Source organism: Paraburkholderia acidisoli, from assembly GCF_009789675.1.
Taxonomy (GTDB): domain Bacteria; phylum Pseudomonadota; class Gammaproteobacteria; order Burkholderiales; family Burkholderiaceae; genus Paraburkholderia; species Paraburkholderia acidisoli.
Genome location: NZ_CP046913.1, coordinates 2,068,205 through 2,181,555, shown reverse-complemented (window position 1 = coordinate 2,181,555; position 113,351 = coordinate 2,068,205). Strand labels below are relative to the sequence as shown.

The window sequence follows — 113,351 nt, the reverse complement described above, 5'->3', positions numbered from 1 at the left end:
CCGCTCAAGCGCATCGCCGTGGATTGCGGGTTCGGCAGCGAGCAGAATTTGCGGCGCGCGTTCGAGCGGCGTTACGGCGTGCTGCCGCTCGACTACCGCGCGCGTTTTGCGGCGAGTTGAGCGGCGAGTTGAGGGCGAGTTGAGCGGCGCGTCGGGTGGTGAGCCGGGCGAGGGCTCGAACGAGCGTCGGGCGACGAAGCGCGCAACCCGCGCCGCCCGCTGACCGCCGCGCGCCGCCCGCCGCTCCCCGCGCGCGCACATTACATCCACATATTGCGCTCGTATAATCCGCCCCATCCCCCAATCGAACGCCGCGCGAGCGGCCTTGCCATGAGCGCACACGAGATGAAGACGCCTTCCCAACCGCTGGATCGTTCGGAAACGACGTTCCGTTTCCTTGCCGAACCGACCTCGGTGAATTTCGGCGGCAAAGTGCACGGCGGTGCGCTGATGAAGTGGATCGACGAAACCGCCTATGCGTGCGCGGCCGTCTGGTCTGGCCGCTACTGCGTGACGGTGAGCGTGGGCAATATCCGCTTTCGCCGCCCGATCCTCGTCGGCAACATGGTCGAGTTGCGCGCGCGCGTGGTCGCCACCGGCCGCACGTCGATGCATATCCACATCACCGTGCATGCGGGCGACCCGAAGAGCGGCCAGTTGCGCCTCACCACGGATTGCCTGATCGTGTTCGTGGCCGTCGACGAAAACGGCAACCCCATTCCGGTGCCGACCTTCGTGCCGGAAACCGACGAGCAGAAGCGCCTCGCGAAATACGCGCTCGACGTGAAGGAAGCGCTCGACGCGATCGTCGAACTCAAGCCCGAGGAAGTCGCGAAGGGCGAAGTCTGACGCGGCAGCGTTGCGTATCGGCGTGAAAACGTCGGCATAACATCGCCAAAAACGCAACGGGCGGCGAGCCATTCCGCTCGCCGCCCGTTTTTTATCGACGCGACATCACGCCTTCAGGTTGCCCACCATTTCGTGCGGCTTCACCCATTCGTCGAACTGCTGTTCGGTCACATGGCCGAGCGCGAGCGCGGCGGCCTTGAGCGTGGTGCCTTCCTTGTGCGCCTTCTTGGCGATCTGCGCGGCCTTGTCGTAGCCAATGTGCGGATTGAGCGCCGTCACGAGCATCAGCGACTCGTTCAGCAACGTGTCGATGCGCGGACGATTCGGCTCGATGCCCACCGCGCAGTGATCGTTGAAGCTGAGCGCGCCGTCGGCGAGCAGGCGGATCGATTGCAGCACGTTGTGCGCGATCATCGGGCGGAACACGTTCAGCTCGAAGTTGCCGCTCGCGCCGCCCACGTTCACGGCCACGTCGTTGCCGAACACCTGGCAGCACAGCATGGTCACGGCTTCGGACTGCGTGGGGTTGACCTTGCCCGGCATGATCGAGCTGCCCGGCTCGTTTTCGGGAATCGACAGTTCGCCGAGGCCGCAGCGCGGGCCGCTCGCGAGCCAGCGCACGTCGTTGGCGATCTTCATGAGGCTCGCGGCCACGGTTTTCAGCGCGCCGTGCGCGAACACGAGCGCGTCGGCGGCGGCCATCACCTCGAACTTGTTGGGCGCCGTGACGAACGGCACGCCGGTGAGCTTCGCGATGTTCTCGGCGACCTTCTGCGCAAACTGCGGATGCGCGTTCAGACCCGTGCCCACGGCCGTGCCGCCCTGCGCGAGTTCGTACAGATGCGGCAGCGTGGATTCCACGTGCTTGATGCCGTGATCGAGCTGCGCCACGTAGCCCGAGAATTCCTGGCCGAGCGTGAGCGGCGTGGCGTCCTGCAAGTGCGTGCGGCCGATCTTGACGATGTCGGCGAACGCCTTCGCCTTGGTGTCGAGCGTGTCGCGCAGCGTCTTGAGCGCGGGCAGCAGATGCTTGACGATGCCCACGGCGGCGGCCACGTGCATGGCGGTCGGAAACACGTCGTTGGACGACTGGCCGCGGTTCACGTCGTCGTTCGGGTGCACCTTGCGCGCCTCGCCGCGCTCGCCGCCGAGCAGCTCGCTCGCGCGGTTCGCGATCACCTCGTTGAGGTTCATGTTGGTTTGCGTGCCGGAGCCCGTTTGCCAGACGGCGAGCGGGAACTCGCCCGCATGCTGGCCCGCGATGATCTCGTCGGCGGCCTTGACGATGGCCTGCGCCTTGGCTTCGTCGAGCACGCCCAGCGAGAGATTCACTTCGGCGGCGGCGCGCTTGATGGTCGCGAGCGCGGTGACGAGTTCGGGCGACTGTTTTTCCGTGGAGATGCGAAAGTTCTGCAGCGATCGCTGCGTTTGCGCGCCCCATAGCTGCTGCGCGGGCACGGCAATCTCGCCAAACGTGTCGCGCTCCATGCGGACGTTGTCATTGCTTGCGGTCATTGAATACTCCGGTGATTGAAGCGGTGCCTGGCGTGACGGCCGGGCGCCGCTTGCGTGACGGGTTCGGAATCCGCGCGGTGGCTGACTGCGGGCAGGCGGGGCGCTTCGACGGATTTCGCAAGTGCGGTACGTCGGGGCGCGGCGCTCGCGCAAAGTGCGCGGCTGGCTAGGCAGCTGATAAGCAGCGGAATAAGCGGCTAAATAAGCGGCTGACCAGGCGGCTGGCTAGGCGGCGGATCGTGCAGCGCGGTCGAGCGAGCCGCCGTGTGCGTGGCGAATCGCGAGCGCGAATCGCCACGGCAAATCACAACTGGCTATCGACCGGCAACAGCAAGAATAGCCCGGTTAGGAGATTTCGGTAAAAACCCGCACCGGGATCGAGGTTGTAGGTGCGGATCGCGCCGTCTTCCTCGTCGGTCCAGACGAGCGGCGAAGCGGTCGCGCTGCCGCGCAGTTGCGCGAGTTCGGCGGGCGTGGCGAGCGTCACGTGATAGCTGACCTTGGGCGAGGTCGCGAGCCGGAAATAGCCGGCCACCCGCTGCGCGAGCGGCGGACTTTCGATGATGAGCGCGAGTTCCGTGTTGAGGTTCGCCGAGCGCGGGTCGAGATTGAGCGAGCCGATCACAAGCGTGCTTTCGTCCACCACGTAGGTTTTCGCGTGCAGACTCGCGCGCGATTTCGACCCGACGATACCGAGGCGGCGCGAGTCGTTGGGCGAGGGCAGCGTGGGCTTGAATTCGTAGAGCTGCGCGCCCGCCTGCAGCATGGGCACGCGGTACGGGCTGTAGCCCGCCTGCACGGCCACGGCGTCGGTGGCGGCGAGCGAGTTCGTGAGGATCGACACCTGCACGCCGCGCGCCTGCAGCTTGCGGATCGCCTCCACGCCGGTGTCGTGCGGCACGAAATATGGCGAGAAGATCAGCACGCTCTTTTGCGCGGCGTTCATGCGCGCGAGCGTCGCGCGCATCGCGTCGCCCATGTCGCCGTCGGGCAGGCCCGCGATCTTCTCGGGTTTGTCGGCCACGAACTGGCAAGTGGCCCACGTGAGCCCGAGTTCGCCGCGCGCGATCTGCTGGGCGAGCGGCGTGGCGTTGAGCGGTTTCGCGTTGTACGGGTCCGCGTCCTTGTGCCAGTGCGCGCGCAGGTCGTCGCGCGCCACGTCGAGATCGTGTGCGTCGAACTTCTGGTGATTGAGCGTGCGCAGCGGATAGGCGAAGTCGCTGTTCCAGTAAGCGTCGAAGCTCTGCGAGATCTGCGTCGTGACCGGGCCCGCCGCGAGCACGTCGAGATCGCTGAACTGGAGCGTCGGACTCGCGCTGAAGTATTCGTCGCCCAGATTGCGGCCGCCCACGATCGCCAGCTGGTTATCGACGATCATCGCCTTGTTGTGCATGCGGCGCGTGAAGGCGTCGATGTTGGTGAAGACGTTGGTCGTGCGGCGGAACACGCTTTCCTGCGAGCTGCCGTACGGATTGAACACGCGAATCTCGATGTTCGGATGGCTGTTCAGCGACGCCATCAGCTGGTCGATGTCGTGGAAATTCAGGTCGTCGACGAGCATGCGCACACGCACGCCGCGATCGGCCGCATAGAGCGCGGCGCCGAGCAGCAGCTTGCCGGTCGTGTCTTCATTGGCGATGTAGTACTGCATGTCGAGCGTCTTCGTCGCGGCGCGCGCGAGCGCGATGCGCATCTGCAACGCGTCGGTGCCGGTGGCGAGCAGACGAAAGCCGGTTTGCCCCGGATGCGCGGCCTCGGGCGCCGCGAGCGCCGCGCCGAGCGGCGTGGCCGTGGAGGGCGCCACGGCCTCGGTGTGCTGGCGTTGCAGGTCGCTCGCGGGCGGCCGCGTGGCGCAACCGGCCGCGAGCGCGAGGCAGGCAATGGCGAAACCCGTGCGCAGCACGGCGGCGGCGCGCGCGCGGTAACTGGCAGCGGCGAGCGAAAGGTGTGGCGTGGGCAAGCGAATTCTCCTCTTCGACCGCGTGGCGGCGTGCTTTGCTTTGATGTGCGTCGGGGGCGCGCTTCGGCCGCGTCGTGTTCGCGCTGTGCTTCGTTCGCGCGTGGTTCACGCTTCGTTCGCGTTCGTTCGTTTTCATTGCACGATTTGCGTGTCGATTCTACGCAAACCGGCACGGCGCCTCGCGCTGGCGCGCACCCAGCGAAGACGGCAAGCAATTTGCGGGCCGCATCGGCATGGCGATGCACGCGCCGGGCATGAGGGCGGGTTTGGCGCCTTCTGTCGACGCAAGGCCGCTAGCGGGAACGATGGAGAGGGGGAAGGCGCGCGGGGTGGCGCGAGGGCGCACGCGCGTTGTTGCTCGCGCCCGGCGTCCGGGCGCGCATCGACAGTCGACAGGAGAGGCGGCGAGCGCGTGCTTCGGCGGACGAAACAGCGCTCGCGTGCGATCAGCCGCGAAGAGTCGCAGGCAGCCGCAAGCAGCCGCAATCAGCCGCGTTCGGCCGAACCGGCGACGGCCTTGGCTTCGGCGGCATCGCGCTCGCTGCCGCGCGCGGGCTTGCCGGCCCAGTAACCCGCGAGCAGCGAGCCCGAGAGGTTGTGCCAGACCGAGAACAGCGCGCCGGGCAACGCGGCGAGCGGCGTGAAATAGATCTTGCCGAGCGTCGCGGCGAGGCCGGAGTTCTGCATGCCCACTTCGATCGCGAGCGTGCGGCACACCGACTCGTTGAAGCCGAGCAGGCGGCCGCCCCAGTAGCCGCCCAGCAGGCCGATACCGTTGTGCAGCACCACGCCCACCGCGACCACCGGGCCAACGGTTGCGATGCTCGCGTGCGTGCCGCCCACCACGGCCGCGATGATGGCGAGGATCGACACCATCGAGACGAGCGGCAGCACCGGTTCGATACGGCGCACGAGACCGCCCGCCAGGCGGTTCACGACGAGACCGATGGCGATCGGCAGGCCGACGATCTGCAAAATGCTCATGAGCATGCCGTGCACGTCCACGACGATCGAGGCATCCACGTACAGGCGCGTGAGCAGCGGCGTCGCGAACACGCCCACGAGCGTGGAGAGCGCGCTGATCGTCACCGACAAGGCCACGTCGCCGCGCGCGAGATAGATCATCACGTTCGAGGCCGTGCCGCTCGCCACGCTGCCCACCAGCACCATGCCCGCCGTGAGGTCGGGCGGCATGCGCAGCACCTTGGCGATAGCCCAGGCGGCGAGCGGCATCACGAGGTAATGCAGGAAGATGCCGGCCGCGACGGGCGCGGGCCGCGTGAAGACGCGCTGGAAGTCGGCGAACGAGAGCGTCACGCCCATGGCCAGCATGATGATCATCAAGAGCGTCGTGACGTGCGGCGCGATCGGGGCGACGGCGCCCGGATTGAAGTACGCGAAGACCGAGGCGAGCACGGCCCAGAGCGGGAAAAGTCGGGTGATCGGGGCAAGCATGAAAAGAATCCCTGAGGGTGGCCGGTTAAGGCGGTCCGTATGAATGGTTTCGTTATGTCGTGGCGCACCACGTCACGCGAGCGCGCAGGCAGGCGTGGGCGACGCGCGGCCGCGCGCGCTTACGTTGCGACGAGTCGACATGGGTCGATGCGAGACTCGCGTCGAAGCCAGTTGCGCGGCGGGGTTTCGGGTCGCGCAGGTCGTGACGCGCAGGGCGGGACACGGCGAGTCACGACACGATGCGGCGACGTCGCGCGCGGCACGCGTTGCCGGGTTGGCCGGCGAGGCGGGCAGGGCGCGGTCTCCTGCTCGTGATGGATGCCCTCGTGGGACGGACGGCGCCAGACCTCGATCGTCGACCGGGTGATCGAGACCGTGGCTGTCGCGCCAGCCGCGTATTTTAACGGCTTGCGCACGCCGTCCTTTCAACGCGTCGGAAAGCGTTGTTACGACGTGACGGTAAAGCGTGCCGAAGCGACGGCGGCGCGAGTTCCGGTTCAGTCCTGGCAGCGGCTCAGGCTGATGCGGTGAAAGCGCCACGTCATCAGCACGGCGACGCTCGCGAGCCCCGCCGCGAGTCCCCACCAGAGCCCGAGCGCGCCCATGCCGAAGTGGAACGCGAGCACATAGCCCACGGTAAAACCGATGCCCCAGTAGCCGAGCGTGGCGGCGACCATCGGCACGCGCGTGTCCTTGTAGGCGCGCAGGCAGCCCGAGCCGACCGTCTGCACGCCATCTACGATCTGAAACAGCGCCGCCACGCCCAGCAACGTGGTGGCGAGCGCGACGGTGTTGGCGTTGGCGGGATCGTCGAGATGCAGATACAGGCCCACGATCGAGTGCGGCGCGAGCACCATGACGAGCGCGGAAAGCGTCATGAACGCGGTCCCGAGCGCGAGCGCGACGAAGCCCGCGTGGCGCGCCGCGCGCGGCTGCCCCGCGCCGATCCAGTAGCCCACGCGCACGTTGGCCGCCTGGCCGATCGAGAGCGGCACCATGAAGGTCACGGACGCCACGTTGAGCGCGATCTGGTGCGCCGCGAGCGGCATTTCGCCGAGCAGGCCCGCGAGCAGGCCGGTTGCGAGAAAAAGCGTGGCCTCGACCGCATAGGTGATGGCGACCGGCCAGCCGATCGTGAACAGCTCGCCCATGAGCGGCGCCGTGGGGCGGCGCGCCGCCACGAAGTGCTGGTGCGAAGGCCGCAGATGCAGGAGCGCCATCAGCACGAGCGCCGTCAGCCAGACCGTGACCGTCGTGGCCGCCGCCGAACCGAGCAGACCCATGCGCGGCAAGCCCCACGCGCCGTAGATCAGCCCGTAGTTGAGAAAGCCGTTGAAGAACACGCAGCCGATCGAGATCCAGAGCAGCCGCCGCGCCGCGCCGATCGCGGGCAAAAACGCGCGCATCAGGCCCACGCCGATCAGGCTCGCGGGCGCGCCCCAGCGCAGCACGGCCGCGTAGTCGCCCACGTGTTGCGCGAGCAGCGCCGGTTCGCCTAGCGCGACCAGGATGGGCGTGGCGAACGAGAGCAGCGCGAAGGCGGGCAGCGAAAGCAGCAGCGAGAGCGCGAAGCCGGTCCAGTAGATGTGCGGCACGCGGCTTTCGTCGTCGGCGCCGCGCGCCTGCGCGACGCTCACGCTCACCGAGGTCAGCACGCCTTGCAGCACCGTCACGATCACGAAGAACAGGTTCGCGCCGAGGCCGCCGGCCGCGAGCGCGTCGGCGCCGAGCGAGCCGAGCAGGATGGTGTCGGTGACGCTCATCGCCATCTGCGAAAGCTGGGCGATGGCGAGCGGCCCGGCGAGGCGGGCGGTATCGGCGGCGTGGCGGCTCAGCGTGGGCGGCGCGGCGGCCGCGCGGCTGGCAAGGGTGCGGGTGGTGCGGGTCATGAAGGCGGGGCGGCGCGAGCGGTGTTGGCGGCTGGCGCGTCTTTCTGGTGATAGACGTATCGAGCCTGAAAGCTTATTGCCTCGCGGCGCGCTTGTCGATGCGAATGCCCGAATCTGGTGCATTCGGGAGCGGCGCTTTTCCGGGTGGGTTCGTTATGCCGATGGCGTGCGGGAGGCCGCGGCGGTTCGATTCAGGTCGATGCGCTCCGATTGCCGCGCCGCGGGCGAAGGCGCTGTGCGCAACGTGTTCCAGCCCGCTGCGCGGTCAGTCGGCTTCCTTCACGGCGATGCGCGTGTCGCCGAGCAGCACGGACTGACCCGCGCGGATCTTGCAGGTTTTACGCAGCTCGACTTCGCCGTCGACCTTCACCGCGCCCGAGGCGACGATCTGTTTGGCCGAGCCGCCGCTGTCGGCGAGGCCGATGATCTTGAGGAGATTGTGCAGTTCGACGAAATCGCCGGTCAGCGTGAAATCGAGATTGGGCATGGCGTGGAGGATTCGCTGAAATTCGCTCGAGACGAGTTGAGACGAGTTTGAAACAGACACCGTGCGCGCGCGGCGCGGCGCCGGAAGGGTGAGCATCATACGCGATCGGCGGTTTCGCGCTGGCGGCTTCCGTGGCGGCGTTGTTACGTCTTGGGGCCAGATGTTATGAATCTGTCAGTAAATGAAACGGTGAGTAACGCTGCGGGACCGCGCGTCAATCTTCAGATGACAATGGGTTCACGCCGGATCGAAACCGCCGTCCCGCAGCCGGGACGAGCCGGAACGAAACCCGGCGCGGCTCTCACGGGTATGCCCGTTGCAACCGCACTTTTTGGAACCACTGCAAAGAGGATACGCCATGACCCAGATTCGCAAGCTCATCACCAGCACCGCTCTCGTTTCGGCCGCCGTATTCGCTCAGGGCGCCTTCGCCCAGTCGACGGCCACGCCGCCCGCCAATCCGGCGCCGGCCATGCAAGCCCCCGCCATGGCGCCTGGCGCCGCGCCGGGCCAGGCGCCCGCCGCTGCCGGCATCGCGCAACCCGCGCCCGCGCCGCAGAATCTGACGGCGCCGCAATCGCCGGATCCGCTCGTGCAGAAGCGTAACGCCAACGCGCAGGCGAACGCCGAGTACAAGGATGCGAAGAAGTCGGCCAACGCGGACTACAAGGACGCGAAGAAGTCGGCCAAGTCGCAGTACAAGTCGAGCGTCAAGGACGCCAAGATCAACCGTAAGGCCGATCATCAGGCCAACAATTCGGAAATGAAGGACCAGATGAACGGCATGTCGGCGCAGCAGCAGGGCGGCCAGCAGCAGCCGTAAGCGTTCTTTGCGCTGCTTCTTCTCTCCAGGAGATCGAGCAGGTAGTTCGCGAGCCAGACGGCGGCGCTCCGGAAACGGGGCGCCGCCGTTGTCGTTTGCGGCGGCCGCGGCGGCGCGGCATTCCGCGCGAAGATCGTCGTAAATATCGCCAGATCACGGCATGATCGCGTGCTTGCCGAGGCGGGGTGTATGGATATACAGTGTGCGACGCGTCTTTCCATCGACCGTTTATTTTTGCTTTCGCCACCGAGCGCGCGCCCTGTGTCCACCGTCTCCAGCGTTCCTCCCGCCGTTTCTCCTACCTCTGATCCGGTTTCCCGCGCGGCGGCCGAAGCGGCGAGCGCCGTTTCCGCGTGGCTGGCCAAGCTCAACGACGCCCAGCGCGCGGCGGTCGAGCACGGCAGCGAGACCGGCTTCGCGCCGGGCGCGCCCATGCCGCAAGCGCTGCTCGTGATCGCCGGTGCGGGGTCGGGTAAAACCAATACGCTCGCGCATCGTGTCGCGCATCTGATCGCAAATGGCGCCGATCCGCATCGCATTCTGCTGCTAACGTTCTCGCGTCGCGCGGCGCAGGAAATGACCCGGCGCGTGGCGCGCATTGCCGCGAGTGCGCCGGGTGCGGCCGCCGTGCTGGCACAAGGGCTGACTTGGGCGGGGACGTTTCACGGCGTAGGCGCGCGTTTGCTGCGTGAATACGCCGAGCAGATCGGCCTTTCGCCCGCGTTCACGATCAACGACCGCGAAGACTCCGCCGACCTGATGAACCTCGTACGTCACGAATTGGGGTTTTCGGCGAAAGAGAAGCGTTTTCCCGCCAAATCGACGTGTCTTGCGATCTATTCGCGCGTTGTGAACACCGGCGACTCGCTGGCCAACGTGCTCAATCGCTCGTTTTCGTGGTGTCTCGAGTGGGAGCCGCAACTGCGTGTGCTGTTCGCGTCTTATGTGGATGCCAAGCAAAAGCAGAACGTGCTCGATTACGACGATTTGCTGCTCTATTGGGCGACGATGGCGGCAGAACCCGTCATTGCGGCCGACCTGGCGGGCCGTTTCGATCATATTCTCGTCGACGAATACCAGGACACGAACCGGCTCCAGGCGTCGATCCTGCTCGCCCTCAAGCCCGACGGCCGCGGCCTGACCGTGGTCGGCGACGACGCGCAGGCCATCTACTCGTTTCGTGGCGCAACGGTGCGCAATATCCTCGATTTTCCGGCGCAGTTCGATCCGCCCGCGCGCCAGGTCACGCTGGAGCGCAACTACCGCTCGACGGCGCCCATCCTCGCGGCCTCGAACGCCGTGATCGACGCCGCGACCGAACGCTTCACGAAGAATCTGTGGACCGATCGGCCCTCGCAGCAGCGGCCGCGCCTCGTGACCGTCGCCGACGAAGCCACCCAGGCGCGCTACGTGGTCGAGCAGATTCTCGAAGCGCGCGAAGCGGGTATGACGCTCAAGCAGCAGGCGGTCCTGTTTCGCGCCGCGCACCATAGCGCCACGCTCGAAATCGAACTCGCGCGGCGCAATATCCCGTTCGTCAAATTCGGCGGCCTGCGTTTTCTCGACGCGGCGCATGTGAAGGACGTGCTCGCCGTGCTGCGCTGGGCGGAAAACCCGCTCGATCGCGTGGCCGGGTTTCGTGTCACGCAGCTGCTGCCGGGCGTCGGGCCGGCGAATGCGGCGCGCCTGCTCGATCAGGTCGCGGCGTGCACGGGCGCGTACCGCGCCGCCGAGGCGCTGGCGGCGTTCGCCGCGCCGCCGCGCGCGGCCGAGGACTGGCCCGCGTTCGCCTCGCTCATCGACAATCTCTCCATGCGCGCCACGCCCTGGCCCGCCGAATTCGAGCGCGTGCGGCGCTGGTACGAGCCGCATCTCGAGCGCAATCACGAAGACGCGCCGGTGCGGCACGCCGACCTGCTGCAAATGGAGAGCATCGCGAGCACCTACGCCTCGCGCGAGCGCTTTCTCACCGAACTCACGCTCGACCCGCCCGACGCGACCAGCGCCGAATCGGCCGACCCGCTGCTCGACGAGGACTATCTGATCCTCTCCACGATCCATTCGGCCAAAGGCCAGGAGTGGCGCAACGTGTTCGTGCTCAACGGCGTGGACGGCTGCATTCCGTCCGATCTGGGCGCGGGCAGCGACGAGGAACTCGAGGAAGAGCGGCGTCTGCTCTACGTGGCCATGACGCGCGCGAAGGAAGACCTGCATATCGTCGTGCCGCAGCGCTTCTACGTGCACAACCAGGCGGCGGCGGGCGACCGGCATGTGTGGGCGTCGCGTACGCGCTTTATCGGCACGGCCATGTTGCCGCTGTTCGAGTCGCGCGCATGGCCGCCTCCCCCCGTGGCGAGCGCGCCGAGCGCGGCCGGGCTGGCCGCGGCGGCGCAAGCGAAGGTCGAGATCGCCGCGAAGCTCAGGAAGATGTGGGATTGAAGCCCAGGCCGGGCGCGCGCCGGAGCGGGCGCGCCCGGGTTTCGTCAGCGCTGCTGCTCGCGTGCCGCCGTGGCCTGCGGCACGAAGAAGTTGCGCAGCCACGCGGCGAGGCGCGTGAACACGTCGTCGGGTTCCTCGACGAAAATTTCCGGCTTCAGCAGGCGCAGATATTCCATGATCTGCTGCGCCTCCTGCTTCTGAAACACGCCGTGCGTGATGCCCAGCCGCAAAAAGCCGCGCAGTTCGCCGAGCTTCTCGCGCGCCACGCTGCCGCTCGCCTGTTCGCAGGCGATCTTCGCTTCATAGGTGCGCTGGCGCAGTGACTCCGTCAGGCGCCACGCGGGCGTCTGCATCGCTTCTTCGAGCGTCTGGATGTCCTGCACGCCGGACTTGATCTGCGCGGCGAGCGGGTCGACCAGCGATTCGTCGCCTTGCGCCTCGGTCACAATGGCTGCCGCCCAGTCGCGCGATTGTTTCGCCAGTTCGTCGGGCGTCCATTCCGGGCGCGACGCGAAACCAAAACCGAACTCGCTCGCCTGGCGCAGCAGGATCGAGACGACCTCGGGGAACTCCTTGTCGAGCGTGCGCTTCGCCCACGCGTACTGGCCGCCCTGCAGCAGACGCTGCACGGCGTGCTCGGTCAGCGGCGTCATGTTGTCGAGCAACTTCGCGCGCAGATAATCCTCGAAAGACGGCGTCGCGAACTGCGGATCGAGCTTGAGCGACACGCGCAAAAACGCGTCGAAATCCTTGCGCAGCGACGCGATCGTTTCGTCTTTCAGGTTGAGGGTGATGTTCCCCATGATGGTTGCCCCGATGTGTTGCTTGCCGCGCTCGCGCCGTGTCCGCGCCAGCGGCTCGCCTTGCGGCGGCGCTCGGCGCCCTGCGGTCCGCTCGCGGGACGCGCGCTCCCTGTGAAAGCGCGACCCGCCGCCGGCGGGCTGCGTCTTCACGATTGCGCAGCGCCTCCAGGGCAGGCCTTGACGGGTTTATCGGCCAACCGGGGTGAAACTTGAGCGAAGCCCTTGGGGACGCTCAGCGCAGCACGACGCCTTGCCAGAAGAAGAACACGCCGAGCCCCACGGCGATGGTGAGCAGCGGGCGTTTGGTGAGCGCGCTCACGGCGATGGCGGCGAGCGCGCCCACGAGCTGCGGATTGCGCCACGTGAGTTCGGCGCCCTGGCCGTGCGGGGAAACCGCCATCGGCACGATGATCGCCGTGAGCACCGTCACGGGCACGAAGCCGAGCGCGGTGCGCACGAGCGGCGGAAACACGAGGCGTTCGCCGAGCACGAACACGGCGGTGCGCACGATCCACGTGACGAGCGCCATGCCGAGAATGAGGACGACGTAGTTCATTGGCCGGCTCCGGCGGTGCGTTGAACGGTGGGCGGCTTGCGCGGCGTGTCGTGCGGGGCGCTGGCTTCGCGCGCGGCGCGCGGCCGCGACAGCACGACGCCCACGAGCACGCCCGCGAGCACGGCGCCGAGCAGCCCGAGCTTGTACGGCCAGCCCTGCCAGAAGTAGGCGAGCGCGCCGGCCGTCACGGCGGCGGCCAGATAGCGCAGCGCCACGAGCTGCGGCACGACGATGGCGATGAAGGTCGCCACCATGGCGAAGTCGAGGCCGAGCGACTGCAAACCGGGAAACGCCGCGCCGAACAGCAGGCCGACCGCGGTCCAGAGCTGCCAGTTCAGATACATCGAGATGCCCGAGCCGAGGAAGTGCCACGGCGAAACGGTGTCGCCGGGCGGATGGCGGCGGAAGTGCGCCCAGGCGACGGCGAACACTTCGTCGGTGAGCACGGCGCCGAGCACGAGACGCCAGCGCAGCGGCAGATGCGAAACGTAGGGCGCGAGCGTCGCGCTATAGAGCACGTGACGCAGATTGACGATGAGCGTGGTCGCCAGGATCACGGCGAAGCTCGCGTGCGTGGCAATGAGCCCGATGGCGATGAACTGCGCCGAGCCCGCGAACACGGCGAGCGACATGAACTGGCCGAGCCAGAGCGAGAGCGGGCCCGAGGTGACGAGCGTGCCGAAGATCACGCCGAAGGGCGCGGCGCCGATCATCATCGGGATCATGTCGCGCGCGCCGGCGACGAATTCGGCGAAACGGTGAGGGTGCGTGGTCAAGCGGTTCTCCTGATACGGAGACCGAGCTTAAGCGAGCGCGGCGCGCCTGGCTTGTACGTTCTTGCTGAGGGCGCCGGGAATCATTCCGACTGCCAGCGCCCCGGCGGCACGCCGAACATGCGGCGGAAGTGGCGCGTGAAATGGCTCTGGTCGGTGAAGCCTTGCGCGGCGGCGACATCGGCGACGGTGCGGCCTTCGCGCAGCGGCGCGAGCGCGCGTTGCAGGCGCAATTGCGTGCGCCACGCGTGCGGCGGCAGGCCGGTCGCCTGGGTGAAGAGCCGCGTGGCGTGAAACGCCGAAAGCCCGACGGCCTGGGCGAGATCGGCCACGCGCAGCGGCGTGGCGAGGTCGGCGGCGAGCAGCGCCTTCATCGTCTCCACGCGCGCGTCGTGCGCGCCCGGCGCGACATGCGCAGCCGGCCCGAGCGGAGCTTCCTCGGTGCGGGCGTAGCGCTTGAGCAGCGTGGAGAGCGCGTCGATGAGCGCGCCTTCCACGGCGAGCAGGTCGCTCGCGGGATGCGGGCCGGCGGCCGGGTTGTCGAGGAGGCGGCGCCGGCCGGCGTCGGCTTCGAGCAGGCGATGCGCGCGCGACAAGCGGTGCGCGAGATCGAGATCGTGGATCACTTCGCTCGGGAACCACGGCAGCGGTTGCGCGCGTCCCGCGATCTCGCCGGCCAGATCGTGCAAATAGTCGATCGGCACGTACATCACGCGATAGCTCCAGCCCTCGTCGACCGCGCGCGAGCCCGTGTGCACCTCGCCCGGATTGATGACGGGCACGGTGCCGCTCGCGGCCACGTGCTGCGCGCCGCGATAGCGAAAGCATTCCGCGCCGCGCTCGATCACGGGAATCGTGTAGGCCTCGTGCCAGTGCGGCGCGAAACTGTGCTCGTGATAGTCGGCGGTGACGAGATCCGCGCCCGGCAGCAGCGGCGTGCGCCAATAGCGGGCGTGATCGCGCAAAGGTGTGTCGGTCATGAGTCGATCCCGCGCGAGACCTGACAGTTTAGCGCAGCGGGATGGTCGTGCCGGCGGGCACGGGAACGGCCGTGACGCTGTTCTTGGCGCTGCCGCTCACGACGCGGTCGCTGTAGGTGAGATACACGAGCGCGTTGCGTTTGGCGTCGACCACGCGCACCACGTGCAGCGTCTTGAAGAGAAACGACATGCGCTCGCTGAACACATCGGCTTGCTGCTTGAGCGGCCCGGCAAACGTGATGGGCCCGACCTGACGGCAGGCGATGGACGCTTCGGTCGGGTCTTCCGCGATGCCGAGCGTGCCTTTCACGCCGCCCGTGCGGGCGCGCGAGACGTAGCACGTGACGCCTTGCACCTGCGGGTCGTCGTAGGCTTCGACCACGACCTTGTCGGAGCCGGTCACGCGAAAGTTGGTGCTGACGCTGCCGATCTGTTCGGCGTGCGCGGCCGTGGCAAAGACGCTGGCGCTGGCGAGGAAGGCGGCGACGGTGGAGACGGAGACGAGAGGGCGGCGTGTCATGCGAAGTCCCGAAGATGGCGATGCGTCATTATCGGGCAGACGAGGGCGCGCGCCTCGTTGCATGCGAAACAGGATGGGTAAAATCGCGTGGCGAAAGCGCGATGCAAAAGAAAAAGGGGTTGCGTTCAAAAACGCAACCCCTCGATATTTGGCTCCCCGACCTGGGCTCGAACCAGGGACCTACGGATTAACAGTCCGGCGCTCTACCGACTGAGCTATCGGGGAACAGCAGTACAACTTTAACTTCTAAAAAGCTCGTTCTGGTTAACGAACTCTTGTGAATCGCTTTTGCTAATCTTGGCTCCCCGACCTGGGCTCGAACCAGGGACCTACGGATTAACAGTCCGGCGCTCTACCGACTGAGCTATCGGGGAATCAACAAAAGCAGAGAACGAGATTCTATGGGGTCTGTTGGAGGCTGTCAACACCCAATCGCCATATCAATCCATCTCTTTAATGCGAACGCCCTTCAAAACGTCGCAAGAGGGGATTGGGCGAGGCCCCGAGGCAGCGTTAGCGCGCGAGCAGCGCGAGCTTGTCCTTCACGTCCTTGAATTCGTCGGCTTCGGGCAGCGGCGCCTTGGTCTTGGTGATGCTCGGCCAGCCCTTCGCGAGTTCGGCGTTCAGCGCGGTGAATTCCTGCTGGTCGCCAGGCACGTCTTCTTCGGCGTAGATCGCGTTCACCGGGCATTCGGCAACGCACACGGCACAGTCGATGCACTCGTCCGGATCGATCGCGAGGAAGTTGGGACCTTCGCGAAAGCAGTCCACCGGGCACACATCGACGCAGTCGGTATAGCGGCACTTGATGCAGCTTTCGGTCACAACGTGGGTCATTCGAGCAGCTCCTGCATGCTTTTGTATCGGGGGATGGCGGGGTTCGCCAAAAGCGGTATTGTAACTGATGCGGAATTTCCCTACCCAGCGCCCGGTGCGCGGGAAGTTACGTTTCCTTAGATCGTTTCGTGATTAGTTTATAAGCGGTCGCGCGGCGGCGTCTCGTGGGCTCTTGGGGCGTCTCGCGGCGTCTTGTTGCCTGCGCGAGCGCCGCCGCAATCGCCCGTCGCCCCGATTTGCCCCTTCTGCGCAAGGGGACGTGTCGTCGCGGGCACGGCACGCGCTAGGCTTGGGGTAACATGAGCGCACCGTTGGCGCCCGCCGTCCCGAAGCCGCCGCTGGTTTGCCGCAAGCCTTGTGCCGCAAGGCTTCGCGACGTTCCGGCACGCATGCGAGATGGCGCGGGCGCACCTTATCGCAGTCCGGCTCGCCATCATGATCATTACTTCGCTGCTCGATACCGATCTGTACAAATTCACGATGATGCAGGTGGTGCTGCATCATTTCCCCGCCGCCAACGTGGAATACCGCTTCCGCTGCCGCACGCCGAACGTGGACCTCGTGCCTTATGTCGACGAGATCCGGGGCGAGATCCAGAAGCTGTGCCGCCTGCGTTTTGCCGAGCCCGAGCTCGACTACCTGCGCCGCATGCGCTTCATCAAGAACGACTTCATCGACTTTCTCGCGCTCTTTCATCTGAACGAGAAGTACATCTCGGTCACGCCTTCGGCCAAGGGCAACGGCGAGATCGACATCGAGATCAAGGGGCCGTGGCTGCACACGATCCTGTTCGAGATTCCGGTGCTCGCGATCGTCAACGAGGTCTATTTCCGCAACACGCAGCAGCATCCGCAGTACGACGAAGGCCGCGAGCGCCTGCGCCATAAAATCGAATTGCTGGGCGCGAAGCCCGAATTCGCCGATTGCAAGATTGCCGATTACGGCACGCGCCGCCGCTTCTCGAAGCGCTGGCACGAAGAGGTGATCTTGACGCTCAAGGAGCATCTCGGCGAGCAGTTCACGGGCACGAGCAACGTGTATTACGCGCTCAAGCACAACCTCACGCCGCTCGGCACGATGGCGCACGAGTATCTGCAGGCGTGCCAGGCGCTCGGGCCGCGCTTGCGCGACTCGCAGATCTTCGGCTTCGAGATGTGGGCGAAGGAATATCGCGGCGACCTGGGCATCGCGCTCTCGGACGTTTATGGCATGCAAGCGTTTCTGCGCGACTTCGACATGTACTTCTGCAAGCTCTTCGACGGCGCGCGCCACGACTCCGGCGATCCGTTCGAATGGGGCGAGCGCCTGCTCCAGCACTACGAGGACAATCGCGTCGATGCGCGGGCGAAGACCATGATCTTTTCCGACGCGCTCGACATTCCCAAGGTGCTGCGCCTCTACGAACGTTTTCGCGGGCGTTGCCGGCTGGCGTTCGGCGTGGGCACGAATCTCACCAACGACCTCGGCTATCAGCCGCTGCAGATCGTCATCAAGATGGTGCGGTGCAACGGCCAGCCCGTCGCCAAGCTGTCCGACTCGCCGGGCAAGAACATGTGCGACGACAAGGCGTATCTCGCGTATCTGCGTCAGGTGTTCGGCATCGAGCAGCCGACCGAAGTGGAGTGCGCGAGCTAGTCACGCGCGCTTTTCAGTGAGTCGGGCCGCCCGCTGCGCGGCGCGAAGCGGCAAAAATTCAAGGCGACGCCCCGTTATAATCGGCGCGTCGCTTTTCTTCATCTGACGAGGACGTTCATGGACACGACGGCCGCCCGCCGCAGCATACTCGCGCGCATTCGCGCCGCGCAGGGACGCGAGGCCACGCCCGCGGCGCACGAGCGGGAAGCCGTGGCGGATTACCTCGCGAGTCATCCGCAAGGACCGCGCCCCGAACTCGAAGGCGATCTCGTCGCGCGCTTCATGGCCGAGGCGCGCAAGATGGCGAGCACGGTGGACGAAGTGCAGCAACTCGCCGAAGTGCCCGCCGCGGCGCAACGCTATCTCGCCGAACGCAATCTGCCGATGCAGGCCGTCGCGTGGCAAACGCTCGAGGCGCTCGACTGGCGCGGCGCGGGTCTCGACGTCGCTTTCCGCAAACCCGCCGACGGCGACCTCGTCGGGTTCACCGGCTGCTTCTGCGCCACGGCCGAAACCGGCACGCTCGTGTTGCTCTCCGGCCCGCAAACGTGGGCCTCGGGCGCGCTGCTGCCGGAAACGCATATTGCCGTGGTGCCCGCCTCGCGTATCGTGGCCGGTCACGAAGACGCGTTCGCGCTCATGCGCGCCGAACGCGGCGAGCTGCCGCGCGCGGTCAACTTCGTCTCGGGGCCGTCGCGCACCGGCGACATCGAACAGACCATCATTCTGGGGGCGCACGGACCGTATCGCGTGCATGTGATCGTCGTGCATGGCGCGTGAGGGGATCGCAGCGGGGAGCGCTCGCCCTCGCGTTCGCCGCGCCCGGTTTCATCGGCACGAATGCCGCGGCGGGGCCGCCCGGCGGCGCGGCGCTGAACGCGCTCTGGGCGTGGCCGTTCGCGGGCATGCGGCTCTCGATCGGCTGCGTGCCGACGATTGCCGGCGCGTTCTGGCGTCGCCATTTCGGCAAGATCGTGGCGGTGCGGGCGCTCGCGTTCCTGCTGCCGTTCGCGGCCTCGCACGGTTACGCCAGCGCAATCGCCTCTATCCGCAACACCCGCAATTTCATGGTCCACGCGATCGCGCCGTCGCGCGGCGTGCGCATGCCGGGTGTCTTCGGCTATCCTGGCGGGTCGGGCGCGGTGCTCGTGCCGGTTTTCCTCGCGGCCACGTGGCTAGTCTTCGCGTGAGCGCGCGCAACGCAAGCATGGCGGTTTCCGGATCAACGACTGACGACTGAAGTGTGGAGAGCAACGATGCAAAAGATTCTCGTGGCACGCCCGATCTTTCCCGAGGTGATCGATCGGCTTAAGCAGTATTTCGATGTCGAATGGAACGAGGGCGACGTGCTCTCGCCCGAGGCGCTCAATGCGCGTCTCGCCGACAAGGACGGCGCGCTCACGGCGGGCGACCCGGTCAACGCGGCCACCTTCGCGGCCGCGCCCAGGCTGCGCGTGGTCTCGCAGATGGCGGTGGGCTACAACAACTTCGACATGGCCGCGTTCAATGCCGCGAACGTGCTCGGCACCAACACGCCCGACGTGCTCAACGAAACCACGGCCGACTTCGGCTGGGCGCTGATGATGGCGGCGGCGCGCCGCGTGGCTGAATCGGAGCACTTCCTGCGCGCGGGCAAGTGGGGCAAATGGTCGTTCGACATGTTTCTCGGCTCCGACGTGTACGGCTCCACGCTCGGCGTGATCGGCATGGGCCGCATCGGCCAGGCGCTCGCGCGCCGCGCGCGCGGCTTCGACATGCGCGTGATCTATCACAACCGCTCGCGCGTCGCGCCCGAGATCGAGACGGAACTGAACGCCGAATACCGCTCGAAGCCGGATCTGCTCAAGGAAGCCGATCACGTCGTGCTCGTGCTGCCGTACACGGCCGGGAACCATCACACGATCGGCGCCGCCGAGCTCGCGCTGATGAAGCCCACGGCCACGCTCACGAATATCGCGCGCGGCGGCATCGTCGACGACGCGGCGCTCGCCGAGGCGCTGCGCACGCGCCAGATCGCGGCCGCCGGTCTCGACGTGTTCGAGGGCGAGCCGAGCGTGCATCCCGCGCTGCTCACGGTCGAGAACGTCGTGCTCACGCCGCACATCGCGAGCGCGAGCGAGGCCACGCGCCGCGCCATGGCGAACCTCGCGGCTGACAATCTGATCGCCGCGCTGGGCAAGGGACCGCGCGCGGGCCAGCCGCCCAATCCGATCAATCCCGATGTGCTGGGGAACGCGCGTTCATGAGTTCGCTGGCAGTCATGTCGATCGCGCTGGCGGTGCTCGCGATCGCTTTCGTCGCGACGCTGGTGGCCTTGCTGCGCGCGCGCCAGCCTCATGACGACGACGCGGCGCTCGACGCGCTCGATCAATTGAGCGACCGCGTCGCGGCTTCGACGGACACGCAGGCGCGCGCGGCCGAGCGCATCGAACGCGAGTTGCGCAACGAGATCGCGCGCACGGCGCAGGCGTCGCGCAGCGAGTTCGGCGGCGGTTTCGCGCAGGTCCAGCAGGCGCTCGCGGCGCAACTCACGAGCATCGCGACCGTGCAGAACAGCCAGATCGACGGCTTCGCGCAGCAACTCGCGAAGCTCACGACAAGCAATACGCAACAGCTCGACGCGGTGCGCGCGAGTCTGCACGCGCAGGCGCAGCAGGCGCGCGACGAACAGGGCGCCGCGCTGCGCCACTTCGGCACGTTGCTCACGCAGCAGCTCGCGCAGCTCACCGAGGTCAACGACCGGCGCTTCGCCGAAGTGCGCGCGACGCTCGAACAGCGCCTGAAGGACATCGAGGCGAACAACGCGGCGAAGCTCGAGGAGATGCGCCGCACCGTCGACGAAAAACTGCACGCCACGCTCGAACAGCGGCTCGGCGAGTCGTTCAAGCTGGTCTCCGACCGGCTCGAACAGGTGCATCGCGGGCTCGGCGAAATGCAGACGCTCGCGGCCGGCGTGGGCGACCTGAAGAAGGTGCTGACCAACGTGAAGACGCGCGGCACGTGGGGCGAAGTGCAGCTCGAAGCGCTGCTCGAACAGATCCTCACGCCCGACCAGTACGCGAAGAACGTGGCGACCGTGCCGAAGAGCAACGAGCGTGTGGAGTTCGCGATTCGTTTGCCGGGGCGCGGCGTGGGTGCCGCGAGCGAGAGCGAGCCGGTGTGGCTGCCCATCGACGCGAAATTTCCGCGTGAAGACTACGAGCGGCTCATCGACGCGCAGGAGCGCGCCGACGTGGCCGCGATCGAAGAAGCGGGGCGCGCGCTCGAAGTGCGCATTCGCGCGGAGGCACGCACCATCGCCGAAAAATACGTGGCGCCGCCGCACACGACCGACTTCGCGCTGCTGTTCCTGCCGACCGAAGGGCTCTACGCGGAGATCCTGCGCCGCCCCGGTCTCACCGACGTGTTGCAGCGCGACTACCGCGTGAGCGTCGCCGGGCCGACCACGCTCACGGCGCTGCTCAACAGCTTGCAGATGGGTTTCCGCACGCTCGCGATCGAGCGGCGTTCGAGCGAGGTGTGGCAGGTGCTGGGCGCGGTGAAGACGGAGTTCGGCAAGTTCGGCGACGTACTGGCGCGCACGAAGTCGCAGCTCGAAACGGTGACGCGCTCGATCGAAGCCGCCGAGGTGCGCACGCGCGCCATGAACCGCAAGCTGCGCGATGTCGAAGCGCTGCCCGGCGACGCGGCCGCGAACCTGCTCGGCGACGCGCTGCGCGGCGCGGAAGGCGAGGGCCCGTTTGGCGACGAATAAGGTGGTCTCGAGGTTCTGACGAAAAAGCGAAAACGAAACGGGCCGCTTGCCTTCAGGTGCAAGCGGCCCGTTTCGTTTAAACGTTTCGATGCGCGCGGTTTTAGTCGATTGTCGATGCGGCCGGCGCCGCGAGCTTGTCGAGCGCCTCGCCCGTCATGCGCACCACGCGCCAGTCGGGCAGCACGGTCGCGCCGAGCTTTTCATAGAAGCCGATCGCGGGCGCGTTCCAGTCGAGCACCGTCCACTCGAAGCGCGCGCAGCCGCGTTCGACGGCAATCGCCGCGAGCGCGCGCAGCATGGCCGTGCCGAGTCCCGTGCCGCGCTGGGAAGGCTGCACGTAGAGGTCTTCGAGGTACAGGCCGCGGCGGCTGAGGAAGGTCGAATAGTTGTGGAAGAACAGCGCATAGGCGACGATGCGGCCGCCCTCGGCGTCGTCCTCGGCCACCAGCGCCTCGGCGGCCGGCCGCGCGCCGAACAGCGCCTCGGCGAGCCCTTCGGGCGTGCCCGTGAACAGATGCGTGAGCTTCTCGAACTCGGCGAGTTCGTACATCAGCGCGTGCATCGCGCCGACGTCGGCGGGCGTGGCGGCGCGGATCGCTGCCGTCATCAGGCTTCCTCGGGCACGTCGGAGAGATGGATCTCGATGCCGCCGAAGCGCGACGCGACCCAGTTGTACAGATGGCACGCGATCCACAGCAGCACGAAGCCGACAATCGCGTTCAGCAGCAGCGCGCTGAAGACCGTGCCGAGTTCGAAGGTGCCGTAGCGAATGAACGCGACCACCGCGACGAGCAGCACGATCGGCACGCTGAACGTCAGGTACACGAGGATGAGCGCCTTGGCGGTCTGGCCCGCGGCGATGAACGAGATCTGTTTTTTCATATGAGTCGGTCCGGAAAGACGTGTCGGTGTAATTACTGGGCTCGGCGAGCGCGGGCGCTCACACGAGTCCGTCAAACAGCATGATGTCGACGGCGTCGCCGGCATCGAGATCGGTGGCCTCGTGGGCAAGCACGATGAAGCAGTTCGCTTCGCTCATCGTGCTGAGCGCGCCCGAGCTTTGCGAGCCGGTGGGCGTGACGCGCCATTGGCCCCGGGCGTCGCGGTGCGCGAGGCCGCGCTGGAATTCGGTGCGGCCCGCGCGCTTGCGAATGGGCGCGTCGCTCACGGCCGGCACGAGCGGCACGGGTTGCGGCTGCGCGCCGGACATGGCCATGAGCGCGGGGCGCACGATCTGGTAGAACGAGACCATGGTCGCGACGGGATTGCCGGGCAGGCCGAACAGCAGCGCCGCGCGGCCCGCGCCGGGATGTCCGCCCGACCAGATGCGGCCGAACGCGAGCGGGCGGCCGGGGCGCATCGCGAGTCCCCAGAACGAGACGTCGCCGAGCGTTTGCAACTGGGCGCGCGTGAAATCGGCTTCGCCGACCGAAACGCCGCCGGAGGTTAGCACGACGTCGGCGGTTTCGGCGGCGAGTTTGAGCGTGGCGGCGAGCGCGGCGGGATCGTCGCGCACCACGCCGAGGTCGATCGGCTCGACGTTCAGGCGTTGCAGCATCGCGCCGAGCGCGTAGCGATTGCTGTCGTAGATGCAGCCGGGTTCGAGCGGTTCGCCGGGCGAGCGCAATTCGTCGCCGGTGGAGAAGTAGGCGACGCGCAAGCGTTGCTTGACGTGGGCCTCGACGCCGCCGAGCGATGCCAGCAAGCCGATGTCGGAGGCGCGCAGCACGCGGCCCGCGGCGAGCGCCACGCCGCCGCGCGCGAGATCTTCGCCCCGGCGGCGGCGGTTCGCGCCGGGCGTTTGCGCGGCAGCCTCGAACGTGACGACATCGTCCTGCACCTGCACGCGCTCCTGCGGCACCACGGTGTCGCAGCCGGCGGGCATGGGCGCGCCGGTCATGATGCGCACGCACTGGCCGGGCGCGACGGCGCCCGCGTACGCATGGCCCGCGAAGGCCTTGCCGCACACCGTGAGCGAGAGCGCGCCGGAAGCCGCGGCGCCAGCCAGCGCGGCGCCGTCGAACGCGTAGCCGTCCATGGCGGCGTTGTCGTGCGCGGGCACGTCGATCGGCGAAATCACATCGGCGGCGAGCACGCGCGCGAGCGCATCACGCAGCGGCACGCGCTCGCTCGCGGCCAGCGGCGTGACCCACTGCAGCACGATGGCCTGCGCGGCGCTAACGGGCAATGCTTGTGGATCGTACTGGCTGATACACGCGGAGCGGCGGTCGTTGTGATTAGGCGTGGTCATCGAGTGGGGAAGCGTCGCATCCGCACGGCGTGTGCGGCGATCGTCCGGGCGGCTTGCCGTGCGGGTGCCGAAGGGCGGCGGGCCGGTCGCGCAGGGTCTCTATTGGCGGTCGTGTCAGGCGCGGTCGAAGGCAGCCAGGTCCTGTAAGGAATTGATATTGTAAAACGCACGTTCGTCGTGAAACGGCACAACGGCAGCCGTGTGGCGCGCGTACCACGCACGCACCTTGCGCTCGCCGGCCTCGAGATACGCGGCGAGATCGTCGGCGAGCGTCGTGCGGATCAGCGCGAAAACGGGATGCATCGACACCTCGCCCGCGGCGTCCGTGGTGCTGGCCGTGACAATGCTGGCGTCGCGCGCGAGCGCGGTTTCCATGCAGCGCGCGGCGAGATCCGCGGGCAGCCACGGCGAGTCGCAGGGCGCGCTCAGCAGCCAGTCCGTGCGCGCTTCGCGCAGACCTGCCAGCAGACCGGCGAGCGGGCCGGGAAAGTCGGGCAGCGTGTCGGCGAGCACGCGCGCGTGCCACGGTGCGCCGAGCGCCGCGTAAGTCTGGGAATTGCGATTGGCGCTGATCAGCAGCGTGCCCGTTTGCGGCGCGAGGCGCGCCAGCACATGCGCCGCGAGCGGCTGGCCGTGCAGGGGCTGCAGGCCTTTATCCACGCCGCCCATGCGCTGGCCGCGCCCGCCCGCGAGGACGAGGCCGGTAATGTCGGCGCAAGCGAAGGGGCGGGCGGTCATCGGCCGATCGGGGCGCTCAGCCGCCGATGTACGACATTTCGATACGGCGCTCTTCGGCGAGCGCGGGCGCGGCGGCACTGCCGCGCAACTGCGAGTAGCGGTCGGCGCGGCCTTCCCAGACCTGGGCGATGGCGCCCGCGATGGCCGGGTCGGTGGCGCCGTTGCGCAAGAGCGCGCGCAGGTCGTAACCCATCGACGCGAACAGGCAGAGGTAGAGCTTGCCTTCCGTCGAGAGCCGCGCGCGCGTGCAGTCGCCGCAAAACGCGCGCGTGACGCTCGAGATCACGCCGATCTCGCCCGCGCCGTCGGTATAGCCCCAGCGCTGCGCCGTTTCGGCGGCGTTGTGCGCTTCGAGCGGCACGAGCGGCCAATGCCCGGCGAGCCGCGCGACGACTTCGGCGGAAGGCAGCACTTCCGTCATGTTCCAGCCGTTCGACGTGCCGACATCCATGTATTCGATAAAGCGCAGCGTTACGCCCGAGTCGCGGAAGTGGCGCGCCATCGGCACGATTTCGCTGTCGTTGGTGCCGCGCTTGACGACCATGTTGACCTTGAGCGGCGCGAGCCCCACGGCCTGCGCGGCTTCGATGCCGTTCAGCACGTCGGCGACCGCGAAGTCGGCGTCGTTCATGCGACGGAACAGCGTGTCGTCGAGCGCGTCGAGGCTCACCGTCACGCGCGAGAGACCCGCGTCGCGCAGCGCGCGCGCCTTGCGGGCGAGGATCGAGCCGTTGGTCGTGAGCGTGAGATCGAGCGGCGCGCCGTCCACGGTGCGCAGCGCGGCGAGGCGCTCGATCAGGAATTCGATGTTTTTGCGCAACAGCGGCTCACCGCCCGTCAGCCGGATCTTGGTGACGCCCTGTGCGACGAAAAGCCGCGCCAGCCGCTCGATTTCCTCGAGCGTGAGCAGGTCGGCGTGGGGCAGGAACGAGTAATCCTTGTCGAAGACCGCGCGCGGCATGCAGTAGACGCAGCGGAAATTGCAGCGGTCCGTGACGGAAATGCGCAGGTCGCGCAGCGGGCGCCCGAGCGCGTCGGAGACCTCGCCGGACGGCGCGCGCGCGATTCCCGCTGCGGGCCTGGGCGGCAGCGACCGGACATCGGCAACGGGAATGATGCGTCGGGACATGGTCTCGTCTTTCTCTCGATGATTCGATTTTAGCCGAACCCCGGTCGAGCCATGGACAAGGGAGAACGCTGATATATCAAAAAAGCCCGCCGGTGAGGGCGGGCTTTTGCGGGGTACGACTGCGGTACGAAGGCGCCGGGCGTGGCGGCCCGGCGCTTGACGCGGGTCGGTCGGGCTTTACGCCTCGCGCGACGTTTCGACCTGTTGCATCGGCGCAGCGTCGACCGGCGGCAGCGGCTTGCGCTCGCGCGGCGCGCGGGCCGGCTTCGCGACCTGCGCGGCCGCCTGCTGGGCGGCTTGCAGCTTGCCGGCGTCGGTGTTGACCCACACGAGGCCAGCCGATTCGAGCATGCCGTGCAGATCGTCGGCCTTGGCGGACGCCGATGCCGGTGCCGTTTGCGCCACCGGTGCGACCGGCGCGGCCGGTTCGGTCACGGCGATCACGGCCGGTGCGGCCTGAACCGCTTCGACCGGCTGCTGGACCGGCTCCGGCGTAACGATCGGCTGGACCGGCTCGACCGCTTCGACTGGCGCGGCTTCGACGCGATCTTCGCGAGCGACCGGCAGCTCGGCGGCGACGGGCGCGGGCTCGGCCGTTTCCGTCGATGCGACCGGCGCGGCGGTTTCCACCGGCGCGACCGGAGCGATGGTCTCGACCGGCGCGACCGGAGCGGGCGCTTCCGCCTTCGGCTCGGCAGCCGGCGTCGTATCGACAGCCAGCGGCGCGGCTTCGGCGGGGGCGTGCTCGACCGGCGCGTGCGTCGTCGTGACTTCGGCGGCTTCAGCCGCTTCCGGCGCGACGGTTTCGACCGGCGTGGTCGTCACTGCGGTCGACGGCGTCTGACCGGCTTCGGCCACCACGGCGGCGGCGGGGAGCGCCGTCACCACAGCCGCTTCCACGACGGTTTCCACGCGGGTTTCGACCACCGACGTTTCCTGAGGCGTTTCCTGAGCCGCGTGCGCGACGTGCGCTTCAGCCGGTGCGGCTGCGGGCGCTTCGGGGGCGTGCGTTTCGACTGCGTGCGTTTCGGAGGCATGCGTCTCGGCGGTGTACGCCGGGGCGGCTTCGTCGCTGCCTTCCGGTGCGCCTTCGCCTGCTGCCACGCCTTCGATTTCACGCTCGCGACGACCGCCACGACGGCCGCGACGGCGGCGGCGACGCTCTTCGCCTTCACGCGGTGCGCCGTCTTCGTCGGTGCCTGCCGCGCCTTCCGGCAGGTCCGTCAGCGGAGCCTCGAGGTCTTCCGCGGCGGCATCCAGACGCGCTTCCTGCGCCTCGGCTGCCTCGGCCTGCGGCTGGCGGCGGCGCGGCTGTTCGCTGCGCTCGCCACGCTCACGGCGTTCGCCGCGTTCCTGACGCTCGCCGCGTGCGCCGGCTTCCGCCGTCACGTCGCTGCGATCCTGACCACGCTCGACGCGTTCGACACGCGCTTCGCGCGGCTCACGCGGTTCGCGGGCTTCGCGCGGCTCGCGGCCTTCACGGGCGCCACGGCCTTCGCGTGCCTCGCGCGGCTCGCGTTGTTCGCGGGCTTCACGCGGCTCGCGGATTTCACGCGGCTCGCGACCTTCGCGCGGTTCGCGCTCCTCGCGACGGCCTGCCTGACCCGTGCGCGTGCCGCCGGTGCTGCTCGCGCTGGCGCCTTCGCCACGGCCAGCCGCGTCGCGGCCGCCGGTGCGGCGGTTACGGTTGCGGTCGCCGCCGGTCTTGTCGCCGCGTTCGGTACGCGCTTCGCGGCTCGGACGCGCTGCCTTGTCCTGCTGGACGGCCGGAGCCGGAGCCGGTGCGGGTGCCGCCGCCGGTTCGCCGCCGAAGAGGCGCTTGAGCCAGCCGAAGAAACCGCCGCTCGCGGGCGCGACGACCACGTGCGCCGGGATCGGCGCGGCCGGCACGGGCTTGGCCGGAGCCGAAGGCGCCGGGCGCTCGGGCGTGATGCCCTTGACCGCCGCTTCCTGCTTGGGCTTGGCTTCGGCGTTGCGCTTGCTGTAGCCGGTTTCCGACTCGAGTTCGCGAGCCGCTTCCTCGGCCATCTTCCACGAGGCGCGCGGATCGTCCAGACGCGTATCGTCGTGACGCAGACGCTCGAGCTTGTAGTGCGGCGTTTCGAGATGCTTGTTCGGAATCAGCACGACGCCGACCTTGAAGCGCGACTCGATCTTGTTGATTTCCGAACGCTTTTCGTTCAGCAGGAAGGCGGTCACTTCGACCGGCACCTGGCAATGGATCGCCGCGGTGTTTTCCTTCATCGCTTCTTCCTGGATGATGCGCAGGACCTGAAGCGCCGACGATTCCGTATCGCGGATATGACCCGTGCCGTTACAGCGCGGGCAGGTGACGTGGCTGCCTTCCGAGAGGGCCGGGCGCAGACGCTGGCGCGACAGCTCCATCAGGCCGAAACGCGAGATCTTGCCCATCTGCACGCGTGCGCGGTCGTGGCGCAGGGCGTCCTTCAGGCGTTGCTCGACTTCACGCTGGCTCTTGGCCGACTCCATGTCGATGAAGTCGATCACGATCAGGCCGCCCAGGTCGCGCAGACGCAACTGGCGCGCGACTTCGTCGGCGGCTTCGAGGTTGGTGCGCGCGGCGGTTTCCTCGATGTCGGCGCCCTTGGTGGCGCGCGCCGAGTTCACGTCGATGGCGACCAGCGCTTCGGTGTGGTCGATCACGATCGCGCCGCCCGAGGGCAGCGGCACCGTGCGCGAGTACGCCGTCTCGATCTGGTGCTCGATCTGGAAGCGCGAGAACAACGGCACGTCGTCGTGGTAGCGCTTCACCTTGTTGACATTGTCCGGCATCACGATATCCATGAAGGCGCGCGCCTGGTCATAGATTTCCGTGGTGTCGATGAGAATTTCGCCGATGTCGGGCTGGAAGTAGTCGCGGATCGCGCGGATCACGAGGCTCGATTCCAGGTAGATCAGCATCGGCTGACCGGTCGTGCCGGCCTGCGACGCGGCTTCGATCGCGCGCCACAGTTGCAGCAGGTAGTTCAGGTCCCACTGGAGCTCTTCGGCGGAGCGGCCGATGCCGGCCGTGCGCGCGATGATGCTCATGCCGTCCGGCAGTTGCAACTGCGCCATGGTTTCGCGCAGTTCCTGACGGTCGTCGCCCTCGATACGGCGCGACACGCCGCCGCCGCGCGGGTTGTTCGGCATGAGGACGAGGTAGCGGCCGGCGAGCGAGATGAACGTGGTCAGGGCCGCGCCCTTGTTGCCGCGCTCTTCCTTTTCGACCTGGACGATGAGTTCCTGGCCTTCCTTGAGGGCGTCCTGAATGCGCGCGCCGCGCATGTCGACGCCGTCACGGAAGTACTGGCGGGCGACTTCCTTGAACGGCAGGAAGCCGTGGCGGTCTTCGCCGTAGTTGACGAAACACGCTTCGAGCGAAGGCTCGATACGGGTGACGATCCCCTTGTAGATATTGCCTTTGCGCTGTTCGCGCCCGGCGGTTTCGATGTCGATGTCGATCAGCTTCTGTCCATCGACGATAGCGACACGCAGTTCTTCCTGCTGTGTCGCGTTGAACAGCATTCGTTTCATTGAACGACTCCAGTGCGGCTTTCGCGCGCATGCCGCACAGTGCGCGCAGACAGGCGCGCGGCACCGTGCAGGCAGCGGCAGGCCGCGCCTTGTTGTGTTGTCACAAGCACGCTGGAGCAGGAACGATGGCGGGGAGAATTGCCTTTTGTGCGCCCGGTCCGGTTTGACGTTCGTGACGTTGCCATGGACGGGCCGCGTGGGCACATGCGAAATACGGCTTCAAGCAGCGACGAGGCATGCCGCGGGATAGCGACAGCACGATGTTCCTGCGCTTCCGATCCGGCTGCCGGGCGCCAAAGCGGCCACAGCAACAACATGCCGCAGCCGCGAACGGCGCGCTGCCGGCAGGATCTGGTCACGGCCGCCTGCTTGAATCAGGGCCGCGCACGGGAAGCTCTCAGGTACGCCCGTCTTCCCCCTCGGGGTGTCTCGCCACTTTTGACGTCGCCTTGTCCCGCACGTTGCCGGGACGCTTCGGGCGCTCGCCGTATTTTCGCCACCAGCGCCTCCTGCGGCGGTCACTTCGACCGCGCGGCCAGACGCGCTGGATAGATTCTTTATACCAATGTTCCGTTACCGTCGGACCCGATCCAGCCGAACGTGCCTGTGGGCGCCGTCCCTGCCGATGCGGAATTCCGTGCGTGCAACTCGTTGCTTCTCTTTCAGACAGGGTGAGCAACCAGCCCCGGGCGCAAGTAAAATAACGGTTTATCGCTTGCCGCCTGCGCATGCCGCATGGTTCAAGCCCAGGATCACCGCCCTTCATCTGTATCGGGCGGTTCGCAGAACTTTTGGCCGTTTGGCCTACCGTCGCGTCAGCGCTGGGCAAATTATATTCAGAATGAAAGGGTTAGGCAAAACATCCCAGAATCAGGTCGCAAGTGACCAGGTTTCTTTCGTGGAAATCGACGATGGCGCGGCCGGTCAGCGCATCGACAATTTCCTCGTGCGCGTCTGCAAGGGCGTGCCGAAAAGCCACATCTACCGCATCCTGCGCAGCGGGGAAGTGCGTGTGAACAAGGGTCGGATCGACGCGCAATACCGGCTCGAACTCGGCGACATCGTGCGCGTGCCGCCCATCCGCATCGCGCAGCCGAACGAAACGGCGGCCGCCGCGCCGGTGCCGCCCGCCGAGTTTCCGGTGTTGTTCGAAGACGACGCCTTGCTCGTCATCGACAAACCGGCCGGCGTGGCCGTGCACGGCGGCAGCGGCGTGGCGTTCGGCGTGATCGAGCAGTTGCGCCAGGCGCGCCCGGAAGGGCGCTTTCTCGAACTCGTGCACCGGCTCGATCGTGAAACCTCGGGCGTGCTCATGCTCGCCAAGAAGCGTTCGGCGCTCGTGGGCCTGCACGCGCAAATCCGCGACAACCAGACCGATAAACGCTATTTCGCCTGCGTGCACGGCGATTGGGCCGCCGACTGGGGCCGCCGCCGCGCGGTCAAGGAACCGTTGCACAAGTATCTGACCCCGGAAGGCGAGCGGCGCGTGCGCGTGCAGGAAGACGGCATGCCGTCGCACACCGTGTTCAATCTCGTCGACCGCTGGCCGGACTACGCGTTGCTCGAAGCCGAACTCAAGACGGGCCGCACGCACCAGATTCGCGTGCATCTCGCGCATCTGGGGCTGCCCATCGTCGGCGACGCCAAATACGGCGACTTCGCCCTCAACAAGGCGCTCGCCCGCAACGGCGCGCAGCCTGGCATCAAGCGCATGTTCCTGCACGCGCACCGGCTCAAGCTCGCGCATCCGCTCACGGGCGAGACGCTGCAGTTCGAGGCGCCGCTGCCGGCCGACTGCCGCGCGTTCGTCAACGCGCTGAAGGCCCAGCGCGAGGCGGCTCGGGGCGACGAGTCCGGCGAGGATGGCGTGTCGTGAGCGCCGCGAGACCATCAAGACCAAGAACAACCGTGTTTGGAGAAGCCGCGCATGGCCCGAGAGCAATTTGACCTGATTGTGTTCGACTGGGACGGCACCCTGATGGATTCGACCGCCCATATCACACGCAGCATCCAGGCGGCCTGCCGCGACCTGGGACTGCCCGTGCCCGGCGACGAGGCTGCGAGCTACGTGATCGGCCTCGGTTTGCGCGAGGCCTTGCAGATCGCCGCGCCCACGCTCGATCCGTCCGATTATCCGCGGCTCGTCGAGCGCTATCGCATTCACTATCTGCTGAAGGATCAGGAAACCGAGCTGTTCGCGGGCGTGCGCGAGATGCTGGCGGAACTGCGCGACACCGGCTATCTGCTGGCCGTGGCCACGGGCAAGAGCCGCGTGGGGCTGAACCGCGCGCTCGCCGAGTCGCATCTCACGAGTCTGTTCGACGGGACGCGCTGTGCCGACGAAACCTTCTCGAAGCCGCATCCGGCCATGCTCCAGGAGCTCACGCGGGAACTGGGGCAGGATCTCGGCCGCACGGTCATGATCGGCGATACGACCCACGACCTGCAGATGGCGATCAACGCGGGCGTGGCGGGCGTGGGCGTGGCGTACGGCGCGCACGCTTCGGCGGCGCTCGAAAAGCTCGAGCCGCGCTTCGTCGCGCCGAACGTCGACGCATTGGCCGGCTGGCTGCGGGAGCACGCATGAGCGAGACGCACGCTCCCGTGCGCGTTTGCGCCGCCGCTGAACTTGTCGATGGCGGCGCGGGCCAGCGCCTGAACGCCACCTACGCGGGCGGCGACGCGGTCGTGTTTTTCGTGCGCTATGCGGGCGAGGCCTACGGCTATCTGAACCGCTGCGCGCACGTGCCCATGGAACTCGACTGGGTCGAAGGCCAGTTCTTCGAGTCGTCGGGGCTCTATCTGATGTGCGCGACGCACGGCGCGATCTACCAGCCGGAGACCGGCAAGTGTGTGGGCGGACCGTGCCGCGGCGGCCGTTTGCGCCCCGTGCGCGTCGAGGAACGGGACACGCCGGAGGGCCGTGCGGTATTCTGGCTGCCCGACGACGATTTGCGTCCCAAATCGCCCTGATTTTTTCTCAGACCTTTCTCCGCTCGCATGTCCGACCTTCAGAATCCTGATCCGAACGAGCCGCGCGCGGCCTCGTCAGACCGCCGCGCCGCTGCGCCCGCCACGCCTGGCTGGGAACGCGAGGCGCTCGAACGCATCGCGCTGGCCGCCATCAAGGAACAGCGCGCCGCGCGGCGCTGGCGCATCTTCTTCCGTTTCGCGTTTCTCGCGGTGCTCATCGTCATCGCGTGGGGCGTGTTCGACTTCTCGGGCGCGCGCGTCGAGGGCGGCGGCCGCCACACGGCGCTCGTTTCGCTCGACGGCGAGATTTCCGCCGATACCCCCGCGAACGCCGACGACATCGTCAACGCGCTCGACAGCGCCTTCGACGACGAGGGCACGGCGGGCGTGATCCTGCACATCGACAGCCCCGGCGGCAGCCCGGTGCAGGCCGGCATCATCAACGACGAAATCGGCCGTCTGCGCAAGAAATATCCGGCGATCCCGCTTTACGTGGTCGTCGGCGACATGTGCGCTTCGGGCGGCTACTACGTCGCGGCCGCCGCCGACAAGATCTACGTGAACAAGGCGAGCATCGTCGGCTCGATCGGCGTGCTGATGGACAGCTTCGGCTTCACCGGCCTGATGGACAAGCTCGGCGTCGAGCGGCGCCTGCGCACTTCGGGCGAGAACAAGGGCTTCTACGACCCGTTCTCGCCGGACACGCCCAAGATGGACGCGCATGCGCAGGAAATGCTCGACCAGATCCACCAGCAGTTCATCGACGCCGTGAAGGCCGGCCGCGGCCAGCGTCTGAAGGACTCGCCGGATCTGTTCTCGGGGCTGTTCTGGACCGGCCAGAAGAGCGTGGAACTGGGCCTCGCCGACGGTTTCGGCGACACCGACTACGTGGCGCGCGACGTCATCAAGGCGCCCGACATCGTCGATTACACGGTCAAGCAAGGCATCACGGAACGCGTGGCGAAGCGCTTCGGCGCGAGCATCGGCTCGGCGGCCGTGCATTCGCTGGTCGAGGGCGGGAAGTTCTCGCTGCGGTGAAGCGTTCCGGCTGAATTCGCGTGGCAAAACGAAAAAACCGGCCGTCATGGCCGGTTTTTTTATGCGGGCGCGTGCCGGCAAGTCACTGCGCGAGCAGCAGAAAAATCGCCGGACGCTTCTGCAACTCGGGCGCGCCTTTCTTCTTCCAGTCGGACACGGCGCGGCTCAGGATGGTTTCGGTCGGCAGCGTGAGATCGGCGGCCACGCATACGAGCGTCGAAGGCGCGCAGTTAGTCAGCAGCGCGTCGAGCATCGCCTTGTTGCGATACGGCGTCTCGATAAAGATCTGCGTCTGCTTCGCCTTGCGCGACGCCTGTTCCAGCTCGCGCAGCTTCTTCACGCGCTCGTTGGCGTCCATGGGCAGATAGCCGTGAAACGCGAAGCTCTGGCCGTTGAGGCCCGAGGCCATCAACGCGAGCAGGATCGAACTCGGCCCGACCAGCGGCACGACCTGGATGCCGCGTTCGTGCGCGCGCCGCACCAGCAGCGCGCCCGGATCGGCGACGGCCGGCACGCCCGCTTCGGAAACGAGGCCCGTGTCGATGCCCGCGAGCAACGGCGCGAGCAACTTGTCGACGGCGCCCGCGGGCGTGTTGACGTTGAGCTCGTGGATCTCGATTTCCTGGATCGGCCGCGTGGTCCCGACGCGCTTCAGGAACGCGCGCGTGGTCTTGGCGTTTTCGCCGATATAACTCGCGAGCGTGCCCGCGCGTTCGCGCACGGGCGCGGGCAGCACGGCGGCGAGCGCGGCGTCGTCGCCGTCGCCCAGCGTGTTCGGGATCAGGTACAGCGTGCCTTTCTGGCTCATGCGCGGGTCTCCAGCAGCGGGTAGCGGGCGGCGAGCAGCATGCGCGTGAGCGCGATGAGCGGCAGGCCGATCAGCGCGGTCGGGTCGTCGGAGTCGATCGCTTCGAGCAGCACGATGCCGAGCCCTTCCGATTTCGCGCTGCCCGCGCAGTCATAAGGCGTTTCGGCACGCAGATAAGCGTCGAGCGCGGCGTCCGGCAGGTCGCGAAAGCGCACGGTCGTCACGACATCGACGGTATCCGCGTGGCCGGTCGCGGTGTCGAGCAGACTCAGTGCACTATGGAACAGCACTTCGCGGCCGCGCATCGACCGCAATTGCTCGAGCGCGCGCTCGTGCGTGCCGGGCTTGCCGATCTGGCGGCCGTCGAAGGTCGCAACCTGGTCGGAGCCGATCACGAGCGTGCGGCCGGCATTGGCGGGCAGCGTCGCGGCCACGGCGCGAGCCTTGGCTTCGGCGAGGCGCAGCGCGGTCGCTTCGGGCGTCTCGCCGGCCTGCGGCGTTTCGTCGAGGGCGGGCACGGCGGTCGAAAACGGAATGCGCAGGCGTTCGAGCAACTCGCGGCGGTAGCGCGAACTCGAGGCAAGGATCAGGGCGGGGCGGGAAAATTCCGGCATGATGGTTCGTGATGAAAAGCGGGATGGCGCGCGTGGCGGCCGGTTCGGGTGATTCTGGGCGCAGCGGGCCGATATCGGTGCCGAAAAACGGGGGCGGGTTCTAACCGCGACGCCGTTCATGGGGGCCGAAATCGCCGCTCGCACACGCACTTGCAAACGCGAGCTTAAGTGTTTGACTCACAAAGATAAAGGCGCTATGATTTTGGGCTTTTCATCGGTACGCTCACGCTGTACGTCCAACGGGACGGCGCCGGCGAACGTTAGTGAACGCTGAGGCAGCACGCTAAGGCAACTAAGGCAACCGATGCAGGAGACGCTCGTATGACCGAACATCCTGAAAAAAGCGCGGACAAGTCCGTGCTCAATCCGCGTGATTTCGACATCTTCGAATTCGCGCGCAGCGGGCGGGAAGCGGCAGGCGTGGTGCGCCTCTCGCAACTGCCGCGCATGTTAAATGAAGTTCCGGCCGACGCGCCAGACCGCGACACCGCGTTCACCTGGCAAGCCGCGGGCTTCAAGCAGCAAGAATTGCAAGACGACGGCACCGAAGGGCCTCAGCCTTATCTGCGGCTTGCGATTCACGGTGGCGCGTGGCTCACGTGTCAACGTTGCCTGGCTCCCTACGAGCAGGCATTCAATGCGGATGCAGTCTTCCGTATCGTCCAGACGGAAGAAGAGGCGGATGAGTTTCCGCTCGACGACGATGAAGTCGAAGTGATCGTGGGCTCGCGCCAGTTCGATCTCGTCGACTTGATCGAAGAGGAGTTGTTGCTCGCGCTGCCGCTGGTGCCGAAGCACGAAGTTTGTCCGGCAATTCACGAAAGTCTCGCCTCGGGTGCCGATGGCGCGGACGGCGTGGATTCCGTCGACGACGTGCCTGAGCAGGAAATCGAGTCGGAAGAGCGCGTCAACCCGTTTGCGGCGCTCGAATCGCTCAAGAAGGACGGCCCGGACAGCAAGCACTGACGCCATCGGCATCAGGCGGCTGCAGGGCAGGCAGTAACCGATACGTGGGCCTGAGCCCGGAGTCCGGCCATCCCCCTGGGTGGCGGCGGCCGGATCGGGCTGTGTTAGAATCCGGAAAATTTTCAGGAGTTATCATGGCAGTTCAACAAAACAAGAAGTCGCCGTCGAAGCGCGGCATGCACCGCTCGCACGATTTCCTCACGGGCGCGCCGCTGGCCGTCGAGCCGAGCACGGGTGAAGTGCATCTGCGTCACCACATCAGCCCGAACGGCTACTACCGCGGCAAGAAAGTCGTCAAGACCAAGAACGACTAATCGTTCCAGCGTGCGGCGCGAACCTCATGGGTTACGTGCCGCGCATGGCGATTCCGTTCGCTTGACCATATTTCGGCTCGGCGCAAAAAAAGCGGCATTCGACTGCCGCTTTTTTGTGCCTGAAAACCGTCGCATTCCATGACTGTTACGCTCACGATAGATTGCATGGGAGGCGACCACGGCCCGTCCGTCACGGTCCCGGCCGCAGTCCATTTCGTCCGCTCGCACCCCGACGCGCATCTCATGCTCGTCGGTGTCGAGTCGGCGGTTCGCGCCCAGTTGAAGAAGCTGAAGGCGTCGGACCATCCTGCGCTCTCCGTCGTACCCGCCACCGAGGTCGTCGCCATGGACGATCCGGTCGAGGTCGCCCTGCGCAAGAAGAAAGATTCGTCGATGCGCGTCGCGCTCAATCGCGTGAAGGAAGGCGAGGCCCAGGCCTGCGTCTCCGCCGGCAACACCGGCGCGCTGATGGCGGTGTCGCGCTACGTGCTCAAGACGCTGCCCGGCATCGAGCGCCCGGCCATCGCGTTCGCGATGCCCAATCCCGTTGGCTACACCACGATGCTCGACCTTGGCGCGAACGTCGACTGCGAGCCGCAGCATCTGCTGCAGTTCGCGGAGATGGGACACGCGCTCGTGGCCGCGCTCGAAGGCAAGGAGCGCCCGACCATCGGCCTCCTGAACATCGGCGAAGAAGTCATCAAGGGCAACGAGACGATCAAGCGCGCGGGCGAACTCCTGCGCGCGAGCACGCTCAACTTCTACGGCAACGTGGAAGGCAACGACATTTTCAAGGGCACCGTCGACGTCATCGTCTGTGACGGTTTCGTTGGGAATGTCGCGCTCAAGACGTCGGAAGGCCTCGCGCAGATGCTCAACGACATGATCAAGGAAGAGTTTGGCCGCTCGTGGCTCACCAGGCTCATGGCGCTCGCGGCGCTGCCCGTGCTCATGCACTTCAAGAAGCGCGTCGATCATCGCCAGTACAACGGCGCGGCGCTGCTCGGCCTGAAGAGTCTCGTGATCAAGAGCCACGGCTCGGCCGACGCCTACGCGTTTGAGTGTGCGATCAATCGCGGGTATGATGCCGTCAAAAATGGCGTGCTGGAGCGCCTCGCGCACGCCATGGAAGAGAATGCCGGTTCGCTGGAACGGGCAACTGGCGAGGCAACGGCCGCGGCGGCCGGCGAGAGCGCCGGCAACGGCGCCCACGGCGGCGCTCAAGACGCCGCGGTTCCCGCCCCGCAGGTCACGCCGCCCGCCACCCAGTCTGCCGACTCGTCCGGCCCCGCGGGAACCATCGTCCCGCCCGGCGCCGCATCATCCTCGAAGGCATAATGGCTCAATCGACTCAATATTCCCGCGTGCTCGGCACGGGCAGCTATCTTCCGCCCGAGCGCGTCACCAATCAGGAACTGGCCGAGCGCCTCGCCGCCAAGGGCGTCGAAACCAGCGACGAATGGATCGTCGCCCGCACGGGCATCCACGCGCGCTATTTCGCCGCGCCCGACGTCACCACCAGCGATCTCGCGCTGGCCGCCTCGCAGCGCGCCATCGCAGCCGCCGACGTCGACCCGCAGGCCATCGACCTCATCATCGTCGCGACCTCCACGCCCGATTTCGTGTTTCCGAGCACCGCCTGCCTGCTGCAGAACAAGCTCGGCATCCGCAATCACGGCGCGGCGTTCGACGTGCAGGCCGTCTGCTCGGGCTTCGCTTACGCCGTTTCGGTGGCGGACAGCCTGATTCGCAGCGGCCAGCATCGCACGGCGCTCGTGGTGGGCGCGGAAACCTTCTCGCGCATTCTCGACTTCAACGACCGCACCACCTGCGTGTTGTTCGGTGACGGCGCCGGCGCCATCGTGCTGCAGGCGTCGGACGAGCCGGGCGTGCTCTCGAGCGCGCTCCACGCCGACGGCAGCTACGCGCACATCCTGTGCACGCCGGGCAACGTGAACGGCGGCGTGATCGCCGGCAACGCGTTCCTGCACATGGACGGCCAGGCCGTGTTCAAGCTCGCCGTGAACGTGCTCGAAAAGGTCGCGCACGAAGCGCTCGACAAGGCGCAACTGAGCGCCGACCAGATCGACTGGCTGATCCCGCACCAGGCCAACATCCGCATCATGCAGGGCACCTGCCGCAAGCTCGGCCTGCCCGCGGAGCGCATGGTCGTGACGGTGGGCGAGCATGGCAACACCTCGGCGGCGTCGATTCCGCTCGCGTTCGACGTCGCCGTGCGCGACGGCCGCATCAAACGCGGCCAGAACGTGCTGATCGAAGGCGTGGGCGGCGGCTTCACCTGGGGCGCCTCCGTCATCCGCTTCTGAATTTCCCGAGCGGGCTTTCGCGCTCCCGCCCAGAGGCCGCACGCAATTTGCGTGCGGTCCGTAGCGGTACACCCGAGCGCATCGCCCATCTGTTTTGATCGAATTTGGGGACGTTATGAAATTCGCGTTCGTTTTTCCCGGACAAGGCTCGCAGGCCGTCGGCATGCTCGACGTGTTCGGCGATAGCGCCATCGTGCGCGAGACGCTGCAGGAAGCGTCCGACGCACTCAACCAGGATCTCGGCAAGCTGATCGCCGAAGGTCCCGCCGAAGAACTCAATCTCACCACCAACACGCAGCCGGTCATGCTGAGCGCCGCCTACGCCGTTTATCGCGCGTGGCAGCAGGCAGGCGGCCCGGCGCCGGCGATCGTCGCGGGCCACAGCCTCGGCGAATACACGGCGCTCGTCGCCGCCGGCGTGCTGGCGTTCCGCGACGCCGTGCCGCTGGTGCGCTTCCGTGCCCAGGCGATGCAGAATGCCGTGCCGGTGGGCGAGGGCGGCATGGCCGCGATCCTCGGTCTCGACGACGACACCGTGCGCGCCGTCTGCACCGAAGCCGCCGAACAAAGCGGCGGCGTGGTCGAAGCCGTCAACTTCAATGCGCCGGCCCAGGTCGTGATCGCGGGCCACAAGGGCGCGGTCGAGAAGGCCTGCGAAGTCGCCAAGGCGAAGGGCGCGAAGCGCGCGCTGCCGCTGCCGGTCTCGGCGCCGTTCCACTCGTCGCTGCTCAAGCCCGCTTCGGACCAGCTGCGCGACTATCTCGCGAGCGTCACGCTGAACGCACCGCAGATCCCGGTCGTGAACAACATCGACGTGGCCTTCGAAACCGATCCCGCGAAGATCCGCGACGCGCTCGTGCGTCAGGCCGCCGGTCCGGTGCGCTGGGTCGAATGCGTGAAGGCGATCGCCGCGCAAGGCGCGACGCACGTGATCGAGTGCGGTCCGGGCAAGGTGCTCGCGGGCCTCACGAAGCGGATCGACGGCAATCTGGTCGGCGCTTCGGTGGCCGATCCGAAGTCGCTCGAAGAAGCGCTCGCGCTGGTCAAGGCATAACTCGCAACGGATTCGAATGATGGAAAAGACTCTCGACAATCAAGCCGCCATCGTCACGGGCGCCTCGCGCGGCATCGGCCGCGCGATCGCGCTCGAACTCGCGCGTCAGGGCGCGACCGTGATCGGCACCGCCACGAGCGAAGCCGGCGCGCAGGCCATCACCGCCGCGTTCGAGGAAGCGGGCGTGAAGGGCCGCGGCGCGGTGCTCAATGTGAACGACGCGGCGGCGGCGGAAGCGCTCATCGACGCGACGGTCAAGGAATTCGGCGGTCTCGCGGTGCTCGTGAACAACGCGGGCATCACGCAGGACAACCTCGCGATGCGCATGAAGGACGACGAGTGGGATTCGGTCATCGACACGAACCTGAAGTCGGTGTTCCGCCTCTCGCGCGCCGTGCTGCGCCCGATGATGAAGGCGCGCACGGGCCGCATCATCAACATCACCTCGGTGGTCGGTTCGTCGGGCAACCCCGGCCAGGCCAACTACGCGGCCGCGAAGGCGGGCGTGGCGGGCATGACGCGCGCGCTCGCGCGTGAGATCGGCAGCCGCGGCATCACGGTGAACTGCGTGGCGCCGGGCTTCATCGACACCGACATGACGAAGGACCTGCCGGCCGAGCAGCAAACCGCGCTCAAGCAGCAGATTCCGCTGGGCCGCCTCGGCAGCCCGGAGGACATCGCGCACGCCGTCGCGTTTCTCGCTTCGCCGCAAGCGGCCTACATCACGGGCACGACGCTGCACGTGAACGGCGGCATGTATATGTCTTAACCGGTTTGGGGTACTATCCGCGGCGCGAACTACCAGCTAACTTGAGCCAGGTAATTTCGTGTCAGCAGTACTGCCGCAGATGGCCTTTCCGGAACTTTGAGCGCCGCTTTTCTGCCAGGTCAAACCTGATAAAATGCGCGCACTCGCATTCATGAGCTAACTTTTTTCCCTTGGAGGGGTAATGGACAACATCGAACAGCGCGTCAAGAAGATCGTCGCCGAGCAACTGGGCGTCGCCGAAGCTGAAATCAAGAACGAAGCTTCGTTCGTGAACGATCTGGGCGCCGACTCGCTCGACACCGTCGAACTGGTGATGGCCCTCGAAGACGAATTCGGCATGGAAATCCCGGACGAGGAAGCCGAGAAGATCACGACCGTTCAGCAAGCGATCGACTACGCTCGCGCGAACGTCAAGGCCTGAGTTCAGGCTTTCGCGACTCTATCCCGCTCGGGCCGCGCGTGCCTTTGGTCGCGCCGCGGTCCGTGAAGGACGCTCGCCAGTGAAACCGCATACGCCCGCCGCACTCGCTGCGGGGCATCTGCCGGTCAACTAGCCACAGGGCTCACAGGAGCATTTCCTGTGGCCTCTGTGGCTTTTGTTTTTGTCATCTATGGAAAAGGGGTTACCGTGAGCCGTCGTCGAGTTGTCGTTACAGGCCTGGGGCTGATTTCGCCTGTTGGCAATAATGTTGCCGACGGCTGGGCCAATCTGGTCGCCGGGAAGTCCGGCATCGCCAATATCACGAAGTTCGACGCCACGAACTTCTCCACGCGCTTTGCGGGCGAAGTGAAGGGCTTCAACATCGAGGAATACCTTCCCGCCAAAGAAGCGCGCCATATGGATACCTTCATCCATTACGGCATCGCCGCGGGCATGCAGGCGATCAAGGACAGCGGCCTCGAAGTTACCGAAGAGAACGCGGAACGCATCGGCGTGAACGTCGGTTCGGGCATCGGCGGTCTGCCGATGATCGAAGTCACGCAAACGGAACTGCTCAATCGCGGTCCGCGCCGGATTTCGCCGTTCTTCGTGCCGGCCTCGATCATCAACATGATCTCGGGCCACCTGTCGATCAAATTTGGCCTCAAGGGCCCGAATCTGTCGATGGTCACCGCGTGCACGACCGGTCTGCACTGCATCGGCGAAGCGTCGCGGCTGATCGAATACGGCGACTGCGACGTGATGATCGCGGGCGGCGCGGAATCGACCGTTTCGCCGCTCGGTATCGGCGGCTTCGCGGCGGCGCGTGCGCTCTCGCAACGCAACGACGACCCGGCCACGGCGAGCCGCCCGTGGGACAAGGACCGTGACGGTTTCGTGCTCGGCGAAGGCGCGGGCGTGATGGTGCTCGAAGAGTACGAGCACGCGAAGGCGCGCGGCGCGAAGATCTACGCCGAAATCGGCGGCTACGGCATGAGCGGCGACGCTTATCACATGACCGCACCGCTCGAAAACGGCGACGGCGCTCGTCGCTGCATGCTGGCTGCGATAAAGAACGCCGGCGTGAACGCCAACGAAGTCAACTGGCTCAGCGCGCACGGTACGTCCACGCCGCTCGGCGACCTCGCGGAAACCGTCGCGATCAAGCGCGCGTTCGGCGACCACGCGAAGGACATCGTCGTGAATTCGACCAAGTCGATGACGGGTCACCTGCTGGGTGGCGCGGGCGGCCTCGAGTCGGTGTTCACGGTGCTGGCCGTTCACAACCAGGTCTCGCCGCCGACGATCAACATCTTCAACCAGGACCCCGAGTGCGACCTGGACTACTGCGCGAACACCGCGCGGGACATGAAGATCGACGTCGCGCTGAAGAACTCGTTCGGGTTCGGCGGCACGAACGGCACGCTGGTCTTCAAGCGCCACGCTTGATCCCCGTCAAGAAGACGGCGGCCGCGCCGGCGCTTTCGCACATCATGCGAGCGCCGGCCGGTCGTGATCCCGGTTTTGCGCGGCGCCATGGCGCGCCGCGTCTCTCCCTTCGCTCGTCGCTCGCGCTGCATGGCCTCGTGAGCGCAACGCTTCTTCTCGCCGCTTTGGCGATGTATACGACGCTCGCGCCGTGGTGGGGCGTCTGGCGCGCCTTGCCGCCCGCGCTGGCTTGTCTCGCCACGGGTGCGCTTGCCGCGCTGCGCTGGCATCGGCGGCAGCCGGCTTTTCTCGAAATTGGGGCGGATTCGCTCACCGCGTGGTCGCGCGACGAAGTTTGCGTCGCGGCGGGGCAACTCGTGGGTGCGTCGCAATGGGGTGGCTGGCTGCTTGCGCTCGTGGTGGAAGCGGGCGCGCGCCGTTCCACCGTGCTGATCGCCGCCGACTCGGTCTCGCCCGACACCTTTCGCACGCTGGCCGTACGCGCCCGCAGCGCGGCCGGCCGCTGATTGCGCCCTGTAACGACTGTAACCGCCGTTACGCTCTAACATCGCACGGTGACGGGGACGCTACAATGGTGCCCCCGCGTCTACTTATGAGCTAACGGATTTCAGGTGAGCGAAAAAGAAATTGATCAGGTTCTGGTCGAGCGCGTCCAAAAAGGCGATAAAGCCGCGTTCGAGCTACTGGTCTCGAAATACCACCGCAAGATCATCCGGCTGATCTCGCGCCTCGTGCGAGACCCCGCCGAGGTCGAGGACGTGGCCCAGGACGCGTTCATCAAGGCTTACCGGGCATTGCCGCAGTTCCGCGGGGAATCGGCTTTCTATACGTGGTTGTACCGAATTGCCGTGAATACGGCGAAGAACTACCTTGCGACCCAAGGGCGACGCGCGCCCACCTCGACGGAAGCGGATGCTGAAGAAGCCGAAACTTTTTCGGACGCCGATCAACTAAGGGATATCAACACGCCCGAGTCGATGTTGATGAGCAAGCAGATCGCGCAGACGGTCAATGCTGCGATGGCACTGTTGCCGGAAGAATTGCGCACCGCCATCACACTTCGGGAAATCGAAGGTTTGAGCTACGAGGAAATTGCCGAAATGATGGGTTGCCCGATCGGCACCGTCAGATCGAGAATTTTCCGCGCTCGGGAAGCCATTGCGGCAAAATTGCGTCCGCTGCTGGACACACCGGAAGGCAAGCGCTGGTAATACCGCGTTTGCACCGGGCGGCGACGCGATCACCTGGTTGGTGTCACTATTTGGGGCGCTGAAAGCGTCTTCAGGGAATTGGGGAGCATCATGGGGTCGGTCTCGATGCAATCGGAATTGAATTCGGTCGCGAGCTCGCGCGGCGAGCGCCTGTCTGCCATCGTCGACGGCGAATGGCTCGCAGCGCAACAGCCGAACGCGAATTTCGCTGAACTCGATCAAGAGGGCCACGCGGCCTGGGCGGACTATCACCTGATCGGCGACGTGCTGCGCTCTGACGATCTGGCCCTGAGCCAGGCCGCGAGCCGCGCGTTCATGTCGGGGTTCGCCGCGCGCTTCGAAGCGGAGCCGCACTTGCTCGCGCCCGCAGCCGCACAAGTCAGCGCGCAGGCGTCGGAGCGCAACGCGCGCGTCGGCCGCATACTCGCGCTGCGCCGCCGTGTCGTGCCTTCGCTCGCCGTGGCAGCCGCCGCGGCCACGCTCACGTGGATCGTCATGCCGCAAATGCGCGGTGCCGGTATGGCCGGCGCGCCGCAGATCGCCGCGGTCCAGCAGGGCGACGGCATGCAACGCGTCGGCCTGAACACGGTGCCGGCTGCGGCCACGGGCGGTCAGGACGCCAACATCATCCGCGACGCCCAGCTCGACGCGTATCTCGAAGCCCATCAGCAGTTCGCGCAGCAGCCGGTCATGTCGGACTCGATGCCGTACATCCGATCGGCGGCCCTTACCACGCAAGGCCAATAAGCTTGATGCAGACATCGCGGTTGAATAAAACGACAAACTGGGGGCGGTTGCCGGCATTCCTGTGCTGCGCGGCCGTGATGTTCACCGCTCTGTCTGCTGCCTCGCAGGCCCACGCGCAAGGCGCGTCGGCCGCTGCCGCCGATCCGGCCACGCGCCAGAACGCCGCGCAGCTCCTCGATCGTATCCAGCAGGCTGCCCAGCAGCAAAATTACGAAGGCACGTTCGTCTATCAGCGCGGCGCGTTCGTGCAGTCGTCGCGCATTGCGCACTACGCCACGAAAGCCGACGGCGAGTTCGAGCAGCTCGAAAGCCTCGACGGCAAGCCGCGCAAGATGCTGCGCCATAACGACGATCTCTATACGTTCGTGCCGGAGCGCAAGCTGCTCGTCGTCGAAAAACGCCAGAACAAGGACGCGTTTCCGGCGCTGCTCTCCACGAGCGGCGACCAGGTGCTGAGCGTCTACGAGCCGAAGCTGCTCGGCACCGACCGCGTGGCGGGCATCGACAGTCAGGTCGTCGAACTCGATCCGAAAGACAATTTCCGTTTCGCCTATAAGCTGTGGGCGGACGCCAAAACGGGTCTGCTGCTGCGCTCGCAGATGCTCGATCCGTCGAACGGCCAGGTGCTGCAGCAGCTCGCGTTTACGCAAGTGCGCATCGGCACCGGCCTGGCGGGCGACAAGACCGCGATCGTCAACGGTATGCGCAACACGGCGGGCTGGACGGTGGTGCGGCCGCCGCTGGAAACCGTTGACATGGAGTCGCAGGGCTGGTCGTTCGGCGCGGGCGCGCCGGGCTTTCGCAAAATTCGCGAGCTGCGCCGCCCGATGGCCGCGCGCGATCCGAACGAGCCGCCCATTCCGGTCGATCAGGCGGTGTTCTCGGACGGTTTGTCGGCCATCTCCATTTTCGTCGAGCCCGTCGAGCACAACAGCCGCAAGGAAGGTTCGGGCAGCAACGGCGCCACCCACGTGCTGGTGAAGCGCAGCGGCGATTACTTCATTACTTTGCTCGGCGAAGTGCCTCAAGCCACGTTGCAGCAGTTCGCGTCTGCCATAGAATACAAGGCTCCCAGGTAACCCCTTCCTTCGGCTGACTTCGATATGACGATTCTCCCGCTGCGCAAATTCTTCGCGGCCGCGGTCGTGGCGGCTTGCCTGCCGTTCGCGCCGCATGTGGCATCGGCGGCGCCGGCTGCCAATCTGCCCGATTTTGCCGACCTCGTGGACAAGGTGGGGCCTTCCGTCGTCAACATCCGCACGACCACGCGTGTCGCGCTCTCGCAGCGCGGCTTGCCGCCGGGCATGGACAACGGCGACATGTCGGAATTCTTCCGCCGCTTCTTCGGCATTCCGCTGCCGCAGGGTCCGCAAGGCGGCGGCCAGTCGCCGCGCGGCGGGCAGGGTGGCCAAGGCGGTCAGGGCGGTCAAGGCGGTGGCAGCCAGGGCGGCCAGGGTAGCGACTCCGGCCCGGACAGCGGCAGCGACTCCGAACAGAACAGCGGCGTGGGCTCGGGCTTCATCCTCTCGAGCGACGGTTACGTGATGACCAACGCGCACGTGGTGGACGACGCGGACAGCATCTACGTCACGCTCACCGACAAGCGCGAATTCAAGGCGAAGCTGATCGGCGTGGACGACCGCACCGACGTCGCCGTGGTCAAGATCCAGGCCACCAATCTGCCGGCTGTGGCCATGGGCGACTCGAACAAGGTGCGGGTGGGCGAGTGGGTCGTGGCGATCGGCTCGCCGTTCGGGCTCGAAAACACGGTCACGGCCGGCATTGTCAGCGCCAAGGGGCGCGACACGGGCGACTATCTGCCGTTCATCCAGACCGACGTGGCCGTGAACCCCGGCAACTCGGGCGGTCCGCTCATCAACATGCAGGGCGAGGTGATCGGCATCAACTCGCAAATCTATAGCCGCACCGGCGGTTTCATGGGCATTTCGTTCGCGATTCCGATCGACGAGGCGATGCGCGTGGCCGATCAACTGAAGACGAGCGGCAAGGTCACGCGCGGCCGTATCGCCGTGGCGATCGGCGAAGTGACGAAGGACGTGGCCGACTCGCTCGGTCTGCCGAAGGCGCAAGGCGCGCTCGTCTCGAGCGTCGAGCCGGGCGGTCCGGCCGAGAAGGCGGGTATCCAGCCGGGCGACATCATCCTGAAGTTCAACGGTCAAACGGTCGATGCGGCCACCGACTTGCCGCGCATGGTCGGCGACACCAAGCCGGGCACCAAATCGACGATCACGATCTGGCGCAAGGGCGCCACGCGCGACCTGCCGATCACGGTTGCCGAGATGCAGTCCGACAAGGCGGCCAAGGCGGACCAGCGCAAGGCGCCGGAACCGAAGCCGCGGCCCTCGAACGCGCTCGGTCTCGCCGTGGTGGACGTGCCCGCCGACCAGATGGCGCAGCTCAAGATCAAGGGCGGCGCGCTGGTCGACACGGTGGACGGCCCCGCGGCGCGCGCCGGTCTGCAGAAGGGCGACATCATCCTGCGCGTGGGCGACACGGATATCACGAGCGCGAAGCAGTTCCAGGAAGCGACCGCGCATCTCGACCCGCAGAAGATGGTGGCGGTGCTCGTGCGTCGCGGCGACAACACCCAGTTCGTGCCGATCCGTCCGCGCGCGCCGGGTCAGAAGTAAGGAGCGGCAGGCGCATGAATTCGCGAACCACGCCCGCCATTCAGCCGCCGGTGCAGCGCGCGAGCGCGCATCTGGTGCTGTATGGCCGTGCGTGGTGTCATCTCTGCGAGGACATGCGCATCGCGCTGGAGCCGCTGGTGGCGGCGGCCGGCGCGCGGCTCGACGTGGTCGATGTCGATTCCGACCCCGCGCTCGTCGCGCGTTACGACGAACTCGTGCCGGTGCTCGTGTGCGACGGTATCGAGCTGTGTCACTACCGGCTCGACGAGGCGCGCGTGCGTGCCACATTGGGCGTCAGCGCGGGCGCGCCCGAAAGCGGCGCGTAAAAAAGCGGGGTCGCGGCGCGCTCGTCGAACACGCTTCATGCGACGGTTCGCCTGCCGCACCCCTTTTCGGCTAAAATAGCTCGGTTTTTCATCTGTTTACGAGGCGTGCCCAGCTTTCGTTGGGGCGCGCCTTTTTCGCTTGATCGGCACTGAATGGATCATATTCGTAACTTCTCGATCATTGCGCACATCGACCATGGCAAGTCGACGCTCGCCGATCGCATCATCCAGATTTGCGGCGGTCTCTCCGACCGCGAAATGGAATCGCAGGTACTCGACTCGATGGATCTCGAGCGCGAGCGTGGCATCACGATCAAGGCGCAGACCGCCGCGCTCTCGTACAAGGCACGAGACGGCAAGGTCTATAACCTGAACCTGATCGACACGCCAGGGCACGTCGACTTCTCGTACGAGGTCAGCCGCTCGCTGTCCGCGTGCGAGGGCGCGCTGCTCGTGGTGGACGCGAGCCAGGGCGTGGAAGCGCAAACGGTGGCGAACTGCTACACGGCGATCGAACTCGGCGTGGAAGTCGTGCCGGTGCTCAACAAGATCGACCTGCCCGCCGCCAACCCCGAAAACGCCATCGAGGAAATCGAGGACGTGATCGGCATCGACGCGACCGACGCCACGCGCTGTAGCGCGAAGACCGGCCTCGGCGTGGACGAGGTGCTCGAAGCGCTGATCGCCAAGGTGCCGCCGCCCAAGGGCGACCCGGAAGCGCCGCTGCAGGCGCTTATCATCGACTCGTGGTTCGACAACTACGTCGGCGTGGTCATGCTCGTGCGTATCGTCAACGGCACGCTGCGTCCGAAGGACAAGATCAAGCTGATGGCGACCGGCGCGCAGTATCCGGTCGAGCACGTGGGCGTGTTCTCGCCGAAGTCGCGCAACCTGGAATCGCTGTCGGCGGGGCAGGTGGGCTTCATCATCGCGGGCATCAAGGAACTCGCCGCCACCAAGGTGGGCGACACCGTCACGCTCGTGAACCGGCCTGCCGCCGAACCGCTGCCGGGCTTCAAGGAAGTCAAGCCGCAGGTGTTCGCGGGGCTGTATCCGGTCGAGGCGAACCAGTACGACGCGCTGCGCGAATCGCTCGAAAAGCTCAAGCTCAACGACGCCTCGCTGCAATACGAGCCGGAAGTGTCGCAGGCGCTCGGCTTCGGGTTCCGTTGCGGCTTCCTCGGTCTCCTGCACATGGAGATCGTGCAGGAGCGGCTCGAGCGCGAGTTCGACATGGACCTCATCACCACGGCGCCCACCGTGGTGTACGAAGTCGTGCAGCCCGACGGCACGACCATCAAGGTCGAGAATCCGGCCAAGATGCCGGAGCCGCACAAGATCGCCGAGATCCGCGAGCCGATCGTCACCGTGAACCTGTACATGCCGCAGGACTACGTGGGCTCGGTCATCACGCTCTGTACGCAAAAGCGCGGCACGCAGATCAACATGCAGTATCACGGCCGCCAGGTGCAGCTCACGTACGAAATTCCGATGGCGGAAATCGTGCTCGACTTCTTCGACCGTCTGAAGTCGGTGTCGCGCGGTTATGCGTCGATGGACTACGAGTTCAAGGAATACCGCAGCGCGGACGTCGTGAAGGTCGACATGCTGATCAACAGCGACAAGGTCGACGCGCTGTCCATCATCGTGCACCGCTCGCAGTCGCAGTATCGCGGCCGCGAAGTGGCGGCGAAGATGCGCGAAATCATTCCGCGCCAGATGTACGACGTGGCCATTCAGGCGGCTATCGGCGCGCACATCATCGCGCGCGAAAACATCAAGGCGCTGCGCAAGAACGTGCTGGCCAAGTGCTACGGCGGCGACATCTCCCGTAAGAAGAAGCTCCTCGAGAAGCAGAAGGAAGGCAAGAAGCGCATGAAGCAGGTGGGCTCGGTGGAAATTCCGCAAGAGGCCTTCCTCGCCATCCTTCGTGTCGAAGACAAATAAGTCACGCCAATAAGCCGCACTACGGACCTCTACATGAATTTTGCGCTGATTCTTTTTGTGCTCGTCTTGCTGACGGGCATTGCGTGGGTAGCAGACAAACTGGTTTTCATGCCGCGCCGGCGTCTCGCCGCCGATGCGGCGGTGGCGGAGTTCGATCAGCAGCAAACGCGCGTGGGTGAGCGTTTCGCCGACGAAAACGCCGCGGAGACGCGGCAGAGTTTGCGCAACGACAAGCTGCGCCAGCCGTGGTGGCTCGAATACACGGCGAGCTTTTTCCCCGTGATTCTCGTCGTGTTCCTCGTGCGCTCGTTCGTGGTCGAGCCGTTCAAGATTCCGTCGGGTTCGATGGTGCCCACGCTGCTGGTGGGCGACTTCATCCTCGTGAACAAGTTCGACTACGGCATTCGTCTGCCGATCACGAACGCCAAGATCACGCAGGGTCGCCCGCTCGAACGCGGCGACGTGGTGGTGTTCCGTTATCCGAAAGACGAGTCGGTCGACTACATCAAGCGCGTGATCGGCCTGCCCGGCGACGTGGTCGCGTATCAGGACAAGCAGCTCACCATCAACGGCAAGCCCGTGCCCGAAGTGCCGCAAGGCGATTACTTCGACGAAGAGCGCATCGGTTACGCGAAGCAGTTCACGGAAGACCTCGGCAACGGCCGCAAGAACAACATCCTGAACAATCCCGCCGTGCCGCCGTTCGTCGTCGGTGCCGAAGACTATCCGTTCCGCGACAACTGCCAGTACAACGAGCGCGGCGAGATCTGCAAGGTGCCGCCGGGTCACTACTTCATGATGGGCGACAATCGCGACAACAGCGCGGACAGCCGCTACTGGGGCTTCGTGCCCGACGCGAACATCGTCGGCCGCGCGTTCTTTATCTGGATGAACTTCAGCAGCCTCAAGCGCATCGGTTCGTTCGATTAAGTTCGCGCATCAGGCGAGGCGAACGGCGCTTACGTTCTTCGCGCGCTACTTGAAGAACCGCCGGTAACGTCGCTTCGTGATGGTTTTTCGCCCGCCGCCCCGTGTTTTCGCCCGGGGCGGCGGGCGCGTTATACTCTCCCCATGCCCCTATCTCCGTTGGAAAGCCGTTTGCGCTACGAATTTCGCAATGCGGAATTGTTGCGCCAGGCTTTAACGCACCGCAGTCACAGTGCCACGCATAACGAACGCCTCGAGTTTCTCGGCGACTCGGTTCTGAATTGCGCGGTGGCGGCCCTATTGTTCCAACGATTTGGCAAGCTGGACGAAGGCGACCTGTCGCGCGTGCGCGCGAATCTGGTCAAGCAGCAGTCGCTTTACGAAATCGCTCAGGCCCTGAATATTGCCGACGGCCTGCGTCTCGGCGAAGGCGAGTTGCGCAGCGGCGGTTTCCGTCGTCCGTCGATCCTGGCGGATGCGCTCGAAGCGATTTTCGGCGCGATCTTTCTCGACGGCGGTTTCGACGCCGCCCAGACGGTCATCAAGCGCCTCTACGTACCGATCCTCGATCACATCGACCCGCGCACGCTGGGCAAGGATGCCAAGACGCTGCTGCAGGAATATCTGCAAGGTCACAAGATCGCGCTGCCGACCTATACGGTCGTGGCAACGCATGGTGCAGCGCACAATCAGCAGTTCGAAGTCGAATGCACGGTGCCGAAACTCGACGTGAAGGTGTCGGGTTCCGGTGCCAGCCGTCGCGCGGCCGAGCAGGCCGCCGCGAAGAAGGCGCTCGACGAGGTGATGGCGGCGGCGCCCGCGCTGGCCGCGAAGCCTCGCCGCTCGAAGGGCGCGCGCGCGCCGCGGCCGGAACCCGAAGTCGTGCCCGGCGTGACGGGCGTGCAAGGCGCGCTCGATCTGCGTACGCCGGAGCGCCGCGAACGTGCCGCGCGCGGCGAGGCGCGGGCCGAACGGCCGGTGCTGCATGCCACGGGCGCCGCCAGTGCCGCGGGCACGAACGCGGCCGAAGAAGGCAGCGAATCCGCGCAAGCCGCGCAGGCCGGTCAAACCGCGCCGCTCGCCGTGATTCGCGCGGCGCATGTGCAGGAGCGTCCGGCGGAGAAGGACAAGCCGGCGCATGCCGACAACGTGCCATCCGCGACTGCCGTGGGTCATCGTGCGGGCGCGTCGAAGTCGGAGTCGTCGTTGCGCGCCGTCGAGCGCGGCGAAGCGGTGGCGGCTGGCGAACGCTCGCCGCAGCGTCATCGCGACACGTCGAACGCCAATGCGAACGCGAATGCGGGCGATGCGGCCGAGCGCGCCAGCAAGCACGACGCGCGCGCCGAGGGCGACACCGAAGCGCGCGCCGACGCCGCCATGCCGGTCCGCGCGGCCGACGCCGGTCACTGATTTCATCCGGGCGCGCCGCGAGCGCGCCTCCCGTTTTTCTCTCCCGATCCGATCATGAACGCTCCCACTTCCACTCCTGCCGGTTTTCGTTGCGGCATGGTCGCGATCGTCGGCCGGCCCAACGTGGGTAAATCCACGCTGATGAATGCGCTGGTCGGCCAGAAGATCAGCATCACGTCGCGCAAGGCGCAAACCACGCGTCACCGCATCACCGGCATCAACACGACCGAAGACGCGCAGTACATCTTCGTCGACACACCCGGTTTTCAGACGCGCCACAGCACGGCGCTCAACCGTTCGCTCAATCGCGCGGTGACGTCCACGCTGAGTTCCGTGGATGCCGTGCTGTTCGTGATCGAAGCGGGCAAGTTCGGCCCCGACGACCAGAAGGTGCTCGATCTGATTCCGCCGGGCGCGCCTACGATCCTGATCGCCAACAAGATCGATCGCGTGAGCGACAAGGCCACGCTGTATCCGTTCATCCAGCAGGTGCAAGGGCTGCGCGAATTCCGCGAAATCGTGCCGCTTTCGGCGCAGAACGCGGACGACATCAAGCGCCTGCTCGCCACGCTCAAGCCGTATCTGCCCGAAGGCGAGCCGATCTACGGCGAAGACGATCTCACGGATCGCAGCGAGCGCTTCCTCGCCGCCGAAATCCTGCGCGAAAAAGTCTTCCGCTGGACCGGCGACGAATTGCCGTACACGAGCACCGTGCTGATCGACAAGTTCGAGCAGGAAGGGCGCCTGCGCCGCATTTTCGCGACGATCCTCGTCGAGCGCGACACGCAGAAGGCCATGGTGATCGGCCAGAAAGGCGCGAAGCTCAAGCAGATCAGCACCGAGGCGCGCCTCGACATGGAAAAGCTCTTCGACGGTCCCGTGTATCTCGAAACCTTCGTCAAGGTGAAGAGCGGCTGGGCCGACAACGAAGCCGGCCTGCGCGCCTACGGTTACGAGTAAGCGCCACGGACTGTCTATGAACGACGGCGCCGCCGCCACCGTGCAAGACGACTGGCCCACAGACGAAGCGCCGTCGGACGACGCCGGCTACGACGAGGCGCGCCCGCGCGCCGTCAAGCCGCCCAAGGCGTTCAAGCGCGGCAAGTCCGCGAGCGCCGCGGCCGGCGAGCGCGACGCCATGAGCGAAAACGCCGACGCCACGCTCGAAGGCCGCGCGCCGTCTCGCCCCGAGTCTCGCTCCGGTTCCAGCCCGCGTAAAACCACAGCGCGCTCGCAATTGCCGCGCGCGTCGCGCAGCGCCACGCCCGATTACCGCGTGGCCGAACAGCCGGCCTTCGTGCTGCACAGCTATCCGTATCGCGAGACGAGTCTCATCATCGACGTGCTCACGCGCGATCACGGCCGCGTCGCGCTCGTCGCGAAAGGCGCGAAGCGTCCGCATTCGGCGCTGCGCGGCGTGCTGCAAACCTTCCAGCCGCTCACGCTTTCATGGTCCGGCAAGGGCGAAGTGCGCACGCTCACCGGCGCCGAGTGGGTTGGCGGCATGTTGCCGCTCGCCGGCGGCGCGTTGCTGTGCGGCTTCTACGTGAACGAATTGCTGGTCAAGTTCCTCGCGCGCGAAGACTCGCACCCTGCGCTCTTTCGCCACTACGTGGTCACGCTCACGCGCCTCGCGCACGACGAGCCGCCCGTGCAGGTGCTGCGCTCGTTCGAGCGCGTGCTGCTGCGCGAAACCGGCTATGCGCTCGCGCTCAACCGCACCGTCGCGCGCAAGACCGTGGTGGCCGAAGGCCGCTACGTGTTCGACCCCGAGCGCGGCGTGCGCGAAGCCTCCGACGAATGGCCCGCGCAGTGGCCCGTGCTTTCCGGCCAGACGTTGCTCGACATGGAAGAGGACGATTACCATCGTCCCCAGACTGTTTCGCAGAGCAAGGCGCTCATGCGCTTCCTGCTGAACACCTACCTCGGCGGCACGCCGCTCGCGACGCGCCAGATCCTGATCGACTTGCAGAACCTATGAGCTTCTTTCTGACTTCGCCCAACGTGATCGACTTAGGCGTCAACATCGACCACGTCGCCACGCTGCGCAACGCGCGCGGCACCGCTTACCCCGATCCGATCCGCGCGGCGCTGCTCGCCGAAGAGGCGGGCGCCGACGCGATCACGCTGCACCTGCGCGAGGATCGCCGTCATATCGTCGATGCCGACGTGCGCGCGCTGCGCCCGCAGCTCAAGACGCGCATGAATCTCGAATGCGCGGTCACGAGCGAGATGCTCGACATCGCGTGCGAGATCAAGCCGCACGACGTTTGCCTCGTGCCCGAAAAGCGCGAGGAGCTGACGACCGAAGGCGGCCTCGACGTGGCAGGCCATTTCGACGCCGTCGCGGCCGCGTGCCGTCAACTCGCCGACGCGGGCTGCCGCGTCTCGCTCTTCATCGACCCCGACGAAACGCAGATTCGCGCCGCGCACGAAGCCGGCGCGCCCGTGATCGAGTTGCACACGGGCCGCTACGCCGAAGCGCACGACGCCACGGAACAGGCGCGCGAATTCGAGCGCGTGGTGACGGGCGTGAACGCGGGCAACAGCCTCGGCCTCAAGGTCAACGCGGGGCACGGTCTGCACTACACGAACGTGCAGCCCATCGCGGCGATCGAAGGCATCGTCGAGCTGAACATCGGCCATGCGATCGTCGCGCACGCGATCTTCGCGGGCTGGGAAAACGCGGTGCGCGAAATGAAGGCGATCATGGTCGCCGCGCGTCTCGGCTCGCAAGGCTGAGCGCCGCATCCGGCTCACGCGCCGCGTCGCGGCAGGACGCGCGCGCCCACTTCTCATCACCGGCGGACCCCTCATGGCGATCTACGGTATCGGCACCGACATCATCCAGGTGAGCCGCGTCGCGGCGGTCATGGAGCGCACCCAGGGCCGCTTCGCGGCGCGTGTGCTCGGCCCCGAGGAACTCGCGGTCTACGAGGCGCGCAAGGCGCGTTCGGAAGTGCGCGGCCTCGCGTATCTGTGCACGCGGTTTTCGGCGAAAGAAGCGTTCTCGAAGGCGATCGGCCTCGGCATGCGCATGCCGATGACATGGCGCGCGATGCAAACGCTCAACGAACGCAGCGGGCGCCCCGTGATCGTCACGTCGGGTGTGCTCAAGGCATGGCTCGACGAACGCGGCATCACCGCGCACGTGACCATCACCGACGAGCGCGACTACGCGGTGTCGTTCGTCGTCGCCGAAACGAAATAAGCGGATCCCCCGGCGAATCGGCGCGAGAGCCGATACGCTTTTGCCGCCTCAACCTTTCTCCCAGACTGATCGATGAAGAGACCTCCCGGACCGGTAATGCTCGACGTGGTCGGCACCACGCTGACCGACGACGACGTGCGCCGCCTCGCGCACCCGATGACCGGCGGCGTGATCCTGTTCGCGCGCCACTACGAAAACCGCGCGCAGCTCGTCGCGCTCACCGACGCGATTCGCGCCGTGCGCGAAGACCTGCTGATCGCCGTCGACCACGAAGGCGGGCGGGTGCAGCGCTTTCGCACCGACGGCTTCACCGTGCTGCCCGCCATGGGCCGCATCGGCGCGCTGTGGGACAAGGACGTGCTGCTCGCGACCAAGCTCGCCACGGCGGTGGGCTATATCCTCGCGAGCGAGTTGCGCGCGTGCGGCATCGACCTGTCGTTCACGCCGGTGCTCGATCTCGGCTACGGCCAGTCGAAGGTCGTGGGCGACCGCGCGTTTCACCGCGACCCGCGCGTGGTCACGCTGCTCGCCAAGAGCCTGAATCATGGCCTCGCGCTCGCGGGCATGGCGAACTGCGGCAAGCATTTCCCGGGGCACGGCTTCGCCACCGCCGACTCGCACGTCGCGGTGCCGGTGGACGAGCGGCCGCTCGACTCCATTCTGTGCGAGGACGCGCTGCCGTACGACTGGCTCGGCCTGTCGCTCTCGGCGGTGATGCCGGGCCACGTGATCTACCCGAAGGTCGACGCCAAACCGGCGGGCTTCTCGCGTATCTGGGTCGAGGAAATCCTGCGCAGGCGCCTGCGTTTCACGGGCGCGATCTTCAGCGACGATCTCTCGATGGAAGCGGCGCGCCAGGGCGGCACGCTCGCCGAAGGCGCGCGCGCGGCGCTCGAGGCGGGCTGCGACATGGTGCTGATCTGCAACCAGCCGCACGAAGCGGAAAAGGTGCTCGACGCGCTGCGCGCGGTCGAGCCGCGGCGTTCGCCGAAGGCCTCGGCGCGCCGCATCAAGCGCATGAGCGCGCGCGGCAAGGCGCAGCGCTGGGACAAGCTCGTGGCCGACCCGGGCTACATCGAAGCGCAAGCGCTACTGCGTTCCGTGCTCCCCTGAACGGCGCGCGCTACGTCGGCGTTACGTTACAGGCGGCCGTAACGTTGGCGGTTTCGTCACCATGAAAAAACGGGCCTTCATCACTGAAGGCCCGTTTTTTTGCGTTTGCCGACGGTTCGAGACGACGCCCGGCGTCAGTTCAGCCGCATGCGCTGCAACTTGTTGTAGAGCGTTTTCGGGCTGATGCCGAGCAGCGAAGCCGCGCGATGGCGCGTGCCGCCCACGGCGTCGAGCGTTGCGCGAATCAGCATTTCCTCGACATCGGCGAGCGGCGTGCCCACGGTGACCTGCACGCGGCCGCCGTTCACGTCGCGCCCGCCGGAGCCGCTGGTGTCTTCGGCGTGCAGCGTTTCCACCACTTCGCCCGAGGCTTGCCACGCGCGCTTCACGCGTTCGTGCAGTTCGCGCACGTTGCCGGGCCAGTCGTAGGTCAGGCATTCGCGGATGAACGACGGCGCAATGAGGCGCGTCGTGCCCGAAATGCCATGGCCGTTGCCGTTGCCGTTTCCATTCCCGTTGCCATTGCCGTTGCCGTGGTGATGCGACTGGCGATTCAGCTCGTCGATACAGGCGATGGCGAGCAGCGCGGCGTCTTCGTCGCGTTCGCGCAGCGGCGGCAACTGGATCGCGGCGGCGTCGAGACGCATCCACAGGTCCTCGTGCAGCGCGCCCTGGCGCACCGCGTCGCGCGGCGGCACGCGGGTCGCCGCGATCAGGCGGAAGTCGGTGCCGACTTCGCTGTTGCCGCCCACGCGCATGAAGGTTTGCGAGTCGAGCGCGCGCAACAGCGCTTCCTGCTGGTCGCGCGGCAGTTCCGTCAGTTCGTCGATGAACAGCGTGCCGCCGCTCGCCTGGTCGACGAGACCGGGCTCGCGCTGCTCCGCGCCCGCGAACGCGCCGCGTTCATGGCCGAACAGCACGCTCGCGAGCGGGCGGCCGCTGGCGGCTTCGGCGACGAGGGAACGCGCGTCGCAGAGCACGAACGGCCCCTTGCGGCGGCGGCTCAGCTGATGCAGCGTGCGCGCGGTCACTTCCTTGCCCGTGCCGGGTTCGCCGTGCACGAGAATCGCGGATTCGGTGGGGGCGAGCTGTTCGAGCGCGTCGTAGACATGCTGGATCGCGTTGCTGCGGCCGAGCATCGGGCCGAAGCGGCCGAGTTCGCGCAGCGTCGTACGCAGCGCGCGAACCTCTTCGGTCAGCTCGTACGGACGCGGAATGCGCGCGAGCAGGCTGCGCAGGCGCGGAATGTTGACGGGCTTGAGCAGATAGTCCCAGATGCCGTGGCGCAAGCCTTCGATCGCGCTTTCGACCGTGGCGTTGCCGGTCATGACGATCACGGGCAACGCGCCGCCGGGCGGCTGCGCGGGCAGGTTGGGCAGCAGTTCGAGACCGCCGCCGTCGGGGAGATTCAGATCGACGAGCACGACATCGGGGATGAAGCGTGCGAGGGCGGCGCGCGCTTCGGCGAGCGTCGCGGCGGTGTCGACGGAAAAACCGTCCGCCGACAAAATGGCCGAAAGGCCGGACAGGCTATTAGGATCGTCTTCGACAATCAGCGCGTGGGGCATGGCGGTAGGGCTTACGGATGAGCGCGGTCGCGCCCGAGCACCGCGGGCAGGGCGGTCGCCCGGCACACGGACTCGCGGCGCGCAACGGCGCGGCACGATACGAAAGATGTCACCGAGATCACCGAGATGTCTCGAATCGGGTTATTCAGTTCCGGTCCTCCCAGTTATGCTGCGCCAGATCGGGGGCGCGGCGGCGCTACCGGCAGCGAGCTGCCGGCGGCCGTCTGTTGGCGCATGCCGGAATTCGTTGTGGATTCGGCGTGCGCGCAACCCCCGTTCTGAGCCGCAAGTGGGCAGAGCCAGCCATGCCTCGGAGTCGTATCAGTCGATCGGCCGGTTCGCGTCGAACCAGCGGCGCACTTCGAGTTCCGCCTCGTCGCGCGTCTTGCCGTACTTTTCCTGGATGAGCCCGGCGAGGCGATCGGCGCGGCCTTCCGCCTTGATGAGCTCGTCGTCCGTCAACTCGCCCCAGGCGGCCTTGGCCTTGCCAACCATCTGCTTCCACTTGCCTTCAGCAATGTCATTGTTCATCGTGTTTCTCCAGTGAGAGGAAAGAGCGCGTCGAACGCTTCCTCGTTCAGAGCAGAAACCGTGCCACGAGAGTTTTATCGGTTTGATTACGTTCAAGAACCACTTAAAACGTAGCGGCGACGCGGTGCCTGGACCGCTATGCCGCCTACTTTCGTGCAGGGGCAAACGTAAAAACCGGTAAGAATTCCCGTAGAAGCCTCAAACATACACGTTCAGACGAAAAAGAAAAAGCGCCCCGAGGGGCGCTTTCTTCATACAATTCGCCATGCATGATTGCCGCGCATCAAAATGCGCCGCGCATGGACGTTCGCTTACGCGCGGCTACGATATTCGTTCGTGCGCGTGTCGATTTCGATCTTGTCGCCGATATTGCAGAAGAGCGGCACTTGCAGTTCGAAGCCGGTTTGCAGCTTGGCGGTCTTGAGGACCTTGCCCGACGACGTGTCGCCCTTGACTGCCGGTTCCGTGTAGATGATTTCGCGAACCAGAACCGTCGGCAGTTCGACCGAGATGGCCTTCTCGTTGTAGAACACGACTTCGCAAGCCATGCCGTCTTCGAGGTAGTTGAGGGCGTCGCCCATCATTTCGCCTTCGACTTCGTACTGGTTGTAGTCGGCGTCCATGAACACGTACATCGGGTCGGCGAAGTACGAGTACGTCACTTCCTTGCGGTCGAGCACGACGACGTCGAACTTGTCGTCGGCCTTGTAGACGGTTTCCATGCCTGCGCCCGACAGCAGGTTCTTGAACTTCATCTTCACGACGGCCGAGTTACGGCCCGACTTGTTGTACTCGGCCTTCTGCACGACCATGGCGTCGTTACCGATCATCACGACGTTGCCGACGCGGAGTTCCTGTGCGGTCTTCATAAAAAACTGTCCTGTCCAGATTAAATAGCTTCGAGTGTGCGCGGCGGCAAACGTCGCAAGCGGATTTGCGTGAAACCTGGGCGATGCGACCCCGATGTAACTCTCGCGATACCCTCGTGATGCAGCTTGAAACGAGGGGTATAGGAGAATCCGCCTGGAGGCCCGCCCGGGCCCCGCTCAAAAGCCCGCTTGAGACGGCTGCCGCCGGATAACCGCTTATTTTAACTGACTTTTTGCGAATTCGGCTAGGTTTGCGGCGAGGTCGCCCACCTGCGCGAGTTCGTCGCGCCAGGCCTGCGCGCGCGCCGTATAGGCGGGCAGATGCGCGGCAAATTCGGTCCAGTCGGGCGTGCCGCGGCCGTTCCACGCGTGCCAGAAGCGTTCAAGCGCGGCGCGCGGCGCCTCGGGCAGCGTGCGGTCGTAATGCGCGAGCGCGGCGTCGAGCTTGGGCAGATGCGCTTCGTCGGCTTGCGGATAGATGTGCCAGACGAACGGCTTGCCCGCCCATTGCGCGCGCACGAACGAATCCTCGCCACGCACGAAATTCAGGTCGCTAGCCCACAACAGCGGGTCGTAACCGCGCTGCTCCGTGAACGCGAGCGCGTGCGCGCGCAGCGAGCCGCGTTCGGCCCGAACGGGCGCGGTGAACGCGGGCACGCCGAAAAAGCGCGCCAGCGCGCCCGAGATGCGGCCTTCGGGCACGAGCAGGACGATGGGCGTGGCGCTGTCGCGCCATTGCGCGAGCAGACCGTCGATGGCCGGGTTTTCGTAGGCGAACAGCGAGATCACCGTGGCTTCGGCGGCGGGCGGCGGCCCGCCGGTCGCGCGCTGCCACCACGCGGCGCGCGCCTCGGGCGAGCTTTCGAATTCGGCGCGCGCGGCGTCGAGCGTGCGTTCCTTGATGACGCCGCCCGTGCCCGGTCCGAGCCCCGGAAAGAAGAAGTGCTTGGCGAGCGCGTAGCGCGGATGCGGCGAGGGGCGCAGATGGAAGTCGGCGATCCAGTCTTCGGCGCTCAGGTATTCGAGATTGAGCCAGACCGGTTTGCTCGCGCGCTCGGCCATTGCCGCCACGTAGACAGGCGGCAACTCGCACGCGAACGCCTCGATCACGACATCGGCGATACGCAGCGTTTCGCCGGCGTGCGCGGGCTCGTGCCAATGTTCGACGAAAACGCCCTCGACGGTTTGCGTCGCGCGCGCCGTGTCGAGCGCCGGGCACAGCTTCCGGAACGCGTGCAGGTCGTCGACGAACAGGCGCACCTGCCAGCCATGCTCGCTCGCGAGCTGACGCGCGAGACGCCAGCACACGCCGATGTCGCCGAAGTTGTCGATCACCGCGCAGAACAGGTCGCAGGCGATGGTCGAATCGGCGGCGGCGGAAGCGGGGGAGGCAGCAGCGATGGCGGTCGAATCTGTGGAATCGGGCGCAGCGGTCGGTTCGGTCATGAGAGGGCGGCAGCGCGGCACCCGGCAGGCAGGTTCGGCGCGGCGCGGAATGATCTAAACTTGCGATTCTAGGACAGCGTCATGAATGCGTCGCGACGGCTGCGCAGTCGGTGCCGCCGCTTCGGCCGCCCGCCGTGGCGATCGCGCTGGCGGCGCGGCATCAACGCCAAACGGCGCAACACGACGCAACACGACGCAAAACGACGCAAAACGACGCAGAGCGACACACCACGAGGCGCAACGCCCGCGCCCGCATGACCGCAACATTGCTGCAAGCTCGTTGCAGCCCCCAACCCGTCCCCGACACTGGATGACCGACACCGACGTTTTCGACCCGAAAAAGACGCTCGCGCAATTGCCGCATCTGCCCGGCGTCTATCGCTATTACGACGCGCACGGCGCCGTGCTCTATGTCGGCAAGGCGCGCGACCTCAAGAAGCGGGTCTCGAGCTACTTCACGAAGACGCTGCTTTCGCCGCGCATCGCCATGATGGTGTCGCGCATCGCACGCATCGAGACCACGGTCACGCGTTCTGAGGCCGAGGCGCTGCTGCTTGAGAACAATCTCATCAAAGCCCTCGCGCCGCGCTACAACATCCTGTTTCGCGACGATAAGTCCTATCCGTTTCTCAAGCTCACGGGGCACAAGTTTCCGCGCATGGCGTACTACCGCGGCGCCGTCGATCGCAAGAATCAGTACTTCGGGCCGTTCCCGAGCGCGTCGGCGGTGCGCGAGAGCATCCAGATCCTGCAACGCGTGTTTCAGTTGCGCACCTGCGAGGACTCGGTGTTCAACAACCGCACGCGGCCGTGTCTGCTGCATCAGATCGCGCGCTGCACGGCGCCGTGCGTGGGCGCGATCAACGCCGAGGACTACGCGCGCGACGTGAACAACGCGTCGCGTTTCCTGCTCGGCCGTCAGAACGAGGTGATGAAGGAACTCGAAACGAAGATGCACGCGTTCGCCGCGGATCTGAAGTTCGAGCAGGCGGCGTCGGTGCGTAACCAGATGAGTTCGCTCTCGACGGTGCTGCATCAGCAGGTGATCGAAACGGGCAGCGAGAGCGACGTCGACATTCTGGCCGTGGTCGCGCTGGGCGGGCGCGTGTGCGTGAATCTGGCGATGGTGCGCGGCGGCCGCCACCTCGGCGACAAGGCGTACTTCCCGGCGCATGTGGAGCGCGCGCTCACCGACGAGGAGGGCGGCGTGGCCGAAGCGATCGACAGCGAAACCGTGCTCGCGGCGAGCGCGCTCAAGTCGCTGCCGTCGCTGGCGCGCAAGACGGTGGAGGATTTCGTCGACGAGGTGAACGCCGAAGACGAAGCGAGCGCGGAGCAGCGCGCGATGCCGGAGGCCGATGGCGCGTTCGATGGCGAATTCGACGCCGGGATGCCCGACGCGCTCGCGCTCGCGGCCGATCTCGCCAGCGACGAGGCCAGCGACGAGGCCAGCGACGAGGCCAGCGAGGATGCGACCGCCGCCGCGACCCGCGGCGAAGCGACCGAAGCCGGCACCGGAGCCACATCGGCGAAAGCCGGCAAGCGCAAGCCGCGCGAAGCGGGCATCGAATCCGAAGTGCTCGACGCGTTCATCGCCCAGCATTACTTCGGCAACCGCGTGCCGCCGGTGCTGGTGGTGAGCCACCCGCCCGCGAACCGCGAACTCGTCGACGTGCTCAGCGAGCAGGCCGGTCACAAGGTCACGCTGCTGCGTCAGCCGCAAGGGCAGAAGCGCGCGTGGCTCGCGATGGCCGAGCAGAACGCTCGGCTCGCGTTGGCGCGCCTGCTTTCGGAACAAGGCTCGCAGCAGGCGCGCACGCGCACGCTCGCGCAGCTCCTCGGCCTCGAACTCGACGATCTCGCGCATCTGCGCATCGAGTGCTTCGACATCAGCCATACGATGGGCGAGGCGACCCAGGCGTCGTGCGTGGTCTATCACCATCACAAGATGCAGTCGGCCGAATATCGCCGCTACAACATCACGGGCATCACGCCCGGCGACGACTACGCGGCCATGCGTCAGGTGCTCACGCGCCGCTACGAGAAGATGGTCGCGCAGGCCGCGCAGGCGCCCGTGCCCGACGCCACGCACACGGTGCCGCCGCCCACGGATCCCGCCGACCCGGACGCGCCCGCGCTCGAAGCCGAAGCCGAAGCACAAGCGGAGGACCAGCTGGAAGACCAGGCGGAAGATCGGGTGGAAGGCGGTGAAGCGATCGACGTCGGCGATGCGCCGCCGCCTGGCGCGATGCTGCCCAACATCGTGTTGATCGACGGTGGCAAGGGCCAGGTGGAGATCGCGCGCCAGGTGTTCAGCGAACTGGGTCTCGATCCGGCCATGCTCGTTGGCGTGGCGAAGGGCGAGGGCCGTAAGGTCGGGCTGGAAACGCTCGTGTTCGCCGACGGCCGCGCGCCGCTCGAGCTCGGCAAGGAAAGCGCGGCGCTCATGCTGGTCGCGCAGATTCGCGACGAGGCGCACCGCTTCGCCATCACCGGCATGCGCGCGAAGCGCGGCAAGACGCGCCAGACCTCGCGTCTCGAAGAGCTGGAAGGCGTGGGCGCGAAGCGGCGCCAGCGCTTGCTGGCGCGCTTCGGCGGGCTGCGCGGCGTGATGTCGGCGAGCGTCGACGATCTCGCGAGCGTGGAGGGTATTTCGCATGCGCTCGCGGAGCAGATCTATCAGCAACTGCACTAGCGCCGCGCGAGAACCGCGTGCCGGCAACCGACACCGCGTGGGGTCGCCGGCCACTTTGCTTGTGGGAGGACAGGCGACGCGGCACAATTGCATCTCCTTTATTGCATCCATCCTGACAGACAGCGCCAGCCGATGCCGTTCAATATTCCGATTCTCCTGACGTGGCTGCGGATCCTGGCGATTCCGCTCGTGGTGGGCGTGTTCTATCTGCCGCAGACGATGCTCTCTCCAATGCAGCAGAACGTGGCGGCGATGCTGATCTTCGTGCTGGCGGCGCTCACCGACTGGTTCGACGGCTTTCTTGCGCGCAAATGGAATCAGACCTCGTCGTTCGGCGCGTTCCTCGACCCGGTCGCGGACAAGCTCATGGTGACCGCCGCCTTGCTCGTGCTCGTGCATCTGCAGCGGCTCGACGCCGTGATCGCGCTCGTGATCGTCGGTCGCGAGATTGCGATTTCGGCGCTGCGCGAGTGGATGGCGCAGATCGGCGCTTCGAAGAGCGTGGCCGTGAACTCGCTCGGCAAGTTCAAGACGGCATGCCAGATGGTCGCGATCCCGATGCTGCTGTTCTACGCACCGCTCACGCTCGGCGGCGTGACGCTGTTCGATTCGCGCATCTGGGGCGCGTGGCTGATTTACGTGGCGGCGTTCCTGACCATCTGGTCGATGCTCTATTACATGAAGCTCGCCTGGCCGCAGATCCGCGAGCGGGGCAGTCTGTGAGTGTTCGCGTTGGCGCGGCGTTCAACCCGCCGCGCAGATTTTTCTAAAAAGATGGCGCGAAGGGGTTGACACCATTCCGCAGCTTATACATAATCTCACTTCTCCGCTGCACACGCAGCAGCAAACAAGCAGATGCGGTGGAGTTGGCCGAAGATAAGCGGTAGTTAAGCGAAGTCGGTGGCGCGGTAGCAAAATGCGGGAGTAGCTCAGTTGGTAGAGCGCAACCTTGCCAAGGTTGAGGTCGCGAGTTCGAGACTCGTCTCCCGCTCCAGTTTAAGGTGCGGCGTTTTAGCGGTAATGAACGAAGTGCCCAGGCAGTAAAGCGTAGTAGCAATGCGGGAGTAGCTCAGTTGGTAGAGCGCAACCTTGCCAAGGTTGAGGTCGCGAGTTCGAGACTCGTCTCCCGCTCCACATGCCAAGGGGAAGCAGCGCTTCCCTTTTTGTTTGGTAGGCCTTGAGTCCACGTCGGGCCGCCGTACATTATCTGTCCGGTCGTTGTGTTGCCGGTCAGTCCGCTTCTGGCGCGATAGCAAAGCGGTTATGCAGCGGCCTGCAAAGCCGTGTAGGCCGGTTCGACTCCGGCTCGCGCCTCCAGATGAATCAAAAAGCCACCTTCGGGTGGCTTTTTGTTTTGCCCCACGGCATTGCACGATCGCGCCATCGCGCGGCTGTCGCATCGCCGCTATTGCACCGCCGTTGCTGCACCGCCTTTGCTGCACAATAGCCGCCGTCATCTCTTCGCCTGCGAGACCCCCATGTCCATCGAACTTCCCGAAGACGCGCGCACTCAGGCGATCGCGTCGATCCAGCGTTACTTCGACACCAACATGGACGAGCCTATCGGCAATATCGCCGCGGGCGCGCTGCTCGGCTTCTTTCTCGAAGAGATCGCACCGGCCGTGTACAACCAGGCGATCGTGGATGCGCAGGACAGCTTACAGGCGCGCATCGTCGAGCTCGACATCGACCTGCACGAAGAGCCGTTCAAATACTGGCGCAAATACGCGGAGCCGCGCCGGCGTAAATGAGCGCGTCGGCGTCATGGCACGATGCGCCGCGCGCAGGAGGCGCGGCATAATCGTGGCCACCTTCCCCTGTTCTGACGGAAATCACGAATCATGACTGCGCAGTCTCCCGCTTCGCCCCCGACCACGCAACTCGCCTTCGACTGGCAATGGCAGGCCTTCGACGCGCTCAGCCCACGCGAAGTCTATGCGCTGCTCAAGCTGCGCTCGGAGGTGTTCGTCGTCGAGCAGAACTGCGTGTATGGCGACATCGACGGTCTCGATCTCGGCGCCTGGCATCTGTTCGCCTGGCACGATCGCGATGGCGCGCGGGCACTCGCGGGCTATCTGCGCGTGCTGGTGCCCGACGCCGGCGAGGCGAGCGTGCGCATCGGCCGCGTGGTGACTTCGCCGGATTATCGCGGCATCAAGCTCGGCAACGCGTTGCTCGAACGCGCGATTGCGCGGATCGGCCAGCAGTGGCCCGGCGTGCCGATGCGTTTGCACGCGCAGGCGCATCTGCAAAAGTTCTATGGGGCGTTCGGTTTCGTGCCCGAAGGCGAGATCCACGACGAGGACGGCATCCCGCACGTGTGGATGCGTTCGGCCTGAGTTCGCCCAGCCGCCTGGTGTGGCTCAGGGGCGGCTTATAAGCGGCTTATTGGCGGGCTTATAGGCGGGCTAGGCGGCTTAAGTGCGCAAGGTTTGGCGCTTCCCGGCATCCGCGCCGGCCGTGTGCGCACGGCGTGGCTGCGGCAGACGTCCGCGCGCGGAGAGCCGCATCCAGTGGCGCAGCGCGATCAGCGCGCCGATCACGCTCATCATCGAGCCGGGAATCCACAGCAATAGCCCGCCGATCTGCTGATCGCGCAGCGGCGAGAGCCACGTGAAGGCGCGGCCGCAGATCGAATAGACGGGATACAGCTCGCGCGGCGTGAAGAAAATGAATGCGCCGAGCACGATCTGCGGCGGGATCGCCGCGATCACCACCAGCACGCGCTTGCCCGGCGAGAGTCGCGCGGGCGGCGCGGGGCGCGCGTCGAGTACCAGCCACCAGAACAGCAGCCCGTCGATGACCATGCTCCAGTTCATCACGCGATACAGGCGCCAGTCGAGCATCGCGATGAAGTGTATCGGCGAGAACAGCCAGAAATAGATGAGGCCGACGAAGAGCGTCACGGCGACGACGGGATGCATCACCACGTCGAGCGCGAGACGCACGGGCCGCGCGGCGAGGGCGGGGCGCACGAAGCGCTGCCGCCACGCGAACGGGATGCCGGCGCGCAGCGCCGCGCCCGGATACGCGAGCGCGATGAAGAACGGCCCCAGATGATGGAGCACGAGATGCTGCGCGCGATGCATGAAGAACTCGTGCTCGAAGAAGTAATCGAGCCGCGTGTGCAACGCGACGTAGAGCGCGCCCAGGCCGAACCAGAACGATAGCTGCCGCGCGAACGTGACGCGCGCATGGCGCTTGCCGCGCACGAACAGCACCGCCGTGATCAGCATGACGATCACGACGGTCGGCGAGGGCTCCCAGGGTTCGAGCCAGTAGAGCGGATTCATCGCGGGTGACTCAACGGGTTCATCGCGGGTGGCTCACGGGTTCATCGCGGGCGGCTCAACGGGTTCATCGCGGGGCTCAATGGCTCCTCGCACGATGCGCCCGCAACGATTCGCGCCGCGTTACTGCCCGGCGGGCGACTTCACCGCGAACGGCGTATCGAGCGTCTCGCCGTCCGAGAAGTGCAGCTTCACGTTGACGGTGTCGCCGGGCGCGATCTTGTGCTTCGCCTGTTCGAGCATCAGGTGATAGCCACCCGGCGCGATCGCGAGCGTGCCGTGCGCGGGCACTGTCGCCTTGTGCACCATCACCATCTTTTGCGTCGAACCGTTCGACACGGTCTGATGCAGCATGACCATGCCGTAGGCGTCGCTCGACACATCGACGAGATCGACGGGCTTGTCGCCGTCGTTCTTGAGCGTCACGTAACCGCCGGCCGGCAGATTGTTGGGCAGCCAGCGCACCCAGGCGTTGTCCGCGCTGAGCGTGCCGGCGGCCTGCGCGGCCGTGGGCGCGAAGGCGGCGACCGTGCCCAGTGCAAAGCCGAAAGCGGCGGTCAGTGACTTGAGGTTCTTCGTCATAAGGCTTCCTGTTGCGTGTTTCCGTGGTGTTGAAGGTGAGGCGGGCGGCGCGGCCGTGACGCGCGCTAGGTCGTGCCGCGTATCACGCGACGCAGGTCGTGCGCGATGGCGTCCGGCGTATCGTGGTCGGTGGCGAGCAGGCGCGCGCGGCCCTCGGCGTCGAATACGTAGACCGCCGAGCTGTGCGTGACTTCGTAGTCGCCGTTCGGGTCGCGCTGCTCCATCTGATACGCGACACGGTAGCGCTTCGCGAGCGCCTCGACCTGCGCGTCGCTGCCGGTGAGGCCGCGCGCGTGCTGCGCGTCGAACGCGCCCACATAGGCGTGCAGCGCGGCGGGCGTGTCGCGCGCGGGATCGACGCTGATAAAGAGAATGCGTACGTCCTGCGCGTCGGGGCCGAGTTTTGCTAAAACGCTCATCAGCCGCGCCATGGTCTCGGGGCAGACGTCGGGGCAATGCGTGTAGCCGAAATACACCAGCGCCGTCTTGCCGCGAAAGCTCGCGCCGGTCGCGGGCTGGCCGTTGTCGGCGGTGAGCGCGAAGTCGAGATCGGGCAGATGACCGCTCACGTTGGTCAGCTCCCACGGCTGGCCGCGCGGCGAGCAGGCGGCCAGTAGCGTCGCGCCCGCTGTCAGCAGGGCAAGCGCGCCGGTGCGAAGCCGGACCCGCGGTCGTGAACGAGCAATCAACGCAATAAGTGGCACAAGCGGTAGCAAAGCGGCGGCACAAGCGGTAGCAAAGCGGTGGCAAAAGCGTCTCGAAGACCCGGTCGATACGATGGCGGCGACCGCGCACTGGCGCGGTGCATCGTCTGCGAATGTAGCAAAATTGGCTGCGCGGTGCCGCGCGCGGCACGATATGGGCTCGCGCCGCGTCGATTGGTCGCGCCCGCTGAAAGTGAACCGTAGCCGCATCGACAGACATGTGTACGCAAAACGTGTCGATTCCGCATGGCTGCGGCACCGGCCCGGTGGGCGCGGCGCCCAGCCTTACTTTCTCGAAAATCATCTGAAGGCGCGGTAAGATGCGCACACTTCTCCGGTAGCCGTTCGCGGCCCGGAACCAACCCGGCCAAGGCCGAGGGACGAACCGACGTAATGCAAGCCTCTTCGCAAGCACTTCCGACAGTCCTGCCGCCTGATCAGACGGCATTTTTCTTCGATTTCGACGGCACGCTCGTCGAACTCGCGCCCACGCCCGACGGCGTGCTGGTGCGTCCCGACATGCTCGCGCTGCTCGCCGAGCTGCGGCGCCTGACGCACGGCGCCGTAGCCATCGTCTCGGGCCGCGGCATCGACAGCATCGACGCGTTCCTCGGCATGCCCGATCTGCCGATCGCGGGTCTGCACGGCGCCGAGCGGCGCGATGCCAATGGCGACACGCAGCGTGTCGGCTTTCACGACGAGCGGCTGCTGCACATGGAGCAGGTGCTCGCCGAAGTCGTGCGCACGCATCCGGGCATGCTGCTGGAGATCAAAGGCGCGGCGCTCGCGCTCCATTACCGCAACGCGCCCGACTACGAACCCGCCGCGCGCGCCGCGACCGAGCGGCTCGCCGCCGAGTTCGCGAACGCTTACGTGCTGCAGCCCGGCAAGATGGTCTACGAAATCAAGCCGAAGGACGTCGACAAGGGCCGCGCGCTGCGCGCTTTCCTCGACGAGCCGCCGTTCGCGGGGCGCCGCCCCGTGTTCGCCGGCGACGATCTGACCGACGAGAAGGGCTTCGCGGTCGTCAACGAAAAGGGCGGCGTGTCGATCAAGGTCGGCGGCGGCGACACCATCGCCACCACGCGCGTGGAGTCGGTCGAAGCGCTGCTCGGCTGGCTGCAAACGCTCGTGGCCGCAATGCGCGCTTCGAAGTGATGGTGCCGATGATTCACGCGATTCCCCCGTTCTTCGCCGGAGCCGACGCCGCATGAGCCGACTCATCATCGTCTCGAACCGCGTCGCGCCGATCTCGGAAGGCGGTCCGGCCGCGGGCGGCCTCGCCGTGGGCGTGTACGACGCGCTCAAGGAAACCGGCGGCATGTGGTTCGGCTGGAGCGGCGACGTGCTGCCCTCGGGCCAGCCGCAGATCGCGGTGGAGGAGCGCGGTCCCGTCACGTTCGCGACCATCGGCCTGCTGCGCCGCGACTACGACCAGTACTATCGCGGCTTCTCGAACGCCACGCTCTGGCCCGCATTCCATTACCGCGCCGATCTCGTCCAGTACGACCGCCACGAGTACGAAGGCTATTGCCGCGTGAACACGTGGCTCGCGCAGCAACTCGTGCCGCTCCTGCGCGACGACGACGTGATCTGGGTCCACGACTATCACCTGATTCCGTTTGCCCAGGCGCTGCGCGCGGCGGGCGTGAAGAACCGTATCGGCTTTTTCCTGCACATTCCGTTTCCGGCCTCGCAGGTGCTGCTGGCGGTGCCGCCGCATCGCGAACTCGTGCAGGCGCTGTGTTCGTTCGATCTGCTCGGCTTTCAGACGAAGCCCGACCTGCGCGCGTTCTGCGATTACATCGTGAACGAGGCGGACGGCAGCGTCGCCAAAGAGGCGGGCGGCCTCACGCGCATCGAGGCCTTCGGTCAGACGCTCTACGCGAACGATTACCCGATCGGCGTGTATCCCGACGAGATCGCCGAACTCGCGAAGGCCGGCGAAAACGACAAGCCGGTGCGCACGCTCAAGTCGACGCTGCATGGCCGCAAGGTCATCATGAGCGTCGACCGGCTCGATTATTCGAAGGGGCTCGTCGAGCGGTTCCGCGCGTTCGAGCGCCTGCTCGATCACGGCGCCGCGCAGCGCAACAAGGTCTCGTTCGTGCAGATCGCGCCGCCCACGCGCGCCGACCTGCATGCGTACCAGGACATCCGGCTGCGGCTCGAAGCCGAGTCGGGGCGCATCAACGGACGCTACGCCGAACTCGACTGGACGCCGATCTGGTACATCCACCGCCAGTACGAACGCTCGGTGCTCGCCGCGCTGTTTCGCGCGTCGCACGTGGGCTACGTCACGCCGCTGCGCGACGGCATGAATCTCGTCGCCAAGGAATACGTCTCGGCGCAGGATCCCGAAGATCCGGGCGTGCTGGTGCTGTCGCGCTTCGCGGGCGCGGCGCAGGAGCTGGAAGGCGCGCTGATCGTCAATCCGCTCGACATCGACGGCATGGCCGACGCGCTCAACGCGGCGCTGACCATGCCGCTCGCCGAGCGCGTGGCGCGTTACCGCGACATGATGGTGCAACTGCGCGAGAACAACGTTTCGGTGTGGCGTGACCGCTTCATGCGCGATCTCGGGGCATTGTTGGCGCGCTGACGGCGCGCTCAGGTCGCCTTGCGCTTGCGCTTCATCATCGGCAGAAAACAAAAAGCCGCTTCGAACTTCGAAGCGGCTTTTTTGCCTGGCCGGAGGGCGGGGCGCCCGACGCCCGGGCGTCAGGCCACGTGCTGCTCGTCGGGCTTCTTGCTGCCCAGATGCAGGGTGGATTGCTTGCCGTATTGCTTCGACAGCAGATCGCGATAGAGGCCCGGACGATTGCGCAACTCGTCGGGGCTGCCGTCGTCGATCACCTTGCCCGCGCTCATCACGATGATGCGGTCGAAGTTGTTGAGCGTGGACAGCCGGTGCGCGATGGCGATCACGGTGCGGCCCACCATGAGCCGGTCGAGCGCCTGCTGGATCGCTTCCTCCGAAGCGCTGTCGAGCGCGGAGGTGGCTTCGTCGAGCAACAGGATGGGCGCGTTCTTGAGGATCGCGCGCGCAATGGCGATACGCTGGCGCTGGCCGCCCGAAAGCTTCACGCCGCGGTCGCCCACGATGGTGTCATAGCCTTCCGGCATCGCCTCGATGAACTCCGAGCAGCGCGCCTCGCGGGCCGCCGCGAGCACTTCCTCGCGGCTCGCCTCGGGGCGGCCGTAGGCGATGTTCTCGTAGATCGAGCGATGCAGCAGCGAAATGTCCTGCGGCACCAGCGCGATCGCATGACGCAGGCTGTCCTGCGTCATGTGCGCGATGTCCTGGCCGTCGATCTTGATCGAGCCGCCCTGCGTGTAATAGAAGTGCTGCAGCAGCGCGAGCACCGTGGTCTTGCCCGCGCCCGACTTGCCGATCAGGCCCACGCGCTGGCCCGCCTCGATGCGCAGATCGAAGTGATCGAGAATGGGCTTGCGATGCGGGTAGGCGAAGGTCACGCCTTCGAATTCCACGCGGCCGCCCTGGGCCACGAGTTCGGCGGCGTCGTCGCGGTCGGGCATGCCGTGCGGTTCGAGCAGCGTCTGCACGGCCTCGGCGAGACGCGCCACGTGCTGCGTCACGTCGACGAGCGCCACCGCGAGGTCGCGCGTGCCGTGCAGGATCGTGAAGCCGAGCGAGCTGACGAGCACGATGTCGCCCGAGGTCGCCTTGCCCTGGTTCCAGAGCCACAGCGCCCAGCCGAGCAGGCCGGCCGAGAGCATGGCCGTGATCACGGCGTGCAGCAGGCGCAGCTTTTCGAGGTAGAGCAGGCTCTGGCGGCGCGCGTCGAGTTCGGCCTTCACGGTCGAGCCGAAGCGGTTCTGCTCGCGCATCGTCATGCCGAAGGCGCGCACCAGCGCCATGTTGCCGATCACGTCCACCAGTTCGCCGTCCACGGCGGCCGCCTTGGAGGCGAACGTGTGGTGCTTCGACGACCCGCGCCCGGCGAGCTTGAAGAGGATCACCGAGAGAATCGCCGAGCAGATCAGCAAGCCTGCCGCCATCAACGGATTGACGGCGATGATCATGACGATGGCGCCCGCCACGGCGATACACGGCGGCAGCACGTTCCACGCGGTGGTGTTCTCGGCCGTGTACACAGCGTTCGAGGTGGCCGTGATGCGGCTCGCCAGGGTGCCGGGCTGCTTTTCCGCGTAGTAAGTGGGCGAATGACCGCTCAGATACTGGAAAAGATCGCGCCGCAGGTCGCCCGTCACCTGGACGAACGTGTGCGCCGCGAACCAGCCGCCAACCCGCCAGAGCAGGTTGTCGGCGGCGATCAGGCCCACGAGGATGGCGAAGGCGCTCCACAGCGGGCCCGGATGGTGGCGGCCGGCGCCGAGCACGTCGATCAGATGCTTGATCGCGTATTGCGAGGCGAGCGCGCAGCCCACGGCCGCGAAAACGCTGGCGAGCACCACGGCGTGGGCGAACGGATGGCGCTTGATATAGCGGAATAGGAACGCGAGCGGACGCCGCGCATAGCTCGCGAGCTTTGCGTTGTGGGCGTTACGCTGGGCGATGGTCAGATGTTCCAATTGTTCGGTGGTCGGTCTGACGGAGCTTGGTCCGTGCAAGTTCAAAGGTAGTCGGGAATCGCGCGTTAGCAAACCGTGTCAAAAAACGCGGCTTTCGCGCGCCGAAACGAGGGCGGACCCTGCGCATTGTAAACACGCATGGGCCAAGTCGCACTGTGTGTGCCCGGCGGAGGCGCATCATATCGCGACATGGGGACAGAAAATACGTCATGTCCCCGTGATGTTGCAGCCAAGGTTCAGCGGGATTTGCGCACCGATTTCAAGATAGAATTGCGGATTGCATTCGGGACCGGCTCGTGCGCTGGAGCAGGTTGCTGTTCCAGAACGTGAGCACGGCGCGCTCCTGCCGGACGCGACGAAAGAAAACTGTCATCTTGCTGCGACTTCCTCGCGCAGTGTCCGCCGTTCTCTTTCGCCGCGTAGCCCCCAATCTAGAACTGTGTTTGAAAACAAGGGGTTGCCGAGTGTTTCCGGTTTGTAACAACGTAAAGACTTTGAAATGATCTTGTCCGCGTTTTCCCTGGATCGGGATAATGCGAACTCGAACGACGTAGGGAATTTGACAGCTTCTTTGTCAACGACCGCGAGCCCTGCGCGTTTACCGCCTGAACCGCCGCGTGTACCGATTGCATGAGTCGTACTTTTCTGACGAATCCTGCAACTGCGTCGGGTCTGTGTCCGGATCACCGGCGCGGTTATGCGGTACTCACGCCTGGCGGTGCGCGGCATACGGAAAAGCCGCAGTCTGCCCGGGTCGATTGTCAAATTTGCAGTTTTTTGCCCGATTTATTACGAGGAAGGAGTTCACCACTATGCGAATCGCTCAAATCGCTCCGTTGCACGAGGCGGTTCCTCCCAAGCTGTACGGCGGCACGGAACGGGTGGTCTCCTACCTGACCGAAGCGCTGGTCGAGCAGGGCCACGACGTCACGCTTTTCGCGAGCGGCGATTCGGTTACCTCGGCGAAGCTCGAAGCGTTCTGGCCGCAGGCACTGCGTCTCGACCCGACGATCCGCGACGTCATGGCGCCGCACATGCTGCTGCTCGAAGAAGTCCGCCGCCGCGCGGAAGAATTCGACGTGCTGCACTTCCACATCGACTATTACCCGTTCTCGCTGTTCCAGCGTCAGCCGGTCCCGTTCGTCACGACGATGCACGGCCGTCTCGACCTGCCGGAACTGCAACCGATCTTCAACGCGTTCAACGACGTGCCGGTCGTGTCGATTTCCGACAACCAGCGCATTCCGCTCGCGCAGGCGAACTGGCAGCAGACCGTCTATCACGGCCTGCCGGAAGACGTGCTCACGCCGATCCCCAACGTCGAACCGGGCTACCTCGCGTTCCTCGGCCGCGTTTCGCCGGAGAAGGGGCTTGACCGCGCGATCCGTATTGCCGGCCAGGCAGGCATGAAGCTCAAGGTCGCCGCCAAGATCGACAAGGCCGACCGCGCCTACTACGAAGAAACCATCAAGCCGCTGATGGCGCTCCCGCACGTCGAGTACATCGGCGAAATCGGCGAAGCCGAAAAGCGCGAGTTCCTCGGCAACGCGCACGCGCTGGTGTTCCCGATCGACTGGCCGGAGCCCTTCGGTCTGGTGATGATCGAAGCCATGGCCTGCGGCACGCCGGTGATCGCGTTCAAGCGCGGCTCGGTGCCGGAAGTCATCGAAAACGGCGTCTCGGGTTTCGTCGTCGAAGACGAAATCAGCGCGGTGGCAGCGCTCAAGCGTCTGCCGTCGCTGTCGCGCGCCGGCGTGCGCAAGGCGTTCGAAGACCGCTTCTCGTCGAAGGTGATGGCGCGTAATTACGTGGCCGTCTACGAAGAGCTGCTGCGTCAGAAGCACCGCACGGTGCTGCGCGAAGTCAACGCAGGCTAAGCGCGCCGATGCCGGAGGCGCCAGGCGCGCATCCGGTTTCCGCTTTTCTTACAGCGCCCCGATGCTTCGGTATCGGGGCGCTGTCATATTCGGGGCCGATGCTTGCGGCGGGGCAACCTGCGCGAGCGCGCGAGGCGGCTCGCGAAGTGTCTCGAATATGCGGCAGCGCGTGAGACGCGCACGCAATGTCCCTATAATGGCCCTGCCGCAAAAACCGCGACTTTGGAGAACGACCTTGCCGAGAACCCGACCGACGCCCACGGCCACCGTACCCGGTGCCGGGACGCTGTTCGCGCTGCGCGCGATCGGTCTCGTCATGCTCGCGCGCTGGCTCCATTCCATGGGGCAGATGAACTTCTTCGCCGCGCTCGAAAGCATGGCGTCGTCGCCGGCCGCGTGCCTGAATCTCGTCTTCCTGTTTTTGCTGATCGTGCTGCCGGGCGCCAAGGCGCGCGTCGAGCGGCCGTATCACCCGTTGCCGCAATGGCTGCGTCAGGCGCTGCGCTTCCTCGGGCTGCTCGGTTTCCTGTTCGCGATCGGTTCCATCGGCATGTTCGTCTGGGCGGCGGGCTGGCGGCGCACGGTCATGGCCATCGCCGAGACCAACGGCTGGCTTGTCGCCGCGCCCGCGCTCTATCTTGCCGTTGTGTGGATCTGCCGTCCGCGCGCGTTGTGGCGCACCAATATCGCGGCGCGCCGGTTCGCGATCGGCCGCTTCGCCGTGTCGATCGACGCCGCGACCCGCACGACCGTGGTCTGGCAGGAAAGCCGCAAGCTCGGCCAGTACGATGCGCGCGAACTTGCGGTGCGCTGGCTCGCGGGCGCGCCGCAGGGCGGGGCGGCGGTGGCGCCGCTGCCCGCGTTGCTGCCGGCGCCGGTGAGCGCGGTTTCGTCTCATGGGGAGGCGTACGGCGTGTCTTCGTCCGGCGTGGCTTCGCCCGGCGTGGCTTCGCCCGGCGTGGCTTCGCCGGTGCATGACGCCGAAACCCCCGCCGTCGAAACACCCGCCGTTGAAATACATCACGCGCCGGAAGTCATGCCGGTCGCATCGCCGGATCACGCCGAAAGCGCGGGTGCCAGCCCCACCGCAAACCCTGCGGCAACCACCGCGCCCGCCCGCGCCGTGCCGCCGGCCGCACCCACGCCCGCACCGCAGCGCTCGCGCTGGCCGAAGATCGAATTGCTCTGGGACTCGCCCGCCGCGGCCGGTCACAACCGTCAGACGGTGTTTCGCGTCGGGCTGCGCAGCGAAAACGACCGCTTGGCGGCACGCGCGCTCGACACCGCGCTGCGTCAAGCCTGAACGAGCGGGCCTGGGCGCCCAGGCGCCACGCGCGCCGAACATCGAGCATCATCGCTATGTCGCCGTTTGCGCCCGGGCGCGCTGGCGGCATTGCCGTTGAGCTGTTGCTTTGCCGATCCCGTCGTCGCTACCGAAGGAGTCGCAATGCTCACACGCTGGTTGCTGGCCGCCATCCACCTGCTCGCCTTCGGGTTCGCGCTCGCCTCGATCTTGCGGCGCACGCGTGGCCTGCGCCGCTGCACCTCCACCGAAGCGCTGCCGCTGATCTTCAGCGCCGACAACGGCTGGGGCGGCTCCGCGCTCGTGCTGATCGTGACCGGCGTGATGCGCGCGTTCGGCGGCTTCGAAAAGGGCGCCGATTATTATCTGCACGCGCCGCTCTTTCACGTGAAGATGGCCGCGCTCGTCCTCATTCTCGCGCTCGAAGTCGCCCCGATGATGGCGATGCTGCGCTGGCGCAACGCCGTGCGGCGCGGCGACGTGCCCGATCTCACGGGTGCGCCGAAGTACGCGCGTATCGGTACGTGGCAGACGCTGCTGCTGATCGTGATGGTGTTTGCCGCAACCGGCATGGCGCGCGGCATCGGCTTCGACTCAGGCGCCGGCGCGGACGCGGGCTAGGGCGCGGGTCTGGCGTGAATCAGGCGTGAATCAGGCGCGTCGGGCGAGGCGACCCCGCCGCGTGCCGATCCCGTCGACGAAAAAAAAAGACCCGCGCGCGGCGGGTCGTCAAGGCAACAAGCCACTGCAACGTCTCACTGGATCATTGCAGATTGCCCGCCACCGCCACGGTCTGCCCCGTGATGTAGTTCGATTCCGGCGAACAGAATAGATAGACGCCGCCCGCCGCTTCTTCGGGCGTGCCGCCACGGCCGAGCGGATTGCGCTGCGCGTGCGTCTTGAGCATCTCGGGGTTCAGGCCCACGCGAATGTCGCGGCCGTCGATCCGCACCGTCGCGCCCGCCTTGGCGTCGGCGGACGTCATGCGCGTGTGGATCAGCCCGAACGCGACCGCGTTCACGTTCACGTTGAAGCGTCCCCATTCGCGGGCGAGTGCGCGCGTCATGCCGATCACGCCCGCCTTCGCCGACGAGTAGTTCATCTGCCCGGCGTTGCCGTTGAGCGCCGAGACGGAAGAAATGTTGACGATCTTGCGATACACCTCGCGGCCTTCGGCAACGTCGGCGGCATGCAGCGCCTTCACGTGCGGGTAGGCCGCGCGCAGGATGCGAAACGGCGCGGTCATGTGACAGTCGATGATCGCGTACCACTGCTCGTCGGTCATCTTCTGGATCACGTCGTCCCACGTGTAGCCCGCGTTGTTCACGATGATGTCGATACCCTGGTACGCGCTCATCGCCGTGTTGACGAAGCGTTCGGCGAAGTCGGGCGCGGTGACGTTGCCCACGCACGCGGTGGCCTGCGCGCCCATCTTCTTCAGCGCTTCGACGGTTTCGTGCGCCGGCTCGGCGTCGAGATCGTTCACGACGATGCGCGCGCCCTCGCTCGCGAGTTTTTCGACGATCGCGCGACCGATGCCGCGCCCCGAACCGGTGACGAGCGCCACCTTGCCATCGAGCTTGCCCATGCTGCTGTCTCCTTCAAACGAGTGATTCGAAGCGGATTCAATGCGTTGATTCAAAGCGCGACCACGGCGTCGCCCACGACGCGCGTTTCGCCGTACTGATTGGCTGTCTGGATTTCGAGGCGCACGCGGCGCTCGCCGTCGGCCTCGAATTTATCGACCACACGCCCCGTGCAGACGATGCGATGCCCGAGCTGCGTGATGCCGACGAAGCGCACACCGAACTGGCGCAACTCCCGCTGATCCACCCATTGCGTGAGCAGCCGGCCGAGCCACGCCATCGAGAGCATGCCGTGCGCGAACACGTCGGGCATGCCCGCGCGGCGCGCGTAATCGATGTCGATATGCACCGCGTTGTGGTCGCCCGAGGCGCCTGCGAACAGCGCGAGCATCGTGCGGTCGACGGCGGGGAGTGCCAGCGGCGGCAGCGTGTCGCCGAGCTGGATCGTGTCGAAGTTCAGTGAAGTCATGCGCCGTCTCCGTTAGCCGTTGCGTTGCACGATCACGCTGCGCAGATCCGCCACGAGTTCTCCGCGCGGGTTCGTCACGCGCGTCTCGCGCACCACGAATTCGAGCGCGCCCGCTTTCTTGTCGTAAATATCGGCGATGCGCGACTCGAACAGCAGCGCCTCGCCGGCATAAGCCAGCCGGTGATACGTGAAGGTCTGCTCGCCGTGCAGGATGCGCGGCAGCTCGATGCCGATCTCGTCGCGCCAGGCGTTGTCGGGGCGCCCGAACTCCAGCGAGAACAGGAACGTGGGCGGCAGCGGCAGGCCCGGATGCCCGGCGTCGCGCGCGGCCGCTTCGTCGAAATAAACCGGATTCGTCTCGCCGGTCGCCTTCGCGAAAAAGCGCAGCCGGCCCGCTTCGGCCACCGCGCGAAACGCGGGTAGCGTCTTGCCGATGAATTGCTTGTCGATCATGTCGATCGCTCCGTGACGTGCGCGCTCAGACCGATTGATAAATGGTGACCACGCATGCGCCGCCGAGGCCCACGTTGTGCGCGAGCGCGACCTTCGCTCCTTCGACCTGGCGCTCCCGCGCCGCGCCGCGCAATTGCTGCGTGAGTTCGTAACATTGCGCAAGACCGGTCGCGCCGAGCGGATGCCCCTTGGAGAGCAAGCCGCCCGAAGGATTGACGACCCACTTGCCGCCGTAGGTGTTGTCGCCGTCGTTGACGAGCTGTTCGCCCGCGCCTTCCTCGCAGAGGCCGAGGCCTTCGTACGTGAGCAACTCGTTCTGCGCGAAACAGTCGTGCAGCTCGATCACGTCGATGTCGCGCGGCCCCACGCCGGCTTGCTCGTACGCGCTGCGTGCCGCGGCTTGCGTCATCTCGAAGCCGACCACGCGGATCATGTCGCGCGCGTCATAGGTGCTTGGCGTGTCGGTGGTGAGCGCCTGGCCCGCGATGACGACGTCGGTGCGCAGCCCGTGCTTCTTTGCGAACGCCTCGGACACCACGAGCGCCGCCGCCGCGCCGCACGTGGGCGGGCAGGCCATCAGGCGCGTGAGCACGCCGTCCCAGAGCATGGGCGCGGCCATCACGTCTTCCGTCGACACGACGTTGCGGAACACGGCGAGCGGATTGCGCGCCGCATGCTGGCTTGCCTTGGCGCGGATCTTCGCGAAGGTTTCGAGCTTCGTGCCGTACTTCTTCATGTGCGCCATGCCGGCGCCCGCGAACTGGCGGATCGCGTTGCTCAGGCCTTCGGGGCGGCCCACGAGTTCGTCGGTCATGTCGAGCGCGCGCTCCAGCGCACTTGCGCGATCCGTCCACACCGACTTCAGCGCGCCCGGTCCCATGAACTCGAAACCCACCGCGAGCGCGCACTCGACGGCGCCGCTCTGCACGGCCTGGCGCGCGAGAAAGAGCGCCGACGAACCCGTTGCGCAGTTGTTGTTCACGTTGATGACGGGAATGCCCGTCATGCCCACGCGGTAGAGCGCTTTCTGCCCGCAGGTGGAATCGCCGTACACGTAACCCGCGTAGGCCTGCTGCACCTCGCGGTAGTCGAGGCCCGCGTCGTCGAGCGCCTGGCGGATGGCGGTCGCGCCCATCACGTCGTAGGTGTCGCTCGTGCCGGGCTTCTTGAACGGAATCATGCCGACGCCGGCGATGCATGCACTGCGTGTCATATCAGTACTCCTGATCAATAGCGAAACGATGAAGGTGCGGCGAGGCGCGTGGTATCAGAGCGTGCGCGAGATGAGGTCGCGCATGACCTCGCTGGTGCCGCCGTAGATGCGCGTGACGCGCGCGTCGGCGAACGCGCGGGCCACCGGGTATTCGAGCATGTAGCCGTAGCCGCCATGCAGTTGCACCATGTCGTCGAGCGCCTTGCCGAGCGCTTCCGTGGCGAACAGCTTGACCACGGCCGCTTCTTCGAGCGTGAGGCGGCGGCGCACGTGTTCGCCGAGATAGTGATCGACCATGAGCCGGACGGCGAGCGCCTGCGCCTTGATGTCGGCGAGCTTGAACCTGGTGTTCTGGAAGTCCCACACGGTCTGGTTGAACGCGCGGCGGTCCTTCACGTAGTTGAGCGTGTGTTCGAGACAGGCTTCGAGCTTCGCGGCGGCGCCCACGGCAATCGACAGGCGTTCCTGCGGCAGTTCGGCCATCAGATACGCAAAGCCTTTGCCTTCCTCGCCGAGCCGGTTCGACACCGGTACGCGCACGTTGTCGAAGAAGAGTTCCGACGTGTCCTGCGCATGCTGGCCCACCTTGTCGAGCTTGCGGCCGCGCCGGAAGCCCTCGCGGTCCGCCTCGACGACGATCAGGCTCACGCCCTTCGAACCCGCCGCCGGGTCGGTCTTGCAGACCATGATGATGAGGTCGGCGTTCAGGCCGTTGCTGATGAAGGTCTTGCTGCCGTTGATGACGTAGTCGTCGCCGTCGCGCAAGGCGGTGGTGCGCACGGCCTTGAGATCGCTGCCGGTGCCCGGTTCGGTCATGCCGATGGCGAGAATCGCTTCGCCCGAGCAGACCTTCGGCAGCCAGCGCTGCTTCTGTTCCTCGGTGCCGAGGCGCGCGAGGTAAGGCGCGATGATGTCCGAGTGCACCGAAAAGCCCAGGCCGCTCACGCCCGCGCGGTTGATCTCTTCGTTGAGCACGGCCGCGTGGCCGAAGTCGCCGCCGCCGCCGCCGTATTCGGTCGGCAGCGTGAGGCAGAGCAGGCCTTCGCGGCCGGCCTTGAGCCAGGTCTCGCGATCGACCTTGCCGGCCTTGTCCCATTCGGCTTGCTTCGGCACGCATTCCTTTTCGAGGAAGCGGCGCGCGCTGGTGCGCAGCATCTCGTGGTCGTCGCGAAAGACGGTGCGGTTGATTTGCATGACGGATTCCTGGCTGGAAACGGTGGGAAAAAGTAAGGGGCGCAATGAGCGCAACGAGCGTAATGAACGCGACGATCGATCAGCGTGCGCGAGCGATGTGCGGCGCGGGGTCGGGCTGGAACAGCAGGTCGACGAGCGGCGCACGCCGTGCGCGCGTGACGGCCTGATTGACGTAGCCCTTGTCGGCGATTTCGTTGGCATCCATCGAAGGCGGCTCCGCCATCAGCAGGAGGCGTTCGACGGCGAGGCTCGCGCCTCGCGCGTCGCTGGACGCGTACTGGCCGCGCAGCCGCTCGCTCAAGGCCGCGACCACGCGCGGATGCCGCGCGAGCGCGGCGGCGTCGAGGCCTTCGAGTTCGGGCGCGAGGCGCTGGCAGGCGGCAACGTTGGGCCACGCAAGCGCCGCGAGATAAGCGTGATCGTGGCCGCAGATCACGGCGTCGGTGACGAGCGGCGCGCAGTGTTCGAGCAGTGCGAGGCGGACCGCGCCGGTGCGCACCCACGTGCCGTTCGTGAGCTTGAAGTCCTCGACCACGCGGCCCGCGAACACCATGCCTTGCGCGGGATCGTCGGGATTGGCGAGGCGCACGGCGTCGCCGAGTTTGAAGAAGCCTTCGCTGTCGAACGCCGCCGCCGTGAGGTCGGGTTGCTTGATGTAGCCGCCGAACACGTTGGCGCCGCGCATGCGGATTTCGTAGCGTCCGTCGCTGCCTTCGAGCGGCACGAGCTTGACCTCCGAGCCCGGTACCGGCGTGCCGATGTTGCCGGGTGTGGCCGATTCCCAACTGCAATACGTGCCCATGCCGCTCGTTTCCGTGCAGGCGAGGCCGGTGAGAAACGCGATGCGCTGGCCGATCGTGCGCTGCGCCACGCGTTGGATGCGCTCCAGCACGTCGGTGGGCAAACTCGCGCCGCCGTAGCCGAAGAAGTGGGCCTTCGAGAACAGGCTCGCGGCGAGTTCGGTGTTGTGTTCGAGTTCGTCGGCGAGCACGGTCCACGCGGACGGCACGCTCGTGAAGATCGTGGGCGCGACTTCGCGCAGATTGCGCACCGTGCGCTCGATCATGCCGGGCACGGGGCGGCCATCGTCGATGTAATGCGTCGCGCCGAACTGCACCGAACGGCCCAGATTGAGCACGCCGCCCAGGCCGTGATGCCAGGGCAGCCAGTCGAGGAATACGGGTTCGGTATCGCTCAGGAACGTGAAGTTGTCGGCGAAATACGCGGCCACGGCCTTGAGGTTGCCGAACGTGAGCGGCACGCCTTTGGGCACGCCGGTCGAGCCCGAGGTGAAGAGCACGCGCGCGGTGCTCGCCGGCGTGATGTTGGCGCGGGCGGCGGCGATGGCGGCGCGGCGCGCGGGCGTGAGTTCGGTCGCGGCCAGCGTGGCCCAGTCGCGATACCGCGCGTGTTGGTGCTCTTTCGCCCCGTGCACGGCGATTACCGGCGCGTTGCCGTGTCCTGTTGCGGAAAGTGCGTCGAGCGCGCGCTCGAACGTTTTCGCATCCTGCACGAACACGGCGGCGGGCGGCACGCTTTCCGCGACGGCCTTCAGGCGCGCAAAGTCCTTGCTGAGCATCGCGTAGGCGGGCGAGACGGGTGCAGCGGGCACGCCCACGTATTCGGCGGCGAGCAGCAGCACGGCCTGCTCGATCGAATTGCCCGAAAGCAGCATGAGCGGATGCGTTTGATCCAGGCCCAGTTCGAGCAGCGCCGCGCCCACCGACTGCACCTGCTGCCACAACTCGCGCCAGCTGACGCCGCGCCATGCGCCGTGGCTGTCGCGCTGGCGAAACGCGGGCGTCTCGCCGCGCGTGCGCGCCCAGGCTTCTATGAAGTCGGCGAAACTCGCCTGAGCGATGGCAGGCGGCGGATAGGCCGAGCGAAGGATCAGGCTGCCGTCGTGACGCCGCTCGACGAGCGTGCGGCGCTGCGGCATGCGAACCGGGCGCACCGGATGGATCGCGTCCCCCGGCGAGGGGCGGGCCGTGAGCGTAGTCATGACGCCGTGTCTCCTGAACGTTTGCGTGCGACCGCTTCGCGATGAGAACGGCGAGCGGGGCACTACGTTGATTGTGTCGGAGCGCCGCGCCGTGGGGATGGCCGAGCGGACGCGATCTCCTTGAAACCCAGCATAGCGGCCGGCGTGACGCGCGACACCACCCGAAGCGGGTAGCGCGCCCGCGCGCCCCGTTTCAGGCGTCGATGCCGAGGTCGCGCACGCGCGCGACGGCCTCGTCGCGGCTCGATACGCCGAGCTTGCCGTAGATGTTCTTGAGGTGCCACTTGACGGTCTCGGGCGAGATGCCGAGCGTGCGCGCGATCTTCTTGTTGGGCAGCGCCTGGGCGAGCAGGCTCACGACCCGCGTCTCGCGTTCGCTGAGTGCCTCGGTGGCGCTGGCGGCCGCGCCGCGCTCGAGCGCTTTTTCCTTCGGCATGCTGACGATTGCCGCGGCGTCGCGCGCGGCGCGCAGGCGGTCGACGTAGAACGCGAGCACGGCGTCGGCGGATTCGCGGCGCGCGACGGCTTCGGCGAACTCGATCACGTTCGTCGCAAAGCCCGCGTCGGCGTCGAGCACGCTGCGCACGAGGCCGAGCCGATGCCCGAGGCGCAGGCCCGCGAGCGCGGCCTGCTGCGCGGCATCCGCGCGGTTGCGGTGATGGTCGACGAGCGCCGCCTGCAGGCGTAACTGCACAACGTGATGCTGCCAGCCGCGCTCCGCGCACAACGCGACGAGCGCGGGCAGACGCAGCGCCGCGCCCTCGTAGTCTTCGTGCGCGACGCACCAGCTCACGTGCGCGCGTTCGGCGAGCGCGTGCACGTCGTGCCACGCGTCGGGGCGCGTGGGGCGCAGGCGCGCGGCTTTGGCGTCGAGTCGCGCGAGATCGGCTTCGGCCGCGTCGAACTGGCCGCATTGCAGATGGCGCTGCACCTGCGCGGCGAGACTGTGCGCGAGCAAACGCGGCAAGCCGTGGCGGCTCGCGTAGTCTTCGAGCCGTTCGAGGCACGCGAATGCATCGAGCCGATGGCCCTGCGCCCAGTGCGCCGCCGAGAGCACCGTATGCACGCGCAGCACCGAGTCGGGAATCGACACGCGTTCCAGGACGTCGACGCGATCTTCGAGCAGACGCCGCGCGCCCGCGCAATCGTTGAACTCGTAGAGCGCCTCGCCGAGCAGCGCCGCCGCGAGGCAGGCGGCTTCGGCGGCGCTGCTGCCGCGCTGGTCGGCTTCGGCGAGGACTTCGCGGCTGATGCGCTCGACTTGCAGGAATTCGCCCTCGAGCGCGTAGCTGTAGCCAACGAGGCAGCGGCCGTTCAGCACGCCCGCCGAGGTGCCCATGAGCGGCGCGCCGCCGATCAGCGGCCGCGTGCCGTCGTGCTGGATCGCGCGCGCGTGGTCGTATTCGCCGCGCCGCATGTAAAGCCACGAGAGCAGGTTGTTGCGTGCGCCGATCGCGATGCTGTCGGCGTCGGCGGGCGCGGCGAGCAGTTGCGGGAGCGAGGCCATCGCGCTGTCGGCGTGGTCGCGTTGCGCGTCGACGGCGGCGCGCAGCAGCGTGAGCCGGTAGCGCTCGCGCGTGTCGCGGGCGGGAATGTCGGCGTCGAGTCGCGCGATGGTTGCGGCGCACGCGTCGAAGTCGCGCGCATAGAGTTCGAGTTGCAAACGCCACAGGCGTAAGCCGATGCGCGCCTCGATCTCCGCTTGCGGCAGCAGATGCAGCAGCGCGACGAGCTTGCGCAGATCGCCCGCCACCTGCAGATCGCGCGCCACGGCGAGCACGAGGTCGGCGGCCGCGGCGGCTTCGCCAGCGTGCAACGCGTGGCGCACGGCTTCCTCGGGGAGATCGTGATCGCGGAACCAGCACCATGCGGCGTGATGCACGGCGCGCTGCACGGTTTCGCTGCGCGCGCGAAAGCGTTCGCGCAAGGTTTCGCGAAAGAGCGGATTGAGCCGATACCACGTGGCGTTGCCGACGCGCTCGATCTGCGCGATGAAGAGGTTGTCGGTTTCGAGGCGCGCGAGCAGCGCGAGTACGTCGCCGGCGGGATGCTCGTCGCCGACGAGCGCGACGCACAGCGACGAGCACAGCCGCGCGCATGCCGAGGTGCGCACGAGCAGTTCGACTTCGCTCGGCGTGAGTCGCGAGAGCACGGCGCGCTCGAAGTAGTCGCCGAACGCGCGTGCATCGTGAAGTTGAGCGCGCGTGAGCGGATCGGCGAGGTCGTTCGCCTCGGCTGCGCGAGGCGTGTCGGATGCACTTTTGCGCCGCTTCAGATGCAGGGCGAACAGTTGCAAGCCGGCGACCCAGCCGTCGGTGAGCTCGTGCATGTCGCGCGCGTCGCGCTCGCTCACGTCGCCGAGTTGCGCGCGCAGGTAATCGGCGGATTCGGCGAACGTGAAGCGCAGATCGCGCATGCCGAGTTCGAGCACGAGGTCCTGATCGCGCAGGCGGCCGAACGAAAACGGCGTGGCGCCGCGCGAGACCAGGACGAGATGCAAACCCGGCGGCGCGTAGTCGATCAGCCATTGCAGCGCGCGATGGCTGCGCGGATTCGTGAGGTGATCGAGATCGTCGATGACGAGCGCGAGCTCGCCGGAGCGGCTCGCGATGGCGCGCACGAGCGCGATCACGGTGCGCTCGACGGCTTCGTCGTCCACGCCGCGGCCGCCGAACAACGCGGCTTCGCGGCAGATGGCCGGATCGACTTGCGCGAGGCTCGCGACGAGACCGCCCACGAAGCTCGCGAGGTCGTCGTCTTCGGGCGCGAGCGTGAGCCACGCGAGATCGAAGCCGAGCGGCAGCAGCGCTTCGCGCCACGCGACGAGCGCCGCGGTCTTGCCGCAGCCGGCCGGCCCCTGAATGACGATGCAGCGCTTGCGGCGCGCCTCGAGCAACTGGGCGACGAGACGCTCGCGCGCCACGATGCGGGTTTTGCTGCGCGGCGCCATCACCCGGGACGACGCGCCGGTGACGGAACCAGAGGGGGCGGACCAGCGTTGCGACATGTTCGCGTGCGCCTCGCAGACGAGGCGCCGCCTTCGCCGCGTGCGCCCGGGAGTGAAACGGGGATCGGGCGATTGTAGCGCGCGGGCCGGCGTGCAGCCGCGGCAAAGCGGAGCGCGAAGCGGGAAGGGAGGTCAGGCATGACGAGCGGCTTGAGCATGAAGGCGCCGGCGGTTTCGCTCACGGTTTTATTTCGAGACCACTGTTTGCACTAGGAATGGCACCCAACAAGCGATAGGCGCGATATCGAGATGATGATTTGACGCGCGGCCGGCGTCCCCACCCCGCGCGGGTGGCAAACGCGCCACGGCGGCTGTCTTGCGCTCGATCAACCCTTGTGGCTCAAGGCCGGTCGGGGTAATCCCGCTCCCACTCCGTTCGGGTAGGTCTCGGTCTGCACGGTCCTGCAACACTGCGCCGCATGTGCCTGTCAGTGCTGGCTGGCGCCGGTGGAGTCGTATCCGGGCCGCTCGTGCCACGGGCGGCAATCAAGAACGAGGAGACGTGCATGCGGTTTATCAGAACGAGCCTCAGCGCGGCGGCGCTGGCGCTGATGGCGGGCGGCGCAGCGGCGCAGTCGAGCGTGACGCTGTATGGCGTGGTCGACGTATTCGGTCAGTATCTGCACAACGGCGGGCGTACCAATTCGTTTTCCGAACGAAGCGGCGGCAACACCGGGTCGATGTTCGGCCTGAAGGGCTCCGAAGATCTCGGCAATGGCCTGAAAGCGGTGTTCGACGTGGAGACGGGTTTCAACGTCAACAACGGCGCGTTGTTCGCCGACACGACGGCGCTCTTCTATCGTCAGGCGTGGGTCGGGCTCGCGCACGAGAAGTACGGCACGCTCACGTTCGGGCGGCAGTATCAGCCGACCTTCTGGATCGTGTATCCGACCGATCCGTTTCGCGGCAACGAAGTGCTTTCGCCGCTCTCGGCCTCGCTGCTGGCCGTCGATCACAACACGCTCGCCACGCAATACGTGACGGGCCGCACCAGCAACTCGGTGATGTACCGCTCGCCGAATCTTGCCGGCTTCCAGCTGTACGCGATGTATGCGTTCGCGGCCACGGTCACGCAGCCGGTGCCGCAGACCTCGGGCAACACGCTCGACCTCGGTCTCTCGTATTCGGGCTATGGCCTCTATGCGGGTCTCGCGTATCAATACCAGCATCCGGGCACGGCGCGGATTTCGGTGCTGCCCGCCGCGCTCAATCTGCTCGGCACGGAGCACTACACGGGCGCGCTGGGCTATCGCATCGGCATCGTCAATTTGCAGTTCAACTACGGCTATAACAAGCCGCACGATGCCGCCGCGGGCTCGATGGCCGCACTGATCGGCGCGGGCAAGTCGTACAGCGTGATGGAACTGGGCGCGACGATCCAGGCCACACCCGCCGACACGATCGAGATCGCCGGCTTCCAGCGCAACGTGCGCGGCGCGCACGACAACACGCCGGGCGTGCAGATCGGCGTCGATCACAGCATCTCGAAGCGCACGGCGTTCTACGCGCGCGCGGGCTACATGAAGAACAACGGCACCGCGACGATGAGCTGGCCGGGCGTTTCGGTCACGGCCCCCGACACGAAGCAGGTGCTGGCCGTGGTCGGCATGACGCACCGGTTCTGAGCTCGCGCACGCGATGGCTTCACTACATGACAAGGAGAACGCGATGACTCTCGTTCGATGCGGCCAGGCGCTTGCCGTGGCCATGCTGTTGGCGGTTTCGGTTTCGGTCCGGGCGCAGGATGCGGCTTCGGGGGCGTCGCCCCTGAGCGCGGCAGCGAGCGCCACGGCGGGCACTACAACGGGCACCACGAAGGGCGCCACGCCCGCTTCTTCGCGGGCCGCCGACCGCGCGCTGCGCCGCCGCGTGCTCAACGCGCTCGCGAAGGCCAAGGGGCTGCGCGCGGCCGGCATCACCGTGCGCGCGACCAACGGCGCCGTGATCCTCGAAGGCGGTGTGCCCGAGGAGGCGCAGATCGAGCAGGCGGCCACGGTGGCGAAGGGCGTGCAGGGCGTGACCTCGGTGACGAATACGCTGATGCTGTCCACGTTCTGACGCGCGGTTCGCCAAGCGAAAAAGCCCGCGTTCGAGCGGGCTTTTTTCATGTCGATGATTCTTACGCCGGTGGCCTACATCGTCACCGACTTGCACTCGAGAAATTCCAGCAAGCCTTCCACGCCGTACTCGCGCCCGTTGCCCGAGGTCTTGTAGCCGCCGAACGGCACGGTCACGTCGAGCATCGCGCCGTTGATGCGCACCGAACCCACACGCAAGCGCGCCGCGATCCGGCGCGCGCGTTCCATGTCGTTCGTGGCGATATAGCCCGCGAGCCCGTAGACGCTGTCGTTGGCGATGCGCACGGCGTCGTCTTCGTCTTCGTAGGGGATGAGCGCGAGCACCGGACCGAAGATTTCCTCGCGGGCGATTTGCATGTCGTTGTGCACGTCGGCGAAGATCGTCGGCCGCGCGAAGAAGCCGCGTTCGAGTCCGGCGGGGCGCCCCAATCCGCCCGCCGCCACGCGCGCGCCTTCCGCCATGCCGGTTTCGATCAGGCGCTGGACCTTCTCGTATTGCGCGCGATTCGAGATCGGCCCCATGCGCGTGGCGGGGTCGAGCGGATCGCCCACGGGAATCGCGTTCGCGGCCGCCGCCGCGATCGACACCGCTTCCTCGTAACGCGCGCGCGGCACGAGCATGCGCGTGGGCGCGATACAGGTCTGCCCCGAGTTGGCCATGCATTGGGCCACGCCGCTCGCGACGGCCGTTTGCAGATCGGCGTCGTCGAGCACGATCAGCGCCGACTTGCCGCCGAGTTCCTGCGCGACGCGCTTGACCGTGGGCGCGGCCGCGAGCGCCACCTCGACGCCCGCGCGCGTCGAACCCGTGATCGATACCATGTCGACGTCGGGATGCGAGGCGAGCCGCGCGCCGACCACCGCGCCGGCGCCGAACACCATGTTGAACACGCCCGCGGGCGTGCCGGCTTCGTGCAGGATTTCCGCGAAGATCACGGCGTCGAACGGCGCGATTTCCGAGGGCTTGAGCACGACGGTGCAGCCCGCCGCGAGCGCGGGCGCGACCTTCGCCACGATCTGGTTCAGCGGCCAGTTCCAGGGCGTGATGAGCGCCGCCACGCCGATCGCTTCGCGGCGCACATGACTCTTGCCGTGCGTGGTCTCGAAGGCGAAGTCGCGCAGCGTGGCGAGGTTGGCGCGCAGATGCGCGAGGCCGATGGGCGCCTGGAGCGCATTGCACAGCGCCACGGGCGCGCCGATCTCGCGGCGCACCGCGTCGGCGATTTCGGGCAGGCGGCGCTGATAGATCGCGGCGATGCGTTCGAGCAGCGCGAGGCGCGTTTCGCGGCTCGACCCGGACCATGCGGGAAAAGCGGCGCGCGCCGCCGCGACGGCGCGATCGGCGTCGGCTTCGCTGCCCATCGCGAGCGTGCCGGTGCGCGCCTCGCTAACAGGATCGACGATCTCGAACGCGGTGGCGTTCGCACCGGGCGCGATCCATTGGCCATCGACATAAAAGCGGTTCAGCGTGGTCATGCGGTGTCTCCTCGATCGTGATGGTGGCGGGTGTGGCGTGCTCAAACCGGCCGTTCGCCGATCACGGTCGCGCGCATCATCTGGCGCACGGCGGGGAAATAGTCCTGCACGGCGTAGTGTTGGCAAGATCGGTTGTCCCAGAGCGCGATCGTGTTCGGCTGCCACTTGAGGCGCACCTGGTACTCGGGCACCTGCGCCTGGCGGAACAGCGTTTGCAGCAGGTCCATTTCCGCGAGCTTGAAGTCGAAGCCCACGCGGTAGCGCTCGACGGTCTGCTGGCCGTAATTCGCGAGATGCGTGGTGAACGCCTCGTTCACATAGAGGATTTTTTCGCCGGTTTCGGGGTGCGTGCGCACGACCGGGTGCGTCACGGGCGGGAAGCGCCGCTTCATCTCGGCATGCTGGTCGGTGGGCACGACAATGCCGAAGAGCGGCAGGAAATCGTGCACGGCCGTGAGCCCGGCAAGGCGCGTCTTGATGTCGTCGGGCAGGTCCTCGTACGCCGCCACCATGTCGATCCAGATCGTGTCGCCGCCGACCTCGGGGCACTGCACGCAACGCAGCATCGAGCCCATCGACGGGATCTCGCGCCACGACACGTCGGAGTGGTAGAGGTTCTCGCGGCCGCGCTTCGCGTCGTTGCGACCCAGGATGACGAGTTCCGGGTGTTCGGGGTGATGCGGAAACGTGGGATGGACCTCGAGTTCGCCGAAGCGCCGCGCCATGGCCACATGCTGCGCGGGCGTGATGTCCTGATCGCGGAAGAACAGCACCTTGTAGCGCAGCAGCGCGCGGCGCAGGGCGAGGTAGGTGGCGTCGTCGAGCGGTTCGCGCAGATCGATGCCGCCGATCTCCGCGCCGATGCGAGGCGTGTGGCGCGTGAGCGTGAAGGGCCAGGCGTCGGGCGCGTGGGCTGCCGTCTCGCTGACGGCGCTAAGGGGAGCTTGCATGTCGTCTCCGTGAGTTGAGATCGGGTTAACGGGATGGTTCATCGACGGGATGGGGGCAGGCCGTGTGTCGGCGCGATGCCCACGGCGCGCCGGATCGAGCGAGGCCGTTCAGCGCAGGGTCGCGCGCGTGCCCACCGAGACCGGCGCGGCGGCCGCCTCGAGCGTGCGCAAGGAGCGCTCGGGGTGCAGCCAGCGCAGCGCGGCGAGCGCCGCCACGATCAGCAACGCGCCCGTCACGCCGATACCGGTTTCGTAGGCATGCGCGCCCGTGGCCGCGTAGGTCTGCACGAGGCGCCCGATCACGGCGGGGCCGATGGCGGCGCCGAGACTCGCCACGGCCGTGTTGCTGGCGACGATCGAGCCGCGCTGCGCGAGCGGCACCATTTCGGCGAGCATCGCGGGCCCGATCGACAGGCAGAACGTGCAGAGCGCGCCCGCGACCGCATAGCAGAGCACCTTCTGCACGGGCGTGAGATCGAGTGTGGCGAGCGCGATGAAGAGCAGCGCGCCGGCGATCATCGTGAAACTCGTGAGGCGCGCGCGCGCGTCGCGCGTGGACGCACCGCGCCGGAGCATGCGCTGCGAAAGCGCGCTCAAGCCGATGTTGACGGGCGCCGCGAACGCGATGACGAGCGCGAACCAGCGGCCCGACGCCACGCTCGTAAAGCCGAGGCCTTTTTCGAGGTAGGTGGGCAGCCACGTGATGGTCTGGCCGAGCAGCCAATACGCGACGAAGCCGAGCAGGAAGACCGAGACGACCGAGGCGTCGGTAAGGATGCGGCGGTAGGGTAGCCGCGCGGCGTGAGTCGATACCTGGTTAGCGCTGGTGTTGAGCGCGGCGCGGCGCGTGTCGTCGAGCGCGCCTTCGCGGCCGAACGCGATCCACAGCACGCACCAGAGCGCGCCCACGGCCGCGAGCACGAGGAAATTGACGCGCCAGCCCCAGCGCTGCGTGATGGCGGGAATCGCGAGACCGGCGAGCATGAGCCCGAGCACGGCGCCCTGATTCATGACCGCGACGGGCAGATTGCGCTTGCGGTCGGGAAACCACTTGAAGAGCGCGTGCACGGAGGTGGGAAAGGCCGGACCTTCGGCGGCGCCGAGTATCACGCGGCACGCGAACAAGGCGACGACGCTCGTCGTCCAGGCTTGCGGCAATTGCAGGACGGACCAGCTCGCGCCCATTGCCAGCAGAATCCAGCGCGTGTCGACGCGATTCGCGAGGAAGCCCACGAGGATCGTCGAAATCGAGAACAGCCAGAAGAAGCTGCCCGCGATGAAGCCGAAGCGCGCGGGCGAAAGACCGAGGTCGGCCATGAGCGGCACGGCCACCATGCCAAGCACGATCTTGTCGAGGAAATTGATCGTGGAAAGTGCCGTGAGCAGGATCGCGATGGACCAGGCGGACTTCGGCTGATAAGTCGTTGGAGCGGACATGGGCGTTTCTCGTGATATCGGCGCAAGCGTGCTGGGGCAGGCGAAGTCGGACGATCTGGTCGATGACGGGAGGCGGGACACCGCGGGCGTCGCGTCAGTGCGGCGAGATCGCGAATGCGGCAGTGGCGGGAGCGGCAGGAATGGCGGTGCACGGCGCGTGCATGGGATGTCTCCTTGTCCGCGCGGAGCGAGCCGAGGCGGATCGTGTGTGATCTGATGCTACGGTAGGAGAGGGGCGAGGCCGGGCAACCACCCAGGGCGGGTAGGGCAGGGAAATCCTGAGGCGGGTGGGGGCGTTGTGGCGTTGGGTGGGATCGAGGCGAATCGCCGGTTCGCATCTCGCGCCGCAAAGCAAAGGCCTCGTTGCTTTCGCAACGAGGCCTTTTATTCTTCGGTGTTTGTCGTTACCAACACCAGGAATTCTGGTGGGTGGTACAGGGATTGAACCTGTGACCCCTGCCGTGTGAAGGCAGTGCTCTACCGCTGAGCTAACCACCCGAAGAGATTCAGATTATGCCGGGCATTTTCGATCTTGTAAAGCCCCTTTAAGCAATTTATTCAGCGGCGGCGATCGCTTCGGCCGCGACCGGCTCCGTGCGCCACACCGAAGTCCCCTTCACGGCCTTGTCGAGACCGTCGAGCACGGCGCTGTGCGCGGCGAGTTCGTCGTCGTTCGCGAGAATCACGGGCAACTCGATCGAGTCGAGCTTCACGCGCGGCGCAGCCACGGAGCCCGCTTGCGCCGACTCGCCCAGCATGTCGATGACGAGGCTCTCCTGGCCACGCGTCATCGCCAGATAGACTTCCGCGAGCAGTTCCGAGTCGAGCAGGGCGCCGTGCAGCGTGCGGTGCGCGTTGCTGATGCCGAAGCGGTCGCACAGCGCGTCGAGCGAATTGCGCTTGCCGGGGAAAATCTGCTTGGCCTGCACGAGCGTGTCGATCACCTCGCCGCAGTGCGTCTTGAAGTTGGGCTTGCCGAGCAGCGCGAGTTCGGCGTCGAGAAAGCCGATGTCGAATGGCGCGTTGTGGATGATGATGTCCGCGCCGCTGATGAAGTCGAGGATCTCGCCCGCGACTTCGGCGAACTTCGGTTTGTCGGCGAGAAACTCGGTCGTGAGGCCGTGCACCGCGAGCGCGCCGGGATCGCTGTCGCGTTCCGGGTTCACGTAGAAGTGCAGGTTGTTGCCGGTCAGGCGGCGGTTCACGAGTTCGACGCAGCCGATTTCGATGATGCGGTCGCCGGTGCGGGCGTTCAGGCCGGTTGTTTCGGTATCGAGAATGATCTGGCGCATGTCGGGTATCGCGAGTTCGTGCGGGTTACGCGGGAATGGAGGCTAAGGCGGCGAACAAAAAACGCCTGGCGTTCAGAGTTCGGCGAGTGTGGCGACGCCGCGGTTCGCGAGCGCGTCGGCGCGCTCGTTCTCCGGATGGCCGGCGTGGCCTTTCACCCAGCGCCACTCCACCTCGTGTTGCGCGACGGCGGCGTCGAGGCGCTTCCACAGGTCGTCGTTCTTGACCGGCGTTTTCGCTGCCGTCATCCAGTTCTTCTTCTTCCAGCCGTGAATCCACTCGCTGATGCCTTTCTGCACGTATTGCGAGTCGGTGTGCACGATCACCTTGCACGGTCGTTTGAGCGCGTCGAGCGCGGCGATCACCGCCATCAGCTCCATGCGGTTGTTGGTCGTGTTGGCTTCGCCGCCAAACAGTTCCTTTTCCTGGGCGCCGAAGCGCAGCAGCGCGCCCCAGCCGCCGGGGCCGGGATTGCCCTTGCAGGCGCCGTCGGTGAAGATTTCGACGAAGTCGGGTGAGCTCATGAGTCCTTGTTGCGTGTGGGTGAGGGCGTGGTGGCGGCCGCCTTGAGACTTGGCGCCAGCACGGCCTTCTTGACCTTGCGCGGTCCGATCAGACGCATGCCGCGCACGCGTTTGATCGCCGTGACCATATAAATCGCGCCGAAAATGGGCCACCAGCGATCGCCCGCGGCTTCCATGAAGCCATAGCGGCCGAGCCACTGGTCGGTGGCGAGCGGCGGACGATAGCAGCCGAAGCGCCCGCGCTCAAGCTCGAAACCGAGCAGCTTGATCCAGTCTTTCAACCGGGTAAAGGCGATCAGGTCCTGGCTGGCGGGCAGGAACGGATGGCCGGTGAGTTTTGCGACCGATTGTCGCGCGCCCCAGAGCGATAGCGAGTTGAAGCCGACGATCAGCAATTGACCCTCGGGCATCAGCACGCGTTCCGCTTCGCGCAGCAGCCGATGCGGATCGCTCGTGAATTCGAGCGTGTGCGGCATCACGATCAGGTCGACGCTCTGTGCCTCGAAGGGCAGGTCGAGCAGATCGCACCAGACCGTGCTGCGCCCGGCTGGCGCGTGCAGCGCCGGGCCGCCGCTCGCGGCGTGAAAACCGTTCGCGCGCTCGTGCGCGAGCCCGGCCGCCGTGCCGTTGAAGGCGCCGTTCATGCCATGGGCGTGCGTGCCCGGCACGCTGTAAGGCGCGCTGGCCGCGCTGGCGGCGTCGAGCACGAGCCCGCGGCACGGCATGCGGTTCTCGCGCAGCGCGTCGAGTTGCGGCAGGCCGAGCTGGAGCGCATGGTAGCCGAACACGTTCGACACCACGCGGTCGAGTTGTTCCTGCTCCCAGTCGAGCACGTACCTTCCAGCCGGCGAGGCCGTCCAGGCGGGCCAGTCTATAATCGTTCGGTCAGACATGTCGAAGAGTTCGTCGCCCCATGAAGAGTCCGCTTGAGTACGCATCTTCCTGCGAATACGTACCGGTTCCGGCTTTTGAAGACAATTACATCTGGGTCGTGTCGGACGGCCGCAATGCCGTGGCGGTCGACCCGGGCGACGCCGCGCCGGTGCGCGCCTATCTGGCGAAACGCGGCTGGCGGCTCAGCGCTATTTTACTCACCCATCATCACAACGACCACGTCGGCGGTGTGGCGGAGTTGCTCGCCGGCGAGCGCGTGCCTGTCTACGGGCCGGCCGGCGAGGCGCTCGGCTCGCTCGATCCGTACGTCACGCGCGTGCACGGCGGCCAGTCGGTGCATCTGAAAGCGCCCGCGCTCGATTTTTCCGTGCTCGACGTGCCCGGCCATACGCGCGGCCATATTGCGTACTTCCAGGAGGCCGACCCGCACGGCACGCCGCATCTTTTTTGCGGCGACACGCTGTTCGCCTGCGGCTGCGGTCGGCTCTTCGAGGGCACGCCCACGCAGATGCTGACCTCGCTCGACGGGCTCGCGGCGCTGCCCGGCAACACGCAGGTGCACTGCGCGCACGAATATACGTTGTCGAACATCCGGTTTGCGCTCGCGTGCGACCCCGAAAATTCCGCGTTGCAAGACTGGAGCCGCGACGCCGCCGCGCTGCGCGAGCAAGGTTTGCCCACACTTCCCACCACCATTGCGCATGAGCGCGCCGTCAATCCTTTCCTGCGCGCCGGTGATGCGGCCGTCCAGGCGGCGCTCACCGAAGCGCTGCACGAATCGGTGCCGGATCGGCTTGCGGCCTTCACGCTCATGCGCGAGTGGAAAAATCGTTTCCGCTAACCCGTACGCACGCAAGGGGATGCTCAAGGCAAAAGTATGGAATCGCGGCCAAGCTGCGGATTTGCATGGGTTTTTTTCCAATAATTCCGATTGACGTAAGTTGGCGCGTTCCGTACTATCGGCTGCAAATTCCAGCCATGCGGAAGTAGATTTTCATGCGATTCATATTAAGTGCGCTGCTGGTCCTCATGCTTGCCGCCTGTGCGAGCGAGGGCCCCAACGCGAGTAACTCAGCCAATTCCCTAACGCCCGCAGCACAGGCGAACGCTCAGGCCAACGCCGACCTCATCCGCAAGACCTCCGCAGCGAAGGAAACCATCAACGTCGACCAAAGCTCGGTCGACCAGCTCACGAGTCCCGACGCCGACCTCTGGGCGCGCATTCGTCGCGGCTTCCAGATGCCGGATCTGCAAAGCGATCTCGTCGACATGAACGCGAACTGGTACGCGCAGCGTCCCGACTACGTCGCACGCATGACCGAACGCTCGCAGAAGTACCTCTATCACATCGTCGAAGAGCTCGAGGCGCGTCATATGCCCACCGAGCTGGCGCTGCTGCCCTTTATCGAGTCGGCGTACAACCCGCAGGCGCTGTCGGTCGCGAAGGCCGCCGGCATGTGGCAGTTCGTGCCGGGCACGGGCAAAACCTACAACCTCAAGCAGAACATGTGGCAGGACGAGCGCCGCGACGTGCTGGCGTCCACCAGCGCCGCGCTCGACTACCTCTCGCGTCTGCATGACATGTTCGGCGACTGGTATCTCGCGCTCGCGGCCTACAACTGGGGCGAGGGTAACGTGCAGCGCGCCATCGCGCGCAACGAGGCGGCGGGGCTGCCCACGGATTACCAGAGCCTGCGCATGCCCAACGAGACGCGCAACTACGTGCCGAAGCTCCAGGCCGTCAAGAACATCGTGATGAACCCGCAGCAATACGGGCTCTCGCTGCCGTCCATTCCGAACCACCCGTATTTCGTCACGGTCACCACCTCGCACGACATCGACGTGGACGTGGCGGCCAAGCTCGCGAACATGACGACCGACGAGTTCCGCTCGCTCAATCCGTCGTTCAAGAAGCCGGTCATCCTGGGCGCGACGGATCCGCAAATCCTGCTGCCGTTCGATAACGCGAGCGCGTTCGAGCGCAATCTCAAGTCGTATTCGGGCCAGCTTTCGTCGTGGACCGTCTACACGACCGACTCGCGCGCCACGCCCGCGGCCATCGCCCAGAAGATCGGCGTGGATGCGGACACCTTGATGTCGGTGAACAAGATTCCGGCCGGCATGCGCCTGAAGCCGGGTTCGACGCTCGTGGTGCCGCGCACCGACGACAACGACGACGAGGACATCAGCGCCGACGTGGCGGAGAGCGCCGTGCTGGCCATGGAGCCGGACGTGCCCGACACGCGCAAGATGCTGATTCGCGTGCGCCGCAAGCAGTCCATGGAACTGGTCGCGAGCCGTTATGGCGTCTCGCTCGGTCAGTTGAAAGCCTGGAACAAGACGCGCCGCGACCTCGTCACGCCGGGTCAGGTTTTGGTGCTGCACGTGCCGGTGAACAAGGTCATGCCCGCGGAGCCGGGTCCCGAGCGTCTGGCAACGAACGTTTCTGGCGGTGGTGTGCAGCGAATTGGCACCCGGATTGCAGACACGGGGCCGAAGTCGCGCTACGATAAGAAGCACGGTCGCGCGCGCACCGAAGTGGTCAAGGTTTCCGAACCGGTCAAGGCCAAGGCTTCCAGCGCAGCGCCCAGCAAGGCGTCGAAGGGTACGGCGAGCCGCCCGAAGGCCGAAACCCACGCGCAGAAGCACAAATCCAGATAGCGGCTGACGAAGGGTGCTCACCTCATGCGTTGCGGGGGCAGCGCATGTTGATTTCGCTCCGATCACTTTTCTTCTTGACGCCGTCACCCCGCCAGGTGGCGGCGTTTTCGTTGGTGCGGCGGTTTTGTCGAAGGTTTTCCAGCGGGTCTTGCCGTCACGCAGCGGCCGCCTAAAAGGGCCGCCTAAAAGGGCCGGATAAACGCGTGACATTTCGGGATAAGTCGTCCGCGTCGTCCTGAAATTTGAAGGAAAGGTGACTTTCGCGCTATAATTTCAAGGTTTGAGCTTATCAACCCGCACCCTAGCGCCTACCTCCCCCATCCGTTCATCCGCCGCCCGCACTTGTCGTCAATCTGGCCGGCTGCCGCCCGAATTCGCGTCACAAACGCGCACTCGTGGCCAGGCGCCTGAAGCTGAAATGCAGAGCCAACCGCACGAACAAGTCGCGTAAGAGCGAGCCGCGCGCGCATCCCGTCCTTTCCGGGCGACGATGCCGACGCCGCAGCCGCTCTCAGGTCGCAAGATCGCAACGTCGGACAACAGGTCGGCACAGGGTGCTCCCCCAAGGAGTCTCCCGTGTTGCCGTTATTCTCTCCCGCTCTGCTCGCGCTCGCCGACGGCACGGTCTTTCGTGGTTACTCGATTGGCGCGCCGGGTCATACGATCGGTGAAGTCGTGTTCAACACGGCCATCACCGGTTATCAGGAAATCCTGACCGACCCGAGCTACGCTCGCCAGATCGTCACCCTCACGTATCCGCATATCGGCAATGTCGGCGTCAATGCCGAAGACGTCGAAGCCACGAAAGTCCATGCCGCCGGTCTGATCATCCGCGACCTGCCCGCGCTCGCCTCGAACTTCCGCATGGAGCGCACGCTCGGCCAGTATCTCCAGGACGAAGGCGTGGTCGCCATCGCCGGTATCGACACGCGCAAGCTCACGCGTATCCTGCGCGACAAGGGCGCGCAGAACGGCGCGATCCTCGCCGGCTCCGACGACGAAGCCAAAGCCATCGAACTCGCGCGCTCGTTCCCGGGTCTCGCGGGCATGGACCTGGCCAAGGTCGTGTCGACGGAAAAAACCTACTCGTGGAACACCACCGAATGGCGTCTGGGCGAAGGCTATCGCACGCAGTCGGCGCCTAAGTACAAGGTCGTTGCGTTCGACTACGGCGTGAAGCAGAACATCCTGCGCATGCTCGCCGAGCGCGGCTGCGAAGTGACGGTGTTGCCGGCGCAGGCGAGCGCGGAAGACGCGCTCGCGCTGAACCCGGACGGCGTGTTCCTCTCGAACGGTCCCGGCGACCCGGAACCGTGCGATTACGCGATCAAGGCGGCCAAGGCGTTCATCGAGCGCGGCATCCCGACGTTCGGCATCTGCCTCGGTCACCAGATCATGGGCCTCGCGGTCGGTGCGAAGACGCTCAAGATGAAGACGGGCCACCACGGCGCGAACCATCCGGTCAAGGATCTGGCCGACGGCCGCGTGGTCATCACGTCGCAAAACCACGGCTTCGCCGTGGACGCCGCCACGCTGCCCGCGAATGCGCGCGTCACGCACGTTTCGCTGTTCGACGGCACGCTGCAAGGCTTCGAGCTGATCGACAAGCCCGCGTTCTGCTTCCAGGGTCACCCGGAAGCGTCGCCGGGCCCGCAGGATATCGGCTATCTGTTCGATCGCTTCACGGCGTTGATGGACAAGGCGAAGGCCGCGTAAGCGCCGCCTGCAAGGAACGCGCGGCAAGAGCAGAGCAGGGGCGCAGCGAGCCGGAGCACAACCCGGCCCACGCGCGCACCCGGGCGGCGAGCCAGAACATCGGCACGCCGTCAGACGTAAAGACACAGGAATATTTAGCGAGAGCGTTATGCCCAAGCGGACAGACATCAAGAGCATTCTCATTATCGGCGCGGGTCCGATCATCATCGGCCAGGCGTGCGAGTTCGATTATTCGGGCGCGCAGGCGTGCAAGGCGCTGCGTGAAGAAGGCTACAAGGTCATCCTCGTCAACAGCAATCCGGCGACGATCATGACCGACCCGAACACGGCCGACGTGACCTACATCGAGCCGATCACGTGGGAAGTGGTGGAGCGCATCATCGAGAAGGAGCGCCCGGACGCGATCCTGCCGACGATGGGCGGCCAGACCGCGCTGAACTGCGCGCTCGACCTGCACCACCATGGCGTGCTGACGAAGTACAACGTCGAACTGATCGGCGCTTCGCCGGAAGCCATCGACAAGGCCGAGGACCGCCAGAAGTTCAAGGACGCGATGACCAAGATCGGTCTCGGTTCGGCGAAGTCGGGCGTCGCGCATTCGATGGAAGAAGCGCTCAAGGTGCAAGGCGAGATCGCCGAATTCACCGGCACGGGCGGCTATCCGGTCGTGATCCGTCCGTCGTTCACGCTCGGCGGCTCGGGCGGCGGCATCGCGTACAACCGCGAAGAATTCGAAGAGATCTGCAAGCGCGGTCTCGATCTGTCGCCCACGCGCGAACTGCTGATCGAAGAGTCGCTGCTCGGCTGGAAGGAATACGAGATGGAAGTGGTTCGCGACAAGGCGGACAACTGCATCATCGTGTGCTCGATCGAAAACCTGGACCCGATGGGCATCCACACCGGCGACTCGATCACGGTCGCGCCGGCGCAAACGCTCACGGACAAGGAATACCAGATCCTGCGCGACGCTTCGCTGGCGGTGCTGCGCGAAATCGGCGTGGACACGGGCGGTTCGAACGTGCAGTTCTCGATCGACCCGCAAACGGGTCGCATGATCGTGATCGAAATGAACCCGCGCGTGTCGCGTTCGTCGGCGCTGGCGTCGAAGGCCACGGGCTTCCCGATCGCCAAGGTCGCGGCCAAGCTGGCCGTGGGCTACACGCTCGACGAGCTGAAGAACGAAATCACGGGCGGCGCCACGCCGGCCTCGTTCGAGCCGACCATCGACTACGTCGTCACCAAGATTCCGCGTTTCGCGTTCGAGAAGTTCCGCGAAGCCGATTCGCGCCTCACGACGCAGATGAAGTCGGTGGGCGAAGTGATGGCGATCGGCCGCACGTTCCAGGAATCGTTCCAGAAGGCGCTGCGCGGTCTGGAAGTGGGCGTCGACGGTCTGGACGAGAAGACCACGAGCCGCGACGAGATCATCCGCGAGATCGGCGAAGCCGGTCCGGACCGCATCTGGTACGTGGGCGACGCATTCCGCGTGGGCATGACGCGCGAAGAGATCTTCGAAGAAACCGCGATCGACCCGTGGTTCCTCGCGCAGATCGAGGAAATCATCAAGAAGGAAGAGGCCTGCAAGGGCCGCACGCTCGAAAGCCTTTCGAAGGACGAGCTGCGCTACCTCAAGCAGAGCGGTTTCTCGGATCGCCGTCTGGCGAAGCTGCTCGGCAGCACGCAGACTGACGTGCGCAAGCGCCGTATCGAGCTGAACGTGCGCCCGGTCTACAAGCGCGTGGACACCTGCGCGGCCGAGTTCGCCACGAAGACCGCCTATATGTACTCGACCTACGAGGAAGAGTGCGAAGCGAACCCGACCACCAACAAGAAGATCATGGTGCTGGGCGGCGGCCCGAACCGGATCGGCCAGGGTATCGAGTTCGACTACTGCTGCGTGCACGCCGCGCTCGCCATGCGCGAAGACGGCTATGAAACGATCATGGTCAACTGCAACCCGGAAACCGTTTCGACCGACTACGACACGTCCGACCGCCTGTACTTCGAGTCGCTGACGCTCGAAGACGTGCTCGAAATCGTCGACCTGGAAAAGCCGGTTGGCGTGATCGTGCAGTACGGCGGTCAGACGCCGCTGAAGCTCGCGCTGGATCTGGAGGCGAACGGCGTGCCCATCGTCGGTACGTCGCCGGACATGATCGACGCGGCCGAAGACCGCGAACGCTTCCAGAAGCTGCTGCAGGACCTGAACCTGCGCCAGCCGCCGAACCGCACCGCGCGCGCCGAAGACGAAGCACTCAAGCTCGCCGACGAAATCGGCTATCCGCTGGTCGTGCGTCCGTCGTACGTGCTGGGCGGCCGCGCCATGGAAATCGTCCACGAGCCGCGCGACCTCGAACGCTACATGCGCGAGGCCGTGAAGGTGTCGAACGACTCGCCGGTGCTGCTCGACCGCTTCCTGAACGACGCGATCGAATGTGACGTGGACTGCATTTCGGATGGCACGGACGTGTTCATCGGCGGCGTGATGGAGCACATCGAACAGGCGGGCGTGCACTCGGGCGACTCGGCTTGCTCGCTGCCGCCGTACTCGCTCTCGCAGGAAACGATCGCCGAACTCAAGCGTCAGACGGCCGCCATGGCCAAGGCGCTGAACGTGGTCGGCCTGATGAACGTGCAGTTCGCGATCCAGCAGGTGCCGCAGGACGATGGCTCGAAGAAGGACGTCATTTACGTGCTGGAAGTGAATCCGCGCGCGTCGCGCACGGTGCCGTACGTCTCGAAGGCAACCAGCCTGCCGCTCGCGAAAATCGCGGCGCGCGCGATGGTCGGCCAGAAGCTGGCGGAGCAGGGCGTGACGAAGGAAGTGATTCCGCCGTACTTCAGCGTGAAGGAAGCGGTGTTCCCGTTCATCAAGTTCCCGGCGGTCGACCCGGTGCTCGGACCCGAAATGCGTTCGACCGGCGAAGTCATGGGCGTGGGCAAGACCTTCGGTGAAGCGCTGTTCAAGTCGCAGCTCGCGGCCGGTTCGCGTCTGCCGGAATCGGGCACGGTGTTCATCACGGTGATGGATTCGGACAAGCCGAAGGCCGTCGAAGTCGCGCGCATGCTGCACGAACTCGGTTACGCGCTGGTCGCCACGCGCGGCACCGCCGCCGCGATCGAAGCGGCCGGCGTGCCGGTCAAGGTCGTCAACAAGGTGAAGGACGGCCGTCCGCACATTGTCGACATGATCAAGAACGGCGAGATTTCGCTGGTCTTCACGACCGTCGACGAAACCCGCGCGGCGATCGCCGATTCGCGCTCGATCCGCATGAGCGCACAGGCGAACAAGGTCACGTACTACACCACGATGTCGGGCGCGCGCGCGGCCGTCGAGGGCCTGCGTTACCTGAAGAACCTGGAAGTCTATGATTTACAAGGCCTCCATGCTCGCCTAAACTAAGGCTTCCATCGTCTGTCTAATTTGTCACGAGACAGGCTGACTAGCTGAATGTGCCGCGGTTAAGCGGCGTTCCAACAGGGTTTCGAGGCTGCGCTCGCATAGCGCGGCCGCCTTGGCGGAATGCACTTAACCGCGGTGATTTTTTTTGGCCGCCCTGATTGTCATGGCGGCCCAAAAGTCCCACGCTGGACCGAATCAGGGTCCAAACGGGGCATTAACCGGTTACACGAGTTGTTTATGAGCACGATTCCCTTGACCAAGCGCGGTGCGGAGCAGCTTCGCGGAGAACTGCAACACCTGAAGTCCGTCGAGCGTCCGGCGGTCATCAATTCGATCGCCGAAGCGCGCGCGCAGGGCGATCTCTCGGAAAACGCGGAATACGATGCCGCGAAGGAAAAGCAGGGCTTTATCGAAGGCCGTATCGCCGAAATCGAGTCGAAGCTCGCCGCCGCGCAGGTGATCGACCCGTCCACGCTGGAAGCCGACGGCCGCATCGTGTTCGGTTCCACCATCGATCTCGAAGACCTCGAGTCGGGCAAGACCGTCACGTACCAGATCGTCGGCGACGACGAAGCCGATCTCGAGCACGGCCTGATCTCGGTCAGCTCGCCCATCGCGCGCGCGCTGATCGGCAAGTCGGAAGGCGACGTCGCCGAGGTGCAGGCACCGGGCGGCGTGCGCGAGTACGAGGTCATCGAGGTTCGCTACGTCTAAGGGGCGGCGCACGTGAGTTCCGTCACTTCCACGGGTGCCGCACTGCCGGTTTCCCTCGTGCCGCACCGCTTGTTCGGGCTTATCGCCATGCTGTGGGTCGGCAGTCAGCTGACCATCGGCTACGCGGTCGCGCCCGTCGTGTTCGCCTCGCTCGAACGCGTGGTGGCCGGCGGGATCGCCGCGCAGCTCTTCATGATCGAAGGCATCATCGGCGTGGTGTGCGGCGTGCTGCTGCTCGGGCTCTCGAACGTGCTCGCGCGGCGTGGCGCCGTAGGCTACCGGCGCTTGCGCTGGATACTCGCCGCCATGCTGCTGTGCGTGTTGGTCGGCTATTTCGCGTTGCAGCCGTACATGAACGAACTGCGCATGGCCGCCATGAGCGCGGGCATGGACGTGGCGAGTTCGCCGTACGCGAGCCGCTTCGGCATGCTGCACGGGGTGTCGAGCGTGTTCTATCTGGTGGAGAGCCTGCTGGGCGCCTGGCTCGTCTGGCTGCTGCCTTCGGCGCGGGTGTCGGCGGCAGTGGCGCGCGGCTGAGCCGCGCCAGCTCCGGGCGGCGCCGTGCCCCAGGTTGGCCTCGGCATCGTACGAAAGCACGGCGCGAAAAAAAGCGCGGCTCGATGGCCGCGTTTTTTGCTTGAAGCGGATCGCGCTTATTTGGCGCTTACTTCGTGCTCATTTCGTGTTCTGATGGCCGCGCTTCGAGCTGGTCTGACGCTTCTTGGCGCGCTTGATGTTGCCGCCTTGCGTGACGCGTTCGTTGCCCTTGACGGTGACCCGCTGCGCCTTCGGCTTGCGCATGGGGTTTTCGCTGGGCTTCACGACCTTGACCACGCGCGGCGAGGCGCCGCGTTTGCCGGCTTCGCGCGCGCTCGGCACGTCGGCGGAAGGGCGCGTGACGGTGCCGCGCGCGCCGGCGCGCGCGGTGGTGGTCGACGACTTCGGCGCTTCGGGCTTCCAGATCACGAGCAGCTTGCCGATGTGCTGGATGGGCGCGGCGCCCAGGCGGTCGCAGATTTCTTCGTAAATGGCGATACGCTCTTCGCGCTCGTCGCCGAACACGCGAATCTTGATGAGCTGGTGCGCGTCGAGGTGGACCTTGATTTCCTTGAGGACCGCGTCGGTCAGTCCCTCGGCGCCGATGAGCACGACCGGTTTGAGCGCGTGAGCTTCGGAGCGAAGGGCGGAACGCTGTTCGGCAGTAATGGAAAGGGCGGGCATGGGATGTGGCAGACTCGACTAAAATAACGGCGCCGCGTGGCGCGACGGCCAGGGGCCGGAGGCGAAACCTTCGGGCCGGGCGTCGCCGGGGTCTGTGCATGACAGACCGGCTCGCGGGCGCAGCGGAACAACGGAAAACCGTGGGGAACGGCGTGGCGCGGGAATCAACGCCTGCGGAAGCCTGAGACGCGGTGGACCACCGCGGTAACGACTTCCGGCCCGGCGGGCCGCGACGGCCGCACGAATAAAACGCGTATTATCCGCCAAAAGCGCGGTTTCACGCAGCAACTGTTCATCTTTAATGGCAAAAAATCGCTTCAACACGTCGTGGCTGCACGACCACATCAACGATCCGTACGTGAAACTCGCGCAGCGGGAAGGCTATCGCGCGCGCGCCGCGTACAAGCTCAAGGAGATCGACGAGCAGGACAAGCTGATCCGCCCGGGCATGGTGATCGTGGATCTCGGCGCGGCGCCGGGCAGCTGGAGCCAGTACGCGCGCAACAAGCTCGCGCAGAGCACGAAGCGCGACGCGGAGCGGCAGGGCGGTATCGACGGCACCATCATCGCGCTCGACCTCCTGCCGATGGAACCGGTCGCCGATGTGCAATTTCTCCAGGGCGACTTCCGCGAAGACAGCGTGCTCGCGCAACTCGAAGAATTGGTGGGCGGCCGCCCCGTGGACCTTGTAATTTCGGATATGGCGCCCAATCTCTCCGGGGTCGCGTCCGCAGACGCGGCGCGTATCGAACACGTGTGTGATCTCGCGCTCGAGTTTTCGCAGAATCATCTGAAACCGGATGGGGCCCTTTTGGTGAAGTGCTTCCACGGCAGCGGTTACAGTCAGATCGTCGAAAAATTCAAGCATCAGTTCAAAATCGTGGCCGCGCGCAAACCGAAAGCTTCGCGCGACAAATCGGCTGAAACGTTTATATTGGGCAAACAACTGAAGCATCCCGGTTAAACGGGGCATGATTACGGTACAAGGGCGCCGGCGAACCGTGCAACGGGTGCGAAACGCGGTCCTGACAAGGCGCTGTGACTATTCCTGTGGTAGCGAAACGTTATGGCAGGGGTCCGTGTACTGGATTAGAATGCTTTGGTGGTGCCGCAAGGCAAATGTAGGCGCCCGTCTATGAGTGAAGGAGTGGTGCTTTGAACAACAACATGTTTTCGAAGGCAGCAGTGTGGTTGGTGATCGCACTGGTGCTGTTTACGGTGTTCAAGCAGTTCGACAAGCCCCGTGTCCAGGAAGGCGTTTCCTATTCGCAGTTCATGGACGACGCGAAGAACGGCAAGGTCAAGAGCGTCGTGGTGCAGGGGCGGAACCTCACGGTCACTCCGGCGGACGGCCAGAAATACCAGATCGTCTCTCCCGGCGACATCTGGATGGTCGGCGACCTGATGAAGTACAACGTGCAGGTGAGCGGCAAGGCTGACGAAGAGCCCAACGCGCTCGTCTCGGCGCTGTACTACCTCGGGCCAACCATCCTTATCATCGTGTTCTGGTTCTACATGATGAGGCAGATGCAGGGGGGCGGCAAAGGCGGGGCGTTCTCGTTCGGTAAATCGCGAGCGCGGTTGATCGACGAAAACAACAACGCGGTGAACTTCTCCGACGTCGCGGGCTGCGACGAAGCGAAGGAAGAAGTCTCGGAACTCGTCGACTTCCTGCGCGATCCGCAAAAATTCCAGAAGCTGGGCGGGCGCATTCCGCGCGGCGTTCTGCTGGTCGGCCCTCCGGGTACCGGTAAGACGCTGCTGGCACGCGCGATCGCCGGTGAAGCGAAAGTGCCGTTCTTCAGCATCTCGGGTTCGGACTTCGTGGAAATGTTCGTCGGCGTGGGCGCGGCCCGCGTGCGCGACATGTTCGAGCAAGCCAAGAAGCATGCGCCGTGTATCGTGTTCATCGACGAAATCGACGCGGTCGGTCGCCATCGCGGCGCCGGCATGGGCGGCGGCAACGACGAACGCGAACAAACGCTGAACCAGATGCTGGTGGAAATGGACGGCTTCGAGGCGAACTCGGGCGTCATCGTGATCGCGGCCACGAACCGTTCGGACGTGCTCGACAAGGCGCTGCTGCGCCCCGGCCGTTTCGACCGTCAGGTCTATGTCGGTCTGCCCGACATCCGCGGCCGTGAGCAGATCATGAAGGTCCACCTGCGCAAGGTGCCGATCGCCAACGACGTGGACGCAGCGGTCATCGCGCGCGGCACGCCGGGCTTCTCGGGCGCCGATCTCGCGAACCTCGTGAACGAAGCGGCGCTGTTCGCGGCGCGTCGCGGCAAGCGCATCGTCGAAATGCAGGACTTCGAAGACGCGAAGGACAAGATCTTCATGGGTCCGGAGCGCAAGTCGGCCGTGATCCGCGAAGAAGCGAAGCGCGCCACGGCGTACCACGAGTCGGGTCACGCGGTCATCGCCAAGCTGTTGCCGAAGGCCGATCCGGTGCACAAGGTCACGATCATTCCGCGCGGTCGCGCGCTGGGCGTAACGTGGCAGTTGCCGGAACACGACAACGAAACGTATTCGAAGGACTACCTGCTGGATCGTCTCGCCATTCTGTTTGGCGGTCGCGTGGCGGAAGAGCTGTTCATGAACCTGATCAGCACGGGGGCATCGGACGACTTCAACAAGGCCACGCAAACGGCGCGCGCCATGGTCACGCGTTTCGGCATGACGGACGCGCTCGGACCGATGGTCTACGCCGACGACGAAAACGAAGGCGGTCCGTTCGGCAAGGGCTTCACGCGGGCCATTTCGGAAGCCACGCAGCAGAAGGTCGACGCGGAAATCCGCCGCGTGCTGGACGAGCAGTACAACCTCGCGAAGCGCCTGCTCGACGAGAATCGCGACAAGGTCGAAGCCATGACCGCGGCGCTGATGGAGTGGGAAACGATCGACGCCGACCAGATCAACGACATCATGGCCGGCCGTCCGCCGCGCTCGCCGAAGAGCACGCCGTCGCAGGGCGATGCGCCCAGCTCGGGCGGCAGCGCAGGCAGCGAAGTCAAGCCCGGTAGCGCGACCGCTCCGGCCTGATCGAGCGGTAGGCAGTTGAGTTGAACGCGGGCCGGTGTGAATCTTCACATCGGCCCGTTTGTATTTCTGGCGCATTGCTGGCGTGCACGCACGCCGTAATTCGCGCTGTCGCATCTCGTTTCACTTCTAACGTTTTTTGACGTGCCCAATCCCAGTTCGCAAGGTAATCTCCCGCCTCAACCGCTCGCGTGCGGCCGTTTCACGCTCACGTTCGAGCGTCCGCTCGTCATGGGCATTCTCAACGCCACACCCGATTCGTTTTCCGACGGCGGCAAGTACATCGCATACGACGACGCGTTGCGCCGCGCGGAGCAGATGTTGCGCGACGGCGTGGACATCATCGATATCGGCGGCGAATCCACGCGGCCCGGCGCGCCGCCCGTGCCGCTGGACGAAGAACTCGAGCGCGTGATTCCGCTCGTGGAAAAGCTCAAGGGGGCGAACGTGCCGCTTTCGGTGGACACGTACAAGCCCGAGGTCATGCGTCATGCGATCGCGGCGGGCGCCGATCTCGTCAACGACATCTGGGGCTTTCGCATGCCCGGTGCGATCGACGCCGTGCGCGAGAGCCACTGCGGGCTGTGCGTCATGCACATGCTCGGCGAGCCGCAAACCATGCAGCTGGGCGAACCCGATTACGCCGATGTCGTGCGCGAGGTGCGCGAGTTCCTCGCCGCGCGTTGCGCGGAACTCGAGGCGGCGGGCGTTGCGAAGGCGCGCATCAGCGTCGATCCGGGCTTCGGCTTCGGCAAGGCGGTGATCGAGCACAACTACGCGCTGCTCGCGCATCTGCGCGAGACCGCGCCCGAGGTGGCGCCCGGCGTCGCGTCGTATCCGATCCTCGCGGGCATGTCGCGCAAGTCGATGCTCGGTGCGCTCGTGAACCGGCTCGCGCCCGAACGCGTCGCGGCGAGCGTGGCGGCGGCGGTCTGCGCGGCGGAGCGGGGCGCGGCCATCATCCGCGTGCACGACGTCGCGCCGACAGTCGACGCGCTAAAAGTGTGGGCGGCAATGCATGAGGCGATGGGTGAGGCGATGGGCGCGCGCCCCGCGTAATGCGGATTGATGCGGATTGATGCGGCATGACTGACGGATATCGTCCGGCGCGGCGCGATTCGATGCACGGCGAATAATCAGCGGAAATGCCGCGAGAAAGCGGCAACAAGCAGGAACGGCGGCGGCAAAATCAGGACAAACCGGCTAGACCGGCGACATACGATCGAGGATCAAAAAATGGGACGTCGTTATTTCGGTACGGATGGTGTACGTGGCAAGGTCGGTGAAGCGCCGATCACGCCGGATTTCGTGCTGCGGCTCGGCTACGCCGCGGGCAAGGTGCTGGCCGGGTCGGCGGCGGCGACCGGCGGGCCGCGCCCTTCGGTGCTGATCGGCAAGGACACGCGTATTTCGGGCTACATGCTCGAGGCGTCGCTGGAAGCGGGGCTCTCGGCGGCCGGCATCGACGTCATGCTGGCCGGCCCGATGACGACGCCCGGCATCGCCTATCTCACGCGCGCGCTGCGCCTTTCGGCGGGCGTGGTGATCAGCGCGTCGCACAATCCGTACTACGACAACGGCATCAAGTTCTTCTCGGCCGACGGCAACAAGCTGCCCGACGAGGTCGAGCATCAGATCGAAGAGCGACTCGACCAGCCGCTCGAGTGCGCGCCGTCCGACCTGCTCGGCCGCGCCCGCCGTCTCGACGACGCCGGCGGCCGTTACATCGAGTTCTGCAAGAGCACGTTCCCGCAGGCGTTCAACCTGCGCGGCCTCAAGCTCGTGATCGACTGCGCGAACGGTGCCGCTTACGACATCGCGCCGCACGTGTTCCACGAACTCGGCGCCGACGTGATCCCGATCGGGGTTTCGCCCAACGGCTTCAACATCAACGACGGCGTGGGCGCCACGGCCCCCGACGCGCTCGTGCGCGCGGTGCGCGCGAATCACGCGGACCTCGGCATCGCGCTCGACGGCGACGCGGACCGTCTTCAGGTCGTGGATGCCCAGGGGCGCCTCTTCAACGGCGACGAACTGCTCTACGTGCTCGTGAAGGACCGCATCGCGACCGACGGCAAGGTGGCAGGGGCTGTCGGTACGCTCATGACGAACCTGGCCGTGGAGCAGGCGCTGGACGCGCTCGGCGTGGGCTTCGTGCGCGCGAACGTGGGCGACCGCTACGTGCTCGAACAACTGCGCGAGAAGGGCTGGCAACTCGGCGCGGAAGGCTCGGGCCACATTCTCTCGCTCGACCGCCATACGACCGGCGACGGCATCGTTTCCGCGCTGCTCGTGCTCGCCGCGATGAAGCGCAGCGGCCAGACGCTCGCGCAACTGCTCGACGGCGTGACGCTGTTCCCGCAAAAGCTCATCAACGTGCGCATTGCGCAGGGCGCCGACTGGAAGGGCAACGCCGAAATCCAGCAGTCGATCCAGTCGGCGGAAGCGGAACTCAAGGGCAAGGGCCGCGTGCTGATCCGCGCCTCGGGCACGGAGCCGGTCTTGCGCGTGATGGTCGAAGCGCGCGAAGAGCGCGACGCGGTTCATTACGCAGAAGCCATTGCCGGAACCGTCAAGCGTTCGATCGCTTAAGTTTGTTCTGAGCTAATCGATGGGGTGTGACGTCGCGTCGCGGTGTCGCCCCCATCTTTTTTTGCAGTCTTTTTTGTAGCAATCGCAGAATTCTGCAAACGTTTCACTTGCAGGTTTCAGCGCGCTTTCTTTGCTGTCGCGAAGCCTTTTCGTTTCGCACCCCGAATCCCGCCCAAGCCGCCTCCAGCGGCCGTTACGCGCGGGCGGCCACGCGCCGGTCCCTTACCCATCCCGGCTTCACGCCGGTATGCGGCTGGTTTTCACTGGCTTTCAGCCAGTAATGTAAATGTCACGTTCGCTTCATGAATCGTCACGGTACTGTCACAGAGAGCCCCTAAGCTTCGCGGTGTCGTTCTTCCGCTCACACATCTGGAGGTCTCATGAAATTGATGCAAACCGCGCTCGCTGGCGTTGCTGGCGCTCTTTTCGCGATGGCAGCGCACGCTGCTGACATCACCGGCGCGGGCAGCACGTTCGCAGCACCGATCTACACGAAATGGGCAGACGCCTATCAAAAGTCGGGCGGCGGCAAGGTCAACTACCAGGGCATCGGCTCGTCGGGCGGCATCAAGCAAATTCAAGCCAAGACCGTCGACTTCGCAGGTTCGGACGCTCCCCTGAAGGACGACGAACTGGCTAAGGACGGCCTGTTCCAGTTCCCGACGGTGGTTGGCGGCGTCGTGCCGGCAATCAACGTGCCGGGCATCAAGGCTGGTGAAATCGTTCTGTCGGGTCAAGTGCTCGGCGACATCTACCTCGGCAAGATCAAGAAGTGGAATGATCCGGCCATCGTCGCCCTGAACCCGAAGGTCAAGCTGCCGGATCTGGACATCGCCGTGGTTCGCCGCGCTGATGGTTCGGGCACCAGCTTCATCTGGACGAACTACCTCTCGAAGGTCAACGCTGACTGGAAGAGCAAGGTCGGCGAAGGCGCAACGGTCAACTGGCCGACGGGTACGGGCGGCAAGGGCAACGACGGCGTCGCAGCTTTCGTGCAACGTCTGCCGGGCTCGATCGGTTATGTGGAATGGGCATACGCCAAGCAAAACCACATGATCTACACTGCCATGAAGAATGAGACGGGCGCGGTCGTTCAGCCGAGCACGGACACGTTCAAGGCAGCGGCTGCTGGCGCAGACTGGAAGAAGTCGTTCTACCAGATCCTGACGAACGAGCCGGGCAAGGACGCATGGCCGGTCGTCGGCGCAACGTTCGTGCTGCTGCACACGGCACAGGACAAGCCGGAACAGGGCAAGGAAACGCTCAAGTTCTTCGACTGGGCGTTCAAGAACGGCACCCCGGCTGCTGACAGCCTCGATTACATCTCGCTGCCGCAATCGGTCGTGAGCGAAATCGAAACGCAGTGGAAGGCGAAGGTCAAGGACGCAAGCGGCAAGGCAGTCGCCGAGTAAGGTTAGCGTCAGGCGAATAGCTGAAAGGGCCGCCGCGTGACGCGCGCGGCCCTCTCGCTTGTGTAAGCCGCCTGAAGCCACCGCACAAGCTGTCCCGATGTGCCGCCCGTCGACCGGTTCAGTGACCGGAAGACGGGCGATCGCAGTCTAGCGGCTGCATCAACGTCGTGAGCCTCGCGCTCGCGGCAACTGGAACCCAGGTCACCATGTCCGACGTCCCGCTCGTTTCCAACCCGCCCGGCAGCGCCGCGCAACAGAAAGCGCCCAGCCCGGCAGGGGACATCATTTTCGGCAGCCTCACCCGCCTTGCCGCCATCGTCACGCTGTTGCTGCTCGGCGGCATCATCGTTTCGCTGATCGTTTCGTCGTTGCCGACGATCCAGAAGTTCGGCCTCTCATTTCTCTGGACTGCTGACTGGGATCCTCCCAGCCAGCAGTTCGGCGCGCTCGTGCCTATCTACGGCACGATCGCCACCTCGATCATCGCGCTCATCATCGCCGTGCCTGTGAGCTTCGGCATCGCGCTGTTCCTGACCGAGCTTTCGCCCGCCTGGCTGCGCCGCCCGCTCGGCATCGCCATCGAACTGCTGGCCGCGATCCCGTCGATCGTCTACGGCATGTGGGGTCTGCTCGTGTTCGCGCCGATCTTCGCGCAGTACTTCGAAAAGCCGCTCGGCGTGCTGCTTGGCGGCATCCCGGTGGTCGGCGCGCTGTTCCAGGGCGCGCCCATCGGTATCGGCATTCTGTGCGCGGGCGTGATTCTCGCGATCATGATCATTCCGTACATCGCCTCGGTCATGCGCGACGTGTTCGAAGTCACGCCGGTGCTGCTGAAGGAATCGGCGTACGGCATCGGCTGCACCACGTGGGAAGTCATGTGGAAGATCGTGCTCCCGTTCACCAAGACCGGCGTGATCGGCGGCGTGATGCTCGGCCTCGGCCGCGCGCTCGGCGAAACGATGGCCGTGACCTTCGTGATCGGCAACACCAACCTGCTCGACAACGTCTCGCTGTTCTCGCCGGGCAACAGCATCACCTCGGCGCTCGCGAACGAATTCGCGGAAGCCGACCCCGGCCTGCATACGTCCGCGCTGATGGAACTGGGCCTGATTCTCTTCGTGATCACGTTCATCGTGCTGTCCATCTCGAAGTTCATGTTGCTGCGCCTTGAAAAAGCGGAGGGTGCGCGATGAGCGAACCGTTGATGAAGATTCCGGGCGCGATTTACGGGCCCGAACTGGAGCGCATGCGCGACAAGCTGCAAAGCCGTCGCCGTGTGACCAACGCGATCGCGCTGACGTGCTCGCTCGCCGCCATGGCGTTCGGCATCATCTGGCTCGTGTGGATTCTCTATACGACGCTGTCGCTCGGTATCGGCGGTCTTTCGGTGGAGCTGTTCACGCAGTCCACGCCGCCGCCGAACACGGATGGCGGCGGTCTCGCCAACGCCATCGTCGGCAGCCTGTTGCTGGTGGGCATCGCGACGCTGGTCGGCACGCCGATCGGCATTCTCGCGGGCATCTATCTCGCCGAATACGGCCAGAAGGGCTGGCTCGCGGGCGTGACGCGCTTTATCAACGACATTCTGTTGTCGGCGCCGTCGATCGTCGTGGGTCTGTTCGTCTATGCGCTCGTGGTCGCGAAGATGGGTCACTTCAGCGGCTGGGCCGGCGCGATCGGTCTCGCGCTGCTGCAGATCCCGATCGTGATCCGCACGACCGAAAACATGCTGAAGCTCGTGCCGAATGCGCTGCGTGAAGCGGCCTTCGCGCTCGGCACGCCGAAGTGGAAGATGGTGCTCTCGATCACGCTGAAGGCGTCGATCGCCGGCATCGTGACGGGTGTGCTGCTCGCCGTGGCGCGTATCGCCGGCGAAACCGCGCCGCTCCTCTTCACCGCGCTGTCGAACCAGTTCTTCAGCTTGAACATGAATCAACCGATGGCGAACCTGCCGGTCACGATCTACAAGTTTGCGATGAGCCCGTTTTCGCAGTGGCAATCGCTCGCGTGGGCCGGCGTTTTCCTGATCACGCTGGGCGTGCTGGGCCTGAACGTCCTCGCGCGCACGGTCTTTTCGAACAAGTAAGGGCGGAGTCATCCGATGAACATGGCAGAGAGTCACCTCAACACCGCCGCGCACGGCACTACGCCCTCGGCTGGTTTCAAACCCGCGGACCCCGCCCAGAACGGTCAGTTGCCCGCGCTCGGCAAGCCGAAGATCGAAGTGAAGGACCTGAACTTCTTCTACGGCAAGTACCACGCGCTGAAGAACATCAACCTGCAGATTCCCGAAGGCAAGGTAACGGCGTTCATCGGCCCGTCGGGCTGCGGCAAGTCCACGCTGCTGCGCACCTTCAACAAGATGTTCGCGCTCTACCCGGAACAACGGGCCGAAGGCGAGATCCTGATGGAAGGCGAAAACCTGCTGACGACGAAGCGCGACATCTCGCTCTTGCGCGCGCGTATCGGCATGGTGTTCCAGAAGCCGACCCCGTTCCCGATGTCGATTTACGACAACATCGCGTTCGGCGTGAAGATGTTCGAAACGCTGTCGCGTCCGGAAATGGACGACCGCGTGGAGTGGGCGCTCACGAAGGCCGCGCTCTGGAACGAAGTGAAGGACAAGCTGAACCAGAGCGGCTACGGTCTCTCGGGCGGCCAGCAGCAGCGCTTGTGTATCGCGCGCGGCATCGCCATCCGCCCCGAAGTCCTGCTGCTCGACGAGCCGTGCTCGGCGCTCGACCCGATCTCGACGGGCCGGATCGAAGAGCTGATCGCGGAACTCAAGAGCGACTACACGGTGGTGATCGTCACGCACAACATGCAGCAGGCCGCGCGTTGCTCGGACTACACCGCCTACATGTACCTCGGCGAGCTGATCGAGTTCGGCGACACCGAGAAGATCTTCATCAAGCCGGTCCGCAAGGAAACGGAAGACTACATCACCGGCCGCTTCGGTTAAGCGTCGAAAGGAGCCCATCATGTCCGATAAGCATCTCTCCAGCCAGTTCGACGCCGACCTGAATCTCATTTCGTCGAAGGTGCTCGAAATGGGCGGTCTCGTCGAATCGCAGATCATCACGGCGATGCAGGCGCTGAACGAGTTCGACGGCGAAGCCGCCGCGCGCGTGATCGCCGCCGAAGACCGTCTCAACACGATGGAAGTCGAGATCGACGAAGAGTGCAGCAACATCATCGCGCGCCGCCAGCCGGCCGCGCGTGACCTGCGCCTCGTGCTCGCGATCTCGAAGACCATCACGAACCTCGAGCGCGCCGGCGACGAAGCCGAAAAGATCGCCAAGCGCACCAAGCGCCTGATGGAAGACGGCGCCTCGCGCACCGTCAACATCGCCGAGATCAAGGTCTCGGGCGAAATGGCCGTGTCGATC

102 protein-coding genes and 6 tRNA genes (2 of these 108 running past the window's edge) are annotated in these 113,351 nt (G+C 66.1%); 64 read left to right on the top strand and 44 right to left on the bottom strand.

Going from position 1 to position 113,351, the window contains the following annotated elements; genetic code table 11:
- Positions 1 to 120: the 3' portion of a GlxA family transcriptional regulator gene (locus tag FAZ98_RS09535; RefSeq protein WP_158950956.1), read on the top strand. Its footprint begins 987 nt before the window's first position; 120 of the gene's 1,107 nt are visible here — the last part of the coding sequence; the start codon falls outside the window, past its left edge; its stop codon occupies positions 118 to 120.
- 225 nt (positions 121 to 345) lie between these two features.
- Positions 346 to 849: an acyl-CoA thioesterase gene (locus FAZ98_RS09530; protein WP_158951937.1), complete on the top strand. Its 504-nt coding sequence runs from the start codon at positions 346 to 348 to the stop codon at positions 847 to 849.
- Positions 850 to 954: 105 nt separating this feature from the next.
- Here the strand turns inward: FAZ98_RS09530 and fumC are convergent, their stop codons facing one another.
- The 5 genes from fumC to FAZ98_RS09505 all read right to left on the bottom strand — a co-directional run bounded on the left by fumC (position 955) and on the right by FAZ98_RS09505 (position 8,155).
- On the bottom strand, positions 955 to 2,364 hold the full coding sequence (gene fumC / locus FAZ98_RS09525) for a class II fumarate hydratase (RefSeq protein WP_158950954.1): 1,410 nt from the start codon (positions 2,362 to 2,364) through the stop codon (positions 955 to 957).
- Positions 2,365 to 2,668: 304 nt separating this feature from the next.
- A complete protein-coding gene (locus FAZ98_RS09520) occupies positions 2,669 to 4,267 on the bottom strand; it encodes a phospholipase D family protein (RefSeq protein WP_233272705.1) in 1,599 nt (532 codons plus the stop codon).
- 543 nt (positions 4,268 to 4,810) lie between these two features.
- Positions 4,811 to 5,779, bottom strand: coding sequence for a ketopantoate/pantoate/pantothenate transporter PanS (panS, locus tag FAZ98_RS09515; RefSeq protein ID WP_158950952.1), 969 nt, complete (start codon positions 5,777 to 5,779; stop codon positions 4,811 to 4,813).
- 497 nt (positions 5,780 to 6,276) lie between these two features.
- A complete protein-coding gene (locus tag FAZ98_RS09510) occupies positions 6,277 to 7,668 on the bottom strand; it encodes an MATE family efflux transporter (RefSeq protein WP_158950950.1) in 1,392 nt (463 codons plus the stop codon).
- A 265-nt stretch (positions 7,669 to 7,933) separates the two neighbouring features.
- Entirely contained in the window at positions 7,934 to 8,155 is a 222-nt protein-coding gene (locus FAZ98_RS09505; RefSeq protein ID WP_158950948.1) for an RNA-binding S4 domain-containing protein, read from the bottom strand.
- Between the two features lie 358 nt (positions 8,156 to 8,513).
- Between FAZ98_RS09505 and FAZ98_RS09500 the strand changes: the two genes are divergently transcribed.
- The gene (locus FAZ98_RS09500; RefSeq protein WP_158950946.1) at positions 8,514 to 8,978 is read left to right on the top strand and encodes a hypothetical protein; all 465 of its coding nucleotides are present in this window, start codon (positions 8,514 to 8,516) and stop codon (positions 8,976 to 8,978) included.
- Between the two features lie 189 nt (positions 8,979 to 9,167).
- Positions 9,168 to 11,417 carry an ATP-dependent helicase gene (locus FAZ98_RS09495; protein WP_158950944.1) on the top strand — a complete coding sequence of 750 codons (2,250 nt, stop codon included), beginning with the start codon at positions 9,168 to 9,170 and terminating at the stop codon, positions 11,415 to 11,417.
- Between the two features lie 44 nt (positions 11,418 to 11,461).
- Here the strand turns inward: FAZ98_RS09495 and FAZ98_RS09490 are convergent, their stop codons facing one another.
- The 8 genes from FAZ98_RS09490 to fdxA form a co-directional block, all read right to left on the bottom strand.
- Positions 11,462 to 12,220 (bottom strand): DUF4088 family protein, encoded by a 759-nt coding sequence (locus FAZ98_RS09490; RefSeq protein ID WP_158950942.1) that lies wholly within the window; start codon positions 12,218 to 12,220, stop codon positions 11,462 to 11,464.
- 232 nt (positions 12,221 to 12,452) lie between these two features.
- Positions 12,453 to 12,776 carry an AzlD domain-containing protein gene (locus FAZ98_RS09485; protein WP_158950940.1) on the bottom strand — a complete coding sequence of 108 codons (324 nt, stop codon included), beginning with the start codon at positions 12,774 to 12,776 and terminating at the stop codon, positions 12,453 to 12,455.
- Positions 12,773 to 13,501, bottom strand: coding sequence for an AzlC family ABC transporter permease (locus tag FAZ98_RS09480; protein WP_158951935.1), 729 nt, complete (start codon positions 13,499 to 13,501; stop codon positions 12,773 to 12,775). The genes FAZ98_RS09485 and FAZ98_RS09480 overlap by 4 nt, the downstream gene beginning before the upstream one ends.
- Before the next feature lie 131 nt (positions 13,502 to 13,632).
- Positions 13,633 to 14,529 (bottom strand): helix-turn-helix transcriptional regulator, encoded by an 897-nt coding sequence (locus tag FAZ98_RS09475; RefSeq protein ID WP_158950938.1) that lies wholly within the window; start codon positions 14,527 to 14,529, stop codon positions 13,633 to 13,635.
- A gap of 28 nt (positions 14,530 to 14,557) precedes the next feature.
- On the bottom strand, positions 14,558 to 15,049 hold the full coding sequence (locus FAZ98_RS09470; RefSeq protein ID WP_158950936.1) for a CreA family protein: 492 nt from the start codon (positions 15,047 to 15,049) through the stop codon (positions 14,558 to 14,560).
- A 149-nt stretch (positions 15,050 to 15,198) separates the two neighbouring features.
- Positions 15,199 to 15,274 (bottom strand) — tRNA-Asn (locus FAZ98_RS09465).
- 73 nt (positions 15,275 to 15,347) lie between these two features.
- A tRNA-Asn gene (locus FAZ98_RS09460) sits at positions 15,348 to 15,423 on the bottom strand.
- 139 nt (positions 15,424 to 15,562) lie between these two features.
- A complete protein-coding gene (fdxA, locus tag FAZ98_RS09455) occupies positions 15,563 to 15,886 on the bottom strand; it encodes a ferredoxin FdxA (protein ID WP_158950934.1) in 324 nt (107 codons plus the stop codon).
- A 435-nt stretch (positions 15,887 to 16,321) separates the two neighbouring features.
- Here fdxA and pncB point away from each other — a divergent pair, with 435 nt between their 5' ends.
- The 5 genes from pncB to FAZ98_RS09430 all read left to right on the top strand — a co-directional run bounded on the left by pncB (position 16,322) and on the right by FAZ98_RS09430 (position 21,275).
- The gene (pncB, locus tag FAZ98_RS09450) at positions 16,322 to 17,521 is read left to right on the top strand and encodes a nicotinate phosphoribosyltransferase (protein ID WP_158950932.1); all 1,200 of its coding nucleotides are present in this window, start codon (positions 16,322 to 16,324) and stop codon (positions 17,519 to 17,521) included.
- 117 nt (positions 17,522 to 17,638) lie between these two features.
- Entirely contained in the window at positions 17,639 to 18,301 is a 663-nt protein-coding gene (locus FAZ98_RS09445; RefSeq protein ID WP_158950930.1) for a LutC/YkgG family protein, read from the top strand.
- Positions 18,298 to 18,711, top strand: a complete 414-nt coding sequence (locus FAZ98_RS09440) for a sodium:proton antiporter (protein ID WP_233272591.1) — start codon at positions 18,298 to 18,300, stop codon at positions 18,709 to 18,711. Before FAZ98_RS09445 ends, FAZ98_RS09440 begins: the two co-directional genes overlap by 4 nt.
- Positions 18,712 to 18,777: 66 nt before the next feature.
- Positions 18,778 to 19,767, top strand: coding sequence for a 2-hydroxyacid dehydrogenase (locus FAZ98_RS09435; RefSeq protein ID WP_158950928.1), 990 nt, complete (start codon positions 18,778 to 18,780; stop codon positions 19,765 to 19,767).
- Between the two features lie 14 nt (positions 19,768 to 19,781).
- Complete coding sequence (locus FAZ98_RS09430) at positions 19,782 to 21,275, top strand: DNA recombination protein RmuC (protein WP_199272326.1); 1,494 nt, start codon at positions 19,782 to 19,784, stop codon at positions 21,273 to 21,275.
- A 100-nt stretch (positions 21,276 to 21,375) separates the two neighbouring features.
- On the opposite strand, the gene FAZ98_RS09425 is transcribed toward FAZ98_RS09430, so the two are convergent.
- The 6 genes from FAZ98_RS09425 to FAZ98_RS09400 form a co-directional block, all read right to left on the bottom strand.
- The gene (locus FAZ98_RS09425) at positions 21,376 to 21,882 is read right to left on the bottom strand and encodes a GNAT family N-acetyltransferase (protein ID WP_158950924.1); all 507 of its coding nucleotides are present in this window, start codon (positions 21,880 to 21,882) and stop codon (positions 21,376 to 21,378) included.
- Positions 21,882 to 22,157 (bottom strand): hypothetical protein, encoded by a 276-nt coding sequence (locus FAZ98_RS09420; protein ID WP_158950922.1) that lies wholly within the window; start codon positions 22,155 to 22,157, stop codon positions 21,882 to 21,884. The genes FAZ98_RS09425 and FAZ98_RS09420 overlap by 1 nt, the downstream gene beginning before the upstream one ends.
- A 58-nt stretch (positions 22,158 to 22,215) precedes the next feature.
- The gene (gene moeA, locus FAZ98_RS09415) at positions 22,216 to 23,526 is read right to left on the bottom strand and encodes a molybdopterin molybdotransferase MoeA (RefSeq protein ID WP_158950920.1); all 1,311 of its coding nucleotides are present in this window, start codon (positions 23,524 to 23,526) and stop codon (positions 22,216 to 22,218) included.
- Between the two features lie 114 nt (positions 23,527 to 23,640).
- A complete protein-coding gene (mobA, locus tag FAZ98_RS09410; RefSeq protein WP_158950918.1) occupies positions 23,641 to 24,264 on the bottom strand; it encodes a molybdenum cofactor guanylyltransferase MobA in 624 nt (207 codons plus the stop codon).
- A gap of 16 nt (positions 24,265 to 24,280) precedes the next feature.
- Complete coding sequence (moaA, locus tag FAZ98_RS09405) at positions 24,281 to 25,393, bottom strand: GTP 3',8-cyclase MoaA (RefSeq protein ID WP_158950916.1); 1,113 nt, start codon at positions 25,391 to 25,393, stop codon at positions 24,281 to 24,283.
- Positions 25,394 to 25,570: 177 nt separating this feature from the next.
- Positions 25,571 to 28,930 carry an Rne/Rng family ribonuclease gene (locus FAZ98_RS09400; RefSeq protein WP_158950914.1) on the bottom strand — a complete coding sequence of 1,120 codons (3,360 nt, stop codon included), beginning with the start codon at positions 28,928 to 28,930 and terminating at the stop codon, positions 25,571 to 25,573.
- Between the two features lie 841 nt (positions 28,931 to 29,771).
- Here FAZ98_RS09400 and FAZ98_RS09395 point away from each other — a divergent pair.
- From FAZ98_RS09395 to FAZ98_RS09380, 4 genes are read left to right on the top strand one after another with little or no spacing between them, the layout of a single operon-like run.
- On the top strand, positions 29,772 to 30,806 hold the full coding sequence (locus FAZ98_RS09395) for an RluA family pseudouridine synthase (RefSeq protein ID WP_158950913.1): 1,035 nt from the start codon (positions 29,772 to 29,774) through the stop codon (positions 30,804 to 30,806).
- A 51-nt stretch (positions 30,807 to 30,857) separates the two neighbouring features.
- A complete protein-coding gene (locus tag FAZ98_RS09390; protein WP_158950911.1) occupies positions 30,858 to 31,517 on the top strand; it encodes an HAD-IIIA family hydrolase in 660 nt (219 codons plus the stop codon).
- The gene (locus FAZ98_RS09385) at positions 31,514 to 31,903 is read left to right on the top strand and encodes a Rieske (2Fe-2S) protein (protein WP_158950909.1); all 390 of its coding nucleotides are present in this window, start codon (positions 31,514 to 31,516) and stop codon (positions 31,901 to 31,903) included. Before FAZ98_RS09390 ends, FAZ98_RS09385 begins: the two co-directional genes overlap by 4 nt.
- Before the next feature lie 27 nt (positions 31,904 to 31,930).
- Positions 31,931 to 32,941 (top strand): S49 family peptidase, encoded by a 1,011-nt coding sequence (locus tag FAZ98_RS09380; protein WP_158950907.1) that lies wholly within the window; start codon positions 31,931 to 31,933, stop codon positions 32,939 to 32,941.
- Between the two features lie 82 nt (positions 32,942 to 33,023).
- Here FAZ98_RS09380 and FAZ98_RS09375 read toward each other — a convergent pair whose 3' ends face one another.
- Together FAZ98_RS09375 and FAZ98_RS09370 are read right to left on the bottom strand one after the other, a co-directional pair.
- Positions 33,024 to 33,749, bottom strand: coding sequence for an SAM-dependent methyltransferase (locus FAZ98_RS09375; RefSeq protein ID WP_158950905.1), 726 nt, complete (start codon positions 33,747 to 33,749; stop codon positions 33,024 to 33,026).
- A complete protein-coding gene (locus FAZ98_RS09370) occupies positions 33,746 to 34,363 on the bottom strand; it encodes a Maf-like protein (RefSeq protein ID WP_158950903.1) in 618 nt (205 codons plus the stop codon). The genes FAZ98_RS09375 and FAZ98_RS09370 overlap by 4 nt, the downstream gene beginning before the upstream one ends.
- Positions 34,364 to 34,684: 321 nt before the next feature.
- Between FAZ98_RS09370 and FAZ98_RS09365 the strand changes: the two genes are divergently transcribed.
- From FAZ98_RS09365 to nagZ, 22 genes are all read left to right on the top strand, one after another.
- Positions 34,685 to 35,329 (top strand): DUF177 domain-containing protein, encoded by a 645-nt coding sequence (locus tag FAZ98_RS09365; protein WP_158950901.1) that lies wholly within the window; start codon positions 34,685 to 34,687, stop codon positions 35,327 to 35,329.
- Positions 35,330 to 35,463: 134 nt separating this feature from the next.
- Positions 35,464 to 35,643, top strand: coding sequence for a 50S ribosomal protein L32 (gene rpmF, locus FAZ98_RS09360; protein WP_018441573.1), 180 nt, complete (start codon positions 35,464 to 35,466; stop codon positions 35,641 to 35,643).
- A 138-nt stretch (positions 35,644 to 35,781) separates the two neighbouring features.
- On the top strand, positions 35,782 to 36,981 hold the full coding sequence (gene plsX / locus FAZ98_RS09355) for a phosphate acyltransferase PlsX (RefSeq protein ID WP_158950899.1): 1,200 nt from the start codon (positions 35,782 to 35,784) through the stop codon (positions 36,979 to 36,981).
- A complete protein-coding gene (locus tag FAZ98_RS09350) occupies positions 36,981 to 37,970 on the top strand; it encodes a beta-ketoacyl-ACP synthase III (RefSeq protein ID WP_158950897.1) in 990 nt (329 codons plus the stop codon). The genes plsX and FAZ98_RS09350 overlap by 1 nt, the downstream gene beginning before the upstream one ends.
- A gap of 115 nt (positions 37,971 to 38,085) precedes the next feature.
- Complete coding sequence (fabD, locus tag FAZ98_RS09345; RefSeq protein WP_158950896.1) at positions 38,086 to 39,024, top strand: ACP S-malonyltransferase; 939 nt, start codon at positions 38,086 to 38,088, stop codon at positions 39,022 to 39,024.
- A 19-nt stretch (positions 39,025 to 39,043) separates the two neighbouring features.
- On the top strand, positions 39,044 to 39,793 hold the full coding sequence (gene fabG, locus FAZ98_RS09340) for a 3-oxoacyl-ACP reductase FabG (RefSeq protein ID WP_158951933.1): 750 nt from the start codon (positions 39,044 to 39,046) through the stop codon (positions 39,791 to 39,793).
- Positions 39,794 to 39,974: 181 nt separating this feature from the next.
- On the top strand, positions 39,975 to 40,214 hold the full coding sequence (gene acpP / locus FAZ98_RS09335; protein ID WP_004197638.1) for an acyl carrier protein: 240 nt from the start codon (positions 39,975 to 39,977) through the stop codon (positions 40,212 to 40,214).
- Between the two features lie 207 nt (positions 40,215 to 40,421).
- A complete protein-coding gene (gene fabF, locus FAZ98_RS09330; RefSeq protein ID WP_158950895.1) occupies positions 40,422 to 41,663 on the top strand; it encodes a beta-ketoacyl-ACP synthase II in 1,242 nt (413 codons plus the stop codon).
- Positions 41,664 to 41,800: 137 nt separating this feature from the next.
- Positions 41,801 to 42,169 carry a protein YgfX gene (locus tag FAZ98_RS09325; protein WP_158950894.1) on the top strand — a complete coding sequence of 123 codons (369 nt, stop codon included), beginning with the start codon at positions 41,801 to 41,803 and terminating at the stop codon, positions 42,167 to 42,169.
- Positions 42,170 to 42,274: 105 nt separating this feature from the next.
- Positions 42,275 to 42,874 (top strand): RNA polymerase sigma factor RpoE, encoded by a 600-nt coding sequence (gene rpoE / locus FAZ98_RS09320; RefSeq protein ID WP_158950893.1) that lies wholly within the window; start codon positions 42,275 to 42,277, stop codon positions 42,872 to 42,874.
- Positions 42,875 to 42,964: 90 nt separating this feature from the next.
- On the top strand, positions 42,965 to 43,621 hold the full coding sequence (locus FAZ98_RS09315; RefSeq protein WP_158950892.1) for a sigma-E factor negative regulatory protein: 657 nt from the start codon (positions 42,965 to 42,967) through the stop codon (positions 43,619 to 43,621).
- Positions 43,622 to 43,626: 5 nt separating this feature from the next.
- Positions 43,627 to 44,700, top strand: coding sequence for a MucB/RseB C-terminal domain-containing protein (locus FAZ98_RS09310; protein ID WP_158951932.1), 1,074 nt, complete (start codon positions 43,627 to 43,629; stop codon positions 44,698 to 44,700).
- Positions 44,701 to 44,724: 24 nt separating this feature from the next.
- Positions 44,725 to 46,272: a DegQ family serine endoprotease gene (locus FAZ98_RS09305; protein ID WP_158950891.1), complete on the top strand. Its 1,548-nt coding sequence runs from the start codon at positions 44,725 to 44,727 to the stop codon at positions 46,270 to 46,272.
- Between the two features lie 14 nt (positions 46,273 to 46,286).
- On the top strand, positions 46,287 to 46,598 hold the full coding sequence (locus FAZ98_RS09300; RefSeq protein WP_158950890.1) for a glutaredoxin family protein: 312 nt from the start codon (positions 46,287 to 46,289) through the stop codon (positions 46,596 to 46,598).
- Between the two features lie 153 nt (positions 46,599 to 46,751).
- The gene (gene lepA, locus FAZ98_RS09295) at positions 46,752 to 48,545 is read left to right on the top strand and encodes a translation elongation factor 4 (RefSeq protein ID WP_158950887.1); all 1,794 of its coding nucleotides are present in this window, start codon (positions 46,752 to 46,754) and stop codon (positions 48,543 to 48,545) included.
- A 33-nt stretch (positions 48,546 to 48,578) separates the two neighbouring features.
- Entirely contained in the window at positions 48,579 to 49,475 is an 897-nt protein-coding gene (gene lepB, locus FAZ98_RS09290; RefSeq protein ID WP_158950885.1) for a signal peptidase I, read from the top strand.
- Positions 49,476 to 49,616: 141 nt separating this feature from the next.
- A complete protein-coding gene (gene rnc, locus FAZ98_RS09285) occupies positions 49,617 to 50,882 on the top strand; it encodes a ribonuclease III (protein WP_158950883.1) in 1,266 nt (421 codons plus the stop codon).
- A gap of 54 nt (positions 50,883 to 50,936) precedes the next feature.
- Entirely contained in the window at positions 50,937 to 51,842 is a 906-nt protein-coding gene (gene era, locus FAZ98_RS09280; protein ID WP_158950881.1) for a GTPase Era, read from the top strand.
- Positions 51,843 to 51,852: 10 nt separating this feature from the next.
- Positions 51,853 to 52,863, top strand: a complete 1,011-nt coding sequence (gene recO, locus FAZ98_RS09275; protein ID WP_407672059.1) for a DNA repair protein RecO — start codon at positions 51,853 to 51,855, stop codon at positions 52,861 to 52,863.
- Positions 52,860 to 53,624 carry a pyridoxine 5'-phosphate synthase gene (gene pdxJ / locus FAZ98_RS09270; protein ID WP_158950879.1) on the top strand — a complete coding sequence of 255 codons (765 nt, stop codon included), beginning with the start codon at positions 52,860 to 52,862 and terminating at the stop codon, positions 53,622 to 53,624. Before recO ends, pdxJ begins: the two co-directional genes overlap by 4 nt.
- A gap of 73 nt (positions 53,625 to 53,697) precedes the next feature.
- On the top strand, positions 53,698 to 54,093 hold the full coding sequence (gene acpS, locus FAZ98_RS09265; protein WP_158950877.1) for a holo-ACP synthase: 396 nt from the start codon (positions 53,698 to 53,700) through the stop codon (positions 54,091 to 54,093).
- Between the two features lie 72 nt (positions 54,094 to 54,165).
- Positions 54,166 to 55,206: a beta-N-acetylhexosaminidase gene (nagZ, locus tag FAZ98_RS09260; RefSeq protein ID WP_158950875.1), complete on the top strand. Its 1,041-nt coding sequence runs from the start codon at positions 54,166 to 54,168 to the stop codon at positions 55,204 to 55,206.
- A 134-nt stretch (positions 55,207 to 55,340) separates the two neighbouring features.
- Here nagZ and FAZ98_RS09255 read toward each other — a convergent pair whose 3' ends face one another.
- From FAZ98_RS09255 to earP, 4 genes are all read right to left on the bottom strand, one after another.
- The gene (locus FAZ98_RS09255) at positions 55,341 to 56,774 is read right to left on the bottom strand and encodes a sigma-54-dependent transcriptional regulator (RefSeq protein WP_158950873.1); all 1,434 of its coding nucleotides are present in this window, start codon (positions 56,772 to 56,774) and stop codon (positions 55,341 to 55,343) included.
- Between the two features lie 321 nt (positions 56,775 to 57,095).
- Positions 57,096 to 57,305, bottom strand: a complete 210-nt coding sequence (locus tag FAZ98_RS09250; RefSeq protein ID WP_158950871.1) for a CsbD family protein — start codon at positions 57,303 to 57,305, stop codon at positions 57,096 to 57,098.
- A 311-nt stretch (positions 57,306 to 57,616) separates the two neighbouring features.
- On the bottom strand, positions 57,617 to 58,174 hold the full coding sequence (gene efp / locus FAZ98_RS09245) for an elongation factor P (protein ID WP_158950869.1): 558 nt from the start codon (positions 58,172 to 58,174) through the stop codon (positions 57,617 to 57,619).
- Positions 58,175 to 58,390: 216 nt separating this feature from the next.
- Positions 58,391 to 59,620, bottom strand: coding sequence for an elongation factor P maturation arginine rhamnosyltransferase EarP (earP, locus tag FAZ98_RS09240; RefSeq protein ID WP_158950868.1), 1,230 nt, complete (start codon positions 59,618 to 59,620; stop codon positions 58,391 to 58,393).
- Positions 59,621 to 59,930: 310 nt separating this feature from the next.
- On the opposite strand from earP, the gene uvrC reads away from it, so the two are divergent.
- The 7 genes from uvrC (at position 59,931) to FAZ98_RS09205 (ending at position 64,654) form a co-directional block, all read left to right on the top strand.
- On the top strand, positions 59,931 to 62,315 hold the full coding sequence (gene uvrC / locus FAZ98_RS09235) for an excinuclease ABC subunit UvrC (protein ID WP_158950862.1): 2,385 nt from the start codon (positions 59,931 to 59,933) through the stop codon (positions 62,313 to 62,315).
- A gap of 132 nt (positions 62,316 to 62,447) precedes the next feature.
- Entirely contained in the window at positions 62,448 to 63,038 is a 591-nt protein-coding gene (pgsA, locus tag FAZ98_RS09230) for a CDP-diacylglycerol--glycerol-3-phosphate 3-phosphatidyltransferase (protein WP_158950860.1), read from the top strand.
- Between the two features lie 195 nt (positions 63,039 to 63,233).
- Positions 63,234 to 63,309 (top strand) — tRNA-Gly (locus tag FAZ98_RS09225).
- A gap of 64 nt (positions 63,310 to 63,373) precedes the next feature.
- Positions 63,374 to 63,449: transfer RNA gene (locus FAZ98_RS09220), tRNA-Gly, on the top strand.
- 109 nt (positions 63,450 to 63,558) lie between these two features.
- Positions 63,559 to 63,632: transfer RNA gene (locus FAZ98_RS09215), tRNA-Cys, on the top strand.
- 161 nt (positions 63,633 to 63,793) lie between these two features.
- Positions 63,794 to 64,066, top strand: a complete 273-nt coding sequence (locus FAZ98_RS09210; RefSeq protein WP_158950858.1) for a DUF2164 domain-containing protein — start codon at positions 63,794 to 63,796, stop codon at positions 64,064 to 64,066.
- A 90-nt stretch (positions 64,067 to 64,156) separates the two neighbouring features.
- Positions 64,157 to 64,654 carry a GNAT family N-acetyltransferase gene (locus FAZ98_RS09205; protein WP_158950856.1) on the top strand — a complete coding sequence of 166 codons (498 nt, stop codon included), beginning with the start codon at positions 64,157 to 64,159 and terminating at the stop codon, positions 64,652 to 64,654.
- A gap of 78 nt (positions 64,655 to 64,732) precedes the next feature.
- On the opposite strand, the gene FAZ98_RS09200 is transcribed toward FAZ98_RS09205, so the two are convergent.
- From FAZ98_RS09200 to FAZ98_RS09190, 3 genes are all read right to left on the bottom strand, one after another.
- Positions 64,733 to 65,608, bottom strand: a complete 876-nt coding sequence (locus FAZ98_RS09200; protein WP_158950854.1) for a cytochrome c oxidase assembly protein — start codon at positions 65,606 to 65,608, stop codon at positions 64,733 to 64,735.
- A 120-nt stretch (positions 65,609 to 65,728) separates the two neighbouring features.
- Positions 65,729 to 66,187: a copper chaperone PCu(A)C gene (locus FAZ98_RS09195; protein ID WP_158950852.1), complete on the bottom strand. Its 459-nt coding sequence runs from the start codon at positions 66,185 to 66,187 to the stop codon at positions 65,729 to 65,731.
- A gap of 65 nt (positions 66,188 to 66,252) precedes the next feature.
- Complete coding sequence (locus tag FAZ98_RS09190; protein ID WP_407672003.1) at positions 66,253 to 66,891, bottom strand: SCO family protein; 639 nt, start codon at positions 66,889 to 66,891, stop codon at positions 66,253 to 66,255.
- 393 nt (positions 66,892 to 67,284) lie between these two features.
- On the opposite strand from FAZ98_RS09190, the gene otsB reads away from it, so the two are divergent.
- Both otsB and otsA read left to right on the top strand, forming a co-directional pair.
- Positions 67,285 to 68,049: a trehalose-phosphatase gene (gene otsB, locus FAZ98_RS09185; RefSeq protein ID WP_158950848.1), complete on the top strand. Its 765-nt coding sequence runs from the start codon at positions 67,285 to 67,287 to the stop codon at positions 68,047 to 68,049.
- 52 nt (positions 68,050 to 68,101) lie between these two features.
- Entirely contained in the window at positions 68,102 to 69,493 is a 1,392-nt protein-coding gene (gene otsA / locus FAZ98_RS09180) for an alpha,alpha-trehalose-phosphate synthase (UDP-forming) (protein ID WP_158950846.1), read from the top strand.
- 119 nt (positions 69,494 to 69,612) lie between these two features.
- Here otsA and FAZ98_RS09175 read toward each other — a convergent pair whose 3' ends face one another.
- Positions 69,613 to 71,448 (bottom strand): ABC transporter ATP-binding protein, encoded by a 1,836-nt coding sequence (locus FAZ98_RS09175; protein ID WP_158950844.1) that lies wholly within the window; start codon positions 71,446 to 71,448, stop codon positions 69,613 to 69,615.
- Positions 71,449 to 72,260: 812 nt separating this feature from the next.
- On the opposite strand from FAZ98_RS09175, the gene FAZ98_RS09170 reads away from it, so the two are divergent.
- The 3 genes from FAZ98_RS09170 (at position 72,261) to FAZ98_RS09160 (ending at position 75,249) form a co-directional block, all read left to right on the top strand.
- The gene (locus tag FAZ98_RS09170; RefSeq protein WP_158950842.1) at positions 72,261 to 73,325 is read left to right on the top strand and encodes a glycosyltransferase family 4 protein; all 1,065 of its coding nucleotides are present in this window, start codon (positions 72,261 to 72,263) and stop codon (positions 73,323 to 73,325) included.
- Between the two features lie 235 nt (positions 73,326 to 73,560).
- Positions 73,561 to 74,628: a hypothetical protein gene (locus FAZ98_RS09165; protein ID WP_158950840.1), complete on the top strand. Its 1,068-nt coding sequence runs from the start codon at positions 73,561 to 73,563 to the stop codon at positions 74,626 to 74,628.
- A gap of 144 nt (positions 74,629 to 74,772) precedes the next feature.
- Complete coding sequence (locus FAZ98_RS09160; protein WP_158950838.1) at positions 74,773 to 75,249, top strand: DUF2214 family protein; 477 nt, start codon at positions 74,773 to 74,775, stop codon at positions 75,247 to 75,249.
- A gap of 142 nt (positions 75,250 to 75,391) precedes the next feature.
- Here the strand turns inward: FAZ98_RS09160 and FAZ98_RS09155 are convergent, their stop codons facing one another.
- The 7 genes from FAZ98_RS09155 to FAZ98_RS09125 all read right to left on the bottom strand — a co-directional run bounded on the left by FAZ98_RS09155 (position 75,392) and on the right by FAZ98_RS09125 (position 84,552).
- Positions 75,392 to 76,216 (bottom strand): SDR family NAD(P)-dependent oxidoreductase, encoded by an 825-nt coding sequence (locus FAZ98_RS09155; RefSeq protein WP_158950836.1) that lies wholly within the window; start codon positions 76,214 to 76,216, stop codon positions 75,392 to 75,394.
- A 50-nt stretch (positions 76,217 to 76,266) separates the two neighbouring features.
- The gene (locus tag FAZ98_RS09150; protein ID WP_158950834.1) at positions 76,267 to 76,683 is read right to left on the bottom strand and encodes a MaoC family dehydratase; all 417 of its coding nucleotides are present in this window, start codon (positions 76,681 to 76,683) and stop codon (positions 76,267 to 76,269) included.
- A gap of 12 nt (positions 76,684 to 76,695) precedes the next feature.
- Positions 76,696 to 77,136, bottom strand: coding sequence for a MaoC family dehydratase N-terminal domain-containing protein (locus FAZ98_RS09145; RefSeq protein WP_158950832.1), 441 nt, complete (start codon positions 77,134 to 77,136; stop codon positions 76,696 to 76,698).
- A 25-nt stretch (positions 77,137 to 77,161) separates the two neighbouring features.
- A complete protein-coding gene (locus FAZ98_RS09140; RefSeq protein ID WP_158950830.1) occupies positions 77,162 to 78,349 on the bottom strand; it encodes a lipid-transfer protein in 1,188 nt (395 codons plus the stop codon).
- Between the two features lie 54 nt (positions 78,350 to 78,403).
- The gene (locus FAZ98_RS09135; RefSeq protein WP_158950828.1) at positions 78,404 to 79,543 is read right to left on the bottom strand and encodes an acyl-CoA dehydrogenase family protein; all 1,140 of its coding nucleotides are present in this window, start codon (positions 79,541 to 79,543) and stop codon (positions 78,404 to 78,406) included.
- 79 nt (positions 79,544 to 79,622) lie between these two features.
- Positions 79,623 to 81,545: a feruloyl-CoA synthase gene (locus tag FAZ98_RS09130; RefSeq protein WP_158950826.1), complete on the bottom strand. Its 1,923-nt coding sequence runs from the start codon at positions 81,543 to 81,545 to the stop codon at positions 79,623 to 79,625.
- Between the two features lie 193 nt (positions 81,546 to 81,738).
- On the bottom strand, positions 81,739 to 84,552 hold the full coding sequence (locus FAZ98_RS09125) for a helix-turn-helix transcriptional regulator (RefSeq protein WP_158950824.1): 2,814 nt from the start codon (positions 84,550 to 84,552) through the stop codon (positions 81,739 to 81,741).
- Positions 84,553 to 85,058: 506 nt separating this feature from the next.
- Between FAZ98_RS09125 and FAZ98_RS09120 the strand changes: the two genes are divergently transcribed.
- Both FAZ98_RS09120 and FAZ98_RS09115 read left to right on the top strand, forming a co-directional pair.
- Positions 85,059 to 86,177, top strand: coding sequence for a porin (locus FAZ98_RS09120; protein ID WP_158950822.1), 1,119 nt, complete (start codon positions 85,059 to 85,061; stop codon positions 86,175 to 86,177).
- A 43-nt stretch (positions 86,178 to 86,220) separates the two neighbouring features.
- Entirely contained in the window at positions 86,221 to 86,610 is a 390-nt protein-coding gene (locus FAZ98_RS09115; protein WP_233272590.1) for a BON domain-containing protein, read from the top strand.
- 74 nt (positions 86,611 to 86,684) lie between these two features.
- On the opposite strand, the gene FAZ98_RS09110 is transcribed toward FAZ98_RS09115, so the two are convergent.
- The 7 genes from FAZ98_RS09110 to FAZ98_RS09080 all read right to left on the bottom strand — a co-directional run bounded on the left by FAZ98_RS09110 (position 86,685) and on the right by FAZ98_RS09080 (position 93,200).
- Entirely contained in the window at positions 86,685 to 88,106 is a 1,422-nt protein-coding gene (locus tag FAZ98_RS09110; protein WP_158950820.1) for an aldehyde dehydrogenase family protein, read from the bottom strand.
- Between the two features lie 41 nt (positions 88,107 to 88,147).
- The gene (locus FAZ98_RS09105; RefSeq protein WP_158950818.1) at positions 88,148 to 89,056 is read right to left on the bottom strand and encodes a TauD/TfdA dioxygenase family protein; all 909 of its coding nucleotides are present in this window, start codon (positions 89,054 to 89,056) and stop codon (positions 88,148 to 88,150) included.
- Between the two features lie 108 nt (positions 89,057 to 89,164).
- Positions 89,165 to 90,493, bottom strand: coding sequence for an MFS transporter (locus tag FAZ98_RS09100; RefSeq protein WP_158950816.1), 1,329 nt, complete (start codon positions 90,491 to 90,493; stop codon positions 89,165 to 89,167).
- 423 nt (positions 90,494 to 90,916) lie between these two features.
- Positions 90,917 to 90,991, bottom strand: a tRNA-Val gene (locus FAZ98_RS09095).
- Between the two features lie 56 nt (positions 90,992 to 91,047).
- Positions 91,048 to 91,785 carry a DNA polymerase III subunit epsilon gene (gene dnaQ / locus FAZ98_RS09090; RefSeq protein ID WP_158950814.1) on the bottom strand — a complete coding sequence of 246 codons (738 nt, stop codon included), beginning with the start codon at positions 91,783 to 91,785 and terminating at the stop codon, positions 91,048 to 91,050.
- A gap of 72 nt (positions 91,786 to 91,857) precedes the next feature.
- Entirely contained in the window at positions 91,858 to 92,307 is a 450-nt protein-coding gene (gene rnhA / locus FAZ98_RS09085; RefSeq protein WP_158950812.1) for a ribonuclease HI, read from the bottom strand.
- Positions 92,304 to 93,200, bottom strand: coding sequence for a class I SAM-dependent methyltransferase (locus tag FAZ98_RS09080; RefSeq protein ID WP_158950810.1), 897 nt, complete (start codon positions 93,198 to 93,200; stop codon positions 92,304 to 92,306). Before FAZ98_RS09080 ends, rnhA begins: the two co-directional genes overlap by 4 nt.
- A 20-nt stretch (positions 93,201 to 93,220) precedes the next feature.
- Between FAZ98_RS09080 and gloB the strand changes: the two genes are divergently transcribed.
- From gloB to FAZ98_RS09050, 6 genes are all read left to right on the top strand, one after another.
- Positions 93,221 to 94,042: a hydroxyacylglutathione hydrolase gene (gene gloB / locus FAZ98_RS09075; protein ID WP_158950808.1), complete on the top strand. Its 822-nt coding sequence runs from the start codon at positions 93,221 to 93,223 to the stop codon at positions 94,040 to 94,042.
- A gap of 155 nt (positions 94,043 to 94,197) precedes the next feature.
- Positions 94,198 to 95,862, top strand: coding sequence for a transglycosylase SLT domain-containing protein (locus FAZ98_RS09070; RefSeq protein ID WP_158950806.1), 1,665 nt, complete (start codon positions 94,198 to 94,200; stop codon positions 95,860 to 95,862).
- Between the two features lie 576 nt (positions 95,863 to 96,438).
- Complete coding sequence (gene carA, locus FAZ98_RS09065) at positions 96,439 to 97,578, top strand: glutamine-hydrolyzing carbamoyl-phosphate synthase small subunit (protein WP_158950803.1); 1,140 nt, start codon at positions 96,439 to 96,441, stop codon at positions 97,576 to 97,578.
- Positions 97,579 to 97,726: 148 nt separating this feature from the next.
- Positions 97,727 to 100,981 (top strand): carbamoyl-phosphate synthase large subunit, encoded by a 3,255-nt coding sequence (gene carB, locus FAZ98_RS09060; protein ID WP_158950801.1) that lies wholly within the window; start codon positions 97,727 to 97,729, stop codon positions 100,979 to 100,981.
- A gap of 237 nt (positions 100,982 to 101,218) precedes the next feature.
- The gene (gene greA / locus FAZ98_RS09055) at positions 101,219 to 101,695 is read left to right on the top strand and encodes a transcription elongation factor GreA (protein ID WP_158950799.1); all 477 of its coding nucleotides are present in this window, start codon (positions 101,219 to 101,221) and stop codon (positions 101,693 to 101,695) included.
- A gap of 57 nt (positions 101,696 to 101,752) precedes the next feature.
- Positions 101,753 to 102,232 (top strand): DUF4149 domain-containing protein, encoded by a 480-nt coding sequence (locus tag FAZ98_RS09050; protein WP_199272325.1) that lies wholly within the window; start codon positions 101,753 to 101,755, stop codon positions 102,230 to 102,232.
- Between the two features lie 138 nt (positions 102,233 to 102,370).
- On the opposite strand, the gene FAZ98_RS09045 is transcribed toward FAZ98_RS09050, so the two are convergent.
- On the bottom strand, positions 102,371 to 102,916 hold the full coding sequence (locus FAZ98_RS09045; protein WP_158950797.1) for a YhbY family RNA-binding protein: 546 nt from the start codon (positions 102,914 to 102,916) through the stop codon (positions 102,371 to 102,373).
- Between the two features lie 301 nt (positions 102,917 to 103,217).
- On the opposite strand from FAZ98_RS09045, the gene FAZ98_RS09040 reads away from it, so the two are divergent.
- The 9 genes from FAZ98_RS09040 to phoU form a co-directional block, all read left to right on the top strand.
- The gene (locus tag FAZ98_RS09040; protein WP_158950795.1) at positions 103,218 to 103,880 is read left to right on the top strand and encodes an RlmE family RNA methyltransferase; all 663 of its coding nucleotides are present in this window, start codon (positions 103,218 to 103,220) and stop codon (positions 103,878 to 103,880) included.
- A 191-nt stretch (positions 103,881 to 104,071) separates the two neighbouring features.
- Complete coding sequence (gene ftsH, locus FAZ98_RS09035; protein WP_158950793.1) at positions 104,072 to 105,961, top strand: ATP-dependent zinc metalloprotease FtsH; 1,890 nt, start codon at positions 104,072 to 104,074, stop codon at positions 105,959 to 105,961.
- A 228-nt stretch (positions 105,962 to 106,189) separates the two neighbouring features.
- A complete protein-coding gene (folP, locus tag FAZ98_RS09030; protein WP_158951928.1) occupies positions 106,190 to 107,017 on the top strand; it encodes a dihydropteroate synthase in 828 nt (275 codons plus the stop codon).
- A 177-nt stretch (positions 107,018 to 107,194) separates the two neighbouring features.
- Positions 107,195 to 108,550 (top strand): phosphoglucosamine mutase, encoded by a 1,356-nt coding sequence (glmM, locus tag FAZ98_RS09025; protein WP_158950791.1) that lies wholly within the window; start codon positions 107,195 to 107,197, stop codon positions 108,548 to 108,550.
- Between the two features lie 380 nt (positions 108,551 to 108,930).
- Positions 108,931 to 109,962, top strand: a complete 1,032-nt coding sequence (gene pstS / locus FAZ98_RS09020) for a phosphate ABC transporter substrate-binding protein PstS (protein ID WP_158950789.1) — start codon at positions 108,931 to 108,933, stop codon at positions 109,960 to 109,962.
- A gap of 206 nt (positions 109,963 to 110,168) precedes the next feature.
- Complete coding sequence (gene pstC / locus FAZ98_RS09015) at positions 110,169 to 111,155, top strand: phosphate ABC transporter permease PstC (protein ID WP_158950787.1); 987 nt, start codon at positions 110,169 to 110,171, stop codon at positions 111,153 to 111,155.
- Positions 111,152 to 112,048 (top strand): phosphate ABC transporter permease PstA, encoded by an 897-nt coding sequence (gene pstA / locus FAZ98_RS09010; protein ID WP_158950785.1) that lies wholly within the window; start codon positions 111,152 to 111,154, stop codon positions 112,046 to 112,048. Before pstC ends, pstA begins: the two co-directional genes overlap by 4 nt.
- 21 nt (positions 112,049 to 112,069) lie before the next feature.
- Entirely contained in the window at positions 112,070 to 112,924 is an 855-nt protein-coding gene (gene pstB / locus FAZ98_RS09005) for a phosphate ABC transporter ATP-binding protein PstB (protein WP_407672058.1), read from the top strand.
- 19 nt (positions 112,925 to 112,943) lie between these two features.
- A protein-coding gene (gene phoU, locus FAZ98_RS09000) for a phosphate signaling complex protein PhoU (RefSeq protein ID WP_035522773.1) crosses the window boundary here: on the top strand, positions 112,944 to 113,351 show its 5' portion. The gene runs 297 nt beyond the window's last position; the window shows 408 of its 705 coding nt (coding positions 1-408); it begins with the start codon at positions 112,944 to 112,946; the stop codon falls past the right edge of the window.

Excerpts from the sequence above, each read along its gene's own strand:
- FAZ98_RS09530 (WP_158951937.1), top strand. The coding sequence starts at position 346 with ATGAAGACGCCTTCCCAACCGCTGGATCGTTCGGAAACGACGTTCCGT.
- fumC (WP_158950954.1), bottom strand. The coding sequence starts at position 2,364 with ATGACCGCAAGCAATGACAACGTCCGCATGGAGCGCGACACGTTTGGC.
- panS (WP_158950952.1), bottom strand. The coding sequence starts at position 5,779 with ATGCTTGCCCCGATCACCCGACTTTTCCCGCTCTGGGCCGTGCTCGCC.
- FAZ98_RS09510 (WP_158950950.1), bottom strand. The coding sequence starts at position 7,668 with ATGACCCGCACCACCCGCACCCTTGCCAGCCGCGCGGCCGCCGCGCCG.
- FAZ98_RS09505 (WP_158950948.1), bottom strand. The coding sequence starts at position 8,155 with ATGCCCAATCTCGATTTCACGCTGACCGGCGATTTCGTCGAACTGCAC.
- FAZ98_RS09500 (WP_158950946.1), top strand. The coding sequence starts at position 8,514 with ATGACCCAGATTCGCAAGCTCATCACCAGCACCGCTCTCGTTTCGGCC.
- FAZ98_RS09495 (WP_158950944.1), top strand. The coding sequence starts at position 9,168 with ATGGATATACAGTGTGCGACGCGTCTTTCCATCGACCGTTTATTTTTG.
- FAZ98_RS09490 (WP_158950942.1), bottom strand. The coding sequence starts at position 12,220 with ATGGGGAACATCACCCTCAACCTGAAAGACGAAACGATCGCGTCGCTG.
- FAZ98_RS09485 (WP_158950940.1), bottom strand. The coding sequence starts at position 12,776 with ATGAACTACGTCGTCCTCATTCTCGGCATGGCGCTCGTCACGTGGATC.
- FAZ98_RS09480 (WP_158951935.1), bottom strand. The coding sequence starts at position 13,501 with ATGATCCCGATGATGATCGGCGCCGCGCCCTTCGGCGTGATCTTCGGC.
- FAZ98_RS09475 (WP_158950938.1), bottom strand. The coding sequence starts at position 14,529 with ATGACCGACACACCTTTGCGCGATCACGCCCGCTATTGGCGCACGCCG.
- FAZ98_RS09470 (WP_158950936.1), bottom strand. The coding sequence starts at position 15,049 with ATGACACGCCGCCCTCTCGTCTCCGTCTCCACCGTCGCCGCCTTCCTC.
- fdxA (WP_158950934.1), bottom strand. The coding sequence starts at position 15,886 with ATGACCCACGTTGTGACCGAAAGCTGCATCAAGTGCCGCTATACCGAC.
- pncB (WP_158950932.1), top strand. The coding sequence starts at position 16,322 with ATGATCATTACTTCGCTGCTCGATACCGATCTGTACAAATTCACGATG.
- FAZ98_RS09445 (WP_158950930.1), top strand. The coding sequence starts at position 17,639 with ATGGACACGACGGCCGCCCGCCGCAGCATACTCGCGCGCATTCGCGCC.
- FAZ98_RS09435 (WP_158950928.1), top strand. The coding sequence starts at position 18,778 with ATGCAAAAGATTCTCGTGGCACGCCCGATCTTTCCCGAGGTGATCGAT.
- FAZ98_RS09430 (WP_199272326.1), top strand. The coding sequence starts at position 19,782 with ATGTCGATCGCGCTGGCGGTGCTCGCGATCGCTTTCGTCGCGACGCTG.
- FAZ98_RS09425 (WP_158950924.1), bottom strand. The coding sequence starts at position 21,882 with ATGACGGCAGCGATCCGCGCCGCCACGCCCGCCGACGTCGGCGCGATG.
- FAZ98_RS09420 (WP_158950922.1), bottom strand. The coding sequence starts at position 22,157 with ATGAAAAAACAGATCTCGTTCATCGCCGCGGGCCAGACCGCCAAGGCG.
- moeA (WP_158950920.1), bottom strand. The coding sequence starts at position 23,526 with ATGACCACGCCTAATCACAACGACCGCCGCTCCGCGTGTATCAGCCAG.
- mobA (WP_158950918.1), bottom strand. The coding sequence starts at position 24,264 with ATGACCGCCCGCCCCTTCGCTTGCGCCGACATTACCGGCCTCGTCCTC.
- moaA (WP_158950916.1), bottom strand. The coding sequence starts at position 25,393 with ATGTCCCGACGCATCATTCCCGTTGCCGATGTCCGGTCGCTGCCGCCC.
- FAZ98_RS09400 (WP_158950914.1), bottom strand. The coding sequence starts at position 28,930 with ATGAAACGAATGCTGTTCAACGCGACACAGCAGGAAGAACTGCGTGTC.
- FAZ98_RS09395 (WP_158950913.1), top strand. The coding sequence starts at position 29,772 with ATGAAAGGGTTAGGCAAAACATCCCAGAATCAGGTCGCAAGTGACCAG.
- FAZ98_RS09390 (WP_158950911.1), top strand. The coding sequence starts at position 30,858 with ATGGCCCGAGAGCAATTTGACCTGATTGTGTTCGACTGGGACGGCACC.
- FAZ98_RS09385 (WP_158950909.1), top strand. The coding sequence starts at position 31,514 with ATGAGCGAGACGCACGCTCCCGTGCGCGTTTGCGCCGCCGCTGAACTT.
- FAZ98_RS09380 (WP_158950907.1), top strand. The coding sequence starts at position 31,931 with ATGTCCGACCTTCAGAATCCTGATCCGAACGAGCCGCGCGCGGCCTCG.
- FAZ98_RS09375 (WP_158950905.1), bottom strand. The coding sequence starts at position 33,749 with ATGAGCCAGAAAGGCACGCTGTACCTGATCCCGAACACGCTGGGCGAC.
- FAZ98_RS09370 (WP_158950903.1), bottom strand. The coding sequence starts at position 34,363 with ATGCCGGAATTTTCCCGCCCCGCCCTGATCCTTGCCTCGAGTTCGCGC.
- FAZ98_RS09365 (WP_158950901.1), top strand. The coding sequence starts at position 34,685 with ATGACCGAACATCCTGAAAAAAGCGCGGACAAGTCCGTGCTCAATCCG.
- rpmF (WP_018441573.1), top strand. The coding sequence starts at position 35,464 with ATGGCAGTTCAACAAAACAAGAAGTCGCCGTCGAAGCGCGGCATGCAC.
- plsX (WP_158950899.1), top strand. The coding sequence starts at position 35,782 with ATGACTGTTACGCTCACGATAGATTGCATGGGAGGCGACCACGGCCCG.
- FAZ98_RS09350 (WP_158950897.1), top strand. The coding sequence starts at position 36,981 with ATGGCTCAATCGACTCAATATTCCCGCGTGCTCGGCACGGGCAGCTAT.
- fabD (WP_158950896.1), top strand. The coding sequence starts at position 38,086 with ATGAAATTCGCGTTCGTTTTTCCCGGACAAGGCTCGCAGGCCGTCGGC.
- fabG (WP_158951933.1), top strand. The coding sequence starts at position 39,044 with ATGGAAAAGACTCTCGACAATCAAGCCGCCATCGTCACGGGCGCCTCG.
- acpP (WP_004197638.1), top strand. The coding sequence starts at position 39,975 with ATGGACAACATCGAACAGCGCGTCAAGAAGATCGTCGCCGAGCAACTG.
- FAZ98_RS09315 (WP_158950892.1), top strand. The coding sequence starts at position 42,965 with ATGGGGTCGGTCTCGATGCAATCGGAATTGAATTCGGTCGCGAGCTCG.
- FAZ98_RS09310 (WP_158951932.1), top strand. The coding sequence starts at position 43,627 with ATGCAGACATCGCGGTTGAATAAAACGACAAACTGGGGGCGGTTGCCG.
- FAZ98_RS09305 (WP_158950891.1), top strand. The coding sequence starts at position 44,725 with ATGACGATTCTCCCGCTGCGCAAATTCTTCGCGGCCGCGGTCGTGGCG.
- FAZ98_RS09300 (WP_158950890.1), top strand. The coding sequence starts at position 46,287 with ATGAATTCGCGAACCACGCCCGCCATTCAGCCGCCGGTGCAGCGCGCG.
- lepA (WP_158950887.1), top strand. The coding sequence starts at position 46,752 with ATGGATCATATTCGTAACTTCTCGATCATTGCGCACATCGACCATGGC.
- lepB (WP_158950885.1), top strand. The coding sequence starts at position 48,579 with ATGAATTTTGCGCTGATTCTTTTTGTGCTCGTCTTGCTGACGGGCATT.
- rnc (WP_158950883.1), top strand. The coding sequence starts at position 49,617 with ATGCCCCTATCTCCGTTGGAAAGCCGTTTGCGCTACGAATTTCGCAAT.
- era (WP_158950881.1), top strand. The coding sequence starts at position 50,937 with ATGAACGCTCCCACTTCCACTCCTGCCGGTTTTCGTTGCGGCATGGTC.
- pdxJ (WP_158950879.1), top strand. The coding sequence starts at position 52,860 with ATGAGCTTCTTTCTGACTTCGCCCAACGTGATCGACTTAGGCGTCAAC.
- acpS (WP_158950877.1), top strand. The coding sequence starts at position 53,698 with ATGGCGATCTACGGTATCGGCACCGACATCATCCAGGTGAGCCGCGTC.
- nagZ (WP_158950875.1), top strand. The coding sequence starts at position 54,166 with ATGAAGAGACCTCCCGGACCGGTAATGCTCGACGTGGTCGGCACCACG.
- FAZ98_RS09255 (WP_158950873.1), bottom strand. The coding sequence starts at position 56,774 with ATGCCCCACGCGCTGATTGTCGAAGACGATCCTAATAGCCTGTCCGGC.
- FAZ98_RS09250 (WP_158950871.1), bottom strand. The coding sequence starts at position 57,305 with ATGAACAATGACATTGCTGAAGGCAAGTGGAAGCAGATGGTTGGCAAG.
- efp (WP_158950869.1), bottom strand. The coding sequence starts at position 58,174 with ATGAAGACCGCACAGGAACTCCGCGTCGGCAACGTCGTGATGATCGGT.
- earP (WP_158950868.1), bottom strand. The coding sequence starts at position 59,620 with ATGACCGAACCGACCGCTGCGCCCGATTCCACAGATTCGACCGCCATC.
- uvrC (WP_158950862.1), top strand. The coding sequence starts at position 59,931 with ATGACCGACACCGACGTTTTCGACCCGAAAAAGACGCTCGCGCAATTG.
- pgsA (WP_158950860.1), top strand. The coding sequence starts at position 62,448 with ATGCCGTTCAATATTCCGATTCTCCTGACGTGGCTGCGGATCCTGGCG.
- FAZ98_RS09210 (WP_158950858.1), top strand. The coding sequence starts at position 63,794 with ATGTCCATCGAACTTCCCGAAGACGCGCGCACTCAGGCGATCGCGTCG.
- FAZ98_RS09205 (WP_158950856.1), top strand. The coding sequence starts at position 64,157 with ATGACTGCGCAGTCTCCCGCTTCGCCCCCGACCACGCAACTCGCCTTC.
- FAZ98_RS09200 (WP_158950854.1), bottom strand. The coding sequence starts at position 65,608 with ATGAATCCGCTCTACTGGCTCGAACCCTGGGAGCCCTCGCCGACCGTC.
- FAZ98_RS09195 (WP_158950852.1), bottom strand. The coding sequence starts at position 66,187 with ATGACGAAGAACCTCAAGTCACTGACCGCCGCTTTCGGCTTTGCACTG.
- otsB (WP_158950848.1), top strand. The coding sequence starts at position 67,285 with ATGCAAGCCTCTTCGCAAGCACTTCCGACAGTCCTGCCGCCTGATCAG.
- otsA (WP_158950846.1), top strand. The coding sequence starts at position 68,102 with ATGAGCCGACTCATCATCGTCTCGAACCGCGTCGCGCCGATCTCGGAA.
- FAZ98_RS09170 (WP_158950842.1), top strand. The coding sequence starts at position 72,261 with ATGCGAATCGCTCAAATCGCTCCGTTGCACGAGGCGGTTCCTCCCAAG.
- FAZ98_RS09160 (WP_158950838.1), top strand. The coding sequence starts at position 74,773 with ATGCTCACACGCTGGTTGCTGGCCGCCATCCACCTGCTCGCCTTCGGG.
- FAZ98_RS09155 (WP_158950836.1), bottom strand. The coding sequence starts at position 76,216 with ATGGGCAAGCTCGATGGCAAGGTGGCGCTCGTCACCGGTTCGGGGCGC.
- FAZ98_RS09150 (WP_158950834.1), bottom strand. The coding sequence starts at position 76,683 with ATGACTTCACTGAACTTCGACACGATCCAGCTCGGCGACACGCTGCCG.
- FAZ98_RS09145 (WP_158950832.1), bottom strand. The coding sequence starts at position 77,136 with ATGATCGACAAGCAATTCATCGGCAAGACGCTACCCGCGTTTCGCGCG.
- FAZ98_RS09140 (WP_158950830.1), bottom strand. The coding sequence starts at position 78,349 with ATGACACGCAGTGCATGCATCGCCGGCGTCGGCATGATTCCGTTCAAG.
- FAZ98_RS09135 (WP_158950828.1), bottom strand. The coding sequence starts at position 79,543 with ATGCAAATCAACCGCACCGTCTTTCGCGACGACCACGAGATGCTGCGC.
- FAZ98_RS09130 (WP_158950826.1), bottom strand. The coding sequence starts at position 81,545 with ATGACTACGCTCACGGCCCGCCCCTCGCCGGGGGACGCGATCCATCCG.
- FAZ98_RS09125 (WP_158950824.1), bottom strand. The coding sequence starts at position 84,552 with ATGTCGCAACGCTGGTCCGCCCCCTCTGGTTCCGTCACCGGCGCGTCG.
- FAZ98_RS09120 (WP_158950822.1), top strand. The coding sequence starts at position 85,059 with ATGCGGTTTATCAGAACGAGCCTCAGCGCGGCGGCGCTGGCGCTGATG.
- FAZ98_RS09115 (WP_233272590.1), top strand. The coding sequence starts at position 86,221 with ATGACTCTCGTTCGATGCGGCCAGGCGCTTGCCGTGGCCATGCTGTTG.
- FAZ98_RS09110 (WP_158950820.1), bottom strand. The coding sequence starts at position 88,106 with ATGACCACGCTGAACCGCTTTTATGTCGATGGCCAATGGATCGCGCCC.
- FAZ98_RS09105 (WP_158950818.1), bottom strand. The coding sequence starts at position 89,056 with ATGCAAGCTCCCCTTAGCGCCGTCAGCGAGACGGCAGCCCACGCGCCC.
- FAZ98_RS09100 (WP_158950816.1), bottom strand. The coding sequence starts at position 90,493 with ATGTCCGCTCCAACGACTTATCAGCCGAAGTCCGCCTGGTCCATCGCG.
- dnaQ (WP_158950814.1), bottom strand. The coding sequence starts at position 91,785 with ATGCGCCAGATCATTCTCGATACCGAAACAACCGGCCTGAACGCCCGC.
- rnhA (WP_158950812.1), bottom strand. The coding sequence starts at position 92,307 with ATGAGCTCACCCGACTTCGTCGAAATCTTCACCGACGGCGCCTGCAAG.
- FAZ98_RS09080 (WP_158950810.1), bottom strand. The coding sequence starts at position 93,200 with ATGTCTGACCGAACGATTATAGACTGGCCCGCCTGGACGGCCTCGCCG.
- gloB (WP_158950808.1), top strand. The coding sequence starts at position 93,221 with ATGAAGAGTCCGCTTGAGTACGCATCTTCCTGCGAATACGTACCGGTT.
- FAZ98_RS09070 (WP_158950806.1), top strand. The coding sequence starts at position 94,198 with ATGCGATTCATATTAAGTGCGCTGCTGGTCCTCATGCTTGCCGCCTGT.
- carB (WP_158950801.1), top strand. The coding sequence starts at position 97,727 with ATGCCCAAGCGGACAGACATCAAGAGCATTCTCATTATCGGCGCGGGT.
- greA (WP_158950799.1), top strand. The coding sequence starts at position 101,219 with ATGAGCACGATTCCCTTGACCAAGCGCGGTGCGGAGCAGCTTCGCGGA.
- FAZ98_RS09045 (WP_158950797.1), bottom strand. The coding sequence starts at position 102,916 with ATGCCCGCCCTTTCCATTACTGCCGAACAGCGTTCCGCCCTTCGCTCC.
- FAZ98_RS09040 (WP_158950795.1), top strand. The coding sequence starts at position 103,218 with ATGGCAAAAAATCGCTTCAACACGTCGTGGCTGCACGACCACATCAAC.
- folP (WP_158951928.1), top strand. The coding sequence starts at position 106,190 with ATGGGCATTCTCAACGCCACACCCGATTCGTTTTCCGACGGCGGCAAG.
- glmM (WP_158950791.1), top strand. The coding sequence starts at position 107,195 with ATGGGACGTCGTTATTTCGGTACGGATGGTGTACGTGGCAAGGTCGGT.
- pstS (WP_158950789.1), top strand. The coding sequence starts at position 108,931 with ATGAAATTGATGCAAACCGCGCTCGCTGGCGTTGCTGGCGCTCTTTTC.
- pstC (WP_158950787.1), top strand. The coding sequence starts at position 110,169 with ATGTCCGACGTCCCGCTCGTTTCCAACCCGCCCGGCAGCGCCGCGCAA.
- pstA (WP_158950785.1), top strand. The coding sequence starts at position 111,152 with ATGAGCGAACCGTTGATGAAGATTCCGGGCGCGATTTACGGGCCCGAA.
- pstB (WP_407672058.1), top strand. The coding sequence starts at position 112,070 with ATGGCAGAGAGTCACCTCAACACCGCCGCGCACGGCACTACGCCCTCG.